Source organism: Pseudomonas sp. LBUM1659 (assembly GCF_059716045.1).
Map to the genome: position 1 here is coordinate 2,747,995 of NZ_CP166797.1, position 115,343 is coordinate 2,863,337.

Consider the following 115,343-nt stretch of genomic DNA (forward strand, 5'->3'; position numbering starts at 1 on the left):
GCGCTGGGTGGGGTGATTTATTACGGGTTGTGCTCGTTGCGGCCTAGCCCGTCTGTCGTGAAATCTGCGGTGTAGCAGATGGCCTCATCGTCGGAACGCCGCCCGGACCAAGCCCGGCTCCTACAGATTCACAAACCCCTGTAGGAGCCGGGCTTGCCCGCGATGGCGGCCCAAAGAACACCCAGGAAACACCTGACAAACCTATAACAACTGCCTGAGGAGATCACCATGAACGCTGCCGTAGACGTTCTGCAATCCACCCATCAGCACATCAATCGCGACCGCCTGTGGCAATCACTCATGGAGCTGGCCAAGCTCGGCGCCACGGTCAAGGGTGGCGTCTGTCGGCTTGCCCTGACTGACCTCGACCGCCAGGCCCGCGATATCTTCGTCAACTGGTGTGAAGAGGCCGGTTGCACCGTGAGCGTCGACGCCGTCGGCAACATCTTCGCCCGCCGTCCGGGCCGCAACCCGAGCCTGCCACCGGTCATGACCGGCAGCCACATCGACACCCAACCCACCGGCGGCAAGTTCGACGGCTGCTTCGGTGTACTGGCCGGCGTTGAAGTGCTGCGCACCCTCAACGATCTGAAAATTGAAACCGAGGCGCCACTCGAAGTAGTGGTCTGGACCAACGAAGAAGGCTCGCGCTTCGCCCCGTGCATGATGGGCTCCGGTGTCTTCGCCGAAAAATTCACCCTCGAAGAAACCCTCGCCAAAGTGGATGCCGAAGGCATCACCGTGGGCCAGGCGCTGAACGCCATCGGCTACGCCGGTCCGCGTCAGGTCAGTGGGCATGCGGTGGGCGCTTATTTTGAAGCACACATCGAGCAAGGTCCGATCCTTGAAGACGAACACAAAACCATCGGCGTGGTGATGGGCGCGCTCGGCCAGAAATGGTTCGACCTCAAACTGCGTGGCGTCGAAGCCCACGCCGGCCCGACCCCGATGCACTTGCGCAAGGACGCCCTGGTCGGTGCCGCCGTGATCGTCGGTGCGGTCAACCGCGCCGCGCTGGGCCATCAACCCCATGCCTGCGGCACCGTCGGCTGCCTGCAAGCCTATCCCGGCTCACGCAACGTCATCCCCGGCGAAGTGCGCATGACCCTCGACTTCCGGCATCTGGAGCCGGCACGCCTGGACTCGATGATCGCCGAAGTCCGCAATGTCATCGAAACCACCTGCTCAGAACACGGCCTGACCTTCGAACTTACCCCGACGGCAGACTTCCCGCCGCTGTACTTCGACCAAGGCTGTGTCGAAGCCGTGCGCAACGCGGCCCAAGGCCTGGGCTTGTCGCACATGGACATCGTCAGCGGAGCGGGGCACGACGCGATCTTCCTCGCCGAACTCGGCCCGGCCGGGATGATTTTCGTACCGTGTGAAGGCGGCATCAGCCACAACGAAATCGAAAACGCCGCGCCGGACGATCTGGCGGCCGGGTGCGCGGTGTTGTTGCGGGCGATGCTGGCAGCGTCGGCAGCGATTGCCAGCGGTCAGCCCGCGGTCTGAAGCAACTGACGTGCGCTTCGGCAGACACCGGTAAAACCTGTGGGAGCGAGCCGGCTCCGGGCGGCGTTCCGACGATAGCGGAGTGTCAGGCGACATCAATGCTGATTGACCCAGCGCTATCGCGAGCAGGCTCGCACAGGTTCTTCGCACGATCCAATCCCTGCGCGGTCGTACTCTTCACGGGGGGCTAAAAGCCCCGTTGTACTGATGGAGTACCTATGAGCCAGGACGTCCTGAGCACCGACACCAATCGTCGCCAGTTGCAGCAGATTATTGCGGGTTTGTCCGATGGCGTGATTCTTCTGGAGCTTGATCAGACGATTCTTTGGGCTAATGAAGCGGCACTGGCCATGCACGGTGTGGGGCAGGTCCGCGAACTGGGCGCCAATGCCAGGGAGTACACCAAACGCTTCGCCTTGCGCTATCGCAACCATCACCCGGTGCCTAAGGCCAATTACCCGATCAACCGCGTCGCCCGGGGCGAAACGTTCGGCGATATGCTGGTTGAAGTGACGCCTGCCGACGATGAAGAACGCACTTGGGTGCACAGGGTGCGCAGCATGGTGCTGGCGGACAGCGCCGGTGAGCCGGAGTCACTGGTGCTGATCATGGACGACGTCACCGAATGGGCCAGTGCCGAGCAGCGTTTCGAAAAGACGTTCAACGCCAACCCGGCCCCGGCGGTGATCTGTCGCCTCAGCGATTTGCGTTACATCAAGGTCAACAACGGTTTTCTGGAGATGACCGGTTATACCCGTGATCAGGTGATCGGCGTGTCGACGTATGAGCTGGATGTGCTGCATGGCGCGGAAAAAAAAGACCTGGCGATTGAGCGACTGCGTGACCACGCCACGATTCCGCAGATGCAGGCTGAGTTGCGATTGCCTGAAGGGGACAGCAAGCAGGTGATCGTCGCCGGGCAACCGCTTGAGTTAAACGAAGAAGACTGCATGCTGTTTTCGTTCGTCGACATGGAGCCTCGGCACAAAGCCGAAATCGCGCTGCGCCAGAGCGAGGAGCGTTTTGCCAAGACCTTTCGCCTGACACCGGTGCCGACGCTGGTGTGCAGTGCCGAGGATCAAAGGGTGCTCGATGCCAACGAAGCCTTTCTCGACACACTCGCGTATCCCAGCGAAGAAATGCTCGGCAAAACGGTGGCGCAGATCGATTTCTTCGACGATTCGGGCGCGCGTGCGCGCTTGTTTTCGGCACTGGAAAAGGCCGCAAGCCTGGACCGAGTCGATGTCAGGATCCGTAAAAAGAATGGTGAAGTGATCGATTGCACGGTCTCGGCCGACACCGTGAACATTCAGGAAAGTCCTTGCTACCTGCTGGTGTTGATGAACATCACCGAACGCAAACGCACCGAGCTTGAGCTGGTCGCGGCCATCGAAGAGGTGATGAAAGATGCCTCCTGGTTCAGCCGCACGCTGATCGAAAAACTGGCTAATGTGAAATGCGTTAACGCACCGACGTTGCCCAACGTGTCCTTCACCGACCTGACCGCTCGCGAGCGAGATGTGCTCGGCCTGATCTGCGAAGGGTTGGCCGACAAGGAAATCGCCGTGCGTCTGAAACTGGCGGCTAACACGGTACGCAATCACGTTTCGATGGTGTATTCCAAACTTGGCGTTCACAGCCGCAGCGAGGCGATTGTCTGGACGCGCGAGCGTGGATTGTTTGCCAGTGAATGGCGGTCGAAGGGTCAGCGTTAGGGTGCAAATGCACTAACTGAGGCAGTGCAAATGGATGTGTTGGTTCCAGTAGCCAGCGACTAGGCTGTCAGGGTGCGAAAAGAGTCTTTGACCGCTTCGCGTCCACGACGAAACAGCTCAAGGAACCGCCACATGTGTCGCCCACTCACCACCGTTTCAATCGACGAGGTTGCCCGTCAGCCGATGGGTGAATCGCGATGATTCACCTGGGGCAATTGCGTGCGTTGCTGGAGCAACACTTTTCTCCCCGCGCCTGTGAATGCAGTGTGTCGGGAGACAATTCGGTGACGGTGAAGCTGTATCACCCGGCGTCGGGTGAGGTCGACCTGGTGGTCAGTGGGTTGAAGGTGACGAGCCTGAATTCGCCGCAAGCGGTGGCGTCGTTGATTGAAGAGCTGCGTTACGAATTGCAGAGCAACAGGCTGCATCGCCAGGGCGGGGACGAGTAGGAGCTGTCGTTTTTCGGGGTAGGAATCGGCCTGAGTGCCTTAAATGCTGGCATTGACCGGTGACTGAGCTATAAGAAATGAGAAGGTAAAATTTTCTGTGACCGGTCCGCGGCTTCGCGGTGTTGTCGTCGTGTTGCGGAAAGCATCGATTACTTACCGCGGGTCAGACTATGAACAGTCCTGGAAAACGCGCTTTTTCGCCGCTGTCGCTCGCCTTCTGCGTTGCGATCCTCAGTGGTTGCTCCAGTCCACCGCCTCCGCCACCCCCTCTACCACCCGTAGAAAAAACGTGCGCAACCTCGGACAAGACCGATGTGATGGGTGAGGCGCGAGTGGAGGGAGAGGTGACTCGGGTCACCACGACCACTCACTGCGTGACCCAATAACCCTGGGCTCATGAAGCGTTTTGTCTGAAAAATCCCTTAAAAAGTCAGACAAGGGCCAATTGCCCGTCAGTTAGCTGTGACACTGAACCTGTGGCGAGGGAGCTTGTCGGAACGCCGCACCGTCCCGACAAGCTCCCTCGCCACAGTTGATCGGCATTAGCCAAATGGCTGCCTTTTGCTCATTTGACGCATCGAATCAGGACAAGAACCCGCCGTCCACATTCAACGAAACCCCAGTGGTGTAGCTCGAAGCATCACTCGCCAGATACAACACGGCACCGGCCATTTCACTCGGGTCGGCAACACGCTTGAGCGGAATCTGCTGCAACGCAGTCTTCAGGATCGCATCGTTCTTCACCAGTGCCGACGCAAATTTGGTGTCGGTCAGGCCCGGCAAAAGGGCATTGCAGCGGATGCCGAATTGCGCGCATTCCTTGGCGAACACTTTGGTCATGTTGATCACGGCGGCCTTGGTCACCGAGTAGATGCCCTGGAAAATGCCTGGCGAGACGCCGTTGATCGAGGCGACGTTGATGATGCTGCCACCACCGTTTTCGCGCATGATCTTGCCGGCTTCCACCGACATGAAGAAGTAGCCGCGGATATTGACGTCGACGGTTTTCTGGAAGGCGCTGAGGTCGGTGTCCAGTACGTTGCAGAACTGTGGGTTGGTCGCTGCGTTGTTGACCAGAATGTCGAGGCGGCCGAACTGTTCCTTGATGCCAGCGAAGACCTGGCTGATCTGTTCCATTTCACCGATGTGGCAAGCGACGGCAGTGGCTTTGCCGCCGGCGGCGATGATCGCGTCGGCCACATGCTGGCAACCGTCGAGCTTGCGGCTCGAGACGATGACGTGGGCGCCTTGCTGGGCCAGCAATTTGGCGATGGCTTCACCGATGCCGCGGCTGGCACCGGAGACGAAAGCGATTTTGCCGTCGAGGTCGAACAACTGAGTCTTGGACATGGGATTCTCTTATAAAAAGTCTTGTTATAGGGGGCCTGTTTTGCGAGAAGCGCGCCAGACGGATCAGAGGCTGGATTTCGAAATGACTTGCAGGCTCATTTGCTCCAGCAGTTTGTTCATGTGAATGAACTGCGCGAAGCGTTTGTCCTGGGTCTGACCATGGAAGAAGCGGTAGTAGATCTGCTGCACGATGCCGGCCAGTCGGAATAGGCCGTAGGTGTAGTAGAAGTCGAAGTTGTCGATCTGGATGCCTGCGCGCTCGGCGTAGTAATCGACGAATTCGCGGCGGGTCAGCATGCCTGGTGCGTGGCTGGGCTGGCGGCGCATCAGTTGCACCGGTGGCGGGTCACCGGCTTCGATCCAGTAAGCGAGGGTGTTGCCCAAATCCATCAGCGGGTCGCCGAGGGTGGTCAGTTCCCAGTCCAATACACCGATGATCTGCATCGGGTTTTGCGGGTCGAGGATCACGTTGTCGAAACGATAGTCGTTGTGGACGATGCTGGAAGTCGGGTGGTCGGCCGGCATTTTGTCGTTGAGCCAGGCTTTTACCGCTTGCCACTGCGGCGCATCCGGGGTCAGGGCTTTCTCATAGCGGTCGCTCCAGCCTTTGATTTGCCGCGCGACATAACCTTCGGGCTTTCCGAGGTCACCCAGGCCATAGGCGTTGTAGTCGACACGGTGCAGTTCAACGAACTTGTCGATGAAGCTTTTGCACAAGGCTTCGGTTTTCGCCGAATCCAGACCCAGTTCCGGCGGCAGTTCGGAACGCAAGATGATCCCGTTGACCCGCTCCATCACATAGAACTCGGCGCCGATCACCGATTCGTCAGTGCAGTGCACGTAGGCCTTGGGGCAGTACGGAAAACCGTCCTTGAGTTGATTGAGAATGCGGAATTCACGACCCATGTCATGGGCTGATTTGGCTTTGTGGCCAAATGGCGGTCGACGCAGGACGAATTCCTGTTCGGGGTATTCCAGCAGGTACGTCAGGTTCGACGCGCCGCCGGGAAACTGGCTGATCTGCGGCAAACCACTGAGGCCCGGAATGTGTGCCTTGAGGTACGGATCGATCAGGCTGGCATCAAGTTCTTCGCCAGAGCGGATACGGGTGGACTGGTCAGTAAGCGCCATGCTTATCCCTTCTGCTTATTTTGGAGGCCTGCGACTATTGGCTAATCTAATCCGCGCACCCGGCACCCACAACCATGAGCGGCCCTTATAGGTGAGCGTGTTGCCGGGCAATCATTGCTTTTGATACACCTGTTTGAATGAACTTCAAAGCGTGGCGGTGCTCAGCGATGACGGCAGGGCAATCGGTGTCAGCACCGGTTGATTGCTGAAAAATGCCACCAGGTTTTTCCCAACCAGTTCAACAGAGCCTTGAGTGGCCTCCGGTGAAAGCCCGGCCACATGAGGCGTCAGAATCACGTTGGTCAATGACTTGAGCGCGTCTGGCACATGCGGCTCTGCATCGAATACGTCCAGCGCGGCACCGGCAATGCGTCGTTGTTCAAGCGCACTGATCAGGTCGGTGGTGATGATCACGCTGGCGCGGGCGATGTTGACGAGGAACCCGTTGGGGCCCAAGGCGTCGAGGACAGGCTTGTTGATCAAGTGTTTGGTGCCAATGCCGCCAGGGGTCGCGATGATCAGGAAATCCGAGGTGCGCGCGAGTTCAGTGGGTGTTGAGCAGAAGGTGTACGGCACATCGCTGCGATGCTGGCGGTTGTGGTAACTCACCGTCAAATCAAAACCATTGGCCGCGCGTTTGGCGATGGCCATGCCGACGGCACCCAGGCCGAGAATGCCCAAGCGCTTGCCGGCCAGGGAAGGGCGCATGATCTTTGGCCATTCACCCCGCCGCACCGCCGCATCGCAGCGGGGAATGTCACGCACCAGCGCGAGCAGCATTGCCATGGCGTGGTCGGCGACCGATGACGCATTCACCCCGGCGCCGTTGGTGACCGTGATGCCACGGTCGGCGGCGGCTTGCAGGTCAACGTGTTCGTAACCGGCGCCGATGACGCAGATGATCTTGAGGTTGGGCAGGGCAGCGATTTCATCGGCGTACAGACCCAACGGGCCACGGGTCAGCACTGCATCGATCTGAATGCCATTACGGGCGATGGCCGCCGCGCGCTCGGCAGGGGTGGGGGCAAGAATCAGGTGAAAACCCTGATGTTCGAGAATCGGCAAATAATCATTGATGGTTTCAACCAGTACCAGCACGGTTGCAGGCATGTTGCGCTCCTGTGGGCGTCGGAATGTCGGGGCTCGAACGTCGCTTCAGATTGCTGATTCCCGATCAGTTTAGCAATGGCCAAAGGTCGTACACGCGGCTGTTCAGTTTGATGAGCCCTTTGAGGTCAGGAACGTGCGTGCCGCGTCGAGAATTTCATCCGACACCGCAACGCCACGGCTGGCGCGGGCGAGGGTCAGGGCGCCGACCATCAGCGAAAACTCCACCAGCGCCTGTTGCCGATCGGCTTGTGCATTGCCTGAATCCAACAGCGAACCGTAGGATTTCAGCAGCCTGTCGAGCCCTTCCATGAAGGTCTGGCGCAAACCACTGTCTGCCGCTTCGTGACACATGTCCCCGGCGAAGGCGGCTACCGGACAACTGTCCCCCGGAGTGTCGCGGCTGGCCTGGGACAGGTAAGGCTCGATCAGCGCACGGCGGGCGCCGTCATTGTCGTCGACATGGGCGGCGATCCATTTCTGCCAGCGTTCTGCCGATTGGTCGAACGCCCGGCCACTGGCCTCCTGCGCCAACGCTTCCTTGGACTCGAAATGCCCGTAGAAGCCGCCATGGGTGAGACCTGCCGCCGCCATGACGTCGACGACACTGATGCCGTGCAGGCCCCGCTCGCGAAACAGCCGCGTGGCAGCCTCGACGATGATTTCGCGGTTGAGGTCGGCTTGCTTGCGGGAAACTCGGGGCATCAGTGGCTCACAGGTATAAACGGTGGGGATCAAAGGGCGTACTGGGCAATCCCGTTGCCGAACGACCAGTTTTCTTTTTTCACTTCCATCAGATTAATGAAAACATCCTCCAGACGCACCGCCAGTTCGCGATTCAGGCTCTCGGCGATGGTTTTGTAGAGCAGTTTTTTCTTCTCGTTCGTACGGCCTTCGCTCAGCGTGATCTGGATGATCACCAGGTTGTCGGTACGTTTGATGCCCAGGTATTCGGGGTCGAAGATGAAATGGTGTTCATCGTGCTCCGTCAGAATCTGGAAATTATCGTTTTCCGGCACTGCGATGGCACTGTGCATGGCGGCGTAGATGAGCTGGCCGACGCGTTTGACGAAGGTGGGATCCTGATGCTTTTTGATGTCGACACGAACCAGTGGCATGGGATGTCTCCAGATAGAAGGCCGCTCAATTAAAAATACATGACAGAGGTCCTTTATCAAGCGAAAGCTCCTATTGGGCGATGAAACAACCTGTGGGAGCCTGCTCGCGATTGCGATACGAAACCGGGCTACCAAACCCGATCACTGATATTCAGCGACAGGGAAACGATATGGCCCGAGCCACAGGCGCACAAGCCGGCGGATTCTGTCTGAACCGTAGGCAACGGCGCAAGGTTTTGTAGCCTTCAGGAAGTAACACTGAGTGTCTTTAAACACGGTTGTTAAACAGGTGAGCGCTTTCAAATAATCGAGAAAGACTCCAACAGCTTTTTGGAGCGTGAGATGGCCTCGCACGTCCCCGGATCAGGATGCTTTCAGTTACCTATTGGTGTTTGCCCGCAGTACGCTGCCTCGCCCATAATCCACGGCATGTTTTTTCGTACGCAAGCACCCAGAGCGGCCCATCCAGGAGGAGGCGAACACATGTCAGCCAAGAAAACTGGTCGTAAGGAAACCCGGTTACCTGTCACCCGAGTCATGGACGTCACAATGATTTCGACAACAGTGGGCAGTGCCGCTTTCGCGAATATGATTTTCCCTGGCCTTGGAAGCACCATAGTGGGTGCTGTTCTTGGCGCAATTTTTGGTTTTCGAGCTACAAAATCGGCCTGATATCAAGGATAGGGCCCTATGGCACCGGACCAATTCAGCTGCTCGATTATCAGCAGCGTTTTTTGCATCGCTATCTATCTGGGGCTGTGCTGGTACTACAAACAAAAAGCAGACCTGACTCATGGGGTGATCATAGCGATGTCAATGACGGGCTTGGTCGCAGCCTGTGCCCTTGGATCGCTCACGATGTCCTCAAGTCTTGAGCAGATTGGTGTGTTTCGGGATCATAAGCCGAGTATTTTAATCGGCACTTTGGCGATGATCTGGGTTTCGGTGACAACGGCGCATCAGTCTGTGATGCATCCAGTTCGATCAGGCAAGCGTCAGTCTCCTGCGCAATCCGATGCACCCTGAAATGTCCATGTTTCGCTACGCGGTGCCAAATCCGGCTCACTCCCACACGGTTGGCGAATCTTCCTATAGCCACTGATCCGCACCACCATTCCTCAGCTAAGTATTTGCTTTTATTCATTAAACCCGGACAATCGCGCCCCTGTTTCGGCCAGGGCGCTGCCTGTCGGGTTTTTCCGACTCGTCCTGACCGGGTAGCAACTGACCGGAATGTGGAGATCCCACCGGATGAATGATCAGGCCAATAGCGTCGACAAACGCTATGTAGCGGCGGCACCAGCGACTCTTTCGAGCTGGAATCGTCATGACACCACCTGGATGCTGGGCCTGTTTGGCACGGCCATCGGGGCCGGCACACTGTTTTTGCCGATCAACGCAGGGCTGGGCGGTTTCTGGCCGTTGCTGGTCCTGGCGGTGCTGGCGTTCCCCATGACCTTCTACGCACACCGTGGCCTGACCCGTTTCGTGCTGTCTGGACGCGAAGGCGCTGACATCACTGAAGTGGTGGAAGAACACTTTGGCATCAAGGCCGGTGCGTTGATCACGTTGCTGTACTTCTTCGCGATTTTCCCGATCCTGCTGATTTACAGCGTCGCGCTGACCAACACCGTGGGCAGTTTCCTTGAGCATCAATTGCACATCACGCCGCCACCGCGCGCGGTGCTGTCGCTCGTGCTGATCCTCGGCCTGCTGGCGGTGGTGCGTTGCGGCGAGCAGGTGATCGTCAAGGCCATGAGTCTGATGGTGTATCCGTTCATCGTGGCGTTGCTGTTCTTGGCGGTGTTCCTGATTCCGCACTGGAACGGCGGTATTCTGACCACCGCCAGCACACTGCCTGAGCCGTCGGCGTTGCTGAACACCTTGTGGCTGGCGATTCCTGTGATGGTTTTTTCGTTCAACCACTCGCCGATCATCTCGGCGTTTGCGGTTGATCAGAAACGCCGTTACGGCGACCACGCCGAAGAGCGCAGCTCGCAGATCCTGTCCCGCGCTCACCTGTTGATGGTGGTGATGGTGCTGTTCTTCGTCTTCAGTTGCGTGCTGACCCTGTCGCCGGCACAACTGGCCGAAGCCAAGGCGCAGAACCTGTCGATTCTGTCGTACCTGGCCAACCATTTCAGCAACCCGACCATCGCCTTCGCGGCGCCGTTGATTGCGTTTGTGGCGATTTCCAAGTCGTTCCTGGGCCATTACATCGGTGCCAGCGAAGGCCTTAAAGGCCTGATCGTCAAAAGCGGCAAACGCCCGGCGCCGAAGACCCTGAACCGTATGACCGCTGCGTTCATGTTGGTGGTGTGCTGGATCGTTGCCACGCTGAACCCGAGCATTCTGGGGATGATCGAAACCCTCGGTGGCCCGATCATCGCGGCGATTCTGTTCCTGATGCCGATGTATGCAATCCGCAAGGTGCCGGCGATGGCGCGTTATCGCGGGCAGGCGTCCAATGTCTTCGTGACAGCGGTAGGCCTGGTGGCGATTACGGCGTTGGTTTACTCGCTGACCGCGTGATCGTTCGGCCTGCTCGCGCAGCGCCGAATTGACAGCTACAGTGGCCGCTGCACGTGATACGTGCAGCGGTTTTTTTTCGCCTGGAGTCACCGGATTGCCGAGCGCCTCACCCCCCAATCTCACCGAACAACCCAATCGCTGGCGGGACTTGCTGGCCGGGTTGTCGATTGCCGGGCTGTTGTTGCCCGAAGCAGTCGCCTATTCAAGCATTGCCGCCGTGGCGCCGCAGGCCGGGGTGATCGCCTTGTTTGCCGGTTTGCTGTGTTATGGGCTGTTCGGCACCAGTCGCTTTGCCATTGTGTCGGCTACCTCTTCGTCCGCAGCGGTGTTGGCCGCCGCCACCGCGACGCTGGCCAACGGCGACCCCCAGTTGCGTTCGACCCTGGCCATCGGCCTGGTGCTGGTGACCGGCGCGTTCTTTTTGTTGGCCGGGCTGTTCAAGTTGGGGAGCGTAACGTCATTCATTGCCAAACCCGTGCTGCGCGGCTTTGCCTTTGGCCTGGCACTGACCATCATCCTCAAGCAAGTCGCCAGTGTGGTCGGCGTGCATCTGAGCGACGGCAATCTGGTGCGGTTTCTGCCGCAACTGCTGGAACAACTGCCGCAATGGAATGGAGTGGCGGCGAGTGTCGCCGCCGTAGCGTTGGCCTTGTTAGTGCTCTTTGCAAGGTTCCGACGCTTGCCGGGCGGTTTGCTGGTGGTCGTGATCGGTATCGTTGCCAGTCAGTGGCTGAACCTGCCGGCGTATGGGGTGAAGTTGATCGGTGTGATCGATTTGAACCTGGAAGTGCCCCGGTTACCGATACTGCCCTTTACTGACTGGTTGCGCTTGGGCGAATTGGCCTTTGCCATGGTGATGATCCTGTACGCGGAGTCATACGGCTCGATCAGTTCGTACGCGCTCAAGCACGGCGACCGGATCTCGTCGAGCCGCGATCTGCTAGTGCTGGGTGCGTCTAATCTGTTGTCCGGATTGTTTCATGGCATGCCGGCAGGGGCAGGGTTCTCGGCAACGTCGGCCAATGAAGCGGCGGGGGCCACTTCACGACTGGCCGGTGGCGTGGCGGCGCTGGTGGTGTTGCTCATCGTTTTGACGGTATTGCCTTACATCGCCCTGACCCCCGAGCCGATTCTCGCCGCCATCGTCATCCATGCCCTGGCCCGAGGCTTGAGCCTGCAACCGCTGGGACGGTATTTCATCTGGAGACGCGACCGGTTGCTGGTGATCTGCGCGGTGGCAGCAGTGCTGGTGCTGGGGGTGCTGGACGGTCTGCTGCTGGCGGTGGCGATCAGTGTGGTGCTGATGCTCAAACAAATGTCAGCGGCGGATATTCAGATCCTCGGGCGCATTGATGGCGGCCATGACTTTGTCGACCTGCAACTCCATCCGACCGCGCAATCGGTGCCTGGGCTGTTGATCGTGCGGCCGGGGGAAGCGTTGTTCTTTGCCAACGTCGAGCGGATCCTGGGTAGCACGATGCGTTTGATCCGCCATTCGCCAACGCCGATTCACTCGGTGATTCTCAGCCTGGAGGAATCGCCCGATCTGGATGGCACCAGCATTGAGGCGTTGCAGGAATTTTTTGTGCGGGTGCGTGCGGAAGGGAAGCAGTTGGTTTTGGCGCGGCTTAAGGATTCGGCGCAAAGCGCGTTGGCGGTGTTGCCCGAGGTGGCGGGTACGCGGGTGATTCTCAGTGACCTGAGCGTGGATGGCGCGGTGCAGCAAGCCCTCAAGACCGCCGCATGACCCTGTGGGAGCCAGCTCGCTCCCACAGGGATTGTGTTGTGCATGCCCATGTCATAGGCATAAAAAAACGCCGCACATCTCACGATGGGCGGCGTTTTCTATTGCGTTATAGCGTCAGGCTTGAACGACCGGAATGTTGGCGTTCGCAGCAGCTTCACGGAACTCGGCGATCTGGTCGAAGGACAGGTAGCGGTAGACATCGGCCGCCATGCTGTCGATCTTGCCAGCGTATTCCATGTACTCCTCGACGGTCGGCAGGCGACCCAGGATGGAAGCAACAGACGCCAGCTCGGCCGAGGCCAGGTAAACGTTCGCGCCGTCACCCAGACGGTTCGGGAAGTTACGGGTCGAAGTCGACACCACAGTGGCGTTCGGCTCTACACGTGCCTGGTTACCCATGCACAGCGAGCAGCCCGGCATTTCCATGCGTGCGCCGGCCTTGCCGTAGATGCCGTAGTAGCCTTCCTCGGTCAGTTGGTGAGCGTCCATTTTGGTCGGCGGCGACAGCCACAGACGGGTTGGCAGCTGGCCTTTGACCTGATCCAGCAACTTGCCGGCCGCGCGGAAGTGACCGATGTTGGTCATGCACGAACCGATGAACACTTCGTCAATCTTCTCGCCAGCAACGCTGGACAGCAGACGGGCGTCGTCCGGATCGTTTGGCGCGCAGAGCACAGGCTCTTTGATGTCGGCCAGGTCGATTTCGATGATTTCAGCGTATTCGGCGTCAGCATCGGCAACCATCAACTCAGGGTTGGCGATCCAGGCTTCCATCGCTTGAGCACGACGTTCCAGGGTACGCGCATCGCCGTAGCCTTCGCCGATCATCCAGCGCAGCAGGGTGATGTTGGAGCTCAGGTACTCGGTGATCGACTCTTTCGACAGCTTGATGGTGCAACCGGCAGCCGAACGTTCGGCCGAGGCGTCGGACAGCTCGAAAGCCTGTTCGATGCTCAGGTTGTCCAGGCCCTCGATTTCCAGGATGCGGCCGGAGAAGGCGTTCTTCTTGCCTTTCTTCTCAACGGTCAACAGGCCAGCCTGAATCGCGAAGTAAGGAATGGCGTGAACCAGGTCACGCAGGGTGACGCCCGGTTGCATTTTGCCTTTGAAGCGCACCAGGATCGATTCCGGCATGTCCAGCGGCATAACGCCGGTGGCTGCAGCAAACGCAACCAGACCGGAACCGGCCGGGAACGAAATGCCCATCGGGAAACGGGTGTGCGAGTCACCACCGGTACCGACGGTGTCCGGCAGCAGCATGCGGTTCAGCCAGCTGTGGATGATGCCGTCGCCCGGACGCAGGGAAACGCCGCCGCGGGTCATGATGAAGTCTGGCAGGGTGTGGTGGGTGGTCACGTCGATCGGCTTAGGGTAAGCCGCGGTGTGGCAGAAGGACTGCATCACCAGATCCGCGGAGAAGCCCAGGCACGCCAGGTCTTTCAGTTCGTCACGGGTCATCGGACCGGTGGTGTCCTGAGAACCCACGGTGGTCATCTTCGGTTCGCAGTAGGTGCCTGGACGCACACCGGCTACGCCGCATGCCTTGCCGACCATTTTCTGCGCGAGGGTGAAACCCTTGGTGCTTTCGATCGGGGCATCCGGTTTCTTGAACAGGTCGAACGCTGGCAGACCCAGTTCGGCGCGAGCCTTGTCGGTCAGGCCACGGCCGATGATCAGCGGAATACGACCGCCGGCACGGACTTCGTCCAACAGCACAGGGGTCTTCATTTCGAAGGTGGTCAGGACTTCGTCGGTACCGTGCTTGCAGACTTTGCCAGCGTGCGGGTACAGGTCGATCACGTCGCCCATGTGCATGTTGGACACATCGAATTCGATTGGCAGGGCGCCGGCATCTTCCATGGTGTTGTAGAAGATCGGAGCGATCTTGCTGCCGAAGCAGAAGCCGCCAGCACGCTTGTTCGGCACGAAAGGCACGTCATCGCCGAAGAACCACAGCACCGAGTTGGTGGCCGATTTACGCGACGAACCGGTACCGACCACGTCACCGACGTAGGCGATCGGGAAGCCGCTGTTGCGCATTTCTTCGATCTGCTTCATCGGACCGATGGAGCCTTGCACGTCCGGCACGATGCCGTCGCGGGCCATTTTCAGCATGGCCAGGGCGTGCAGCGGGATGTCCGGGCGGGACCAGGCGTCCGGAGCAGGGGACAGGTCGTCGGTGTTGGTTTCGCCGGTGACCTTGAACACGCGCAGGCTGATCTTGTCGGCCAGTACAGGGCGATTTTTGAACCACTCGCCGTCAGCCCAGGATTGCAGCACGCCTTGAGCGTGAACGTTACCGTTCTTGGCGCGTTCAGCGACGTCGTGGAAGGCGTCGAACATCAGCAGGGTGTGCTTGAGTTCTTCGGCAGCGACTGGGGCCAGTTCGGCGTCGTCCAGCAGGTTGACCAACGTCACGATGTTGTAGCCGCCCTGCATGGTACCGAGCAGTTCAACCGCGCGCTTCTTGTCGATCAGAGGGGATTTGGCTTCGCCTTTGGCGAGGGCAGAGAGGAAACCGGCCTTTACATAGGCCGCTTCGTCCACTCCAGGTGGAACGCGATTGGTGATCAGGTCAACGAGGAAAGCTTCTTCGCCAGCCGGAGGATTCTTCAGCAGCTCGATCAGGCCTGCAGTTTGTTCGGCGTTAAGCGGCTGGGGAACGATACCCAGTGCTGCACGCTCTTCGATATGTTTGCGGTAGGCTTCAAGCACAGTTATTACCCTCATCAGTGGTCCCAAATGGGTGTCCGGGACGCTCATCCCGAAATTGCCGTACTCATGCGCTGCGTGGCGTTGTGAGCCACTTAGCCAGAATTACCGGCAATTCCTTACAGAAGCTGCTTTCAAAGTTTTACGCCTGCAGAACGGGAGCTGATGAGGGTTGGCGCTGAGCTTTTCCCCGCTGGAAAAACCCTTCGCCAACACCGCTCTGAAGGAACGACTGTGCTCGTGACGCTTTGAAAACAGCTTCTAACGGACATTGGCGCCTTAAAAGGCTGGCTGATTCTACGGCAAAAAAAAATTAAAGGTAAGTTAGACCCCGAATTTTGAGGGGTGATGAATGTTAGAGAAAGGGCTAACATGCCGACCTGTCAGTTTCCCCCGTGTTTTGCCTATCTATGCCCAATCAGACCATCAAGACCCCCTGCGTCGGCCTTTGCTCCACTGTTTACGGTGATTTGGTGTGCCGTGGCTGCAAGCGTTTCCACCATGAAGTGATCAACTGGAATGGTTACAACGAGGAGGAAAAGCGCGCGGTATGGCTGCGTCTTGAGCAATTGCTATCCCAGGTGATGGCCAGCAAGCTGGAGGTTTTCGACCCTCAGCGTCTACGTTTGCAACTGGAGCAACGCAAGATTCGTTTTGTGCCGCATCAGTCGGAGTATTGCTGGGCGTATCAGCTGATTGCCCGTGGGGCGCGGGTGATCAATAACCTGGAAGCCTACGGGATGGTGCTGATGCCGGAATTTCGTGACTGGAACCTGCCGGAATTGCGTGATGCCATTGATCGGGAATTTTTCTTGCTCTCCGAAGCGCATTACCAGCGGTACATTGCGCCGGGTTTCCTGAAAGACGCCTTCGGTGCCTAAAAGCATCGCGGGCAAGCCCGGCTCCCACAGTGGATCTCCAGTGCTCACAAAACCCTGTGGGAGCCGGGCTTGCCCGCGATGGCGTCCGACCAGACACCCAAGACTTCAATGCTGAGCCAATTCTTCAAGCTGATCCTCAATCTCCCGCGGCTTGAGCACCAGCACATCGCTCTCCACCTTATCCAGCACCACCTCCGCCGTATTGCCGATCAAAGCCCCCGACAACCCGGACCGCGCCACGGTGCCGATCACGGTCACTGCCGCCTGTAGCTTGTGCACCATGAACGGAATCAACACATCCGCCGGGCCTTCCTCAATATGCAAATGCGCATCGTCGATGTCGAATTCTGTCTGGAACGCCTTGCACTGCTCGCGATAGCGCGCTTCGATGGTTTCCTTGAGCTGGAAGGTCGGGTCGGCCGACGACAGCATCGGCGATGGATGCGCACTGATCACGTGCAAATGAGCCTTGGCCAGGCTGGCGATGTCATAACCGTAATCGATGATGGTGTTGTGCAGGTGACGGTGTTCGCCATCGCTATTGCCCACGTCAATGGCAGCCAGAATGACTTTGTCTTTCCAGGAACCGGCCGTTTTCACCAGCAGCACCGGCGTAGGGCATTCACGCAGCAGTTTCCAGTCGTCCGGAGTGAGCAGCGCCTTTTTCAGCGGGCTGTCGGGGTAATGCTGCTTGACCACCAGCCCACAGCCCTCGGCCTGCTGCACGTCGATGATGGTTTGGTGCAGGCTCTGATTCCAGGCCTGCTCGGTCGTGACGCTATAGCCGTCCTCCAGCAACGCGGCCTTGAGCACCCCCAACATGCCGCTGTGATCATGCTTGGGATCGCCGACCAACAGGTGCAGGTGCGCCTGGGTCACACCGGCAATCAATTTGGCCCGTTTGAGCGCCAGGCTCTCCGAATGTTCGGGTTCGATGACCACCAGAATGCTGCGAATGGCTTGCATGAGCGGGATCTCCATCAACGGGTAAAAAGCACGGCGTTGCACAACTATAGTTGCTGCTCGCCAACCAGGTACTTGATGCATATCAACGGTCGCGACTGGTGGTCTGGCGACAGGCCGGTATAATCGGCGCCCTTCGTTTTTGAACCCTTTATCCGTGAGCCCCATGATCCTTCCCGAAATTCACGAGTTCCTCGGCTGCCGTACCCCTGACGGCTGGGTGCAGGCCGCACTGGCCGATCAGGAAACATTGCTGATCGACCACAAGAACTGCGAATTCAAAGCGGCCAGCACGGCGCTGAGCCTGATTGCCAAGTACCACTCCCATGTCGACCTGATCAACCTGATGTCGCGCCTGGCCCGGGAAGAACTGGTGCACCACGAGCAAGTCATGCGCCTGATGAAAAAGCGCAAGATCGAGCTGCGCCAATTGTCCGCCGGTCGCTACGCCTCGGGCCTGCGCAAAGTGGTGCGCAGCCATGAACCGGTGAAACTGGTGGATACGCTGGTGGTGGGCGCTTTTATCGAGGCCCGCAGCTGCGAGCGTTTCGAGGCGCTGGTGCCGCATCTGGATGAAGAACTGGGCAAGTTCTATTTCGGGCTGCTGAAAAGCGAAGCGCGGCATTTCCAGGGTTACCTGAAACTGGCGTACCAGTACGGCGACGCCAAGGACATCGCCCAAGTGATCGATAAGGTCCGCGCGGCAGAGCAGGAGCTGATCGAGTCGCCGGACGTGGAGTTCCGCTTCCACAGTGGCGTGCCCGCTGCGGCCTGACACTTAAAACGCCTTAGCGGCTCAAGCCGAGGCGTGCGTGCCAGTCGGCGATGGACTCTTCGGGATAGACCTCGAACTTCTGATCGCCGGAATGCACCTCGACCTCCACCCACGGCGCTTTTGAACCGAGCATCAAGTGCGTGTGCTCTGGCGGCACCGGTAACGGGGTGTCTATGGCGGACGCAAACGGGTGGATCCGCTCTGGCCATTCAGGGCTGAACAGCCACAGTCCCGTACCACAAAGGGAGCAGAAATGCCGTTCGGCGCTGCTGCTGTGAGCACGTTTATCGCCTTCATCCTTGAGCCGTGCATGGTAAATCGCAATGTTCTTTCGGCCGCGTACCTTGAGGCTCTCGGCATCGCCACCGAGATTGATCGCATAACCGCCACCGCCCTGAGTCTTGCGACAGATCGAGCAGTAGCAACGCTGATAAGGGTAGGGGTGGGCGCTGTTCAGGCTGAATGACACGGCGCCGCAGTGGCAGGAACCTTCTAGTTGCATGGTCGCCTCTTGCGAGTATTGAGTTTTATCCGCCAAGAATAGACTTCCAGCGGCCGAACGGGCCCTTCGCGGGCAAGTCGAATCGTCGCACCGCCGCTCCTACAGTTGATCTTCAGTGTTCACAAAACCCCTGTGGAAGCCGAGCTTGCTCCGGGCGGCGTTCCGACCATGAACGATGACGCGGTCTTGCTGGACGCCCGCTAATGGCCAAGGCAGCATGAGCGCCTTCACCACCGGGGCTGACTCATGCGACGACTACCTTCACTGGCAGCACTGCGAACCTTCAAATGCGCCGCCCGCCACGCGCACTTCGGCCGGGCTGCCGCTGAGTTGTGTGTCACCGACAGCGCCGTCAGCCACCAAATCCGCCAACTCGAAGAACACTTGGGCGTTTCGCTGTTCATCCGCGAAGGCCGGCAGATTCGCCCGACCATGGCTGCCGGGCGGCTGATGCAAAGTTTGCAGCACAACCGCGAGTAGGTGGGTATTGACACATACACCACCAAATGCACGTGTGGACATAGGATGAACACCCAAGAGGCTGCTGCTTCAGCATGGAATAAGTCCAGATGTGCCATCAAGGCACGACCGGCTGTTGCCTCGTACCAGTTGCAGGCATCGAAGCCGATACTTGTAAGCCTCACCAGGTCCGAACCGAATTCGGCGGTGGGCCGCTGTTCAGTGGCGTCGCTATACGCGAACACTTTTACCGATTTGGACGCATCCGTTCGATGGCGCGGCCGAGCTGATCTGGCGGCCCTTTAGCTCAGGCTGCGTACGCCGACTATGCAACTTGTCGCATCGGACACCTGCCTATTGGCCACTTTTCAGGGGCGTGAAGGTCGACTGCAAAGTAGGACGTTTGGGACGTGTTGGGCCTGCAGTTGCCATCGGACGTTTCCTCCAAGACCGGTGTGTTCGGGCGAATTGTTGAATCAAACGGCGTTTCCGCTTTTGGCGATGCCACGTAGTCGCAAGCGATCCAGTTTCAGGATGCGCTTGAGGTGGGCAAACAACATTTCGACCTTCTTACGTTCGTGGCGAGAGCGCACGTACTCCGGCGTCGCCGCGATGCGACGAGCCACATCACGAGCGGCTTCATCGATGCTGCGGACAATCTTGCGAATCGAAGTGTTCGGGCAGCACTTGGCTTTCATCGGACATGTCGCGCAGTCGATCTGTCTGGATCGGAAGATGATGGTGTTGGCTTTTGTGACGTGCGAACGCTCGCCATTCGCTGCGCAATGGGTTGCCGGCTGGGCAGCGGTATTCCTCGGCCTCCTCATTCCAGTGGGAAAGCGGTGTCGCCAATGAGGCGTTCCGGCTTGATGTCGAACTGCGCTTCGACCCGATCGATCATCGTCTTGGTGCTCTCGACTTCTGCGGTTCGATGAGCCGGTGTGGGTTCCACATCCATGATCACGCCGTACTCGGTATCGATCAGATAATTCGTGGAGTAAGCGTAGAAAGTAGGGCCGCCTGGAGCAGCGGTCCAGCGGGCCTGAGGATCCGTCAGCGACAGGCGCTTCGGTAGCGTTTCGGCCAAAGCCTCTTCATCGAGGGCTTCAAGGTACTCACGCACGGCGCGGGTGCTCAGGGCCGGATCGCTCCAGTTGACCTGTTCATCACCTGGTACGCCGCGCTGCCGGCTGGCATCCGCTTTGATGATGCTGGCGTCCACGGCAAAGCCTTCACCTTTGACCAAGCCTGCGTCCATGCAACGGCGCAGCACTTCATTGAACAACCAGCGAAAGAGATCGCTGTCCCGAAAACGGCCGTGTCGATTTTTGGAAAAGGTCGAGTGGTAGGGGACTTCATCTTCAAGGCTCAATCGGCAGAACCAGCGATACGCCAGGTTCAAATGGGCCTCTTCGCACAGTCGCCGTTCGGAGCGGATGCCATAGCAATAGCCCACGATCAGCATGTGGATCATCAGCTCAGGATCAATTGAAGGGCGCCCAATCGGACTATAGAAATCGGCGAGGTAATGGCGCAGGTCGCTCAGATCGAGACATTGATCAATGCTGCGCAGAAGGTGATTGGCGGGGATGTGATCTTCAAGGTTGAACGAGTAAAACAGTCGATCCTGCCCACTCGATAACTGTCCCATCATGCAGCGTGCTTCCGTGCTTCCGTGCTTCCGTGCTTCCCTGCGGGCCGATGCGAAGATTTTTGCCGCAGGCCAGACAGGAGAGCTACTTTTTCAACAGAGTCGGCCGTTTTCTGCTCGTCGCCAGAGGCAGGAACGACCCATTGGCCGGGCACTTGACTTGCTGCGACATTGACCCGCTGGCGGAAGTCGCAGGGCGGAATCTGACCCAGGTAATCGTCCAATAGCTCCCATTAATCGGTCGTACCCATCTGCAGGAACCTGAAGCGACCGCCAACGAAGTTTTGCATTCGATGTTTTGACCGCACAGTTCCCCCTCTCCTGATTCAGGCTTTACTCCTCTGATAACCGGCTGGCGGCAGCACATGGTTCGATTGACTGGCAGGAGTGGCGGGCTGTGCTAGTTTCTTGGGGCATTTCACCTTTACGAGATGCTGCCATGGATTAGTCGACGCGTTCGGCCACCGGGTGATCTTATTACTCGGCGCGCTGATCCAGGGACAACGGCAATGGTTGATGGGGCATTTGTGGGGGGTCGCATCGACCTCATCCGGAGTACTTGAATAATGCAGAATGCTCGCCCAGATCCACAGCTTGCACTGGAATATTGTGTCGAACGTCCGATGTTCGCGGATTTCTTGCAGCACGCGAAACTCACCCCCGACGCCACCGCCGTTGTCTCTCACGACGCAACTTACAGTTATTGTCAACTGGAAGAGATAAGCCGGCGGATTGCTTCTTTCCTGATTTTGAAGGGTGCCACTGAATCAGACCGGGTGGTTATCGTGTCGAATCGCTGTGCAGGATTGGTCTCTGCAATGCTGGGGGCCGCGCGTGCCGGTTTGACATTCAGCGTTGCCGACATGGCCTATCCCGCTGCACGCATCGAGCAAATCCTTCGGGCGCTTCAGCCTTCCTTTGTTCTGTTATGCATTGAGGCTACATTCGATATCGATCTCGAAAACCTTGGGCAAGCGTCACAGAGTCCGTGCGTCGTTAGAATCCCGGAGACTTACCCCGATTCACTGGATGCGTTCACGGTTGATGTAGAGGTATTGCCAGAGGTCAACCCAAGTCACGCGGCCTATATTACATTTACGTCCGGCAGCACAGGCGAGCCAAAGGGAATTGTCACGAATCATGCGCCCCTGGTTCATTTTATTGAGTGGCACACCCGTCACCATTCTTTATCAAAAAAGGATTGTTTTTCCTTACTCTCCGGATTGGGCCATGACCCTGTTTACAGGGATGTGTTTACGCCGCTCTCCATCGGCGCAAAGGTCATCATTCCGGCGCAGTCCACCGTTATCAATCCTTCGACGTTGGCAGCGTGGATACGCGAGAAGGCAATATCCGTTATTCACCTGACACCTCCCTTGGGAAAACTTATTGAAACCGGGGCAAAACTTGAGGGCTCAAGATTCGACGATCTGCGCTATCTGTTTTGGGGGGGCGATACCTTAAGCGAAACGTTATACAAACAGATTTGTGTCATTGCACCCAACGCCAAGAGTGTGAATTTTTACGGCACCACGGAAACGCCACAGGCCATGGCGTTCCACCCGGTTGACCCGGAAGCCAATAATTCCCGGATACCGCTGGGTAAAGGCATTGAAGGTGCACAACTGCTGGTGGTTAACGACTCAGGTCAGTTAGCCGACGAAGGTGAGGTCGGCGAAATTTTGATTCGTAGTCCCTATTTGTCGTTGGGTTACTGGGTGGACACCGCACAGACCCGCGAAAAGTTTGTAGTCAATCCCTTCACGAATGTCGAAGGCGATATTTGCTATAAAACCGGTGACCTTGGCACTTATCTTTCAGATGGCAGCGTGACCTTTTTGGGGCGAGGCGACAGTCAGGTAAAGATTCGCGGCCATCGAATCGAACTCACTGAAATCGAAGGCACAGTAGCGCGTCATCCCCGAGTCAAGCAGTGCGTCGTTCTGGCAACTAATGAAAACGCTAACCTCAAGCTGGTTGCCTATTGCGTTTTAACCACGCCCGTTTCCTCTGTTGAATTGCGTGAGCACATCAGCGATCAACTTCCCGATTATATGGTGCCGGCATTATTCGTTTTTCTCGACGCTATCCCACTGACGCCGAACGGAAAAATCGATAAACGGGCGTTGTCTGTAATGGCTTGTAATCTGGATACAGCGTCCACGAACGAGGATCTTTCGCCGCTCGGGTTAAAGCTCGCGCAGGCCTGGTCTGAAATACTCGAAGTCCCACACATTGATACCCGTTTGTCGTTCGTGGAACTGGGTGGCGATTCGCTTTCGTTTGTTCAGGCTTCTATGGTCCTTGAACAACTGATTGGGCGACTTCCCGATCAATGGGAGATGATATCTGTACGTGAGCTCTCTGAACTGAGTGTATCCAAACAATCAAAACTATCCGTTCGGGAGATGGAAGTTCCAGTCCTGCTGCGGGTCATGTCTATTCTGCTTATTGTTGTTGGGCACTTTCATGTTTTTTCAAACTGGTTTGTTTCAGGTGAAACCTCGGTATTGTTTATAGTGTCCGGCATCAGCCTGGCAAGGTTTCAATTAAAGGCAATAAACGAGCGTGGCAATGCGCGTGCACTGGTAAAGTCTGTTGCCAGTATTGCAGTGCCCACCGTGCTGTATACGATTCTGACCCAGATACTGTTTGACAGGATTCATTGGCAATCAATATTTATGATTTCCAATTGGTTTGCGCGGAATGCTGTTGGTGACTTTTCGTATTGGTATATTGAAGTCCTGCTGCAGATGATATTAATCATTGGGTTTGCGTTGTCGTTTGAACGTGTCAGAAAAGCAGTAATGTCAAACCCGTTTCGTTATTTGGTTTTCGCGTCGTGCCTGTTGGCAATGGCCAACGTTCTGATTAGTGTGTATGTGTTTGACGCTACAGCCCTCTTTAACCGAGTACCACAACACTACCTTGCGATCATGGTGCTCGGGATGGCAATTCACTATGCCCATTCAAACGCCCAAAAGCTGGTTGTCAGTGCGGTCGCAATCCTTGTGATAGGGGGGCAGGATATTCTGACAATCTTCGGCCATGAGTCGGAGGTTAGTGGGTACGTCGATATAGCGATACCGGCCATTCTCGCCGTGATCTGGATCAGGTCTATTCCTGTGCCAGGTATCATTGCGCGGGGACTCGCATTAATAGCAGCTTCGACTCTGTTCATTTATTTGACGCACTTTCAGTTTCAGTCCATAGCCCGTCGAATTGATGGCGCGCCAGCATTGGCGGTCGTCATTGCGATTGTCGGTGGCATTGGGGTGGGCTATGCCTGGAACAAGCTGCTTCGAATCGTTTTGATGCACTGGAATGGTGGCATAGAGAAGGGCCGCGCAGAGAAGATTGAGCGAGTAGCATGATTGGGGTGTCTTGCCCATATTTTTCATAGAGTTACAGTTTTACAACGCATCTGAGATTCAAATAGGACAACTTCCTGAAGCTGTAGAGAGCGGGAAGCAGTGAACTATTCCCCTCAAGAAAACCCACCAATCCCATTGCTTCGACAAGGCCGATCCTGAGGCTCGCTCACAGGAAAGTGGTCCATTCAATTGATTGCGCAGGGGGTTTGTGGTGTCGATATTTTGACGTCGCTCTGCCAGGTTTTTATTTAAATTTATTATCGTGACGAGCTGTTGACGTACTGGCTATGTGCTTATACGCTCATTTCAAGGCCGATGAAGGACTCCCCATCCTACAAAGAAAAAACCTTTACTCAGGGAGCTGTTGTTATGCGTCCGACAGTTGTCATGAAAACCGTTTTCGCACTGGTGCTTCTCATTGGTGGAGCTGTTTCTAATTCGCAGGCGGCTAGTTTTATCAATGATTACAATCGCATGAGCAACTCTTGCGATGCTTTGGAAACTCAACTGGGAACAGTTCTTGAAGAGCCTTCCGGTAACGAGATACTTACTCTTGGTAATGGCCTTGGGGTGCCTGCATTGCTCACCGATATCTACTTCGACGGTGTTGAATCGGCTCAATTCAGTAGTGTCCCCCATCTCTCCGGTTCGACAGAAAGTGTCAAAGTTTCTTCCTCTGACGGTTTAATGGCGTCGGTTTCCAATGATCAAGCTATAGTTGAGTTGAGTGGTCAGGAGACGGGTGTGACCAGTATTTCCAATCAGCCGAAGGCCGTACCGTTTTCGGCGGTTGCATGGTTGTTTTCTTCTGCCTTGTTTGGTTTTGTTGTGATGGCCAACCGGCGAAAAATTTAGTTTGTCACTTTGGTTTTTTGGCCGCATGAATTCTTCAGGTGAAAAATTTGGCTTCAAAATCAACGGGGCTGAAGTCCGCCAGAGTTCATGGCAATTTCAGAGAGTCATTAGACGAGGGGATGCCGATGTTGCGTTTATTGTTACCCGTGCTCTGCGCACTGGCTGTTTGGCCCAGCATTACCAGTGCCAACGAAAAAGACGCGACTTACCTGCTGAATCCAGGGGACGTCATTTCTGTTTCCGTTTGGCGAGAGGATGATCTCAAGGCGGAAGTACACGTACTTCCCGATGGCAGTATCAACTTCCCATTGGTAGGTCGAGTCGCAGTTGCCGGGCTTGATACTACGGCTGTCGAGAAAGTCATCACGACCAAGCTGGAAGCGTTCATACCCGATCCGAATGTGAGCGTGGTCGTCAAGGATCCCAAAGGCAATCTCGTCTATGCCCAGGGCAAAGTGCTGAAACCCGGCTCAGTGCAGTTGGCAGGCCCGACGGCCGTTCTGCAGGTATTGAGCATGGCGGGCGGGCTCGACAAATTCGCCGACAAAGACGCCATCAAAATCGTGCGGAACAATGAGGTGCTCCCCGTCAATTACGGCGATTTGATTTCCGGGCGGGACATGTCCACCAACTATGAACTCCAGGCCGGCGATACGCTGGTCGTGCCTTAACCTTGCGTGACGTATTGGGGGCTGCCTTGCTTGCATTAAGATCGACCGGGGCTGTGACGGCAATCTTGATCCTGCCGTATTCAGGGGCGGCTGGTGCCGCCACCTGGCAATCAAACATCGTAGTGCCAACGACGGTTGAACATGACAGCAATCCGGTGCTTGTCGGCGACAATGAAAAGGCGGTAACTCGAACGATCATTGCCCCGGATTTAAATCTGGTGGGAACTTCCGATCGAGATCAGTTGCAGGTCGGTCTCGGGGTGAACGTGGTGCGTTCGTCCGATACCGCCGTCGTTCGGGATCGTGAAGACCCAAAGCTGCTGTTGGGGTGGCAACGGGAGACCGAGAGGGGGGGCTATGGACTTTCAGTGCAGTATGTCGAGAGCTCGACACTCTCCAGCGCGGTCCAGGAAACTGGCGTGATCGCCCCCGATGGCACGCAAAAGGAATATACGTTGGGCGGCAACTGGCGCACGGCCCTGAGTGAGCGAAGTACCTTGCTCAACGAGACCGAATACTCCGACGTCAAATACGATATTGATTCACTGACGGATTATGACGAGCTTTCGAACCGGTTGAGCCTGAATTATGCCTGGAGCGAACGCCTCGAACTCTTCACACGCTTTACAGTGAAACGCTATGAGCCTGAATCTGGCTCGGGGATTTCCTCCTCCAACAGCTACACGCCCACTGCCGGTTTTAATTTCAAGATATCCGAGCAGCTTGAGGGGGCACTGTACGCGGGGCTCAATCAAGTCTCGGGTTCCAACAGCAATCCCACGGGGCAAGGCGGAATGAATTTGCACTATGCAGGTGAGCGTTACGACGCATCGCTTGATGCCAGTCGCAGCACCATCGCCAACGGCGATGGTGGTTTCGTTGAGACCGATAATCTGCGGGGTACGTGGAGTTATTCCATCGACGAACTCAGCCGTACCGGTCTGGATGCCTCATGGCAAAAAACCAAAGGCCCAACACCCAATACTTTGCGCAATTTTAATGTCTGGGCCAGTCGCGAGCTCTCGCCTTTTTGGGTTGTCCGCCTATCCTGCACGTACAAACAACGCCAACAGGATAACTCGCCCGATGCCAGCGCTAACGTTGTCGGGCTATCGCTGACCTATAGTTTTCCTGAACTTTGACATTCAGCTGTGTGAGTATTTATGACCTCTGAATACGAAATGTCGATCGCCGACTACATTGCAATCCTCAAGCACCGTGCCGTCCTGGTCATCATCAGTGTCGCGGTCATTTTCGGCGTGGGCGTGCTGGTCGCGATGTCGATGCCCCCCGTCTACGAGTCCTCCGGCACGATCCTGGTCGAGTCTCAGCAGATTTCGCCGGACCTGGTTGCCGCGAACAACAACACCTTTGCCGATGAGCGCATCGAAGTCATTCGCCAGCGCGTAATGACCCGCGAGCATCTGGAAGAAATCATCAGCAAATACAATCTTTTTTCTTCGCAAAGCCGCCAGTTGAGCCTTACCGAGAAAATCGATGAAATGCGCAATGCGATTACCGTTTCCCTGGTCAGTGCGGCCGTTAAAGGGCGTGGAGAAGTGACCATTGCCTTTCGCGTTGGTTTTGAACACAAGCAGCCTGAGATCGCGACCGAGGTTGCCAACGAACTGGTAACGCTGTTTCTGAATGAAAACATCAAGCAGCGCACCGAGCGAGCCAGTGAAACGACAGAATTTCTGACGCAGGAAGCGGACAAGCTGCGGGTTGAACTGGAAACCCTGGAGAACCGCTTGGCGGACTTCAAGCAGGCGCACAGCAACGCACTACCTGAGCATCAGGAATTGCGCATGAATATGTTGTCGCGCGCCGAGACCGAGCTTAAAGAGGTCGACCGAGACTACAAGGCGGCGCGTGAGGAATTGCGCTTTAACGAATTGGAGGTTTCCGCAGCCAGTGCCGGTGTGGCGACCAAGCCCGGGGCGCCAGGCGCGGCAGCCGATAAGCCCCAGGACCTGCCTGGTCTGAAGGCGGAGTACACTCGGTTGCTGGCGCTGTATACGCCAGCCCACCCTGATGTGCGCGCCGTCAAACGCAAAATTGATGCGCTTGAGGCGGACAAAAGAGCAGGTAAAGGTGCAGCCACCGCGGTCAGTCTGGATGTTGCCAAGGCTCAGGCTCGGGTCGCCGCCTCAGAGGCTCGTATCAAGTCGCTGGGCGATCAAAAGAACGAAATTCTACGCAAGATAGAGGTCTACGAAGCGCAAATCCTTGAGACGCCGCAAGTCGAGCGCGGCTTGGTCACATTGATGCGTGACCATGATAACGCTCGTAAAAAATATGAGGAGATTCGCACCAAGGAAATGGGGGCAAAGATTTCCGAAAGCCTGGAACAGGAAAACAAGGCCGAACGTTTTGTTCTTCTTGAAGCGCCGCTGGTGCCTGAGAAACCGATAAAGCCCAACCGTAAAAAAGTCGTTGCCATGGGCTTTGTTCTTGCCCCTGTGGGCACCGGCGCTTTGGTAATGCTCCTGGAGATGATGAATCAGCGCGTGCGCGGTTCAAGAGCCCTGGCAAGTGTATTGGGCCGGCGCGTATTGGGTACCATTCCCTACATTCATACCAGGGCGGAAATTGCACGTCGCAAGCGGTTGTGGAAACTGTTGATCCTGTCAGGCCTCGTGTTGATCGCGAGTCTTCTGGTGCTTGTGCACTACTTTTATATGCCTCTGGATCTTCTGCTGTTCAAGGCTCTGGCCCGGTTTGGATAAGGAATACAGTTATGGAAATAATCAAGCCAGCGAATGAAAAAGGCGAGCATCAGGTTTCGTCAAGTCTCGTAATCTCTTCGTCCGGGCAGCCTGCAACGCTCAATGCCCTCAGTTATGTACAAACCAAGGTTGTACCTTTGCAGGCAGAGCACCTTGAGCGCAACCGCATCGTGGCTTACAACAAGAATTCGAATATGGGTGGGGCCTTCGATTTACTGCGCACGCAAGTTCTCAGAACCATGGAGGAAAATGGCTGGCGCACGCTCGCTATCACTTCGCCGACGCCGGAAGCAGGCAAAACAGTGATGGCGATCAACCTGGCGATGAGCATCGCGCATCACACCACCAAGACGGCATTATTGGTGGACTTCGACTTGCGGCGACCGAAGGTGGGCTCATGCCTGGGGCTTGCGATGGAAACGTCGTTCAACGAATTTCTCTCTGGTAAAGCTGAGCTACAGGATGTGCTGGTCAATCCGACCTTGCCACGGTTTGTGGTCCTGCCAACACGAGAGCCGATTCCTCTTTCCACTGAGGTGCTGTCGTCGCCCGTCGTGAGCGATTTGATCAGCGACCTTCGCGAGCGCTACGCCTCACGCATAGTGATTTTCGACTTGCCACCGCTGTTAAGCTCGGATGATGTGATCACCGTCCTGCCCAAATTCGATTGTGTGCTGCTGGTGGTCGCTAACGGTGCGAACAGCACGAAAGAAATCGAGGAATGCCTGCATCATCTGGCAACAGCCAATCTGATTGGAACGGTGCTGAACAAAGGCGAGCACCAGAACCGCTCTTATTACTAGTAGTAGTGCGTCACCCCGCGGCGCCTGGCGTTATTCGTCAGCGCCGACCTTCATTGCCAGGGATACTTCTGCTCCCAATGCCAGGCGTGCGTCACTATCTGTTCAAGCGAGGCAAATTGCGGTTGCCAGCCCAGTAGTGCATTGGCCCTTCGAGGGTCTGCGACAAGACGGGGTGGATCGCCGGCGCGGCGTGGGGCGTCGCTCACGGAAATAGCCTGGCCGGTGACGTTGCGTGCGGTGTTTATCACTTGTTGCACCGAGAACCCTTGACCGTTGCCAAGATTGAATGCGGTGCTTGTGCCACCTTCCAGCAGATAATCCAGCGCAAGTGCGTGAGCGGCGATGAGGTCGGCAACGTGGACATAATCGCGAATGCAGGTGCCGTCCGGTGTGTCGTAGTCGCGACCATAGACAGTGATGGATTTACGCCGGCCGGAAGCCGCTTGCAGGATCAGTGGCAGCAGGTGCGTTTCCGGTTCGTGGCGTTCACCCAACTGGCCCTCCGGGTCTGCTCCAGCGGCGTTAAAGTAGCGCAGGCAGACTGACTTGAGTCCGTACGCGCGATCGAAATCTTCCAGCAACTGCTCCACCATCCACTTGCTGCGACCATAAGGGTTGATCGGTGCCTTGGGGTGTTCCTCATCGATGGGGACATAAATCGGGTCGCCATAGACGGCGGCGGTCGAAGAAAAAATGAAGCTTTTAACGCCTGCACGCACCATGGCTTGCAGCAGCGTCAGGGTTGCGCAGAAGTTGTTTTGATAGTACTTGGCAGGTTCGGAGACGGACTCGCCTACCTGTATGAATGAGGCAAAGTGGAACACCGCATCAAAGTGATGTTCCGCAAACAGGGCGTCCAGCGCCTGTGTGTTGGCGATGTCCAGTTCGACCACAGTCCCATCCATCAACGCGCGGCGATGGCCTGTTGAAAAGTTATCGGCCACTACCCATTGGTGGCCCGCACGCAGCAGATGTTTAACCATGTGTGAACCGATGTAGCCCGCGCCACCCACCACCAAAAATTTCATCCTGATCTCCGTCTCCTGGAAGCGATTGCTGAGCAAGTGCGATCCGGCTAAACGTCACGTTCGCTATTGAGTCGCCGATGCGCTGGATGATGCTTTTTTTGCAGGGCTTGGCGGTATGCTGCCAGAGGTTATAGCTGGCGTGTCGGCTTTTTTCAAAAACAACCAGTTCGACGCCTGAAGGCCGTCAAGCTGGAGGGTATAGCGGCCATCAACGTAGGTGGCGGGCAGCTTGCTCATTGACCCGGTGATCTGGGTGAACAGCGACAAACCTTGCGGCGCCTGGATGGTAAGCATGCCCGTGAGGGGCTCGACATAGAAAGGTGTTTTGCCGTCGTCCTGAGGCAGGGCGCGGGTGCCCAGCGAAATCAGCAGATTCTGTGATCGATTTATGGGTGCCTCGTCCAGACTTTGCACCACCACACTGGCATTGGCGGTCTTCACTTGGACCCGGATGTTACCCAGGCTGATCGACTCACCGCCGATCCAGCCGGTAACGGCTTGGGTGCGCGGCGTGTTGATGGTGTAGATGCCTTGTTTCCAGTTGCGCTTGAGCTCACCGGTATCTGTAGTGGACTCGTTGGCATTGGCATCCAGCAACGACTGGTCAGGATTCTGAAATACCAGTGCATTGGCTGGAATAACGCTCGGTTGCAACCAGGGCAATTCCGGCGTCTGTGGCATCGCGATTTCCAACTTGCCTTTCTCCATGGCTGTGCGCAGCAGAACAGCGTTGGCCGGGGTAATTTTCTGGTTGAACAGAGTGCTCGTTGTCGGCGCAAAAACATAAGTCGTCTTTGCTTCTTCAACGTCTGCGCGACGATATAGCAACGCGGCGGCGGGCAGGGTGGCCAACATCGCCGGGTCGTTATAGGCGTGCCAATTGTCGGCGGTCATCCATTCGCCCGTTAGCGGTTCCTGGCTATAGGCATATTGCATCAGCGCATCCCAACCCTGGTGGCTGGCCGTGCCGGCCATATACAGTGGCAGTGAATGGCGGTCGGGTGTCGGGAAGGGCTCATTGTTCCACTCGGTGACAGTCACGGGTTTGCCGACGACGTGGCCTGCCGCGATCCAATTGACGATGCCTTCGCTGATCAGCGGGTTTTTCTCCAGCTGCCCAGAACCTCCATAGCTATGGACGTCGATCAAGTCGCCAGCGGTCAGGGCCGGCAACGAGCTCAGGCCATTACCGCCCCAGCTGCTGGTCGTGGCGATGGGGACCTTCACGCCCAATTCCCGCAGGTGCTTGATCATGTCGACGTTGAAGCGTTGCTCCAAATCGTTCAGGAATAATTTTGCGGGGCCAGGCTCCCAGGAACGCCAGGTCTGATTGACCGGCAGATTGTTCTTTGTTGCGAACGCCTCGGCTTCGGCCATGTAAATCTTGCTGTGTTTTGCGACTTTCTTGTCTGGCAGCAGGGCGTTGCCATAGTGATTTGTGACGTCATCTTCGTTGGTCAGCAGGATGGCAGCGATCGCCGGGTCGTCTTTGTAAGCGAGGCCGGTAAAGGCGTTTACATGCGTCAGGTAGGCTTCGGCAAAGCGTTTCATCGCGTTCTGAATAGTGACGTTCACATAGGCATAGCCCTTGAGGTCGGCGCCGTCTTTACTGTTTTTTGGCAGCTCCTCGAAGCCAAGAATATTGTCATTCGCGGTAAAGGCGCGCTCGACGTGCATATCGAGCCATACATAAATGCCTTCGTCTTTCAGGCACTTGATCCACCAGTCGAGCTTTTTCAGCGAATCCGCACTGAGCTGCTGGGTGTCCCGTATGACGTTGCCGTCGCCAAAGATGTTTGGAAAGACCCACGGAGAGTCATGGTGATGCAGTCGTACGAGGTTGAAGCCCAATGCCGACAGGCGTTTGGCTTGCAGTTTTATGGCATCGTCTGGCGTGCGAAACAGCGTATAGGCCGACAGGTTGGTACCCCAGAAGCGCGCCGGCGTGTTGTCCGCGAACAGCAGTTGCTCGCCAGACGCTTTGACGAAACCGCGCTTGCCCGCCGGTTTTTCCTGAGCATTGAGAAAGGACAGATCGACCGGCGAGGATTTCCAGCCGAGCGTGTCGGTCGGCCAGCTTTTTGGGTCCGCCAGACCGAAACGTTCGTTAGTGGTGGGGCCGAGAACCACATCGCCGGAAACACTCAAGGTGGCGGTGACATTTTGGCGGCCGGGTTTGATCGTGTTCTTGTAGAAAAAAGCACGCACCTCGGATTTATCGCCTGGCTCGAAATACACCGTTTCCAGAGCCGGCTCGAAGCGCATTTCAATGTGTCGTCCTTGTGCCGTTCCCCAAGACCAGCCGCGGTTGGCGGGTAGCAAAGTGGGCTGGCCCATTTCTGCGAAAAGGGCAGGGTCGAATCTGAATACGATGCCACCTCCTATCACGCCCGACTTCACGCTGTGTGCATTCAGGGCGACGTTCCAGGTCAGCGTCTGCTCGCCTTCTTTCTGGATCTGCGCATTCAAGTCGAAATCGAGGGTTTTGTTCTGGCCCACCAGAGAGTAGCGATAGGGCGCATTGACCTTGAACTGGCCGGCCATTGAGGTCCAGGCCCAACCCTTGTCCCAGAAGGTCAATGCACTGGCAAGGGCGGGACTGCCTCCGCGTACGAGCATGGGCAGGCCACTACGCTCATCCACACTGGCGACCCAATCCGAAGCCCAACTGCGAAACGGCAAAAAAGCAAACGACAGGAGCAACAGGAGCAGGGGGGGGCGGAGCAAAGGGGCCATGGGTTTTACCGGAGTTGAAGTTGGGCGCTGACGGCGGTCGAGGTGTGCTTGCGCACGCGCGCCATCTGAGCATAGGCGACGCCCACTCCGGCTACCGACCAATACACCACGGGAATTACAGTGATACTGCTGACCGTCACGATGGTGATCAGGATGCCGGCCAATGTCGCCAGGAGTGCACGGCCGAGTCGGCGTCTCTCATTGTCCTTGTCGGGGAACGAACGCATTCCCTTGCGGATGCCCTGCAAGACACTGGCGAAAAAAGCTACGAAAAGCGTCAATCCAATCAAGCCGGTCGAAAGTGCTATGCCGATGTAGGTGTTCACGATATCGATAATTCCCTGGCCCTGAGTCATGGACTGCATTTCCGGAGAGCTGCGGTAATCGAAAGAACCTAGCCAAGGGTTGCGCTGAATGACGATGACCGCGTTATCGATCAAGCGCTGCCGGTACGTGATGTTCTCGACTTCCACCGTTCCGATGAACGGTAGCAGATCAAGCACTTTTTGCCCGCCCGGCACGATGGCCAGAAAGGGTAGGGCAAGGACGCCGGCCACCCCCAGCAGCATCAGGCGTTTGAGCGCTTTTCGTCCGGTACCAATGAACACAACGATCATCGCGGCAGCCCCGATCCAGGGACCGCGCGACAGTGGCGCAAGCAGACCGCCGAGGAGCAAGAGTGAACCCAGGCTGCGCTGCAATCGGCTACGAATCTCCTCCTGCAAGTACAGGTAAAAACCGATGCCCACACTGATGACGAACCCCAGCGCGATGGCCTGGCCGGTGGTGACACTGGCGCGCAAGGAGCCACCACGGGTCAGGTAGCTGGACTCCCATGGCATGCCCATGACGTTGGTGAGGGCGCTGTAAAGCAGCCAGCTGCGAGCAAACTCAAAGAGGCCAATGAGCGACAGCAACATGGCGGCGAGGACAAAACCGAAGAGCGCATCCTTGAAGTCGTTGATGTTCTTCAGCGCCCGGCTGGCAACGTAGTAGGGCAAAAATACTTCGATGAACAGATACAGCGTTTGGCGCAACGTATCGGTAATCGTGGTTTCACGCAGGTAAAGCATGCTCATCAACAGGATGTAGGCGGTTAACAGCTTGTCAGGCCAGGTGCGCCCGAAAGTGACCGTGTCGGCGCGCTTGCGCAGAGCGAAAAATGCCGGAAGCAACACACACAGCGCCAGCAGGCGCACTTGGTTCAGGGCAAAAAAATAGTTGATCAGGCCGAAGCCGGGAATCTCCACCGGGGCCGGCGGAATGAGAAACAGCAAAAAGAAAAATAGCGCCACGGGATTGCGTTCGCTTTTGCGGGCGACGGTCAAAATGACCGCGGTGATGCCCGCGTACACCCAGAAACTGTGTGAAACAAAGGCCAATAGCGTCAACACAAACCATAAATTACGCCGTCGCGTGAAATTACGATCAGAAATCACATCTGCTGCCGGTCGGCGTGCGATGACAAAAACGATGCCAGCAAGGACCAGGATTACGATTAGCGCGCGGAAATGCTCAGGCATGGGTATTTGGACTTATTGATTGTTGAGCGACGGCAATGGGGTGGCAAATTGCGACTATAGTATGTTTCATGCCAGTGAGTTCGAGGTTGATGTTATGTCGTTAGTCGATTTATCGCCAACGCTGAGCCTTCGCAAGCGAGCGATATCCGCGGGTGCCTGGAATCTGGGGGCGCTTGTCACCTCTCAAGCCATTCGTTTGGGTGGCAACCTCATCATGGCCCGCCTGCTGATGCCCGAAATGTTCGGCCTCATGATGATCGCCACCACCGTTTCGGTGGTCTTGCACTTGCTTTCCGATGTGGGCTTGCGCCAGAACATCATCCAGAGCCCGCGTGGCGACGATCCGGCTTTTCTCAATACTGTGTGGACGGTGCAGATCGTACGCGGTTTCATTCTTTTTGCTTTTACGCTGCTGATCGCGGGCATCGCCTGGCTTACGCAGACGTTCAATCTTTGGCCGGCCGATTCCACCTATGCCGCACCCGAACTGCCGCTGGTGTTGGCCTTGACCGGCATCTCTGCCATTTTCTACGGTTTGCAGTCGACGAAAATCGATTTGGCAGTGCGCGCTTTCCAACAAAAGAAAGTGGTCTTAACCGATTTTTTATCTCAGATCGTCGGGTTGTTGGTCATGCTCGTCGTCGGTTACTTCACCCGGTCTGTCTGGTCATTGGTGGCAGCGGGTCTGGTGGCAGCGATGGTCAGCACGCTGCTGGGCCACTTCTGGTTCGAGGGCCCGTCCAACCGTCTCCAGTGGGAACGGGATGCGCTGAAGGAGTTGGTCGTCTTCGGTCGCTGGATACTGTTGTCGTCGGCCGTGGGTGTATTGTCCATGTACGGCGACCGCATCTGGTTTGGTGGCAGCATGTCGGCCGCCGAATTGGGTGCCTACTCCATTGCGGTGCTGATTCTGGGCGCTCTCCAACTGGGGATGCAAAAGGTGATTGGCGCCGTAGCCTTGCCGACGTTCAGCGAGGCCTCAAGGGTCAATGACACCGTTCGGCTGCATTCGTTGTATTACCGCTTCAAAATGATGTTCGACCTTGCTTGCCTGTTCGTCTGTGGACTGTTTTTAACCGGCAGTCCGCTGCTCATCAGCATTTTGTACGATGAGCGTTATGCGCAAGCTGGCGACATGATGGCTATTCTTTCACTGTCTTTTTTCACCATGCGTTATATGTTGGCGCATCAGGTCTGGATCGCCTTGGGACACACCAAGTACCAAGCCATGGACAATATCATTCGCGTGGTTTCGTTATGGGTGCTGCTGCCTCTGCTGCTAGCGATTGGCGGAGTCAAATATGCGATTTGGGGCGCTGCCCTGTATACGTTTCCTACGCTCGTCCTGGTTTTTTATGTCAATTGTCGTCTGGGGATGTTCAGTCTCAAGCGTGAACTGGTAGTGCTGCCAATGCTGGCGGTGGGGGCTTTGAGTGGGGAGTTGATGACCGGTCTTGCTAAATGGCTTTGATTCGATCGCTTTCTCTGGCTGTTTTCAAAGCTGCAGTAACGGCGTCGCCATTGAGCGGTTGAAGGTGATGCCGAAAAATTGTGTCCTCGATGGCCAGGTGAATTTTTAGCGCAATCTTGATGTGGGGGAGCTTTGAGTCATGAGAGAAACGGATTTGAAAACCTCTGCGATGGGACGCAGAGGCTTCCTTCAGGCGTTCACGCTATTGAGCCTTGGGTGGGGCATATTCGGATTTTCCGAAGCCGTGCCTCGGCCTTCTGCTGTTAAGTCCGAGTTTGTCGTGATCAACGGATGGGTACTGCCTGCCCACCATTTTCGGCAGGCACAAGCATGATCAAAGACTACCAATCGCAGAAAGAACTCCGCGACTTCTATGACGTCTGCATCATAGGCGGCGGACCGGCCGGCATAACGCTGGCATTGCGCTTGGCCGGTAATGGTCGCCATGTTGTGCTTATCGAGGGCGGTGGGCACGAATACTCGCAGAATTCGCAGGATCTCTATAAATGCACATCGTCAGGCCTTGAAGTCTACGCAGGGGAAACACGCCTGCGCTTTCTGGGTGGGACCTCCAATCACTGGGCCGGGCGATGCCGTCCCTTCGAGCGGTCCGACTTTGCCGCAGGCCCTCCGGTGAACATTCCCGGTTGGCCCATCGCGTTTAACGAGATGGATCGCAATCTGCTCGCGGCCATGGATATTGTTGACCTTCCTCCGCAGTCTGGATTCAAGACGATCAATGTCGCTCTGGACGATGACGAATTTGAAGCCGATCGTTTCTTGCTCAGCCCGCCGACGCGATTTGCACAAAAATATGCCAAGGAGCTCAATGAGACCGACGGGCTTGATGTCTTCATCAATTGCAACTGCGTTGATCTTGAATTCGACAGCGCAACCGGCCGCATAGCGACGATCGTCGTCTCGGACTATGAGCCGCGTCGCGAACGTATCAAGGCAGCACAATTCATACTGGCGACCGGCGCGATCGAAAACGCCCGGCAATTGCTCAACAGTGAGTCTCTTGCCGCGGGCGGTATAGTCAGTAAGGATGGTTTTGTCGGTCGATGCTTCATGGAACACCTGAACGTCGAAATGGGCACGTTCATCCTGAGAGACGGGCAGAGTACGGATGTGCGGCAGTACTTCACCACCGATGCATTCGTCAGGGAGCACCGTTCAGGTAAAGGCAACGTGACGGCTTCCCTGGTATCGGAAGTGAAAGCCTATGGGCGTATGGCCGCAGTGAAGGACTTTTTCGAGAACCTCGTCTGCGATATCGGTGTGGGGCACAAGATTGAGTTCATCACCAAGTTCGAGTGCCCAGGCGATGGGGTGCTCGGCACGCTGATTGAACAGTTTCCCAACCCTGACAGTCGTATCTCGGTGCTTGAAGAGCGAGATATGTTAGGGGTGAAAAAGGTCAACGTTCACTGGGAGCTGAGACCGGAGGACAGGAACACCATCAAGTCCATCGGGCTTGAAATGGCCAAGTGTTTTGCTGAGACCGGTCTGGGCTACGTCAAGTTGGAGGAGTGCGTTTACGACGACTCCCTGCCCCTGAAGGTCAATCCCCATGCCCATCACATGGGCACCACGCGAATGGCGTCTTCGCCTGAGTTCGGCGTGGTCGACGAAAACTGCAAAGTGTTTGGTGTAGAGAACCTTTACGTCGCCGGTAGCAGTGTTTTCGCAACAGGTGGTGCGTCTAACCCTACGATGCCTCTCCTGCAGCTTGCGCTGAGGCTGGCGGATTACCTTAACCACCAACTGGGACCTGCGGTGGGCAGGTACTCCGGAGCAGGCGTTTTTTTGGATTTTCCGAGTTGAATTTAAAGGAGGGGTCTATTCTTAGGGTGCGGATAAAACAAGAATCAGGGTGTCTCTAACCTTGGCCCGGATGTATATCGCTGGTTTTTTGAGGCTGACAGGATGATTGGTCTACTAAAGCGTGCAATTGCTCATTATGCCAAAACTACAGGACGCGGAACCGCACTCTATAAAAAGTTATGTAAACCGGACGGATATGAATGGGCTGAGCATATGGCGCGCTGGGGAGGATTACACTCCATCGGTAAAGGCGTATGGATTAATCTCGGATGTAATATCACCGACCCGGCGATGCTTCGACTCGGCGACAATGTAGGTTTATCGGATTGCACAATATTCGGCCACGATGGCATTGTCCATGTAATTAACGCGCGTGACGGAACAAAGTTCGACTCTGTTGGCGGCGTCGATATTCGCGCTAACTCCTTTGTTGGTCATGGCGCTATCGTCATGCCGCGCGTAACTATTGGTCCGGATTCGGTTGTGGCTGCTGGCGCTGTTGTATTAAGGGATGTTCCGCCTGGAGTAGTGGTTGGAGGTAATCCAGCCAGGGTTATCTGTACGATGGAGACGTTGGTGAAGAATATTGGGGAGCGTTGCGCCGCCTATCCTTGGATTGACCTTATCCAGCAGCGCGAGGGTGTATATGACCATGAACTAGAGTCCAAGCTTCGCGCAATGCGCGCCGAGTATTTTTTTGGTGAGCAATCCAATGGTTAGTGCAGACCTTGATGTATTGGTCGTTAGTTACAATACAGCGACTTTGTTGCGGCCGATGTTTAATGCGCTGCGTCAGTCAGATCATGCCGAGCGTATGCGTTATTTAATCGTGGACAACGCCTCTGCGGATAATTCACTGGACTGTCTGGCAAGTATTTGTCCAGAGGCATTGCAACTGGTCAATGACAATAATGTTGGTTTTGGTCGCGCCAATAATCAATTGATTGAGCACCTGCAAGGCAATTACGCGCTACTTCTCAATACCGACGCCTTCGTGGCGGCGGATACCCTGAATAAGACGCTCGAATATATGGAGGCCCATCCTGATTGCGGTGTCCTTGGCGTTCGATTAGTCGGACGAGAGGGGGATCTGCAGCCCTCCTGTCGCTATTTTCCGACACCGTTGAACGTCTTCCTTGCACACGCAGGGCTCACACGCTTTTTCCCTTGGGTGAAAAAGGTCGACGACATGACCTGGGATCATAATTCAGTGCGCGAGTGCGACTGGGTGCCAGGATGTTATTACCTGATCCGCCGTGAAGTCATCGATAAAGTTGGCTTGTTCGATCCGCGCTATTTCCTTTACTACGAAGAGGTTGATCACTGCAAACGAGTCAAACAGGCAGGTTGGAAGGTGGTGTACTACCCGCATACCACAGTGGTGCATATCGGCGGCGAAAGTGCCAAATCAGTAAACACGCTCAATGCGGCCAGTCGCCAGCTATCCACATTACAGATTGAAAGCGAGCTGTTGTATTTCCGTAAGCACCACGGCCTGGCAGGGCTGGCCTTGCATATGGGGCTGGTGAGCCTGGGTGATTTGATTCTGGCGCTCAAGGCATTATTGAAAGGCCGAGGTCGGGCTGCCATAGGCGCGTGTTGGCAGCATGCTCGTGCTACCTGGGCACTGCTACGTGAAACCAGACTCGCTAGCCAACCTACACGGTAGATCAGTCCATGTTCGAAAACATACGTGCGGACTTGCGCGCATACGCCGGTGATTGGGCCGCTCAGGGTTTCTGGGTGATGTTGGTTTATCGCTTCGGACGCTGGCGCTACGGTGTGCGACCAGCGCCGTTACGCAAAATTTTCTCCTTTTTATACAAAGTGCTCTTCAAGTGCGTCCAGATCGTCACCGGTATCGAGTTGCCGTGTGAGGTTGCGGTTGGACGCAACTTCGTCATCGATCATTTTGGCGGGATCGTGATCAGTGGTTATGCGCAGTTTGGCGATGACTGTCGCATTCGCAATGGCGTGGTCGTGGGGCTGAAGAATGTGAATGAACCGATTGCCCCGGTGATCGGCAACAACGTTGACATCGGTGCGGGGGCCAAGGTCCTGGGCAATATTCGCATTGGTAATAACGTGGTGATTGGTGCCAATGCCGTGGTATTGACGGATGTGCCGGATAATTCGGTCGCAGTGGGCGTGCCTGCGACCATCAAGACAAGGCATGGCGCAGAAGTGAGGGAATGCTCTTGAACGTCATGGCGACCGGCATGGGTGTCGTTATCATTGGTCGCAATGAAGGCCTGCGGCTTGAGCGCTGCCTGGCCTCACTGATCGGTGTGGCGCAGAAGGTTGTTTATGTCGACTCCGGGTCAACCGACGGCTCCGTGCAGATGGCACTGAAGCTTGGCGTCGGAGTGGTCGAGCTGGATATGACGACTCCCTTTACGGCTGCGCGCGCGCGCAATGAAGGTTTCGCCTGCATGCAACGGGAATTGCCGCAGGTGCGATATATCCAGTTCGTCGATGGTGACTGCGAGGTTGTCGCTGGCTGGTTGCCCCAGGCCCAGGCCTTTCTTGATGCGCGGCCTGAGGTGGCGGTGGTCTGTGGACGGCGCCGAGAACGTTTTCCCCACCATTCGATTTACAACTATATGTGTGATCTCGAATGGGACACACCTATAGGTGAGGCCAAGGCTTGTGGTGGCGATGCGCTGATGCGGGCCGACGCCTTTGCTGCCGTATCTGGTTTCCGAGCGGATCTTATTGCCGGGGAAGAGCCTGAGTTGTGTTTGCGTCTGCGCGCCAAAGGATGGAAGGTCTGGCGTTTGGCCGAGGAAATGACCTTGCACGATGCAGGCATGACCCGTTTCGGCCAATGGTGGCGACGCACCCTGCGGGGTGGCTATGCCTTTGCCGAGGGCACATTTTTGCATGGGGCCGCACCGGAGCAGCATTGGCAGCGCGAGTCGCGCCGTGCCTGGTTCTGGGGGTTGGGCATCCCCTTGGCCACGATGATCGCGAGCCTGATGCTGGGATGGTGTGGACTGCTTCTGCTGTCGATCTATCCGCTGCAAATGGCGCGCTTGGCTCGTCGGGGTGATGGATCGTTACGCAAAAACTGGCTGCTGGCTTTCTTTCTGGTGCTCGGGAAATTTCCCGAGATGCTAGGGCAAACCAAGTTTCTACTGAACAGATTCGGCGCCGGCAAGACGGCGTTGATCGAATACAAGTGAGACTTCCATGAATAATTGGCAGCTATTGAAAAGCATGTCTTCGATACATGCCGGGTATTCCGTCAGGGCACTGAAAAACAAGATCAAGTTACTGTATCTGGTCGGGCAGAACTGGTCGCAACTGAAGTTGTTTTTGTCGCGGATGTCGATGGCCCTTGGCAAGACTGGTGTTGAGCGGTTGGGCGGAGATTGCCTGGGGGTTGTTCATTGGCCCTACATCAGTAGAACCTGGAATTCTCAGGATAAACTGGGTGTATTGGCCTCGCACTACGAAGTGGTGATCAAGAACTGTCCGCAATTACTGCTTTATGGGCGTAATGACAGTTTGGTATTAAGCGATCTGTCGGAGTTTTCGGCGGACTGCTCGTTGGTGTTGGATCGTCCTGTATGGTTTATGCGTGAAGGGGAGTTGGTGCTGAACTTGTTTCAGGGAGATCTGCGTGTTGCATCCATAGCCTTCACGTTATGTTGCGTAGAGGGTGAGCTTTGTATTTTTATTGGAGCAGTCCAAGGGATACACAAAGGCATAGAAAGTGACAAGTCCTTGAACATTTATCGGGACCTGACCAAGGACTTTGAGGGTCTGCGGCCAAGAAGTTTTTTGATTGAAGCAATCAAGTATCTGGCAATAAACATTGGTGTCGAAAAAATCTATGCAGTAGGCGATGGTTATCGTCATCATCGGCATCCCTATTTTGGCGCTGAAAAAGCTCAAGAACTGGCGGCGGATTATGATGTGATCTGGTTGGAACATGGCGCGACGCCTTCAGAGCGGGAGGATTTTTTTGAAATCCCCATGACCCCATCTAAAAAATTGCTTGATACGATTCCTTCAAAAAAACGCGCCATGTATCGCAGGCGTTATGAACTCTTGGATAGCACGTTTACAAACATGGATAAAGTATTAAAAGGCTGCTATGCGGCGAATTGACGTTGTACGTTACTGTGACGCTGTGGGATTACCCGCAGTAATAAATCACCGCTATAGCCTATAAGCTGGTTACTATGCGTATCGCTTATTTCATTAATCAATACCCGAAGGTCAGTCATAGCTTCATTCGCCGCGAGATTTTGGCATTGGAGCGCCAGGGTTTTGCGGTGCAGCGTGTGGCGCTGCGTGGCTGGGATGCCGAGTTGGTGGACGCCGAGGATGTGTCCGAACGCAATAAAACATTGTATGTGCTGCGCGACGGAATCAAGGGCCTGTTAGTACCCGTGCTGCAGGTGTTACGTGCTCAGCCGCGACGTTTTTTTTCAGCGCTATGGCTGGCGTTGCGCATGGGCTGGCGTGCCGATCGCTCTTGGCCATACCATTTTGTTTATCTGTTCGAGGCATGCCGCCTGCTGTCCTGGTTGCAGGCGTTCGACGCCAGGCATGTGCATGCGCATTTCGGTACTAACTCTACCGAGGTAGTAATGCTGGCGAATGCGCTCGGTGGGCCTGCCTACAGTTTTACCGTGCACGGCCCGGAAGAGTTCGACAAACCACAGTTTATTCATTTGGGCGAAAAAGTCCGGCGCGCTGCTTTTGTTGCTGCCATCAGCGCCTATGGCCGTAGCCAGTTGTTTCGCTGGGTGGATCATGCGCATTGGCCGAGGGTAAAGGTGGTGCATTGTGGTCTGGAGCAGGCGTTTCACAATGTACCGGCAGTCGCTATTCCGTCGGCGCCGCGATTGGTTTGCGTGGGGCGCTTGTGTGAGCAGAAAGGCCAACTACTGTTACTTGAAGCGGCCCGCATTCTGACCGCACAAGGCGTGACATTCGAAATAGTTCTGGCCGGTGATGGGGAAATGCGTGGGCAAATCGAAGCGCTGATTGCACTGCACGGTTTGCAGGCACAGGTGCGAATTACCGGTTGGATCAGCAGCGAGCAGGTTCGAGAGGAAATTCTTGCGGCGCGGGCCTTGGTGTTGCCGAGCTTCGCCGAAGGTTTGCCAGTGGTCATCATGGAAGCCATGGCCTTGCGCCGGCCAGTTCTGACGACCTATGTCGCGGGGATTCCCGAGTTGGTGCGTCAGGGGGAGAACGGTTGGTTGTTTCCCGCTGGCGACGTGGATGAATTGGCGGCAACGCTGGCAGAGTGCCTTGGGGCACCCGTCGAGGTGCTGCAGCGCATGGGAGAGGCGGCTTATCAGAGAGTGCTGGAGCGACACGATATCGATACGGAAGCGACGAAGTTGGCTCACTTGTTCAGGGCGCAAGCATGATGACTTTATTTTATTGGCTGTTCTGCGGGCTGTTGGCAGTCATTGTCCTGCCGGTGCTGATCCTGTTTATCCAGATACTGCTGGCTTGCCTGCCTGTGCGGTCACTGCCTTTGGCGCAAGGTGCGCGACCACGGGTGGCGGTGTTGGTCCCGGCACACAATGAATCTTCAGTCATCGTAGCGACGCTGCGTACCGTTCGACCACAATTGCTGGAAGGCGACCGGTTACTGGTGGTGGCAGACAATTGTTCTGACAATACGGCGGCGCTGGCACGCAGCGCGGGTGCCGAAGTGGTGGAACGCAGCGACGTTGATCAACGTGGCAAGGGGTATGCGTTGGACTTTGGGGTGCGTCATTTGGCGAGTGCTGCGCCGGACGTCCTCATCATTGTCGATGCCGATTGTCAGGTGAGCGAAGGTTTTGTTGAGCGTTTGGCAATCTGTTGCATCGACTCGGGGCGGCCGGTCCAGTCCCTTAATTTAATGCGTGCCCCAGCAGGTTCAGGCTTACAAGTGCAGCTTGCCGAGTTTGCCTGGTGCGTGAAGAATCGGGCGCGGCCGCAAGGTTGGGCTCGCCTGGGTTTGCCCTGCCAGTTAATGGGCACCGGAATGGCGTTCGCCTGGCGGGATCTTCCGTTAATCGAATTGGCCAGTGGCCATATCGTCGAAGATTTGAAGATGGGCCTGGATTTCTGCCGAAGCGGCAAGCCGCCGTTGTTTTGCCCTGACGCTCTGGTGACCAGTTATTTTCCGCGCAGTGAAGAGGGTTTAACAACCCAGCGTACGCGTTGGGAACATGGCCACTTGGGCGTGATCCTTGGTGATACGCCAAAGTTGTTTGTAGAGTCAATTGGCAAGGGCAATGGGAGCCTGTTGGCTATGACGCTGGATTTGCTGGTCCCTCCGTTGGCGTTGTTGACTTTGGCCCTGGCGGCGGCATTTGGTCTGTCATGGTTGGTACTTGTACTGACTGGAGTGTTGGCGCCAGCATTGATAGCGTCAGCCGGAGTGACGATATTGGGTATGACTGTTTTTCTGGCATGGAGCCAATTTGGTCGCGAGATTATTTCCTTTTCAGCCTTGATGTATGCGCCGTTCTACGCCATAAAAAAAATCCCCCTGTACGTGGGCTTTTTATTTAAGCGTCAGGTCGAATGGGTGCGATCCAAGCGAGATGAAAGCTGATGCGCGCTCTGGATTGGCTGCACAACTGGCAAACGATTTTCCAGAAGCTCAGGGTCGTCAATGATTTTGATGATGAACAAGGGCTGATTGATGCCTTGTGCTGTGCGGAGGAGGCGACAGTGCTGGGATTCGTCAATGCTCATGCCATGAACCTGGTGGCGGGCAACGCCGATTACTATCATTCGCTGTCATCTGCTGATGTGTTATTACGGGATGGCTCCGGCATGGCGCTTCTATTACGCAAACTCGGCTTGACGCCGGGACTAAATATGAACGGTACGGATTTCATCCCCAAATTACTGGCTGCCTTCAAAGGCCGGCGCGTGGCTTTCTGGGGCACTGAAGATACCTTTCTCATCAATGCGGTACAGCATTGCGAAGCGATACATGCGGTGAATATTGTTTCTGCTCACCATGGTTTTGCTGAGGTGGAAGTCTATATAAAGCTGGTCCAGGAGTTGCAACCTGAGTTGGTTGTATTGGGGATGGGCATGCCCAAACAGGAAGCGGTCGCTGCCAGACTAGCGGTCAGCGGTGTGCCTTGCCTGATCGTGTGCGGAGGGGCGATTCTGGATTTTCTCGGCGGTAAGGTTGATCGGGCTCCGCAATGGATGCGTCGCCTCGGGTGTGAGTGGCTGTTCAGATTAATGAATGAACCGAAGCGATTATTCACTCGCTATGTGCTGGGGAACCCGATGTTTCTGTTCCGCACGTTGATTTTCAAAGATCGAGGTGCAACGAGTTTATAGGTTGCTTTTCAAAGGTATTTCGAGCCTTTAGCAAGATTTTTCGTGGCGTTCTCTTGGCTGAAAAATGTGGAGCGTCTATTGTTGCTTGCAAACAAAACTACTTTTCCTCGACCTGTGCTAGTGAGCAAATGAAAGAATATATAGCGGCATTGATGCGTAAGCTAATATCTCCTTCTTTACGTTTTGAGCTAAGAAAAGCTATTTCCTGGCTGCGAGACATAGCGAGTAGGGCTTGTTTTTGGCGCTGGGAAATTGTCAGATTCAAACTTCGGGAAAATAGCCACTTCAGCGTCCTCTATGTTGGCAGGAAAGCCCAGCGAGAATTTGTGAAGGTACTCTTGGGGGGGGAGTCTCCACGGGGTGATAGTCAATTAAAATCGGACTCATCAAGCCAGACTGTAGTTGTCAGTGAAATGCCGATCCCGGGCGCATTGTGTGTACCTCAGTATTTGAGCGCAGTTGTGCCGCTGAGTAGATCCATCGACGATATCACCGCGAGATATAATACCGAACTTCGTCGCAGTCTACGCAAGAACCGCTCGCGTTATCGTATGAAGCAAGCATTGAACGATGACGAAATTGAAAGTGCGGATATGCAGATGCTCAAACCCTATGCCAAAGCGAGGCATGGCATGGCTGCCTCGCAAATCGAAACGCATGAAGTACAAAGGGTGGCAAAAAATGCCGGGCGACTCGATCTGGTGCTGCTGGAGGACGAGGTTGTTGCTTGCCATCTTGGGTGCGTAATCACTCGCGTAGGAAAGCGTTACTGGAGCACGATCCGTTTTGGCTATCCTGAAACGGTGTATTCAGATGCTAAAAAACTACGTGAAATCAACTCGATCACTACCTTCATGGCGCTTGAATGGGCGATCGAAAATGGTTTTGACTATTATGATATCGGGACTTGCCTGGCGCGACCGGACGATGGACTTCTTGAGTGGAAAAGAAGACGTGGGGGCGATGTGGACACATTGGGTAACTACGGTTATGTGTTTATTCGACTGCCCAGGAAAGACGCTGCGCAATTTCTTTGGGAAACCCCTCTGTTTGCTGTTGAAGGCAAAAAACTAACGCTTCATCTAGGGTTGCCCGAAGGGCCGAGTGATGAGGACGTTGCGAGCCGATACCGTGAAATGGGTTTTGGTGGATTATCCAAAATATATGTCCATTGTGCCAGGCAGCCGCAAGAGTTGCTCCTGGATACCTTGCGCAGTCGTTATAACCATCTGAAGTCACCACCCGTCATGGAAGCTGTTATATCCACCTGAATGGATTTCTGATGTTAAGTTGGTGCAGTCGTATGTGTTTGGATAAGAGCGCTATTTCCGTATAAGCACACTAGAGTGGTAGTTATATGTCGGATACTTATACATTGGTGAATAGCGGTGCGTCGAAGTGGAGTCTTGCTGCGTATCATCACATGTTGAAGGCGCGACTGACGGGAAAGCCACCGTTAACACTGCAAAGTGTTGCCGTGAAGAGCTGGGAGATCGCACCGGGTGAGGTGTCAAACGCTCCGCCGGCGTTTTTCCTTCCCAATCAACTCGAACGTGTGACGGGGTGGGCCGGGGATCTGTTTTATCCATTCGAGCATCCACGCCGTACCATGGAAGGCATCGGTCGTGTTGAACATGGTCCTACCCGTGGCTATCTGCTAAAGGATGTCTGGCTAATTGATGGCACACTGTTTAACGGTAATGCCAAGTCATGGTTATCGCCTCGAACCAGCTGGTTACCAAGGATTCGAGTAGAAAATGAGATCGAGCGTGGAGCCCTGTATTGTACGGCGGGCGGGAATAAGTGGTTTGGTTCATGGTTGATGGATGATTGTATTACCTATCCACTGGCGTGCAACGAAGGTGTGCCGGTGACCACGGCCGTCTCCGACAAACTCGTTTCTGCATCCAAGCACGGCATACTTCACGCTCCCGGCTATGAAAACTGGCTTGGGATGAAGCCGGTTCGTTTACGTAATGCCTTTTTTCATGAGCTCGTGATATTTGATGATCTAAGCCAAAATCGACACAAGCACTTGCGTTTTCGTGCGATGGGAGAAAAGTTGCTGTCTCACGTCAATGCAAGCTCTCATCCAGGTGTGTTCATTCTGCGAGGCAATAAGGGTGAGTTGCGCTTGTTGCGCAATGAAATGCAGCTTGCTGAACGACTGCGGGACCGTAGAGGGTTTCGCATTATCGATCCCGCAAAATCGGATGTAGCAACTATTGTCGCGGCCTGTGCCGGGGCCAGGACCGTAGTAGGGATCGAGGGTAGTCATCTGATACACGGGGTCAATGTACTCCATCCGGGTGGTTCACTGCTGGTACTGCAGCCCCCTAATCGTTTTCTCTGTTTTTTCAAGTATCTAACAGATCGTGATCACCAAAACTTTGGTTTTGTGGTGGGTACGCAAGAGGGCGATGGCTTTAGTGTTGACGCGGATGAGGTTGAGCGAACTCTGGATCTATTTCCTGTGAGCATACCTTAGGCTTACATATCGGAAAGCGGGCAGCGCCAATCGCTAGCGCTACCCGGACGCCTTGCTCCTTTCTTTAATCATCCATGTGAAATGCTACTAGACCCTAATAGGCATGTTTGCCCGAGAAGGCAAGGAGCGTTCGTGCAAGAATGACGAAGTCGAGCCAGAGCGACCAGTTGTTGATGTACTCAATGTCCGAGTCAACCCGCCGAATCATCTGTCCAATATCTCTGGTTTCACCGCGGAAACCGCGCACCTGAGCCAAACCTGTGATACCGGGTTTGATATTGTGACGCGCAAAGTAGTCAGAAATATCCGGTGAATATTGAGCATCGTGCGCAATGGCGTGCGGACGCGGTCCCACCAAAGACATTTCCCCCGTCAAAACATTGAATAGTTGTGGAAGCTCATCCAGGCTTGTCCGTCGAATAAAAGCGCCAACCCGGGTCTTGCGTGGATCATTTTTTTCGGCCTGCTTGACGATGTCTTCTTCCGGTTGATGGACGACCATGCTTCTAAATTTCCAGATACGAAATGAATCACCACTCCATCCCATACGTTCCTGTCGAAAGAACACCGGTCCCGGGCTATCGAGCTTGATTGCAATGGCGACGACCGCCAGCAATGGAGCTGCTAATAGCAATATAAGGAAAGCCAGGACTTTGTCTTCAAGGTTTTTCAGAAAAAGCCGCATCCCCATAAGCGGAGTTTCAGACAGGGTCAGCACCGGAATCCCGGCAATTTCACGCACGCTGTGATTGATCAGGCGCAGCGAAAAAATATCTGGCACCCAATTAACGGCGGTGTGCTTGTCAAACAGCCTTAAGTAAACGTCCTTGATAATCTGTGAACTATCCAGCGGCGTAACGAAATAGACGCTTCGGATGGAGTACTGCACGACCAGGTCATCCAGGTCAGAGATATCTCCCAGTATGGGTAAGTGGTTTGCGCTCGCCGAGCCATCCTTCCCTTGATCTTCACTTGCTCCGATCAATACGGATCCGACCACGCGCTCACCCAACCATGGGTTGTTACTGATTTTCTGATGAAGGTAGTTGGCTAATTCCCCTGAGCCAATAATAAGAACGTTGTCCCTTTGAGTCGGATGGGCCAGGAATTTCTTCTGCATCTCGCGTGTGCCAAGGTGCAAAAGTAGCTGAGCGAAGTAGCCAATAACAAACAACTCGCCAACCAATAAACGGGAGTATTGTTCGCTTTGTTTGGTAAGAAAGGCCATGGCAACAAGAAAACAAAAAACGGCGGTCCATGCCTTGAGAAGCTTAAAGGATTTAACGGCGAACCCGACATTGCTTCGGTAAATAGCATAGTGGTCGTATACGACGGCCAATGCCCCAAGCAGCAACAAGACCAGGATGACATAGGCTTGGGATACATAGCCGATATGATAATTGATCAAATACCACGCGACACTGGTCACCGCGAGGCCATCGAGACCGGCCTGAATCACAATGCTGGTACTGCTTCTACGCTGTAGTACGGAACGGCTAGCGTTAGGCGCAAATATCATATTTAGACCTCATTTACTGCCCCCTCGCGCTCGATGATGGCGCGATTCAGTTCAAGACAGCCCTCGCTCTAGAGAGTTAGCGTACGCGACACCAGCAAGCTGCCTCTGCTTGTTGTGCGCCACCCACCACCAAATTTGTTGCTCCGGGGCAGAATGTGGCTGCGCGTGCTCTCACTTTAGCAGCGCATTGAAATCCTTCACGGATTCGTCGAGGTTTTCTCGCGGATTTTTATGAGGTGCCCGATAGGCAAGAGATACCGGAGGGAAGGCCGAAATGGTGTGGGGACTTTTTCGGAGGATTCGCTTTTTTCGGTTGAACTCTGTAAGGCATCGTTTGCAACGAGCGCCAGTTGCAGACCCAGGAAACTGTCGTAGAAACCGGAATGGTTCAACGATCAACTGATCGATTGATGAGTTGAATTCAGCTGTTCCGAAATAATCATCGTTGGCGAGCAACGCGCCAGCGACCTTACCTGTGGTCATTCCAATCCCCGTTGATGAGGTTTGACCATGGCACGTGTGCTCGATTCCACCCCTAAACAAGACGGTTTCCGTTTTGCCCGGCGAATTTGAAACCAAGTCCGGTTGCTGGCTCGGCTGGCCGGAGCGCACCGACGTCTGGCGCAATGGCGCCAAGCCGGCGCAGAAAGGCTGGGTGCAAATTGTCACCGCGATCTCGCACAGCGAACCGGTCACTGTTTGCGCCTCGGCCGCGCAGTTTGCCACGGCCCGCCGCCAGTTGCCGCCGCAAGTGCGGGTGGTGGAAATGACCTGCAACAACACCTGGTTCCACGACAGCGGCCCGTGCTTCGTGGTGAATGACAACAGCGGCGAAGTGCGCGGTGTCGACTTCGAATTCAACGCTTACGGCGGTCTTGACGGCGGTTTGTACTACCCGTGGGACAAGGACGATCAGATCGCCGGCAAGGTCCTCGAAATCGAACGTTTCGACCGTTACCGTGCGCCGCTGATCGCCGAACTGGGTGGCATCCAGAGTGACGGTGAAGGCAGCATCCTCACCACCGAGCAATGCTTGCTCAATCGCAATCGAAACCAGCATTTGGGCAAGGATGAAGTCACGCGACGCCTGACCGATTACCTCGGCGCCGAACAAGTCATCTGGCTACCTCGGGGCTGCAAATTCGACGAAACCGACGGTCACGTCGATGACCTCGCATGTTTCGTGCGTCCCGGCGAAGTGGTGCTGCAATGGACCGACAACCGCGATGACCCGCAGTGGGAAATCTATCAGGAGGCCTACGACATCCTGCGCAGCACCCGCGACAGCCGTGGCCGCGAGCTGATCGTGCACAAACTGCCACAACCAGACGTGCTGGAGTGGACCGCCGAAGAAGCCGAAGGTCTGGATCAGCAAGACAGCACCCTCACGCGTCAGGCCGGGACGCAAATCTGTGCGTCGTATATCAATTACTACGCTGGCAACACCTCGATCGTGGTGCCGCTGTTGGGCGATCGCAACGATCAGGCCGCGATGGCGACCCTCGCCGAACTGTTCCCGCAGCACAAAATCGTCGGCATTGAAAACTCCCGGGAGATCCTCCTGGGTGGCGGTAACGTTGCTTGCATCACCATGCCGCAATACGCGGCGCCTGCCGGCAACAAAAAGGGAGTTTGAATATGGGCCTGCACAAACTGACTCAAGCGTTATTGCTGGTGCTTGCACCCCTGTGTGTGCAGGCCGCCGACACCGCCAAGCCGGTGGTCAACCTGTACATCTGGGGCGAGTACCTGGCACCGGACACACTGACTGATTTCGAGAAGAAAGCCGGCATCCATGTGGTCGCCGATCACTTTGACTCACTGGAAACCGTCGAGACCAAATAGCTGACGGGTCGCAGCGGCTATGACCTGGTACTGACGGCGGGGCAGCATTTGTCTCGAGCGATCCAGAGTGGCGCGATCCAGGCGCTGGACCGCAAGCAAATGCCGCATTTTCAAGGCGTCGGCGAGGAGTTCCGCCAGCACATGGCGGTGTTCGATCCGGGCAATCGTTACGCCGGCATCTATGCCTGGGGCACCACCGGTGTTGGCTATCAGGAAGAGGCGGTACAACAGCGACTGCCCGACGCGCCCCGGGACAGTTGGGCGATGCTGTTCGACCCCGCCGTGGTGTCGAAATTTGCCGGTTGCGGGGTCAGCCTGCTCAACGATCCCAACGAGGTGTTTGCGGCGGTCATGAAGTACATGGGCCTGGACATCAACCGCCAGAACCTCGATGACCTGAAGCTGGCCGAGCAGCAATTGGCGAAGATCCGCCCGTATATCCGCTACTTCGACAATGACTTGAACATAAGCGACCTGGCCAACGGCAACACCTGCGTGGCGATGTCGTGGAACGGCAACGTGGCGATTGCCGCGGGGCAGGCCGAGGCGGCGAAAAAACCGTTTACGTTGAACTACCGGATACCCAAGGAAGGCACCTTGATCTGGTTTGACGCCATGGTCATTCCCAAGGATGCGCCGCACCCCGAGGCGGGGCTGGCGTTGATGGATTATCTGATGACGCCTGAAGTGATCGCGCCGATCACTGACACCATTCACTACGCCAACGCCATTACAGCGGCGGATGGCTTGATTGATCCGGCGATTCGCAATGACCCGGGGACGTATCCGTCGGAGCAGGTTAGGGCATCGCTGTATAGCAAGAATGACAATGGGAAGGTGTTTAACCGGGCGTTGGTTCGGGCATTTAGCCGGTTGAAATCGGGGTTGTGATTGGCTTGAGGGATACGGTGAATTTGCCGGCCCCGTCGCGAGCAAGCCCGCTCCCACATTTAACCGAGTTCTCCCAGAAGAATGCGGTCGAATGTGGGAGCGGGCTTGCTCGCGAAGAACGATGACTCGGTCTACCGGGTGGGCACCCGCCACAAATACCACGCCGCCACCGTCCTATACGGGCTCCACGCCAACCCGATCTCAACCATCTGCTTACGCGTCGGCTGGACCTCCAGCCCCTTCAGCCGGCGATAGCCTTCACGCACGCCAAAGTCATCGGCCGGCAAGATGTCCGGCCGTTCGAGGCTGTAAATCAGCAACATCTCAACCGTCCAGCGGCCGACTCCGCGCAAGGTGATCAAGCGCTCGATCAACGCCTCATTCTCCATCCCCAACGCCGTCGCATATTTCGGCACCACGCCCTCCAGCGTTGCTTGGGCAATTCCCTGAATGGTCGCGATCTTGCCCGCCGAAAACCCGCAACTGCGCATCTGATCAAACTCAGTCGCCAGTATCTGTTCTGGCCGTGGGAATGCCACCGACGGAAACAACGCCAGCAACCGCCCAACAATCGCATCTCCGGCTTTGGCGTGCAGTTGCTGATAGGCAATCGCCCGCACCAGCGACTCATACGGATCGCGAGCCGCATGGGGCTGGTGCAGGCACGGACCTATAGCCGCGATGTGGCGCGCCCAGTCTGCGTCGAGGGACGCTAAAAACCGGGTCGCCGGCAGATAGGGATCGGGCATGGCGATCAAGCGTTTCCGCTCGGTTTCAGCAGGGCATTCACTTCACCGTAGGTAAAAGCCTTGAGGTGACTGCTATCGAGTTTTCCGGTCTCCAGAAAGCTCTTGGCCAGCCCGGCCATGGCGCCATACAAAAACTCGGCGATGCCCGATCCGGCACTCAAACGCCGCACGCCCAGTGCTTTCAATGCTTCAAGCGAGGGCAACCCCGGTAGCCCCAGCACATTCACCGGCAACGTGGTGCCGTGGCACAGCGCGGCGATTTCATACTCTGCCGAGACACCCGCCGCAAACAGCCCGTCGGCACCCGCCGCTTGATACAGAGCGGCGCGCTTGAGTGTTTCGGCCACGCGGTCTTCGGCCGGCACCAATCCCTTGAGGTAAACATCGGTGCGCGCATTGATGAACAGCTTCACATTGCGCTGTTCAGCAACCTTGCGCGCCACCTCGATCTTGCGCACCAGCAACTCAGGCGCAGACGCGCCGTCTTCGATATTGATCCCGACCGCGCCGGCGGCAATCACGGCCTCAATCACTTGGGCAACTCGGGTCAGGTCATCGGAATAGCCAGCCTCGATGTCCACGGTCAACGGCAGCGAAATCACGCGTGCGATGGACTCGACGGTGGATACCAGACGTTCGAGGGGCAGGGCATTGCCGTCCGCATAACCATGAGCCCAGGCCACCGCCGCGCTGCTGGTGGCGACGGCCTTGCAGCCCAGTTGTTCGACGATGCGTGCCCCGGTGGCATCCGCGACGTTGGTGAGGATCAACAAGCCTTCTTGGTGCAGTTGGTGGAATTGTGTGTCCATCGAATGTCCTTCCTGATGACAGTTGAGGAAATCAGAACGCGAGTGGTGGGTTGACCTGCATCGCCGCGTTTTCCAGCCGGAGCAGATACGCCTTGCGCGGTTGTCCTCCACCATAGCCGGTCAGCGTGCCATCCGCACCGATGACCCGGTGGCAGGGCACCACGATGGCAAGCCGATTTTGCCCGTTGGCCAGGCCCACCGCGCGACTGGCACCGGGCTTGCCCAATAGCCTGGCGATGCTGCCGTAAGTGCTGGTCTTACCGTACGGGATCTTCGCCAATTCACCCCAGACCTGCCGGGCGAATTCACTGCCAGGCAGGTGCAGCGCGACGGTGAAAACGGTGAGTTTGCCGGCGAAATACTGCGCCAGTTCCACCTCGATCTGCTGTAGATGCGCGTTGTGTCCCGGCGCGACCGCATAGCCATAACGGTTCTGCAGCGTTTCGACTTCGCGGGTCAATGCCGGACGGTCGAGGAATTCCAGCAGCACCAGGCCACGGCGTTCGGCCATGGCGATCATCGGCCCCAGTGGCGTGGTCAACCGAGTGAAGAGCAACGGCTCACTCTGCGCGGCTCGGCCCGGGGTGATGTGGAACGACTTTAAAAAGGCGTCACGAAAACCGCTAAGCGATTCATAACCCGAGTCGAATGCCGCGTTGTCGATGGAATCGCCCTGTTTGATCCCGCCCAACGCTATGCCAAGGCGGCGGGTGCGTAGCCAGGCGTGAAAGGTCATGCCCAAATGCTGCTTGAACCAGCGCCGCAGTTTCAACGGCTCGATGCCCTCGGCCAGCAACCGGGCGTCGGTCCAGCGCTGCTCAGGATCAGCGTTCACCGACTTCAGCAGCGTCTGTACCCAGTCGGGCGCGATGGCCGCAGCGTCCAGCGGCTTGCAGCGCAGACACGCGCGATAACCCGCCGCGAGGCATTCATCGGCGTGCGCAAAGAACTCGACGTTCTGCGGTTTCGGTTTGCGCGCCGTACAGCCGGGGCGGCAAAAAATCCCGGTGGTTTTCACGGCCGTGAAGAACACCCCCTCGTAGGCAGTGTCGCGTTCGAGCATGGCGCGAACCATTTCGGCGTGGGGCGGCAGTAAAGTGGTCTGTATGTTCATGGGCTGAGCATAAAACCCTGCGGGCGGTGTCTCCACCGGAAAATCGACAATGAATTTTTGTGGCCCTGGACTACAGTGATCGGGTTACTGATCAGGCAGCCAAACAGGAAGTGATTTCATGCAGCCGTTTACGATTCAACACATCGATCACATTGTGCTGCGCGTCCAGGACCTGGGGCGAAGCATCACGTTCTACGCGCAGGTGTTCGGCGCTGAACTGGTCAAGCGCCAAGACAATCTGGGGCTGGTGCATCTGCGCGCCGGGACTTCCATGATTGACCTGGTCAGCCTGGACGGTGAGCTCGGGCGCAAGGGTGGTGTCGCGGCCGGCCACGAGGGGCGTAACCTCGACCATGTCTGCCTGCGAATCGAACCTTTCGACGAAGCGGCACTTGTCAGTCACTTGCAGTCCTTTGGTCTGGCGCCCGAGAAAGCTGCCACGCGCTTTGGCGCCGAAGGTTATGGCTTGTCGCTTTATTGCTTTGACCCGGATGGCAATCAGGTCGAACTCAAAGGGCCGTCCGCTTGACCTGACTCAGTCAGCGACCTTCCTTGTGGACTGAAGGCCGATCGCTGCCGGTGCAAAGAGGTGCCTGCCGTCATTATTGGCTGGAGCGAATGGCCCCTCCATCAATCAACAAGTTCTGCCCCGTCAGGTAGCCCGCATAGCTGCTGCAAACGAAGGCACACAGCGCACCGAACTCCTCGGGTGAGCCGAAGCGTTTGGCAGGAATTTCATGACGGCATTCGTCAAGGAATACCTCACTGTCTTGCCCCGACTCTTGGGCGGCCGCGACCAGGTTGTCACGCAGTCGATCGGTATCGAAGGAGCCCGGTTGCAGGTTGTTGATTGTCACATTACGACTGGCAATGTTTTCTTGCCGGGCAAGCCCTGCGATAAACCCCGTCAGACCACTGCGCGCGCCATTGGACAGACCCAGGCTTTCGATTGGGGACTTCACGGCACTCGACGTGATGTTAATGATTCGGCCAAATCCACGTGTTGCCATGCCGTCTACGGTTGCCTTGATCAGCTCGATAGGGGTAAGCATGTTGGTATCCAGCGCCTTGAGCCAGGCGTCGCGATTCCATTCGCGGAAATCCCCGGGGGGCGGGCCTCCAGCGTTGTTGATCAAAATATCGAAATGCTCATGGGCCGTGAGCGCTGCCGCCCGGCCCTCAGGCGTCGAAATGTCTCCAGCTACGGCGATGACAGTTACTTCAGGATTGATCGCTCTGAGTTGACGGGCTGTTTCATTCAGGGTCTGTTCGCCCCGTGCAGTGATCACCACGTTCACGCCTTCGTGGACGAGTGCCTGTGCGCAGGCTTTACCCAGACCTTTGCTGGCGGCGCATACCAGCGCCCAGCGTCCTGCGATTCCAAGATTCATGCGTGTTTCCCTGAAAGAAGGAAGCTCAAAGAAAGTGGTTGCCTATTCATGCAAGATCCACCGTTGTAGACCGGTTTGGCGATGGAGCATCGATTCCCATAAAGCGCCGCACTCTCTCTCCTTCGGCATCGCATCGTATGGTTTCAGGTGCGGCATCGAGTTGAATATTGCCGTCCTCCATGAAAATCACGCGGTCGGAGATCGACATGGCGAAGTCCATTTCGTGGGTCACGATTAACATGGTCATGCCTTCCTTGGCCAGGTCGCGGATCACATTCAGCACGTCGTTGACCAGTTCCGGGTCGAGGGCTGAGGTCGGCTCGTCGAACAGCATGATCTGCGGCTCCATCGCCAGGGCCCGCGCGATCGCCACGCGCTGTTGCTGCCCGCCGGAGAGTTGATGTGGGTACTTGTGGGCATGGGCCAGCAGTCCGACCTTGTCCAGCAGCGCATAAGCACGATGTTCACTCAGCTCGCCCGGCTGGCCGTGGTAACGCGGCGCCAGAGTGACGTTGTCGAGAATGGTGCGGTGCGGGAACAGGTTGAAGTTCTGGAACACCATGCCAATGTGCCGCACGCCTTTGCGCAGACGAGAGCTATCGGGTTTGTCCGATGCTTCGATGAATTTTTCGCCGAACAACAGAATGTCGCCCGTATCGATGCTTTCCAGGCCGTTGACCGTGCGAATCAGCGAAGTCTTGCCGGAACCGGATGGGCCAATGATCGAGACCACCTGGCCGTATTCGACATTCAGGTCGATACCCAGCAGCACTTTGTGCGTGCCATAGCTCTTCTGGATGTTCTTCAGTTGCAGGATGGGCGTCGCGTTGTTGCCCGCTGCTTTACGCGCACTGTCTGGCAAGGCTTCGGCGCAGGCCTTGAACTTGGCCACGGCGGCGTCATCGAGTGTGTGCGGCTTGCGGAAGTTCAGGTCCAGGTAGCGCTCCAGACGCTGCAGGAAGTAGCCAAACACGGTGACGATCAACACGTAGTAGACGCCTACCGCCGCCAAGGTTTCCATGACCAGGAAGTTGGTGGCATAGAGGCGTTGACCGACGGTGAGAATTTCCGTCAGGGAGATCACCGAGACCAGCGAGGTCAGTTTGACGACGGTGATGTATTCATTGATCAACGTGGGCAGCGAGATACGGAAAGCCTGGGGAATCACGATCAAGCGTTGCATGCCGAACAGGCCGACACCCAGCGCGCGCCCGGCTTCTTTCTGGCCCTTGGCCACGGAGATCAGGCCACCACGGTGGATTTCCGCCATGTACGCCGCTTCGGTGACCACCAGGGCCAGCAAGCCGGAGTAGAAGGGGTTGGACAGTATCGGTCCGCTGCCGGGAAACAATTGCGGCAAGTTGTAGACGAAGACCACCAGCACCAGCAACGGGATGCTGCGGAAGAACCAAATGTAGACCGCTGCGGGAATGCGCAGCAAAGGCGACTGGGACAGCTTGGCCGTGGCCAGGACAAAACCCAGCAGCATGCCGATGAACCAGGCCAGGGCACTGAGCTGGACCACCGTGACGCAGGCATTCCAGAAGTCTGGCAGGGAGAAGAGGGAGAAAAAATACGACCAATCGAATTGCATAGGGCACCTCAATCTGCCGCCCCGATGCAGGGGAGGCAGATGACCAAACTACAAGGACACGTTCTTAGTTAGCAGTCGGTTCTTCCAAGGCGTATTTTTTAAGAATAGCGGCATACTCACCACTCTTCTTGGTCTCCTCGAAGGCCTTTTGCACCGCCTGGAAGGTTTCTTCGTTACCTTTCTTGACGAAGATGCCCAAGGTTTGCTGATAGATCGGGTGATCGGTGGTGATTACGACTCGGCCGTTGGTCTTTTCCGCGATCAATTTTGCGGCGCCAGCGATTTCAACCTGGGCCTGAATGTTCTTGGACAGCAGAGCCTGGGTTACTTCAGGCGCCGAGGGGTACTCGCTGACGGTGATGGCGCCTTTGTTGTTCGGCACGCAATATTCATCGGACAATTTCCTGAATTCCTTGACCCAGGTAGTGCCTTGCTCCAGACCCAGTTTCAAGCCACACAGGTCTTCAGGTTTTTTCGCATTGATCTCGCTGCCCTTGGGCACCATGACCGCGGCACCCGTGTTGGCATAGGCGATAGTCTGGGCTTGAGTCTGGCGCTCCGGCGTGATGTACATGCCGGAAATGACCGCGTCGTACTTGCCGGAGTTAAGGCCCAGGATCAGGCTCGGAAACTTGGTGTCAACGAACTCCACCTTGGCGTTCATGTGCTTGGCCAGTGCTGCGGCCAGCTCGGGGTCGGAACCCACCACGTTTTTGTCCTTGTCATATGACTCGAAGGGTGGATAGGTGATTTCCATGCCGACCTTGAGCGTGTCTGTCGCGGCCATGCTCACCGAGGCACCAAGCATACCGGCTGCCAATATAGCCAAGCTCAACAGGTTCTTATTGTTTTTCATTTTTTACTGACTCCGGCGTAGGTAAGGATGTAGCTGAAAACTTCAATCAGGACGGTTCAGCCTGATTTTTCAAATGTCCGAAACTGGCGGGCTTGCGTGCCTTGCCTGGCAGTTGAACTTCCCCATTGGCTACCCTCTGGCGCAGATACTGATAGGTCTGCAGCGCTTGGCCATACATGTGTTCGCCGATCGTGATTTCTTCGTAGTCCTTACTTGCCTGGGCGAACCCGGGCAGTGGTTTGATCTGGGTGTGGTAGTCGCACGCATAAAACAGGGGAAAGGAATAACGCTCCTCGCGCACGCTGCGAACCCGGTGTGCAGTGGCAACGAATGCGCCTGCTGTCATCACTTCCAGCATGTCACCGATGTTCACCACAAAGGCATCGGCAATCGGTGGGGCATCGATCCATTGGCCAAGATTGTTCATCACCTCAAGGCCTGGTTTGTCGGCCAAGAGGATGGTGAAGCACTCGTAATCAGTATGGGCGCCAAGACCCGGTGCGTCATGGGCGGCACCGTCGAAGGGGTAGTGGATCAGGCGCAGCTTGGACGGCGGACGGGTGACCAGGCTGTCGAAATAGTTTTCTTCCAGGCCCAGGGTCAGGGCAAAGCCACCGAACAGGCGCCGACCCAAGTCGAAAATCGCTTCATAGTAGGCCTGAACCGACGCCTTGAAACCTGGCAACTGCGGCCAGTCGTTGGGTCCCAGCAACGGGGTGTTGGCCAGCACCAGCGGGTCATCGGCCGGCACTTCGAAGCCCACGTCGAAGGCCTCCTTGTGGTCCGGCTTGCCTTTGGAATAGACCTCTTCGCCTTCGGGTACAAAGCCCTTGTGGGTTTGCGAAGTGCCGATGTAGTGCCGCATCTTGGTGTCGAGGGGTTGGTCGAAATAGTCCTTGGCAGCCTTGCGCAGGTTGGCGATCAGCTGCGGGTCGATACCGTGATCGGTGATATAGAGGAACCCGACCTCGCTGGCAGCGCGCCCCAACTGTTCGGCCACGGCCAGGCGGTGTTCCAGTTCAAAGCTGAACAGACCGGCGATGTTGACCACCGGAATGCTGTTGAAGTTGGCTTTTTGTGTGTCAGTGCTGGCGCTGTTGTTTTTATTGTCAGGCATGACGCATCGGCTCCCTAAGCATTGCTTGAGTGGTGGAAACGGTTGAAGTGTTCACGCTCGGTCTGGCCCATCCACACGTTCAATGACCACAGGTCGGCAACGGGTACATTGGTGAAGGGCAAATGATGCAGGTAGCCGTCGGCGCCGAATTCCGGGGTCAGGGTGCTGACCTGGTAACCCCGGGCTTGCTGCGAGCGCCAAATGCTTTCCCAGTGCTGCTGATGGAAGGCCAGTTCTTTTGCATATTCGGGAGCGGCCGGGTGCGGAACCTGCGGGCCTTGGTCGTAACCGACCCGGGCCTGGATATGGTGAACTCGCTCGATGAAGGCGCTCAGGTCATCGGCCGGGTCGTTCAATAGACGCTCGCAGGTGACTATCCAATGGCTGATGTCACTGGTGAACAACAGATCGGGCAGCTGCCGGATCAACTCCAGCGTCACCCAAGGGTTGAACAGCGACCGCGAGCGGTGGGTTTCGAAACTGCAGACCTGGCCATGTTTGCGCGCCAGTTCCAGCGCTTGGCCAAAGAACTCCACTTGTTGTGGCAAGGACCAGCGATCATTGCCCGCCAGCACGTTGACGAAGCGTGGGCCGAGTTCGGCGGCCCAGGCGAGTTTCTGTTCCAGGTCATTGAGGTGAACGGCAGGTGTTGCCGACTGGTCCGGCAGCACGTCGTATGCGGTGAAGACCGTGCTGATATAGCCCAGGCGATTGGCCTGGAGGAAGGCACCGAACTCAGCCCGTTCACGGGCGTCCAGAGGCAGGCGTGCTTCCATGCCATCAAAGCCCGCCTGCAGCAGCTCCTCGAGCGCTTGGGCCTTGCTGGCGGTGTAACCCCACAGCGTGCGGAATATTTCCAGTTTCATCGGTGATCCTCAAAAAACTCTGGGCGCAACCTGGTCCCACCCAGCGATGCCGTGGCGGGTTCGCTGTGGTGCCGATGTTAGGCATAGGCTGCGGCGTGAAAGAATCTGAAAGTTCAAATGAATACTTCAGACTTTCGTAAACAAATAGCTACCTACTTATCCCGTGGTAGAGGTGGAGTTTTTGCGGCGGACAGGCGTCTACGCTGAGTGTTAAAGAGAGGTGCCAGTATTACGGAATCATTTGGATAGATCCAAACAACACCGGCGCAGTGACGTGGATTGTCCACCCAGCGCGAGCTGATGGTCAGCTTTTGGCTGTGGACTCAACCGATTGATGCAACACACTGGATTCTGAGTAGGCGCAACGTAAGTCAGAAAAGAAACAGCGAAAGAAAAGGGAGAAAGAAAAGAGAAAGAAAAGGGACGGATCTATTTTTTCCTAGTGCGCAAACGAAACCGAAGACATGGTCTTTCTCCTGGTGGATAGCGGTGATGTGGGCGATCAGCCGCAACACATGGGCCACAGGCAGAATTTCGGGGAGTTGCCTCCGATCAAAGAGGCGTATTCGCAATGGCCCGCGGCAGGGCCCTCAAACGCTGTCCTTGCCGAACTGCTCAGTTGTGTAATTGGGCTTGGTAAGCAAGCAAGTTCGTATAAACCAAGGCCAATAGGGGCGCTTCGACGCCTTTCGCAGTCGCCCTCTCCAGAAGGTCTCCAATGATCTGATCGGCTTCGATTGCGCGGCCTGCCATCAGATCTCTATACATCGACGACGTTTGTGGGGAGCCTTGCAGTGTGAGAAGACGATAGGCTTGCGTCAGGAACGCTTCACTCAGTTTTTGACCAGTGGCACAGACAATGGACACCACCTCGTCGATCGCACGCGTCGCAAATTCGTATCCTCCCTTTACCGATGCGACATCCCCGATACTGCCTCTCATCAGGCAATTAATGCTCCCCATCGCCGCGAGCAACGTCCATTTCTCCCACATGTCGCTCAAGATCGTATTCGACGTTTTTGCATCAAATCCGGCATCGCGCATGAACTCGTGCAAGAGCGCGATTCGATCTGAATCACTGCCGTCAAACTCGCCATAGGCGATGTCGTTGAACGTGCCCTGTTGGATGATGCGGCCACTCTCATCAAGACTTGTTGCCACTTTGCATACGCATCCCAACAAGCGGTCTGCACCGAATTTTTCCGCGATCACGTCCATGTGTCGCATCCCATTGAGCAACGGCAGGATGACGGTGTTTGGGCCCACAGCTGCGTCCATGTCTTGTAGGGCTGAGTCAAGCGTGTAGGCTTTGACCGCAAGCAGAACGATGTCGAAGGCGCCATTGATTTGCGACGACGTAATGAGCTGCGGCTTTATGTCGATGTCACCGGCGGGGCTTCTGACGCATAGGCCATGCTGCTCGAGCAGGCTAAGTCGTTGCGGTCGCACAAGGAAGGTGACATCACGACCTGCCTTGGCCAGCTTTGCACCGAAAAATCCACCGGTTGATCCGGCTCCTACGATCAAAATTCTCATGGGTTGAATCCTCGGTACGGCAGGGGGGTAACGTGTGAATCAGCATGGCTTCAGTTCCGCGCCTGTATGCGCAACGCCGCTAGGGCTTGAGCGCCATGGGTCCGGCCTAGTCCAGGAAAGCATTCGCTTGCATCACAAAATCGTCGGCATATTGGAACAATGCGCCATGCCCCGAGTTTGGATAAATAAGTAACTTGGCGTTCGGAATATGCTGTTGCAGCGTGTAGGAGTTTTGGGTCGGCACCATCACATCCTTGCTACCGTTGACCACCAGGGTGGGCTGGGTAATTTTACTCAGTTGCGAAAAAGTGCCGTCACCGGGCACGTTCCACTTGCCAAGCGCTGCGCCTTGGGCCGCGATGACTTTCATTGAGTTGAGTTTATCGAGGCCCTCATTGCGCTGGTGGCGCCTCTCCCAGAAATCCCGAGCCGCCTGCTGGCTGGACGGTGCTGGATCGAAGAACAGGTACGCCGTCTCTTCCTGCGTGGCAATTGTTTCGCGCAGAGCAATCGTCGGAACCCTTGGGTCATTCCCCGCAACTCCGCCGCGCGGCGACGTTCCCGCCAGGATTAGCCGACGCACCAGTTGCGGATGGCGCAATGCAACTTCCTGAGCCACCATGCCGCCGATTGAAAAGCCCAGCACGTCTACCTGCGTCAACCCACGGGCGCGGGCAAATTCGGCGACGTTATCGGCCATGGCTTCAAACGAATCGGGTGTTTCGCCACCGCTAAGGCCTACGCCGGCATTGTCGAACAAATAGACCGGTCGTTGTTTTGCCAGACCATCGGTGAGCGCCGGATCCCAGTAATCCATGTTGCCGCGAAAGTGCTGGAGCAAGATGACCGGAACGCCAGTCTGCGCCCCGAACTGGCGATAGGCAAAACGCACTCCGTCAGCTTCGACAAATTGATTGGGTGCGCTGTTATGCGTGGCAGCCGGCGCCGCGATGGCGCCGCTGACTGATATTGCAAAGAATGTAGCCCCGAGGGCCAGCCGCTGGAAAAGGTGCATGTTTTGCCCCTTATGCGACTGTTTCGGGTTTCAAGTAGGCCGCTTGTTCAGTAGACAAACTGGCTTTTATGGCGCGGGTACCTTTGTCTGCGAGCACTTCTTCCAGGCCTGCTTCCACCCCGTCCAGTGACTGGATCACGACTTCGGATGGCTGGACTTTCGGCACGTCAAAACCATGGGTCAGGTCGGTGTCGATGAAGCCTACATGCAGGCCTTGCACGCTGGTGCCCTGGCCATGGAGTTCGATGCGCAGCGAGTTGGTGAAGCTCCACGCTGCCGCTTTCGATGCCGCGTAGGCGGACAAGAAAGGCACGGCAACCCAAGTCGCATCCGACAGTACGTTGATGATCGCTCCACCGCCGTTGGCTTTAAGTACAGGTGCGAAAGCCAGGCTGACGTGCATGACACCGTAGTAATTGGTTTCGAAGATTTCGCGGGCAGCTTCCACCAGGCCAGGGTCAAGCATGGAGGGCAGCAAGCGCGCGATGCCCGCATTGTTGACCAGCAGCGTCACGTCGCCAGCCTGCGCCACTGCGGCGGCAACCGATACCGGGTCGCTGACGTCCAGGCGAATGGCGATCACGCCTGGAATGTTGACGCCCTCGGGATTGCGCACTCCGGCGTAGACCTTTCGCGCGCCGCGTGCCACGAGTTCTTTGGCGAAGGAAAGACCGAGACCACGGTTGGCGCCGGTAACAAATGCAACGGAATTCTCGATTTTCATTGTTATGTGCTCTGAGGGGATGAGTGACTCGTGCCGCTTTAAGATTGCGCTCGCAATCATTGAATCAATAGTGGTGTTCACAATTATTAAAGTCAATGCTCAATTAGAAATAATGAAAATGCTTTTGGGTATAGGCTTTTGAATGATTGTGAGTGCAACTATAATGTGCAAAAATTCACGCAAAGGAGCCTTATCATGAAAATCTCGAAAGAAAAGGCAGAGGCCAATCGCGCCGCATTGGTTGAGACGGCGAGCCGCCTGTTTCGGCAGAAAGGGATCGATGGCGTGGGCGTTGCCGAAATCAGCAAGTCGGCTGGCTTGACGCATGGCGCGCTGTACGCACACTTCCCATCCAAGGAAGCGCTGGCGGCCGAGGCGCTGGCGTGGAGCCTGGAGCAGAGCAATGCCAAGCTCTATTCGGGTACGGTGGATGGCGAACCGGACCTGGAACGCTTTCTCTCCGAATATTTGTCTGTCGACAAGCGTGACGATTACGCCGACCACTGTGCAATGGCTGCGTCAGCCAGTGAAATTGGCCGTCAGGATGTGGCGATCAGCTCAACGTTTACCGAGGGCTACCTGGTGCTGGTGCGGGCGTTCGAGCGCAGGGTTGCGGCCAACAACCCAGGTGTCGACGCGCTTGCGACCGCCATGGGCATCGTTGCAGCAATGGTTGGCGGCCTCTCGGTTGCGCGTGCCACGGCGAAGGCCAGACCGGAGGTGTCGGCCCAGGCACTGCGGGGCGTGCGTCACATGATCGACGCCGCGCTCGGCAAACCGGTCTGATTGGAAAGACATGCGATAAAAACGCGCCGGACTGCATTATTCGGCTCACCCTATCGATGAAGGGGCTTAGGGGCTTTATGCTCATGCTCATTGGGCGCGTACAGTTCGCAAGAAAAGGGCGTTGGCGAGCCGGATGCTGCGGCACTGCACGGGAGAGCTAGCCTTTCATTGTCGGGGCGCTAAAGCCACGTATTCACCACCCGCCGATCCAGTTCTTCCCAATCCGCCATGCCCAGCACTCGCGTGGTATTCAACCCGCGCAAATAGCCGCGCAACTGATTGGCGGTGGCCCGCGCAAGCTCCGAGTCGGGCGTGTTTTCGCATAACAGTACGGTTTCGTACTCGACCAGGTACTCGGCCACCCGGTCACGGAAATCGGGCAAAACGGCGTCGCGGATCAAGTCAAAAGTTCTCAAGGAGAGATCCTCATCAATCTATTCTGGTTGTGATTGAGTGTGTATCTGTCTGCACGGGGCGCAACTATTGCTAGACGTAATAGTGACCATTACGAAACGCAGTTTCTGCTTTATCGACAATAGTCGGAAAATCGCCTCCATTGATGAATCGAACCTTTTATTTTCAGGATGACACTGATGCGCCACTTATTTGTGCCTTCCATGGCGTTTGCCTCTTTGTTGCTCGCCGGATGTGCCTCCGCGCCGAATGCGCCGACCCTGACCTTGCATACCAGCAAGACCCCTGCTCAATACGCCGACTGCGTCGTGCCGAAATTGCAGGGCAGTGCGTTAAACCCGACTGTCTCGCAAACCTCGCGCAGCTACCGAATCGTGGTGCCTAGTAAGGTATCGACGGACAACGTGCTGGAAGCCTACAAGGCCGGGAAGGGTGGCAAGGTGTTCATCTACGAGCGCCATTTGCTGGCCTCGAACTTCTTGCCTTCGGCTTTTGAACGCGCCGCACAGGATTGCATCTGAAAGGACCGTCGCACCCGCTTGATCGCGGTAGTCATTTCACACTCTCGTAGATGACATCGCCGATGATTTCTCCTCCCATTCCGCCAAGTGAACCTCCGGCAAACGATCCAATTCCAACGGCCACAACACCGCAAGTCAAAGTAGCTAAACCACCAGTTGGCACCCCCAATTCAATACATAACCCGGCGACCGTAGAACCTGTCAAAAATGCACCTGCCGTGGCTCCACCCGCGACACCACCGGCGAAGCTTCCCGTCTCGGTAAATTTGATTTTTTTGCAAGCCTCGGTACTACCCGCTGCGCAAACGTCTTGAATTTTAGAATACGAACTACCACCGCCGATTGCCGTACCAATCCAATCGCCATATTTAACGGTTTTTGCGGCCTTGGACACACCCTCGATGTGCGTGGCGTATCCGGGAATTTGCTCGACGGCACCGGCCTTGGTCCAGCGGTGAACAAGGCTTCGGCTGGAGATCCCCAACGCGTTTTTCAAATTCGGATGATCAGGGAAGCCAATTCCTTTGCGAGTCAACGCGGTCAGGTTGGTGTTGAGTTGTGCGAGCAGGCGTTTACGTTTAGCAAAAAACTCTGGCGAGCGTAGATGTCCATCGGCTAGAAAAGTGCGTTTGTGCAGTGCTTCGAGGTCATTCAAAACGGTCTTTACGTTATCCAGATTCTTCGAAAACATCGCCTCACCAATGCCGATACCCCCCCCGTTGAACCCGCAGACAAAAAAGTTTCGATTTCGTCATGGTGGCGAACCATGAAATCGGCCTCGTCCGGGCTAAGCGGTTTGAGCGCGTTATGTGTCTTGGCCGCTGCTTCCATCAACAGCGCTTCTTCGCGGGTGCATTGCAGGTTATTGGGCTCGCTGAGCACGATCATCGTGCCCGCTTTAACGTCATTCAAGTTGGGATTAAAAGACAGAAACTTGCTCATCACTGCAGGGTTTTGCGAGGTAAACAGCGAGGTTTTCAACTGATCGCCTGTCGTGCTTTTGGCCACGATATAGAAGCCAGGCTCTTGCGGTTGCGGCCTAACTATCGGCTCAGCAGCGGGCAGAGGTGGCTTCTCTTGCGCAACGGGACTATGAAAACCACTGGCTGTCCAGCCCTTGCCAGTGATGTGCAAATACTTTCCGAAAGTGTCACTGCTTAACGGGCTGAAGGGAGCGTTCGAAACCAACGGACTTGGTATCTCTACAGGTGCATCTCGTTTGGACTTCGAAACGCGGAGAAAAATAAAAAAGATCCTGCAGTGATCGCGGTCAGCACCTGGATCAATGCCATTACGCTCAAGAAATCGACGTCGAAATACCCTAATCCCCATCCGATAGGGCTGCGCAAGCCGGTCATGATCCAAAGAACCATGAAAATTAAAAATAGAACGCCACCAGCGGTTTTTTTGGCACGCGGCGCCAAAAAACGGTGCATGCGTTTTCACACAGCCTGGGCCCACAGAGGCCAGTCAGCCAGGTTATCGTCGGCTTGTAGTGGAGGGGCGATGGGGCTGAGTGAGGGGCAATCCAACCTAATTTAAGGTGCGAGGAAAGGTTGCAGTAAATTTCGTTCCGCTCGTTAGAGTAGACGTTACAGCCACTTCGCCGTAGTGCGCCCTTGCGATTTCACGAACAATGAACAGGCCCAGCCCGACACTTCTAAGTTCAGCATTATCATGACTGCCACGGATCATCGGTTCGAACAGGTCCTTGAGCAACTCCAGTGGTATGGGTGTGCCAAGGTTGTGCACTGTAATAATGACAGCTTGATCTTCGAAGCTCGAAGAAACGGTGACTTCGCTATCGGCAGCACCGTAGGCTACTGCATTGGCAACCAAGTTGCCGATGAGCTGATACAACCGGTCATTGTCGGCAGTAAAGTCACCTTGCCCATAACGCAGGTGGATCAACTCATGCCCGGGGAAAGCCAGACCCAACTCGTCTAGGCAGTCGGCGACCAGTTCGTGTAGATCGATTGGTTTGGGCAGGACTGCGATACCTCGGCCGACTTGCGTCAAGGTGAAATCCAATAGATCGGCCACCAGACGTTGTGCGCGCTCTGCCGAGTGGGTGATGTGGCCAAGTACTTGTGCTTGTTTAGCATCCATCTCCCTGCGGCCCAGCAGTTCGGCCGCCATTTTTATCGCCGACAATGGGTTGCGCAGGTCGTGACTGACAATCCCGATAAGCTGCTCGGCGAACAGGGCTCTGTCTTCAGCCGCGGCGTAAGTGATTCGCAGCTTGTCTTGGGTAATATCCATTACCCGTTGATCTTTAAGGTGTTTTGCCAAATGTCTTTCGGCGAGCATTCGGGCATTGAGCAGCTCGCGCTCGTACCGTTGCCGATCTTCGGCCTTGAACAGCGTCATTTCATGAAATATGCCAGCAGAACTCTCACAACGGATCGCGCTGAGCATCATCGGAATTGAATGTCCGTTGTAGTGAACGAGATCGAACTTAACATCAGCGATCACGCCCTGGATTTGCATAAGGGGTGTCCAGTACGTCCTGTGAAACGTCCTCCCTTCAAGACTCATCAGGTCTTGGATGTTACGACCGAGCAGTTCCGTTCTGCGGTAGCCAATCCAGCGGCAGAAGGTGAGGTTGACCTGTGCGATCTGGCCATTTTCTGCGGTAAGCAGTAAGCCACAATCAGCTTCGTCGAAGAGAATTTCAGAATCGGGTAGCGAGTCGTCATCAGTGGGCATTTGTATTCACTGACCAATGGGGTCGATATCTAAAAAATTATAGACAGCACTCGCGCAACGACCCAGAAATTTACCCCTTTCGCAGAGATTAGCCTCGACATTCGGGGGTTTCACCAGCTGTGAATGACCGTTTATGGCCGATTCTGTTGAAAAAGTCGGTTCTTCCAGACTGCCCGCATACTGCCCGCTGAAAACGCCTTTTCTGCGCGCCGCTACGCGAAATCCGAACCCGGAATCCTCTGCTCAAAGTAAAGATTTCAATCTCAAGCGCGTACTTTTCTGTCGTGGAAACATTGGCCGACTTTTTCAACAGAATCGGCCGATTGCTGAGTCTGGCAAGTGGCAGCAACCCAAAGCTGCCGTTCGCCAGCACAGTAAAACCGACGCATCCTGCACTCTCAACAAAACGACATTATTTCATCGCCGATTGGATTCGTCGTGCTTCGAAAATACACTCAGGCTTTTCACGTTCGTGACGGCTGCTGCGCACCTGCTCACCCGCGCTGCACTCCATTACAAATTTCGTGCCCTTCCCTTTGCCTTCAAAAACAGCACGGCATTGACTCAAACACAGGGGGCATTTTATCGATTTATCAGCTACAGCGCGCAAGCCATGTTGGGGGTCATCATTTACGATACCGCGTTCAATAAAATGGATGCGCTAACATTGATAGAGCAGTTTCAAATACTGGATGCACTGAAGCTGTTCTTGCTTGTGGGTACCTTCATCGCGGTCGTCAAAACAAGGAAAATCCTGCCTTCTTTTTTTGCAAGCCTTTGCATTTATGTTGCGGCGTTCCTCTACCTGGGCGGCTGAAAACGGCTCTTTGGCTCCTCAGGCAGCGAGGGCATCAAAAATCGGTGGGTACTTCAGACCTTCCCTAGTGTCCAGCTTGATTCTCGGCCGCAGAATGGGCACTTTCGACCCTAAGCTGTCATCCGTAGAGGATGATCTGGCGTGTGATCCGTTGTCCACATAACGATCGCTGAATCACAAGATCCAGCACCCACCGGGTTATTGTAATTGGCCGTAGACGATTGCCAGCTGTTGTTGCGGCTGGATTACGCTATCTAGGAGGTTTAGAACTGAACAACCATTCGATTCAGTAAAGAGGAAGGACCCTATGTCTTTTAGTGACTATTGGAACGGCCCAGCGCACCGGCAACGCGCTGATGACCTGAACACCCAGCTTACGGACCTTCAGGCGCGCTATGCAGAGCTGCAAGTGCTCACTGAGAAGATCGGCGCCATGGACGTTTTGGAAGTCCAGAGGCTGATCGAGCAAGAAAAAGGGAAGCTTGATGCTGTCCGCCAGGAAACGCAATGCGCTCAGCGAGAGGTGGCAGCACTCGCTCAACGCTCCTCTGATTTACAAGGACAGATACTGGTTTGGGAGGAAACGTTACTTCTGGAAAGCTTTGCGCTCTACGAGCCCAAGTTCAAGTTGATCAGCAGTCATGAATACAAGTCCCAGCTGGACAGTGTCCGCGACCGCCAAAAAGCGATGATCAAGAACGGGGAGGCCGCGACCGGGAACATGGACTGGACTGTCAACGATAGTAAGGCGCAAGGGCGCAAGCTCGTAAACGACATGATCAAACTGGTGATTCGATCGTTTAATAATGAAGCCGATTACTGTGTCGATAACGTGAAGTTCAGCAACGTCGAGCTGGGTGAGAAACGAATTCTCAAATCATTCGAAGCCTGCAACCGCCTTGGCAAAATTATGAACGTGGAGATATCGCGCAGGTTCCTGAGCCTGAAGCTCGATGAGTTGCACCTTGCCCACGAGTTTCAGATCAAGAAGCAAGAGGAAAAGGACGAAGCCAAGCGTGCTAGAGAAGAGTTGCGGGAACAACAGAAGCTTGAGCAGGAGATCCGCGCAGCCCGGGAGAAGATCGCCAAGGAGCGCAAACACTTCACGACCGCGTTGCGTGACATCCAGGCTCGCCTGGAAAAAGCAGAATCTGAAGACGAGCGGGCTGCCCTTTTAACGAAGCTGGCTGAAGTTGAAGCGGGCCGAGCCGAGCTGGAGAGCGAAGAGAAGCTCATTGACTATCGCGAACAGAACGCCAAAGCCGGCTATGTATATGTGATCTCCAACGTTGGGGCGTTCGGGGAGGGTATTTACAAGATCGGTATGACCCGCCGCTTGGAGCCCATGGATCGTGTCGATGAGCTGGGTGATGCATCGGTGCCGTTTTGGTTTGACGTGCATGCGATGGTTTGCTCGAATAACGCCCCCGCATTGGAAGCGAAGCTGCACGAACGCTTCGCCGTAGGTCGCCTAAACAAGGTCAACGGACGCAAGGAGTTCTTCCGTGCGGACATTGCTGAGATCGAGTCGGTCATTCGAGAAAACTACGATGCTGTTGTCGAGGTTACTTACGAAGCACCGGCCGAACAGTATCGCGAAAGCCTGCGAATGGCCTTGCCTAAGGCCGCAATTCAGTATTCAGAACGTGTTGTGGCACAAAGCTAATATTACCGAATGGATGCCTGTTAATTGGCCTCGGTTTGCTAGAGGCTTGTCTAACTCAAGACATATAGGCAGGAACGTCTGCTATTGGCCCAGCTTTGAGAAAATTCCGAAGCCAATACGAAGAGCGCTGCTACGTACATTTTGAAAAGGCTTGGCTACCCAAAACCAACCCGGCTACACCTAGAAGCGTAATTTTTAGGTTGTTTTTTAACCGGACGGAGTGCTGCACACGTTTTCACACAGCCTGGGCCGATTTCGGACTGTCAGCGGAATTTAGATTGCCCGTCGTCAGGGTTGCCGGCTGCCACCAGAAACTCCTGCCGCGCCAATGCCAGCACACCGATTGGTGCACGGGTGTCAACGCGTTCGGCGCCAGGATCAGCGCGCCACAATTGCCAGGCGAGGTAAAACAGATAGGCCGCGCCGAGAATCTTGATCCCGTAGAACAGCATTTCGGAGGTGTGCAGCACCACCGCCAATCCGGCGGAGGCGAGGGCGATCATGCCGGCAAACGCCAGCAACCGACCGATCGACCGATCCCGGCCACGCAGGAGGTGCGATAGGCGTAACGCGTCGAGTTGCTGACCGACAGCAGATTATTCGGGCCAGGCGCCATGTTCAGGGCAAAGCAGGCCGGCAGGAAAAGGGTGAGGGTGGCGGGGTCCATGGCGAGTCTGCGCAAACGAGAGCGCTATTTTTATCATGGGCAGCGTGTGGCTTGCCCGGTATAGCCATGAACGCAAGCCGCAGCACACTTTCATTTGGCGAATTTTCTCGCGCCCGCGACGCAGAAAATCACGGCGACAGTGACCCCGAGCATGCCAATGCTGACCTGTTCGTGCAGCAGCGTCGCCGCCAGTGCCAACCCAAAAAACGGCTGTAACAACTGAAGCTGTCCCACCGCCGCAATCCCGCCCTGCGCCAACCCGCGATACCAGAACACAAAACCGATCAGCATGCTGAACAGCGACACGTACGCGAGGCTTAGCCAAGCCGGCATGCTGATACCGGAAAGCGAAACGGGCATCCGCCACAACGTCAGCGCTGCCATCAGCGGTAGCGACAACACCAACGCCCAGCAAATCACCTGCCAGCCGCCCAGTGTTCTGGAGAGTTTTGCGCCTTCGGCATACCCCAGGCCACACGCCAGAATCGCCAATAGCATCAGGACGTCACCGACGGGAGAAGCGCTCAGCCCCTGAGAGACGGCGAAGCCAATCACCAGCAAACTCCCCAGCACCGAAAAAAACCAGAACGCCGGCTGTGGGCGCTCTCCACCACGCAACACGCCGAAGGCGGCGGTGGCGAGCGGCAGCAGGCCGACGAAGACGATGGAATGCGCCGACGTCACGTATTGCAACGCCAGCGCCGTCAGCAGCGGAAAGCCGATCACCACGCCCATTGCCACGATAACCAAAGGCAACAACTGACTGCGCGACGGGCGCTGTTGCTTGAACAGCCACAGCATGCACAGCGCCAGCACGCCGGCGATAGTGGCGCGGGCGACAGTCAAAAACACAGGGTCGAGTTCGAGCACGGCCACGCGGGTGGCGGGCAGCGAGCCGCTGAAGATCAGCACGCCGATGAAGCCGTTGATCAGCCCGCTTGCGTGCTTGTCCAGCGTCGGGCTTTTCAGCGTTGAGGTCCTTTCCATCGAGCGTCTCCGTGTCGGGTTGTGTGAATCGCATCCTATGAGCCAAGATTGAGAACAATCAAAAAATTGTCATGGATACATCCCACGATGCCACGCTCTCGCTACAAGTCGCTGGTGGACACTTTTGCTGCTGATATTCACTCGGGGCGATTGCTGCCCGGCACACGCTTGCCGACGCACCGCCAGTTGGCCGTCAGCGAGGGCCTGGCGCTGGTCACGGCCAGCCGGGTCTATGCCGAGCTGGAAGCCATGGGCCTGGTCAGTGGTGAAACCGGGCGCGGGACGTTTGTCCGCGAGACCTCGTTACCGCCCAGTCATGGCATTGATCAGCCAGACGTCGCGGCAGGGGTTATCGACCTCAACTTCAACTATCCCTCGCTGCCGGGGCAAGGTGATCTGTTGCGCAATGCCTTGCGCCAACTCGCGTTGTCCGGCGACCTGGAATCACACTTGCGCTATCAGCCCCATGCCGGGCGTGCGCATGAGCGCGCCTCCATCGCCCGACATTTGAGTAGCCGTGGTCTGACGGTTCAGGCTGAGCAGGTATTGATTGTCAGTGGCGCCCAGCATGGTCTGGCAGTGACGCTGATGGCGCTGCTGCGACCCGGTGACGTGATCGCGGCCGACGCACTCACCTATTCGGGTTTCAAGGTATTGGCGGAATCACTGCACCTTGAAATCGTGCCCATCCCCGTCACAGCGCAGGGGCCGGATCTGGAGGCGCTGGAAAAACTGTGCCGCAGCCGAACAGTGCGTGCCGTCTACACCATGCCGACCCTGCATAACCCGATGGGCTGGGTGATGGCCGCCGATCAACGCGAACACCTGGTGGCGATTGCGCGCAAGCATGACCTGCACATCATTGAGGACGGGGCCTATGCGTTTCTCGCCGAAGAAGCGCCGCCGCCCATTGCTGAGCTGGCCCCGGAACGGACCGTCTACGTGTCCGGCTTTTCCAAGAACGTCGCCACCGGTCTGCGCGTGGGTTTCATCGCGGCACCGGCGCAAAGGGTGGCTGCACTGGAGCGCACGATCAGGGCGACCACCTGGAACACACCGGGCGTCATGACGGCCATCGCCTGCGCCTGGCTCGATGACGGCACTGTCACCCGCCTCGAAGCGCAAAAGCGCGAAGACGCACAAGCCCGACAGAAACTGGCCGATGAGGTGCTGGGCGGCCTTCACGTTATCCGCCACCCGTCGTCGTACTTTCTGTGGTTGCCCCTGTCGGAGGACGCACGGGCAGACCAGATCGCCGTGGCCTTGATGCGTGAACAGGTCTCGGTATCCACCGCCGAGCCTTTTGCGGTTTCAGTTCATGTTCCGCACGCCCTGCGGTTGGCGCTGGGTTCGGTGGACCTGGACGCGCTTCGACAAGCGCTGGTGAAAGTGAGGTGGGTAGTGGAGGCACATAGGTAAAAAAATTAGCGCCTTTGGCCGACTGAACTACAATTCCCTCACTTTTTTGGAGGCCAGCCGGTCGTGGATGTATTTTCGTTTGTCTATGACTGCCTGTCCCGATGGGTGATAACACCAGTTACCCATCAGCTTCTTGGCATTTTTGATTTGAATGGGCGCTTCGGCCTTTTGTTTCTGGCGTCCTCCTACAGCGTTGCCTATGGGCTGTTTCGATTCAGGAAATCTCGCGGGCTGACGAACGCACAGACCTTCTGGCAGTTCATCGGCGGCAAGCAGGTTTACCTGCATCAGTCGGCATTACTGGATTACCGCTACTACTTCGTCCGCGCCATTCTGAAAGTCATGCTGGTACTGCCCATCGTCGCTCTGGTGGACCCGCACATCCTGCGCTCCGCCGACTACGTGGGCTTTTTCACCAACCTGTGGGGCGCGCGCATTCAAGTCGAGGAACACCTCGCGTTGTCGCTGCTGTATGGGTTCGGCGTGTTTCTGGTCAAGGATTTCGCCAACTATTGGGGCCACCGCGCCTTCCATACCCGCTGGCTTTGGGATTTTCACAAGGTCCACCATTCGGCACCGGTGCTGGTCCCGGCGACCGCAAGCCGGCTGCACTTTGTGGAGAAAATTGTCGAAAAACTCACGAATACGCTGTGCATCGGTGTCTACGCCGGTGTCTTCTGGTACGCCTGTGGCGGCGAAATCAGCCGTTACACCCTGTTTGGCGTGACCTGGATGGTGTTGATCCTCAACGGTTTTGCCGCCAACCTGCGCCATACCCATGTCTGGCTGTCGTTTGGACCCGTGGTCGAACATGTGCTGAACAGCCCGGCCCAGCACCAGATTCATCACAGCGACGCGCCGAAACACATCAACAAGAACTTCGGTATCAATCTGTCGCTCTGGGACTGGATGTTCGGCACGCTCTACGTCACCACTTCCAAACCCGAGGCGATCCGCTTTGGCACCGGCGACGCGGATCATCAGCGTTACCTGACGGTGTACAGCCTGATCGTGACGCCTTTTGTGGACATCGCCCGCAAAATCCGCCTGACGAAACCCGCGCAGACCCTTGCCCCCGAGGTGGTTGACGGGTCGAAGGACGTGCCTCTTCGGTAACAGGACACCCCCCAAACGAATCCATGACCTACGCTTGTTCACAGAAGCATGTTCAGTGAGCAGGGATTGCTCCTGAGCGAGATTCAACCGGCACCTACAAAAACAAGATCAGGAGACCACTCATGTTCGCTTTGTTCCGTCGTTTCAATTTCGCCGCGGCCGTGGCTATCACCGCTGCCGCACTCGCAACACCCGCCCTGGCGCTGGATACCGTCAAGTTCATGGCCCCTGGTTCTGTCGGTGGCGGATATGACCAGACCGCACGGGATCTGGGCAAAGCCATGATCGAGGCCAAAGTTGCCAAGGCCGTCACCTTCGAAAACAAGGGTGGCGCAGGCGGTACGCTGGGCCTGGCACAGTTTGCCAACAGCACCAAAGGGGATGGGGGTGCGTTGCTGGTGGTGGGCGCGATCATGGTCTCGGGCATCGAACAGAACAAACCGCAAATCACCTTGAAGGACGTGACACCGATTGCCCGGCTGTTTACCGAATACAACGTGATTGCCGTGCGCAAGGAGTCCGAGTTCAAAACCCTGGAAGACTTGTTGGCAGCCTTCAAAGCCAAGCCGACCAGCATCACATGGGGCGGCGGCTCCAAGGGCTCGGTCGATCACATCGGTATCGCCGAACTGGCCGGAAAGATGGATATCCCGGTCAATAAGGTGAATTACGTTGCCTTCGGCGGTGGCGGCGAAGTGGTTGCTCAGGCACTCGGCGGCCAACTCAAAGTGATCACTGGCGGTTATGCCGAATTGGGTCAATACATCAAGAACGGTCAGTTCCGCGTTCTCGCCATCGGCGCGCCGGAGCGTGTTGCCGGTATCGATGCTCCGACCCTAAAAGAAAAAGGGTACGACGTGATCATTGGCAATTGGCGCGGTGTGTACGGTGCCGCGGGTCTGAGCCCTGAGCAGCGCAAAGAGCTGACCGACGCCGTCGTCGCTGCCACCAACAGCCAATCCTGGCAAGACAACATTAAAACCAACGCGTGGTCGCCGAGCGTGTTGACCGGCGACGCATTCGGCAAGTTTGTCGACGAAGAACACGTGCGGTTGCGAGCGATGCTTGTCAACGTCGGGCTGCTGTGACATGGCCGGGATGCGCAAGCTTGTGCCGCCACAGTTGGCCATTGGCCTTGGCCTGATCGCCATCAGTGCCGTACTGGCGGTCGGTGCCTGGCGGTTTCCGCCCGAAATGGGCTTCGTCATTTTGCCCGCGTATGTCTATCCCTCTGGGCTGGCGGTGTTCCTGGGTGTCGTTGGGTTGCTGCTCAGTTATCAAGCCTGCACCGGTGGCTTTCGCGAATTGGCGGACCACGATGACGAGTCTGCCAAAGCATTGCCCGGTGGCAAACCCGGTGCGGCGTGGGTCACTGCGGGGCTGGTAGGGGTGGCTGTGCTGATCAACCTCATCGGCTTCGTCCTCGCTGCCGGGCTGCTGTTTGCCTGTTCGGCACGCGGGTTTGGCAGTCGCCATCCGCTTCGGGACCTGGCCATCGGCATTGCCTTGACGCTGCCGATTTACTGGCTGTTCAACGCCGGGCTCGGGGTTTCCCTGCCGCCCCTTGTCAACGCCTGGATCTGAGCCGGGCTGAAGGAGATCAACCCGGTGGATATTCTCGCAAGCCTGGCGATGGGGTTTTCCGCCGCGCTGTCACCAATCAACTTGATGTGGGGTTTTATCGGCTGTTTGCTCGGCACGGCGATTGGCGTGTTGCCCGGTATAGGACCGGCGCTGACCGTCGCGCTGTTGTTGCCAATCACCGCCAAGGTCGATCCCACTGGCGCGCTGATCATGTTCGCCGGCATCTACTACGGCGCGCAGTTTGGCGGCTCGACCACCTCCATTTTGCTCAACACGCCGGGGGAGTCATCCTCCATGGTCACGGCCCTGGAAGGTAACTTGATGGCCCGCAACGGCCGGGCCGGGCCGGCACTTGCCACGGCGGCGATCGGTTCATTCGTGGCCGGGACCATCGCCACGATTCTGCTGACCCTGTTTGCCCCCGTCGTCGCCACGCTGGCGCTGAAATTTGGCCCGGCGGAATATTTCGCGATTCTGGTGCTGTCGTTCACCACCGTGTCGGCAGTACTTGGCGCGTCGATGCTGCGCGGTTTCGCCTCGCTTGGGGTTGGCCTGGCCATCGGCTTGATCGGGCTGGACTCGACCTCGGGAATCGCCCGTTACACGCTGGGAGTGCCAGAGTTGGTGGATGGCATCGAAGTGGTGCTGGTGGCGGTCGGTTTGTTTGCCGTGGGAGAGGCGTTATACAGCCTTCTGTACCAAAAAGAAGAACCCGTAAGCCGGCACCGCTTGACCTCGTTGTGGATGACCCGCGCCGACTGGAAACGCTCGGTTCCGGCCTGGCTGCGTGGCACGCTGATCGGTTTCCCGTTCGGCTCGATTCCGGCCGGTGGTGCCGAGATTCCGACGTTTCTGTCCTATTCGGCCGAGCGCAAGCTGAGCAAGTACCCGAAAGAGTTTGCGGGCAGCAAGGGCGAAGGCGCGATTGAAGGGGTTGCTGGCCCCGAGGCGGCCAACAACGCCAGCGCGACCGGTTCGTTGGTGCCGCTGCTGACGCTGGGCATTCCAACCTCCGCCACGGCGGCCATCCTGTTGGCCGCGTTCCAGAATTACAACCTGCAACCGGGCCCGATGTTGTTCCAGACCTCGGGTGACCTGGTCTGGACCCTCGTCGCCTCGCTGTACATCGGCAACGTCATTCTGTTGGTGCTGAACCTGCCGCTGGTGGGGCTGTGGGTCAAGCTGCTGCAAATTCCCCGGCCTTACTTGAATGCCGGCATTCTGGTGTTTGCCACCATCGGCGTGTATGGCATGCGTCATTCATCATTCGATCTGCTGCTGATGCTCGGCATTGGCTGGGGCGGGGTGTTGATGCGGCGTTTCGATTTCCCCGTGGCGCCGGTGATCGTCGGTATGTTGCTGGGGCCTATGGCTGAAAAACAACTGCGCAACGCCTTGTCCATCAGCGAGGGCGACTGGCTGATCTTTGTCACGCAACCCATCGCGGCGTCGTTCCTCGCGCTGACGCTTTTGGTGTTGATCGTTCCGCATTTGCTCCACGCTCGGGGCATCAAATTGCATGAGGATGATTAGGCAGTTTTCTTCAATACGCGGGGCAGCGCGCTCAGTAACTTGAGCGCTGATTTCCCTGAATTGAAGAAGGTGTGCGATGAGTCTGATTATCTCCATGGCGACGTTTGCGCTGGTGGCGTCTATAACGCCGGGGCCGGTGAATATTGTGGCGTTGAGTTCGGGCGCGCAGTTTGGCTTTCGCGCCAGTCAACGGCACGTTGCCGGGGCAACCCTGGGGTTTGTTGTGTTGCTGGTGTTGTTGGGGCTGGGATTGCATGAGGTCTTGCAGCTGTGGCCAGCGCTGACGCGGGTGGTGCAATTGGCGGGCGTGGCGTTTTTGTTGTTCATGGCCTGGAAACTGGCGGCGGACGATGGTCGTCTCGATGCCAAGGCGTCGGGAAAGGCGCCATCGATGGTGTATGGCGCGGTCATGCAATGGCTCAACCCGAAAGCCTGGCTGGCCTGCGTGGCGGGGATGGGCGCCTTCGTCGCGGACGGCGAGGCGCGGTTGGTTTGGCAGTTTGCAACGGTGTATCTGGTGATCTGTTATCTGTCGGTGGCTTGCTGGGCGTACGCAGGCACATTTTTACAGGGCTATTTGCACAACCCCGTCGGTATGCGTTTGTTCAATCGGGTCATGGCGTCGTTGCTGGGGGGCAGTGCGGTTTATCTGCTTTTGTCCTGAACGCACCGCAGCCCCAGGCATTCGTCTTAATCCAGTCCGTGCAGCAAACTGAACTCGTGTTTGGTCAGCGGCGAGAATCGATTGGCTCGTAGTTGGCTGATGGCATACAGCGCACGACCCGTACGCCCGTTGCCGTCGCCCAAACCGTGGAAACCGACAACGGATGCCAGCAAATGTTTGTCAAAGTGCTCATGTCCGGTATCCAGGGTTTTGAGATGCTGTTCCATCGCGGCGAACCCACTGATATGGGTTCCGTATTTTTTGTCGCTGACTCCGACCCGCACGACCTCGGCGGAAGCAGGTGCAATGCGGGCGTGCACCTCTTTGATGAGTGCCGGATCTGTCAGGGCTTTGTTGTTACCCGCAAACTCGCGCAGTACGGCAACCATGCTATCGAGGTCGTTGCCTCGGGAAGTCGAGCCGTTCACGATCCAGGCCCCAGCTCTTTGGGCGTTATCGGTAAAGCCTTGAGGGTTGAAGGTCGCCTCCGGCATGACGTCGTTATAGGGCGCCTTGCCCAGATCCTGTTTCAGCACATTTTGCTGATAGCTATTCATGTATTTGACTTTCTTCGTTTCCAACTCGGCAAAGGTGCCCAGAAAGTCGGCGTAGTCTTGTGCGCCGTATCCGGAGCGTGCCGTGGAGTAGCCAAGTTTTGATCTTTCCAAAACGGCTGTGAACAGATCGTCCAGTGCGGTTCGGCCGATCAACGACTCCAGATTTTGCGCTTGTTTGAGCTTGGCCGTAGATTCGATGAGCGCATTATTAAACAGATGTTCCAGTTCGATTTGGCTGGCGTCACTCGGCAGGCGAGTGTTCTTGTTACCCAAAGTCGTCACAACCTGTTCGACTGTTTCAATGCTGTCGTCCTTCAATAACGCACGGCCGTGGGCCACTGTGTCCAGAGACATACGGATCCGTGGAGCGGATCCGGTATGGTCGATCGCCTTGATCAGGTCATAACTGTTCACGGCTGTCAGATGACTCAATTGCTTCCTGGCCAAATGGGATACGGCGTGAGAATGAGTGCTCAGCTTCGTCAGACTTCGCCCCAACAGCTTTCCGCCCCCCTGGAGCAATGGCGGGAGGCCGTCCAGTGGATTGAACAGGCTGAGGATTGTCCGGCTGAGCACTTTGGAAGCAGACAATAGCCGGGTTGCCACGGTGGCAATTTTGGTGGTGGTGGCGGCAATTTTCCCCGGCACGGCTGCAAACGACATAGCGACCAGGGCCGCGTCCATGACGCACCCAGCGATTGCGCTCTTCTGCCTGGACGCAACCCCAGAGGACAGTTCCTCGATGCACTCCTTGAAGGGAATGATCAGGTTGAGAATGCTGTTGAAGATCGAATCGGTCTTTTCTATGGCCCGTTCCCGTACGGTCTGATCGAAACCCAATTGCTTCAGCTCATCTTCGGTGAAATATGGGTTTTCCTCAGCAATTAGGTGGCCGATAGCCTTTTGTCGCGGCGACCGCAAATAAGGGGGTGGAGATGCCGGCGCTGTGTCATCCAGCGGTGCCTTGAGCTCGCCGATTTTTCGGATAAATACTTTGGAATGAACATTGACCCTTTGCTCAAGGTTCTGAAGATAGGCGTCTACATCGACCGGTATGTTCTCGATAACTTTGTGGTCAGCAACGTCTGGCTCAAAGTCATTCAGATTCCGACCCGACAGCGGACGAAACAGAGCTTCAAGTTGTTGATTGGGATTGCATTCCAGTCTTAATGGAAAAATTTCATAACACCGAACGTTATCTCGCCATTTGGCACACAGGATGACACCAAAACGCCCCGTTGTTCCCGGGGCAGCAATAGGATCAGTCACAATGCCTGGTCGTACAGCTGAAAAGGTGAGTTTTGTAAATTGTCGAATGCAATAAATATCAAGAGCGCCGTACTCTAGGTAGTCGGCGTCTTCGGGTTTTAATTGCGACAGTGCAATGACTATGTTGCTGGTCAGTGCCTCGGTTATTTCTCTGTAATATTTGTCTATAGCCTCTTCGTATATATCGGCAATCGGAAACAGGCTGGTCAGTTGAGGGAATGAGTGGTAAATGCTGGGCGGTTGCAGGAGCTGAGTGCAACACGGTTATTGATTTGAAGTCGGGCCATCATGCCGCATAGCGATGGCCTTTTGCATTACTTGACCCATCACTTCGATTGGACATTTAAAATCGAAGCGTTTGCGTGGGCGCATGTTCAATTGCAGCGCTATGGCATCAAGCTCTTCCTGGCTGTGGACTGACAAGTCAGTCCCCTTGGGCAAGTATTGGCGGATTAGTCCGTTAATATTTTCGTTACTCCCGCGCTGCCAAGGGCTGTGCGGATCACAGAAATAGATCGCCACACCGGTCCTCTGCGTGATTTCGATATGTCTCGCCATCTCCCGGCCCTGGTCGTAGGTCATGCTTTTACGCATCGCCAGCGGCATGCGATTGAGCGCAGCACAAAAGCCTTCCATCGCAGAGGTCGCTGTCGCATCGTTCATTTTCACCAACATCAAGTAGCCGCTGGTACGTTCCACCAAGGTGCCTACAGACGAGGCGTTGGCTTTGCCCTTGATCAGATCGCCTTCCCAATGCCCCGGGGTTAACCGGTCTTCAATCTCCGGTGGTCGCACATGAATGCTGACCATCTCGGGGATCTGGCCGCGCCGATCCACTCCACCAGAGCGCGGCCTACGGGAGGTCTTACCTTGGCGCAAGCAGATGATCAGCTCCTTGCGCAGCTCACCGACCGGCAAGGCGTAGATCGCGGTATAGATCGTCTCGCGGCAGACGTAGGCGTCTTTGAGGCTGGGTATGTTCATGCTGCGCAGCTTGCCGCTAATCTGCTCAGGAGACAAACGCTCACGCAGCATATGGGCCACTAACTCCAGCCGCTCACTGCCCGGCAGTAGCTTACGTTTGGGCCGACAGAGACGACGGCGAACCTGCATCCGTTGCTGAGCAGTTCGCACCAAATAGCGGCTACCTCCCTCCCGGTTACGACGTAGCTCTCGGCTTATGGTCGAGGGCGCTCGGTTGATCAAGCGGGCGATCCTTCGCTGACTAAAGCCTTGGGCCAAACCGAGTTGGATAGTGACGCGTTCTTCGATACTGAGTTCGTGATAGGACATAAGGGCAACACCGTACCGAAATGGTCAGGTGTTGCACTCAGTTTTTGCGGCCGCCCTGTTTCCCTTGGGGCGGTCCCAATTCTCGGTGTGAAGTTCATCCCCCAAGTACAGATCGATAACCGATACCTTCCTGCCTGCGCCACCCCCCGTGCCGCGATGTTTAACCAGGAGCTCCTCAGGGTCACAGTCAGGTATCTCGGCTTTCAGTGCTTTTAGAGCCAGCGGCTTGCGATGGGGTATTGGTTTGCCAAGTTTGCTCGCGGCATTCGTTATCAGATCGACGTACTGGTTGTATTTACTCAACGCGAGGGTAACGGCTTCCTGGCTCAGTTTGCCCCCGGCGTCACGAGTAATCAGGTTGTTCATGACTGCCCAGGTCATCACCGGGTCAGCCGAGGTCGCAGCAAACATTGTCTCCAGTTGAGGGGATAGCTCCGACAGCCGACTGAAACCGAGCAAGTGCTGGTAGCTCATGCTTCGAGAAATACCCGGGGCGACAGCTTCTGCAAAGTTCACGGATTGGGTGAAGACAACCCAGCCAGGGGTGCCGATCCGCAATTTCTCCGGCAGATCCAGGGCCAGATACTCCGGGGCCATCCCCCCCAGAATCAACTCGGCCACCAGCGGCGCGATCAGGGTGTCGAGCCCGAGTGTATCGACCAGATGCAGTTCCAGTTGCCGGCGCACCTCCATTGGCCGGTTCAACAAGTAACGCTTGGAGTACAAGTCAAAGCCTGCAAACGCGGTGTTGGCGATGTCGGCGTCAAGGTCAAGATCGAGCAACATCACAGCAACCATTAGTTGCTCTATGAACTGCTCTGACGGCTTGGGATCTTTGTCTTCGGCGAACCAGCCGAGTGCGTCGATATACGCTTGCCCATTGACCGAGGCTCCTACCGCGCTGTCGATCAGACGGGGCAGTCGGGCAGGTACCCGGTCTGGAGAACCGCTTTCGAGTACCACCGATCGACCGTACAGCGCAGCCAACGAAATCAAGCCTTCTGTTTCTTCTTCAGTGACCCGACGAATGATTGCGCGGTTTTCTGCCGTCAGCTTGAACGGTGAGTCTTCGGGGCAATCCAGCAACTGCCAGTAGTTCTCATACGGTGAGTTTTCGGGAAGGGTGGCGAAATTGAGTAAAACAATGAGTTCGGCTGCGCCTTCTTCAGTGGTGGGAAGTGGCAATCCGTGGAAGCGTAACCACTGACCGACTGTAATGTGTTTGCTTGACGTAACCATCCCGCCGGTCATCTTTGCGATGCTGGCCAAGAGGCTGAGGCTTTCATCGAAATCCGCGACACCGGAGAAATGCTGGGTGATGTCTACACCAGCAGAAAAGTAAGGGACGTTGACGTGAGTGTCCTCACTTTGGTGGCTGCTGAGATTTTCGTAGACGTAATAAATACGCGCATTTTCATCGACGTGAAAGGCCACTGGTTGTGGGAGGGATTCTTCGGAGCGGATCCTGACAAAGTCAGGGTGCCGGATAAGCCTCGTCAAACTAAAAGCCCCCGGACAATGAAGGTCATTCAGATCGGCGCCTGTTACGCGGGTGGCCGCCAAACGGCCCCAATCCCATCCTATTGCTTCTTTTACGTATTGATCACCACTAAAGTTGGAAATGGCTTCGATGATCAATTGTTTTTGATGTTGGTTATTGGATTGAAAGAGAGGGTTGTTTAAATCGCTCAAGTTGGAAGCTCCGTCTTCTGGTTGTGGTGTGGGGCGGGAGCCTAATTGAGTGTGCGGGGAATTGTTATCGCGCGTATATGTCTGTGTGTTTCATTCTATGGAAAGAGTTGGGGCGGTTAGTTGGTAAAAACCTAACTAACGTATTTTGAATTATGTAAGATCGAACGTCACTTAAAGCGTTAACCGCGATACTGCCCCGGTGTCGCCGCCAGGTGCTGTTTAAACGCCCGTTGAAAATGCGCCTGATCAGCAAACCCCGCTTCCAGCGCTACATCGGCAATCAACTTGCCACTGCGCAATTGGTCGCGGGCGAACTGGATACGCCGGTTGACCAGAAACGCATGGGGCGTCATGCAGTAATGCTGTTTGAAGGCGCGAATCAGGTACGACGGCGACAGTTGAGCCGCCTCACAAATGTCCTCAAGCTTGAGCAGCTGCGTGCAGTTGTCGCGGATGTAGTCAGCAGCGCGTTCCAGCTTGAAATTGGGTTCGCGCAGCGGTTGGTCAGCGGGGTTGAGCCGCTGTTCTACGTCAGTGAAAAACTCCACCGCCGCGCTGTGTTTGCACAGTACGTCCTGCAGGGGATCGACCAGTATTTCGTACAGACCTTTGAGGCCGGCAAACAAGTGGATATCGCGGGTATGGGTGGTGGAAAACCGCCGAAACGCCGAGCCCTGGCTGAATCCAAGCTGATGCTGCAAGTCGGTCAGCCAAGGGGTTTCGACGTACAGCATCAGGTACGACCATGGCTGGTCGTCGATCGGATTGCAGGCGTGAACGTCGTCGGGATTCATCAGCACCACGGTGCCGGTACTGACCTCAAACGCCGCTTGCTCATGCAAGTAGGTGCTGCACCCGGCAGTGATCGCACCGATGGAAAAGTGCTCGTGGGCATGCCGGGTGTAGCAGACGTCGCGACCGTCGGCGATGGAACGGGCCTCGATGAAGGGCAGGGCGTCATCACGCCAGAAGCGCGGGGCCTTGTCATCGTTTTTTGCGGCGGCGTGCTTCATCGTCAGCGTCCTCGGCAGGTCAGCCCTGGAGTGTATTAGCTCTCGCCGTCAAAGGCTCGTTGCAAGGCTGCGATGTCGAGTTTTTTCATCTGCATCATGGCTTGCATAGCGCGCTGGGACTTGGTCGTGTCCGGGTCTTTCAACATCTCCATGAACGGGATCGGGACGATTTGCCATGACAGCCCGTATTTGTCCTTGAGCCAGCCACACTGCTGAGCCTGCGGCACGCCACCGGCGGAAAGCGTGCCCCAGTAATGGTCGATTTCTTCCTGTGTCTGGCAGTTGACCTGAAAGGAAACCGCTTCATTGAACTTGAAATGGGGGCCGCCATTGAGGCCGGTAAAAGGTTGCCCGTCCAGCTCAAAGCTGACCGTCAGCACCAGGCCTTCAGGCATGCCGTGAACCTCTTGGCCAGCCTTGCCGTAATGAGTGGTGCCGGTGATTTTTGAATGATCGAAGATTGAACAGTAATACTTCGCCGCATCTTCGGCCTGAGTGTCGAACCAGAGACAGGGCGTGAGTTTTTGCACGCGTTGCATGGTGGTGCTCCTCTTCGGGTTACTCATGCTGGACTATCAGCGTAGTCAGCTTGTCGAAGATCAGTTGGACCGTAGATCGTTAACCTGATGAAAATAGAAGTCAAAATGACTAGATGCAAGGTCATATAGACTATTTTTCGGTGGGGTCGATATGACTTCATGTTTCTCAAGGTATTGATTTAAAAGGTTTAAATAGCTGGCACGAGACTTGATAATCCGAACGTACAACTGGCCCGATTCAGGAGTACGACAAAATGTTCGATTTTTTCGATAACCCTCTGACCGTTTTGAACCTGTCGAGCAAAGTGCTTGGCGCTGGCCTGGCCATGCTGTTTGCCGGTATCTATGGCGCCTACCTGTACGGCGGTCATTTGCCGATCGTGGTGTTGGTGTCGATGCATGCCATGACCATCATCGGGCCGACCTTACTCAAGATTGGCTACGTCATGCGCCTGTTGGCTCAGTATCGGTTGGGTAAAGGCCTGACCTATGCGGTGGCTTGAGATGAGAAAACTCGCCGCTGCACCGGTATTCAGCCTCGGATTTCGACCGTTCTTTTTCGCCGGCGCCGTGTTTGCGGCAGTCACGGTGGCGATCTGGGCGCTGTGGCTGTATGGCCGCTTGCCCGGTGCGCAACCGATGGGCGGCATGTTGAGCTGGCATCGGCACGAGATGCCGTTCGGGTTTGCCACGGCCATCATCGCCGGGTTTCTGTTGACGGCGGTGCCGAACTGGACCGGGCGTCCCGGCTTGAGCGGCTGGCCTTTGATCGGTCTGGTGCTGGTGTGGTTGCTGGCGCGATTGGCGTGGTTGCTGCCGATCCCTGCGCCCCTGTTGATTGCTCTGCAGGCACCTTTTCTGCCGTTGCTGGCGTGGATGTTGGGGCGAGATTTGGTGGCGGCCGGCAAGCGTGAGAACTATCCGATTTTGTTGGTGGTAGCCTTGATAGCCGGCTGCCAGGCGCTGACGCTATGGGGGATCGCCACTGATGACGTCGGGCTGCAGCGCCGCGGTGTGCTGGCGGCCCTGTGGCTGGTGGCAGCGCTGATGACGGTGATTGGCGGGCGGGTCATCCCGTTTTTCATTCAACGCGGCTTGAACCGTCCCGCCACGCCTGCGGCGCATTCGTTACCCACTAAAATCCTGCTGGTGAGTTCGTTGTTGGCGGCGCTGTCCTTCGCCAGTGGTTTCAACGATATCCCGAGGGTGTGGTTGGCAGCGTTGTTTTTGCTGATGGGCACTTTGCATTTGCTGCGTTTGTGGCGCTGGCATGATCGAGGCATTTGGCGGGTGCCGCTGCTGTGGTCGCTGTACCTGGCGTACGCCTGGCTGCTCATGGCCGCGCTGACGATGGCGCTGTGGCATGCGGGGTTGATGCCACAACAAAGTCTGGCCACCCATGCGCTGGCCGTGGGCGGCATCGGCGGGTTGATCCTGGCGATGATTGCCCGCGTCAGCCTTGGCCACACCGGGCGCCTGTTACAGCCGTCGAAAACCGTGGTGCTGGGCTTTGCCTTGCTGATCGTCGCTGGCGTCTGCCGGGTGTTGCTGGTTCCGTTTTCCGGGGTAGGGCTGGGACTTTCGGCGCTGCTGTGGTGCGCGGCGTTCGGCCTGTTCCTGACGCGCTACACGACGATCCTGTTCACGCCAAGGGTCTAGTGCCCCCAGGCCACCCTACGAAGCCATCACGTTGGTCTTCAAGGGGTGACCGGTGGTCGATGAACCGATCTCGCCCGGCATTTTGCGCTTAGCTGAAGGGATAACCCCAAGGCACGCGTAGGCAGTTGATTGTCACAGCGACGCCCTTCAGAACACCATGAGTCTGAGGTCAATCACAATGCTGACCCTCAACATCAATGGCAAGGATCAGGAGCTCGATGTCCCGGCGGACATGCCGCTGCTCTGGGTGCTACGCGATGTTGTGCACCTCACCGGCACCAAATTCGGCTGCGGCATGGCCCAGTGCGGCGCCTGCACCGTGCACGTCGACGGCGCGCCGTTGCGTTCCTGCATCACACCCGCTACAGCCGTGTCCCACGGACAGAAAATCCTCACCATCGAAGGCCTGTCCACCAACGGTTCGCACCCGGTGCAACAAGCCTGGGTCGAACTCGATGTGGTGCAGTGCGGTTACTGCCAGTCCGGGCAAATCATGTCCGCCGCCGCGTTGCTGGCGAAGATTCCCCAACCCACCGACAGCGACATCGATCAGGCGCTCTCCGGCAACATCTGCCGCTGCGGCACCTACCCAAGGATTCGCGCGGCGGTCAAACGTGCCGCCGAGATGGGTTGACGTTCAGGGAGTCTGAAACCATGAACAGCATCAACCCGTTGTCGCGCCGTGGTTTTCTCAAGGGCAGCGCCCTGTTGGGCAGTGGTCTGGTGGTGGCGTTTGTCATCCCCGGTGCCCATCGCTTTGCCTTGGGCGCGGAGAATCAAGGCAACATTTTTGCGCCCAATGCCTTCCTGCGGATCGGCAACGACAACAGCGTCACCGTGCTGCTCGGCCATTCGGAAATGGGCCAGGGCATCTGGACCGGCCTGACCATGTTGATCGCCGAAGAACTGGACGCTGACTGGTCGAAAATCCGCGTCGAACACTCACCGGCCTCGGCCGCTGAGTACGGGATGGCCGGTTTTGGCGGCATGCAGATCACCGGGGGCTCGACCTCGACCTGGATGGAGTTCGACCGCTACCGCCAGGCGGGTGCGGCAGCACGCCTGATGTTGGTCGAAGCGGCAGCCAAGCGGTTTGATGTTGCGCCTTCGCAGATTCGCACCGAATCAGGCGTGGTCATCGCGGGCGACCAGCGCGCCACCTATGGCGAGCTGGCTGATGACGCCGGCCAGCTGCCGGTGCCGGATCCGGCCTCGATCAAGTTCAAGGAGGCCAAGGACTGGAAGATCATCGGTAAACCCACCAAACGCCTGGACACGCCGGAGAAAATTACGGGCCAGGCCAAGTTCGGTATGGACGTGCAGTTCAACGGTTTGATGACCGCTATGGTTGCCCGGCCGCCCGTTTTCGGTGGTAGCGTCAAATCGTTCGAAGGCGCCGAAGCGCTGGCGGTGCCGGGCGTGCATAAAGTGGTGCAAGTGCCCACGGGCGTTGCGGTGATTGCCGATCATTTCTGGGCGGCAAAGCTGGGGCGCGATGCGCTGAAAGTCGATTGGGACTTGGGGCCGAACACCAGCCTGGACAGCCAGAAACTGCTGGAGAGTTTCCGCAAATTCGCCGCCACGCCAGGTATTTCGGCCAGTAAGGCGGGCGATGCAACTGCCGCACTGGGCAAAGCAACGAAGAAGATCAACGTCGAATACAGCGTGCCGTACCTGGCCCATGCGCCCATGGAACCGCTCAATTGCACGGTGAAAATCAGTAAGGACAAATGCGAGATCTGGACCGGCACCCAGTTTCAGACGCTGGATCAAATGATCGCCGGAAAAATTACCGGGCTAAAACCCGAACAGGTGGAGATTCATACTGAGTTTCTCGGCGGTGGTTTTGGTCGCCGGGCCAATCCGACTTCCGATTTTGTCGCTGAAGCGGTGCAGGTCGCCAAGGCAGCGGGTGCGCCGGTGAAAACCGTGTGGTCCCGTGAGGACGACATCCGCGGCGGTTACTACCGTTCGATGTTCCTGCATCAGGCCAATATCGGGCTGGATGCCGATGGTTTGCCGGTGGCCTGGAAGCATGTGCTGGTCGGGCAGTCGATTATGGCCGACACGATGCTGGAGGCGAGCATGGTCAAGGGTGGTGTCGACAAGACCTCGGTCGAAGGCGTCGCCGATAGCCCATACATCGAAGACCTGGCCAATCACCAGGTGGAACTGCACTCACCGAAAACCGGCATCGCCGTGTTGTGGTTTCGCTCGGACGGGCACACTCACACGGCATTCGTCATGGAGTCATTGATCGATGAAATGGCCGAGGCGGCCGGCAAGGATCCGGTGGAATACCGACGAATCTTGCTCAAGAACCACCCGCGCCACTTGGGCGTGCTCAATCTGGCGGTCGAGAAAGCCAACTGGGGCGCACCATTGCCCGACGGTCACGCGTTGGGCGTGGCGGTACACGAGTCGTTCGGCAGCTATGTGGCGCAGGTCGCTGAAGTGTCCCAGGACAATCTGAAAATCCGCGTGCACCGGGTGGTGTGCGCCGTGGATTGCGGAATTGCGGTCAACCCGCAGAGCATCGTCGCGCAGATGGAATCGTGCATCACCTTCGGCCTCAGCTTCGCTTTGCACAGCAAACTGACCATAAGGGGCGGGCAGGTGGTGCAGTCCAATTTCCACGATTATCAGGTGCTGCGGTTGAACGAAATGCCGGTGGTCGAAGTGCATATCCTGCCGAGCAGCGACAAGCCCGGCGGCATTGGCGAGACCGGTGTTCCGCCTACTGCGCCGGCGGTCGCCAACGCCGTGTTCGCCCTGACCGGGCAGCGCTTGCGTGAGCTACCGCTGCAACTGTCGGGGGTGTGACATGAAACGACATCTGATGCTGGGCGCGGTGCTGTTGATCGGCCTGGCAGGCTACGCCGAGGACCTGTTTGCTGACGACAAGGAAGCGATAAAAGCCTTCGAAACGGTGCAGAAGGTGTTTCAAAGCCCGCGTTGCCAGAACTGCCATATTCCGGGCGATTCGCCGCTGCAATTCGACGCCGGAATTCCTCATGCCATGAACGTGGTGCGCGGGATGGATGGCAAGGGCGCGGCCGGGTCGCCGTGCGTGACGTGTCACGCCGAGTCCAATCCGCCGGCCAGTTACGGGCCACATACGCCACCGGGAGCGCCGCACTGGAGCTTGCCACCCGCGGCGCACAAAATGGCCTGGATCGGTCTGCCAGCCGACCAGTTATGCACGATGATCAAGGACCGCTCCAGCAATGGCGACCGTGATTTCGCCGCCCTGATCAAGCATGTCAGCGACGACAAGTTGGTGCTGTGGGGCTGGAATCCCGGAGAGGGCAGGGCGCCGGTGCCGGTGCCTCACGACGTCTTCGTCACGCAATTCAAGCTGTGGGCGGAGGCGGGAGGGCCCTGTCCGCTGGTGGGCAGTTGACCGGCGGTCCGTTAACGCGGAGTCAATGCGGGTATGACCGACTCTAAAGATCATGTCCGTTGAGGGAGTGAGTCATGCTAATCCCAGGCAAGCCGGTCAAACCAGGTGCTGGGGCCGTTCCTTTACGATCCCCGCAGGAAGAGCGCGAATGGCTGCGTGACCTGGCGCGCAAGGCCGAGCACGAACTGTTGGGCGTGCAGATGGCGAGCATGGACGAGTTGACCCTGCTTCCCAACCGTCACGGGTTCGCCACGCTGGCCGAACAAGGCCTGGACGCCTGTCAGCGGCTGGAGATACCGGCCACGTTATTGTTGTTCAATCTCGATGATTTCAAACGCACGCACTACCTGTATGGCCGGGCAGCGAGCGACAAAGCGCTGAAAGTCTTCGCTGACGTGCTGCGCATCGCCTTTCGCGAAAACGATGTCATTGGCCGACTGGGCAGCGATAAATTTGTCGCGCTGTTTACAGGTTCAGGTCCGGTCGAACTCGCCGCGATCAAGGCCCGGCTCGAAGAAATACTTGCCGAGCGCAATACCGCGGCCCATCGCGCGAACGACCTGCGTTTCAGTCTCGGCCAGATCGAATATGACCCCCTGAGTCACGGCTCGATCGAAGGGCTGCTGGCCGAGGCGGACGCGTTCACTTGGCAAACAACTGACTGATGTCTTTAAAGGCTTTGAATTCCAGTGCATTGCCGCACGGATCGAACAGGAACATCGTCGCTTGCTCGCCCACCAGCCCCTGAAAGCGTATGCCCGGTTCGATCACGAACGACGTGCCGAGGGCGGTCAGGCGCTGCGCCAGGGCCTCCCACTCACTCATGCTCAAGACCACGCCGAAATGCGGAACAGGCACGTTATGGCCGTCTACGGCATTGGTGTGCGCTGCTTCTTGGGAGGCATTTTTCGGCGCCAGGTGAATCACCAGCTGATGGCCGAAAAAATTGAAATCGACCCAGTGGTCGCTGGAGCGACCTTCTTCCAGACCGAACACTTCACGGTAAAAATACCGGGCGGCGGGCAGGTCGTACACTGGAATGGCCAGATGGAAAGGGCTGAGTGGCATGAGCAGGAACCTATCGGAAAAGAAAGTCAGAGCTTAGTCAAGTAGCAGAGTTTTGTTCGCAAGAGGTGACTTTTCCAAGCGGGAATTTGGCATTAATAAGGTTGCGCGATTAGAAATAGTTTTTTATAGCCATTCAATGATGTTTGCTGTCAGAAGTGACAGTTGTGAACTTGATGTTCATTCTGGAGAATTGTCTAAGGCAGACAAGTCAATAGCTGCGACTTGAAAACTGCCTAATAAGTTAAGGCGCGATGAGGTCATCGTGGTGTTCTGATCATATGGTCGGAGTCTGTCGTATATGGTTTGCACATTGTTCTGCTTCTTGACTATCAATCGTTTGGTACTTAGATGTGCAGAGGAGAAGATTATGCAAGCCATAAAAAAATCCGCATTGATCATCATTGGTTTTGGTTTTTTGCATCTGTCAGGTCAAGCTCAGGCGGATATTTGTGATGATGCATGGGCAAAAAATCCTAATTTGAGTAAATGCACGCTTAATGTAACGCCAATCACGCATATACCCCCTACGGATGGAATGCGCCCATTTCCAACCTGTGAGCTAAATGTAACGTGCCTGTCAGGCGGTACACATCCAGAAGATCCCAATAGCTTTCATACGAGGGAGATCAATAATACTAAGTCTGGGGTGTTTCGAATTTATCAGCCGGACGTGAAAAACCTTGCAAACTGCAGTGGTAAGTTAACTTATCCTCCATGTTAGAAGTGCTATAAATACTCCATTAAGCAGTGGGGGGCAGGCACAAAAAAACCGCCTGAACAGGCGGTTTTTTTCGGGTCAGCGCAAGATTACTCTTCCAGACTACCCATCGCAGTGGTGTTGAAACCACCGTCTACGTACATGATTTCGCCGCTGATGCCGGACGCCAGGTCCGAGCACAGGAAGGCGCCGGCGTTGCCGACTTCGTCGATGGTGACGTTGCGACGCAGCGGGGTTTGCGCTTCGTTGGCGGCCAGCATCTTGCGGAAGTTCTTGATGCCGGAAGCGGCGAGGGTGCGAATCGGGCCAGCCGATACGCAGTTGACGCGGGTGCCGTCCGGGCCCAGGGAGCCGGCCAGGTAACGCACGCCAGCTTCCAGCGAAGCCTTGGCCATGCCCATCACGTTGTAGTTTGGCATGGTGCGCTCGGCGCCCAGGTACGACAGGGTCAGCAGGCTGCCGTTGCGGCCTTTCATCATTTCGCGACCGGCTTTGGCCAGGGCCACGAAGCTGTAGGCGCTGATGTCATGAGCGATGCGGAAACCTTCACGGGTGGTGGCTTCGGTGAAGTCGCCGTCCAGTTGGTCGCCCGGGGCGAAGCCGACGGAGTGCACGATGCAATCCAGGCCATCCCACTTCTTGCCCAGCTCAACGAAGACCTTGGCGATTTCTTCATCGCTGGCCACGTCGCACGGGAAGCACAGGTCAGGGTTGGAACCCCAGCTCTGGGCGAACTCTTCGACACGACCCTTGAGTTTGTCGTTCTGATAAGTGAAGGCAAGCTCAGCGCCCTCGCGATGCATGGCGGCAGCGATGCCGGATGCGATGGACAGCTTGCTGGCGACACCGACGATCAGTACGCGCTTACCGGCGAGAAAACCCATGTGTTGCTCCTCTCTTTCAGGTTATTACGCAGTGGCTGGTGCCAGGAAAGCGGCTTCCAGCAACTGCTGTGTATACGGATGTTTGGGGGCGGCAAAGATACTTTGCGCGTCTCCCTGTTCGACCACTTGGCCCTGCTTGACCACCATCAGCTGGTGGCTCAACGCTTTGACGACAGCCAGGTCATGGCTGATAAACAAATACGTCAGGTTGTACTTGGTTTGCAGTGACCGCAGCAGCTCCACCACTTGGCGTTGTACGGTGCGGTCGAGGGCCGACGTCGGCTCGTCCAGCAAAATCAACGCCGGTTTTAACACTAATGCCCGGGCAATGGCGATTCTCTGCCGTTGCCCGCCGGAAAATTCGTGGGGGTAGCGGTGCCGGGTTTCCGGGTCCAGACCTACCTCCTTGAGTGCCGCAATAATCGCTTGTTCCTGTTCCGCTTCGGTGCCCATTTTGTGGATCCGCAGGCCTTCGCCAACGATCTGGCTCACGCACATCCGTGGGCTCAGGCTGCCAAACGGGTCCTGAAACACCACCTGCATCTCCCGCCGCAATGGCCGAACCTCGTTCTGCGTCAGGCAGTCTAGCTGCTTGCCTTCAAAACGGATTGCGCCCTTGCTGCCGATCAGCCGCAAAATCGCCAGGCCGAGCGTCGATTTGCCGGAGCCGCTTTCACCCACAATCCCCAGGGTCTGCCCCTGCGGCAGGCTGAAATTGATCCCGTCCACTGCTTTGATGTGGTCAACGGTCTTTTTCAGCAGGCCTTTCTTGATCGGGAACCAGACTTTCAGGTCTTCGACTTGCAGCAATGGCGGTCCGATAACATTGGTCGCCGGCTTGCCGCTGGGCTCCGCTGCCAGCAATTCCCGAGTGTACGGATGCTGCGGCGCGCGGAACAACTCTTCGCACGATGCCTGTTCGACGATGCAACCACGCTGCATGACACATACGCGATGCGCAATTCTTCGCACTAGGTTCAAATCGTGGCTGATCAGCAGCAGCGCCATGCCCAACCGGGCCTGTAATTCCTTGAGCAATTCGAGGATTTTCAGCTGAACGGTCACGTCCAGCGCCGTGGTCGGTTCGTCGGCGATCAGCAATTCCGGCTCATTGGCCAGGGCCATGGCGATCATTACCCGCTGACGCTGGCCGCCAGACAATTCGTGGGGCAGGGCTTTCAGGCGTTTTTCCGGCTCGGGAATGCCGACCATTTCCAGCAGTTCCAACGTGCGTTTGGTCGCCACTTTGCCGATAAGGCCTTTGTGAATGCCCAGCACTTCGTTGATCTGCTTTTCGATGGAGTGCAGCGGGTTGAGCGAGGTCATCGGCTCCTGGAAGATCATCGCGATCCGGTTACCGCGGATGTGGCGGATGGACCTCTCTCCCATGTCCAGCAGGTTTTTCCCCGCGTACTCAATGGTGCCGGACGGATGCCGTGCGATCGGGTAGGGCAGCAGGCGCAGGATCGAGTGGGCTGTAACCGACTTGCCCGAGCCGCTTTCACCGACCAACGCCAGGGTTTCGCCACGGCGGATATCAAAGCTCACGCCCTCGACCACCCGTTGCACGCGCTCGCCAACGCCAAACTCGACGGACAGGTCGCGCACTTCGATCAGATTGTCCTGATTCATTTCACTTCCTCGGGTCGAAGGCATCGCGAGCGGACTCGCCGATAAACACCAGCAAACTCAACATGATCGCCAGCACCGCAAACGCGCTGATGCCGAGCCATGGGGCTTGCAGGTTGGATTTACCCTGGGCCACCAATTCACCCAGCGACGGCGCGCCGGGTGGCAAGCCGAAACCGAGGAAATCCAGTGCGGTCAGGGTGCCGATGGCGCCGGTCAGGATGAACGGCATGAACGTCATGGTCGAGACCATGGCGTTGGGCAGGATGTGGCGGAACATGATCGCACCGTTCTGCATCCCAAGCGCCCGCGCCGCACGCACATACTCAAGGTTGCGGCCACGCAGGAACTCGGCGCGCACCACGTCCACCAGGCTCATCCACGAAAACAGCAGCATGATCCCCAGCAACCACCAGAAGTTTGGTTGCACGAAGCTGGCCAGGATGATCAGCAGGTACAGCACCGGCAAGCCGGACCAGATTTCCAGGAAACGCTGCCCGGCCAGGTCCACCCAGCCGCCATAAAAACCCTGCAAGGCCCCGGCAATCACGCCGATGATCGAGCTGAGAATGGTCAGGGTCAGGGCAAACAGCACCGAGATCCGGAAGCCGTAAATCACCCGCGCCAGCACGTCGCGCCCCTGATCGTCAGTGCCGAGCAGGTTTTCCGTCGACGGTGGCGCCGGGGCCGGGACTTTCAGGTCGTAGTTGATGCTCTGATAGCTGTAGGGAATCGGCGCCCACAGCACCCAGGCGTCTTTGGCCTTGAGCAGTTCGCGGATGTACGGGCTCTTGTAATTGGCTTCCAGCGGGAATTCGCCGCCGAAAGTGGTTTCCGGGTAGCGCTTGAGAGCAGGGAAGTACCAGCTGTTGTCGTAATGCACCACCAGCGGTTTGTCGTTGGCGATCAGTTCGGCGCCAAGGCTCAGGCCGAACAACAGCAGAAACAGCCACAGCGACCACCAGCCACGTTTGTTGGCCTTGAACAGTTCAAATCGGCGTCGATTGAGCGGGGACAGGTTCATCTCAATGCTCCCGGCTTTCGAAGTCGATGCGCGGATCGACAAAGGTGTAGGTGAGGTCGCCGATCAGTTTCACCACCAGGCCCAGCAAGGTGAAGATAAACAGCGTGCCAAACACCACCGGGTAATCGCGGTTGATCGCGGATTCAAAGCTCATCAAGCCGAGGCCGTCGAGGGAGAAAATTACTTCCACCAGCAACGATCCGGTAAAGAAGATCCCGATGAACGCTGACGGAAACCCGGCGATCACCAGCAACATGGCGTTGCGGAACACGTGGCCGTAAAGCACACGATGACGGGTCAGGCCCTTGGCCTTGGCGGTGACCACGTACTGTTTGTTGATTTCATCGAGGAAGCTGTTTTTGGTCAGCAGGGTCATGGTCGCGAAGTTGCCGATCACCAGCGCCGTCACCGGCAAGGCCAGGTGCCAGAAGTAATCGAGGATTTTGCCGCCCATGCTCAACTCATCGAAATTATTCGACGTCAGCCCGCGCAACGGGAACCAGTCAAAATAGCTGCCGCCGGCGAACACCACGATCAGCAGGATCGCAAACAGGAACGCCGGGATCGCGTAGCCGACGATGATCGCCGAACTGGTCCAGACATCGAAGTGGCTGCCGTGTCGCGTGGCCTTGGCGATCCCCAGCGGGATCGACACCAGGTACATGATCAGCGTGCTCCACAACCCGAGGGAGATCGACACCGGCATCTTTTCCTTGATCAGGTCGATGACCTTGGCATCGCGAAAGAAGCTGTCGCCGAAATCCAGAGACGCATAGTTCTTCACCATGATCCACAAGCGTTCCGGTGCCGACTTGTCGAAGCCGTACATGTGCTCGATTTCCTTGACCAGCGCCGGGTCCAGGCCTTGGGCGCCGCGATAGGCGGAGCCGGCCACCGACACTTCGGCACCACCACCGGCGATGCGGCTGGTGGCGCCTTCGAAGCCTTCGAGCTTGGCGATCATTTGCTCTACCGGGCCGCCGGGAGCGGCCTGGATGATCACGAAGTTGATCAGCAAAATGCCGAACAAGGTCGGAATGATCAGTAGCAGTCGCCGAAAAATATACGCCAGCATCTGATTACTCCGTGGCCGCAGGGGAGGCTTGCAGTATGGTTTCGACTTCTATCGCAGGTTTCGCGTCTGGCTTGATCCACCACGTGTTTGTGCCGATGTCGTACAGGGGTGAGATTTTCGGATGGCCGATGTGGTTCCAGTACGCCACGCGCCAGGTCTTGATGTGCCAGTTGGGGATCACGTAATAACCCCATTGCAGCACGCGGTCCAGTGCACGGGCATGCGCCACCAGGCTTTTGCGCGAATCGGCGTTGATCAGTTGCTCGACCAGTTGGTCTACTACCGGGTCTTTCAGGCCCATGGAATTGCGGCTGCCGGGTTTGTCGGCGGCGGCCGACATCCAGAATTCGCGCTGTTCGTTGCCAGGGGAACTGGACTGCGGGAAGCTGCCGACGATCATGTCGAAATCCCGTGAGCGCACGCGGTTGATGTACTGCGAGACGTCGACCCGGCGGATCACCAGGTCGATCCCCAAGTCGCTGAGGTTGCGCTTGAACGGCAGGAGTACCCGCTCGAATTCGGTCTGGGCCAACAGAAACTCGATGGTCACCGGTTTGCCGGTGGCATCGACCATTTTGTCATCGACGATCCGCCAGCCGGCCTCTTGCAGCAGTTGATAGGCTTTACGCTGGTGGTCGCGAATCATGCCGCTGGCGTCGGTCACCGGGTTCTGGAACGCCTCGCTGAACACCTGCTCAGGGATCTTGCCGCGGAACGGATCGAGGATCGCCAGTTGATCGGCATCCGGCAGGCCGGTAGCGGCCATTTCCGAGTTCTCGAAATAGCTGCGGGTGCGCGCGTAGGCGCTGTTGAACAGTTGCTTGTTGGTCCATTCAAAGTCCAGCAGCAACGTCAGGGCCTCACGCACCCGCACGTCCTGGAACAACGGGCGACGCAGGTTGAACACAAAACCCTGCATGCCGGTGGTGTTGCCGTTGGGGATCTGTTCCTTGATCAAGCGGCCTTCGGTGACGGCTGGGACGTTGTAAGCGTTTGCCCAGTTCTTCGCGGTCATCTCCAGCCAGTAATCGAACTGCCCGGCCTTGAACGCTTCGAGCGCCACGGTGTTGTCGCGGTAGTAATCGGTGGTCATCACGTCGAAGTTGTAGAACCCGCGATTGACCGGCAAGTCCTTGCCCCAGTAATCCTTGACCCGCTCATAGCGAATCGAACGCCCGGCCTTCACTTGACTGACTTTGTATGGGCCACTGCCCAGCGGCATCTCCAGGTTGCCTTTGTTGAAATCGCGGTTGGCCCACCAATGCTTGGGCAACACCGGCAACTGGCCGAGGATCAGCGGCAACTCACGGTTGTTGGAGTGCTTGAACTTGAACAGCACGGTCAGCGGGTCCTCGGCGACCGCTTCCTCGACGTCGTTGTAGTAACCGCGATAGAGCGGCGCGCCGTCCTTGGTCAGCATCTGGAAGCTGAACACCACGTCTTCAGCGCGGATCGGATGGCCATCATGGAAACGCGCTTCAGGGCGCAAGTAGAAACGCACCCAGCTGTTGTCCGGGGCTTTCTCGATCTGGCCGGCCACCAGGCCATATTCGGTGAACGGCTCGTCCAGTCCTTGTCTGGCGAGAGTGTCGTAAATTATGCCTATGTCGTCGGCCGGAACGCCCTTGCTGATAAACGGATTGAGGCTGTCGAAGCCACCGAAACCGGCCTGACGAAAGATCCCGCCCTTGGGCGAATCCGGGTTCACATAGTCGAAATGTTTAAAGTCCGCCGGGTACTTTGGCGGTTCGTTGTAGAGGGTCAGAGCGTGTTGCGGGGCGGCACAGGCCAGCCCGGCGAACAGCAGACCGCTGGCCTGCAACAGCAGGACGCGTACGGGTTTCATCGATCTTTCTCCGAAGACTTCAGCCACCACGCGCTCAGGCCCAGGGTGTAGGGCGGCGTGGTGACAAAGGCGAACCGGTTGCGGTAGGCCAGGCGGTGATAATTGAGGTACCAGTTCGGAATGCTGTAGTGCTGCCACAGCAACACGCGGTCGAGGGCTTTGCCGGCGGCGACTTGTTCGTCGCGGCTCTGGGCGGATAGCAGTTGTTCTAGTAAATGATCGACCACCGGGTTGGCGATACCGGCGTAGTTTTTACTGCCCTTGATCCCGACCTGGCTGGAATGGAAATACTGCCACTGCTCCAGTCCCGGGCTGAGGGTCTGGTTGAGGGTCATCAAAATCATGTCGAAGTCGAACTGATCGAGGCGCTGTTTGTACTGGGCGCGGTCGACGGTGCGCAGCCGCGCGTCGATACCAATGCTGGCGAGGTTCTCGACGTAGGGTTGGAGGATGCGTTCCAGGTTCGGGTTGACCAGCAGGATCTCGAATCGCAGCGGTTGGCCGACAGCGTTCTGTACGCGTTGGCCATTGAGCTTCCAGCCGGCCTCGGCAAGCAGTCCAAGGGCCTTTCGCAGGGTTTCCCTTGGAATGCCGCGGCCGTCGGTTTGCGGCAGGCTGAACGGCTCGGTGAAGAGTTTGGCGGGCAACTGTTCGCGATACGGCTTGAGCATCAGCCATTCATGACCGACCGGCAGGCTGGTGGCCGAGAATTCGCTGTTGGGGTAGTAACTCAGGGTGCGCTTGTAGGCGCCGCTGAACAGCGTGCGGTTGGTCCACTCGAAGTCGAACATCAGCCCCAGGGCTTCGCGGACTTTGGTCTCGGCGAAGGTCGGGCGCCGGGTGTTCATGAACAGGCCCTGGCTTTGGGTCGGGATTTGATGCGGGATCTGCGCTTTGATCACGTCGCCGCGACGGGCCGCCGGGAAGTTGTAGCCGTTGTCCCAGTTCTTGGCTTGATGCTCGATGTAAACGTCGAACTCGCCGGCCTTGAACGCCTCGAAGGCGACATCGCTGTCACGGTAAAACTCGACCTCCATGCGATCAACGTTGTACTTGCCGCGATTGACCGGCAGATCCTTGCCCCAGTAGTCCTTGACCCGCTCAAAAACAACCTGCCGCCCGGGCGTCACTGAGGTGATGCGATACGGCCCGCTGCCCAAGGGTGGCTCGAAGGTGGTTGCCTTGAAATCGCGACCTTTCCAGTACCGCGCAGACATGACCGGCAATTCGCCCAGGCGCAGGATCAATAACGGGTTGCCGGTGCGCTTGAAGATGAAACGAACTCGGTGCGGGTTGAGAATATCGACCCGCGCTACTTCCTGAAGATTGGTCCGGTACTGCGGATGACCTACCTTGAGCAACAGGCGGTAGGAGAACGCGACGTCCTTCGCAGTAATCGGCGAACCATCGTGGAACCGCGCTTCGGGGCGCAGGTTGAACACCACCCAACTGCGGTCCTCACTGTATTCCACCGACTGGGCGATCAGACCATAACTGGAGGTCGGCTCGTCGCCGGACGGCGCGTACAGGCCGGTGCCGACCATCAGCGGCTCGTTCAGCTCATTGATCCCGTATTGCAGGAAATTCGGCGTCGAGACCGGGCTTGAGCCCTTGAAGGTATAAGGATTGAGCGTATCGAAGGTGCCAAACGCCATCACCCGCAAGGTACCGCCCTTGGGCGCTTGCGGGTTGACCCAGTCGAAGTGGGTAAATCGGGCCGGGTACTTGAGCGTGCCGAACTGCGCATAACCGTGGCTTTCGCTGATCGTCGCGCTTGCGGGAGAGCTCAAGGCCAGGCTGATCAGGAGCAGAAGGAGGGGACGCTTCAAGTCAGAGATCCGATCCAGGCGGCTTGGGCTTTGTGGTCCGTACAGTAACAGCTTGTATCGACAGGAAAAAGACAGGCGGGTAATGCGCTGTTAATTGAACTTGTGCGGCCCTCGTAGCAGCAGGCTTCGCCAGCTGCCACAAGGGTTTTGGGTAAGCTCCAAGCGAAAAAAATCCCTGAAATCAGGGGCTCCTTTTAATGTGGCGAAGATACCGTCAGCACCTGCCCAGGCTTCAGCGCCTTGCCGACACGCGGGTTCCAGCGCTTGAGATGCTGCATCTCGACATTGAAACGCTTGGCGACCATGTACAACGAGTCGCCTTGCTGAACCTTGTATTGGGTCTGTGGCTTCTTTTTGTCGGCTTTACTGTTGGCGGCCACGACCGTGTTGACACGACCACTACCGCGCTTGGTGGTGTCGTGGATCACCAGCTTCTGACCCGACTTGAGGTTCTTGCCGGTCAGCTTGTTCCAGCGTTGCAGGTCTTTGACGTCGACGTCATTGGCCTTGGCGATGGTGCCGAGGCTGTCGCCGCGTTTGACCCGGTAAGTGCGCTTGACGCTGGCGATTTGAGAGTCGTCTGCGCCTTCGAAGACTGGTCTGAGTGGCTTCTTGCTGATCAACTCTTCCGGACGCATGGTCGACAGGCTGGTGGTCAACAACTGTGCTTTGGACGTTGGCACCAGCAGATGCTGGGGGCCGTCGAGGGTAGTGCGCTGTTTGAACGCCGGGTTGAGCTGGAACAGTTCGTCTTCGTCGATGTTGGCCACCGCGGCAACCGTGGACAGGTCCATGCGCTGGTTGATTTCGACGACCTTGAAGTACGGCTCGTTGGCGATCGGGCTGAGGTTCACGCCGTAGGCTTCGGGTGCCATTACCACTTGCGACAAGGCCAGCAGCTTGGGCACGTAGGCCTGTGTTTCCGACGGCAGTGGCAGGTTCCAGTAATCGGTAGGCAGGCCGAGCCTTTCGTTGCGCTCGATAGCGCGGCTGACTGTGCCTTCGCCGGCGTTGTAGGCGGCGAGGGCGAGCATCCAGTCACCGTTGAACATGTCGTGCAGGCGGGTCAGGTAATCCAGGGCCGCGGTGGTCGATGCAGTAATGTCGCGTCGGCCATCATAGGCACGGGTCTGGCGCAGGTTGTAGTACCGGCCCGTGGAAGGGATGAATTGCCAAAGACCCACCGCGTTGGCCCGGGAATAGGCCATCGGGTTGTAGGAGCTTTCAATCACCGGCAGCAACGCCAGTTCCAGCGGCATGTTGCGTTCTTCAAGGCGTTCGATGATGTAGTGAATGTACAGGCTGCCGCGCTCGCCGGCGTTTTCGAGGAAGGACGGGTTACTGGCGAACCACAGTCGCTGTTGCTCGATGCGCGGGTTGACGCCCAGGCCGTCCTGCAACTGGAAGCCCAGGCGCATGCGCTCCCAGACGTCCTGTGCAGCAAGCGGGCTTGGTTTTTCACTGAGCCAAATGGGTTTCTGTTTGGCGCGGGCGGCGATATTCGGGGTATGTGTCGCGTCGGTCTGCGGCACATGGCTGGAACAACCCGCCAGAGTGGCGGACACAGCCACCGCTATGGCTTGAGCCAAGCGGGTCAATGCGTCTGTATTGATGACTTTACTAATAGATGACGACATTGGCTGGAAGTAAGTTCCGGGCAAAAATGTCGGTCGATTCTAGAAAGCGCACCCCCTGCGGTCAACCATTCAGTATTTTCATTACAAAAGGAAGACGGCTTAGAACGTATCTTTCCAAGCCCGTAAAGCAGAAAAAACCTTACTCGGTGCCCGGTTATCGGGGCCGTTCCGTTCGTCCACTTTTTCTTTAACAGATGTTTCAGAAACACGTAAAAACGGGTTGGTGAGCTTTTCCAGGGCGAGCGTCGACGGCAAGGTCATGATCCCGGCTTCACGTTGCTGGGTTACTTTGGCCAGGCGAGCGGCGATGTCCGGATTTTCAGGCTCCACTGCGGCAGCAAATTTCAGGTTGCTCAGGGTGTATTCGTGGGTGCAATACACCAGCGTGTCTTCCGGTAATGTGGCCAGGCGTGTCAGCGAGGTGTGCATTTGTTCAGGCGTGCCTTCGAACAACCGTCCGCAACCGGCGGCAAACAGGGTGTCACCGCAGAACAACAGGCCATGATGGTAATAGGCAATGTGCCCCAGGGTATGACCAGGGACGGCGAAAACATCGAAGTCCCAGCCCAGCACGCTGATACGGTCGTTGTCCTTGAGCGCCACGTCCCGGCCCGGGATGGTTTCGCTGGCGGGGCCATAGACCTTCGCGTCGGTCGCTTTTTTCAGCCGCTCGACGCCACCGACGTGGTCATGGTGGTGATGAGTGATCAGAATATCGCTCAATACCCAACCCGGATGCGCCGCAAGCCAGGCTTGCACGGGGGCGGCATCACCCGGATCGACCACGGCGCAGCGCTGGGTGCGGTGGTCTTGTAACAACCAGATGTAGTTGTCGGTGAAGGCGGGCAGGGCACTGATCTGTATCATCGTCGAATTCGCCAAGCGGAAAACAATGGCGCATCTTAGAACTTCCTGGCGCGTTGGAGAATGCAATGACCGAAAAAGCGTTCGCTCAGGCTGATCCCGAGTGGCTGGCATTGATCAGCGCGGCCCGTGAATGGCTGTCCGGCCCAATCGGGCAATTTTTGCTGGATGAAGAAAGACGCATGCTCGAAGACGAGTTGGGGCGCTTCTTCGGTGGTTATCTGGTGCATTACGGTCCGTCGGCCCAGACGCCGCCGTCGGCGCCCCAAGTGCAGCGCAATGTGCGGCTCGGGGCGCCGTTGCCCGGTGTCGAAATCGTTTGTGAAGAACAGGCCTGGCCATTGAGCGAGCACGCCGCTGACGTAGTGGTGTTGCAGCATGGGCTGGATTTTTGCCTGTCGCCCCATGGATTGCTGCGTGAAGCGGCGAGCAGCGTGCGGCCCGGCGGGCATTTGTTGATCATCGGCATCAATCCGTGGAGCACTTGGGGCTTGCGCCATGTGTTCGCCCATGACGCCATGCGCAAGGCGCGTTGCATCTCCCCGTCGCGCGTCGCCGACTGGCTGAACCTGCTGGGTTTCGCGCTGGAGAAACGCCGCTTCGGGTGCTATCGTCCGCCGCTTGCTTCACCCGCCTGGCAGGCCCGTCTGGCCGGTTGGGAGCGCAAGGCCGGTGACTGGCAACTGTCGGGCGGCGGTTTCTATTTGTTGGTGGCACGCAAGATCGTGGTGGGCCTGCGTCCACTTCGTCAGGAACGGCGCGAACCGATGGGCAAGCTGATTCCCTTGCCGATGGCCAAGGTCAATCGTCGCCGCATCGACCCGTAATACCTTTTTAATATTCCCGGTCGGGTCAGTCCTGGCCTCGGGCATCGTCGATCTCTGATCGTCGAGCCACCGCATTTTCTGGATAGATTGGCATGAGCGATAGCGTAGAACTCTTTACCGACGGCGCCTGCAAAGGCAACCCTGGCCCTGGCGGCTGGGGCGCACTACTGGTGTGCAAAGGCGTTGAAAAGGAACTGTGGGGCGGCGAAGCCAACACCACCAACAACCGCATGGAGCTGATGGGCGCGATTCGTGGCCTCGAAGAGCTCAAGCGCTCGTGCGACGTGCTGCTGGTGACCGACTCTCAGTATGTGATGAAAGGCATCAACGAATGGATGGACAACTGGAAGAAGCGCGGCTGGAAAACGGTGGCGAAAGAGCCGGTTAAAAATGCTGACCTGTGGAAGTTGCTGGATGAGCAGGTCAATCGCCACAACGTCACGTGGAAATGGGTGCGGGGGCACATCGGTCACCACGGTAACGAACGGGCGGACCAGTTGGCCAACCGGGGTGTGGATGAAGTGCGCGGTTACAAGCAGGCTTGATTCTGTTTCTGCCGATGCATCGAGTCGCGGCATTCGCGGGCAAGTCGAATCGTCGCACCGCCGCTCCCACATTGGAACTTGGTTAAGTGTAGGAGCGGGCTTGCCCGCGGATGCCGCGACACGGTCTACCTGAAACACCCCCGGCGAGCGTGTTAACATCGCCGTTTTTACACGAATGACCCGTTGAGAGCTGAGCACTGATGGCCACCAGATCCGTAGTACTCGATACCGAAACCACCGGCATGCCGGTGACCGACGGCCACCGGATTATCGAAATCGGTTGTGTCGAGTTGATCGGTCGGCGCCTGACCGGCCGGCATTTTCACGTTTACCTGCAACCGGATCGCGAGAGTGACGAAGGCGCCATCGGCGTCCACGGCATCACCAACGAATTTCTGGTGGGTAAACCGCGTTTCACTGAAGTGGCCGATGAGTTCTTCGAGTTCATCAAAGGCGCGCAACTGATCATCCATAACGCGGCGTTCGACGTTGGTTTCATCAACAACGAATTCGCCCTGATGGGCCAGCACGATCGTGCGGACATCACGCAACACTGCTCGATTCTCGACACCTTGATGATGGCCCGGGAACGTCACCCGGGGCAGCGCAACAGCCTCGACGCCTTGTGCAAACGGTATGGCGTCGACAACTCGGGTCGAGAGCTGCACGGCGCTTTGCTCGACTCCGAAATTCTGGCTGACGTTTACCTGACCATGACCGGCGGCCAGACCAGCCTGTCGCTGGCCGGTAATGCGTCCGACGGTAATGGCTCCGGCGAAGGTGCGGATAACTCGGCCACCGAAATCCGCCGCTTGCCGACCGACCGCACACGCGCCCGCATCATCCGCGCCAGCGAAGATGACCTGGCCCAGCATGTGGCACGTCTTGAAGCCATCGCGAAAGCCGCCGGCGCCCCGTCGCTGTGGCAGCAACTCGCGGATGCCAAGGCGCAGGCCTGAAGCAGAGCGCTCATGTGTAAGGGAGCCGGCCTGTATGAGGGGCTTCCTGTTGCGAGGGAGTCGCCGCCCCGCTGGGGTGCGAAGCAGCCCTCGCTGTTTTTTCAGATAAGCAGAATTACGACTGCTGCGCAGCCGAGCGGGAGCAAGCTCCCTCGCCACAGGTAAGTCTCCTGATTATTGAAACTGATGGCCACATGATGGTGCGTCAATTGACCCACTTCAGGGCATCGGCACTCGCCACATCCGCATCAACCCTCTACCCTGAGGGTATTGGCAGGCCACGGTCTGCCGCCTCAGGACACTGAGCCCCATGTATAAAGATTTGAAGTTCCCGGTCCTGATTGTCCACCGTGACATCAAGGCCGACACCGTCGCCGGCGATCGCGTGCGGGGCATCGCCCGGGAGCTGGAGCAGGAAGGCTTCAGCATTGTTTCGGCGGTGGATTACACCGAAGGGCGGCTGGTCGCATCGACCCATCACGGCCTCTCTTGCATGTTGATTGCCGCCGAAGACGCCAGCACTGATTCGCATTTATTGCAAAACATGGCCGAGTTGATCGGTCTGGCGCGAGTGCGTGCGCCGGACCTGCCGATCTTCGCCCTCGGCGAACAAGTGACGCTGGAAAACGCGCCGGCCGATGCGATGGCCGAACTCAATCAGTTGCGCGGCATTCTTTATCTGTTCGAAGACACGGTGCCGTTCCTGGCCCGGCAAGTGGCCCGGGCGGCGCGCAAGTACCTGGACGGTCTGTTGCCGCCGTTTTTCAAGGCGCTGGTGCAACACACCGCCGATTCCAACTATTCCTGGCACACGCCGGGCCACGGCGGTGGCGTGGCATATCACAAGAGCCCGGTCGGGCAAGCGTTTCACCAGTTTTTTGGGGAAAACACCCTGCGTTCGGATTTATCCGTGTCGGTGCCCGAATTGGGCTCCTTGCTCGATCACACCGGTCCGCTGGCGGAAGCGGAAGCGCGAGCCGCACGCAATTTCGGCGCCGATCACACCTTTTTCGTGATTAATGGCACCTCGACCGCCAACAAAATCGTATGGCATTCGATGGTCGCCCGCGATGATCTGGTGCTGGTGGACCGCAACTGTCACAAGTCGGTGTTGCATTCGATCATCATGACCGGCGCGATCCCCTTGTACTTGTGCCCGGAGCGCAACGAGCTGGGGATTATCGGCCCGATTCCGTTGAGCGAATTCAGCCGCGAGTCGATTCAGGCGAAGATCGACGCCAGCCCGCTGACCAAAGGTCTCGCGCCCAAGGTCAAATTAGCGGTCATCACCAACTCGACCTATGACGGCCTTTGCTACAACGCGGAGTTGATCAAGCAGAGCCTGGGCAACAGCGTCGAGGTGCTGCATTTCGACGAGGCCTGGTACGCCTACGCGGCGTTCCATGAGTTTTTCGCCGGGCGTTACGGCATGGGCACCTCCCGCAGCGAAGACAGTCCGCTGGTGTTCACCACGCATTCCACGCACAAGTTGCTGGCAGCGTTCAGTCAGGCCTCGATGATTCATGTTCAGGATGGCGGCGCACGTCAATTGGACCGCGACCGCTTCAACGAAGCGTTCATGATGCACATCTCCACGTCGCCGCAGTACAGCATCATTGCGTCGCTGGACGTGGCTTCGGCGATGATGGAAGGTCCGGCCGGGCGTTCCCTGTTACAGGAGATGTTCGACGAGGCCCTGAGTTTTCGTCGCGCCCTGGCCAATTTGCGACAGCACATTGCGGCGGATGACTGGTGGTTTTCCATCTGGCAGCCGCCGTCGGTGGAAGGCATCGATCGTGTGGTCACCGAAGACTGGCTGCTGCAACCCGATGCCGACTGGCATGGCTTTGGCGGCGTGACCGACGATTACGTGTTGCTCGATCCGATCAAAGTCACCTTGGTGATGCCCGGCCTGACCGCCGGCGGCGCGCTGAGCGAACGCGGGATTCCGGCGGCCGTGGTCAGTAAATTCCTCTGGGAGCGCGGGTTGGTGGTCGAAAAGACCGGGCTGTATTCGTTCCTGGTGCTGTTCTCGATGGGCATCACCAAAGGCAAATGGAGCACGCTGTTGACCGAGTTGCTGGAGTTCAAGCGCAGCTACGATGCCAACGTCAGCCTGGCAACTTGCCTGCCCTGTGTGGCGCAACAGAGCGTCGGGCGTTATCAAGGCATGGGCTTGCGCGATTTGTGCGATCAATTGCACGCCTGCTATCGCAGCAATGCCACGGCCAAACACCTCAAGCGCATGTACACCGTGCTGCCGGAAATCGTCATGAAGCCGGCCGACGCCTATGATCATTTGGTGCGGGGCGAGGTAGAGGCGGTGTCGATCGATGCGCTGGACGGGCGGATCGCTGCGGTGATGCTGGTTCCGTATCCGCCGGGCATTCCGTTGATCATGCCGGGCGAGCGGTTCACCGAGGCGACCCGGTCAATCATCGACTACCTTTCATTTGCACGCACGTTTGATAGCAGTTTCCCCGGATTCGTCGTCGATGTGCATGGCTTGCAACACGAAGACGAGGGCAATGGACGGCACTACACCGTCGATTGCATCAAGGAATGAGGACCTTTCCCAGTATGCAACCTGTCATTAATCCCAAATACCCCGGCCTTTCGGTGCGTGTTGCCGATGACGGCTTCGCGGCCTATATCTGGGGCAGTGATTTCAGCTTTGAAGTCGCCGCCTACGGCACCGCCGAAATGGGCAAACCGGTCGAGCAATGGCCGATTACGCCGATAACCCCTTATCGAAAGTGTTACGGCATCGACCCTGAAGAGTTCAGCAGTTTTCGCGACGCCGCCGACAGTGCGATTTTCATGGCCTATCTCGATGATGAGCCCGTCGGCCATCTGGTGGTCAGCACCAACTGGAACGGCTTTGCCCATATCGACGAACTGGCGGTGCATGCTCCGGCGCGGCACCATGGCGTGGCCAGAGCGTTGCTGGAGGTGGCTCAGTTCTGGAGTCGCAAGAAAAAACTGCCGGGCATCATGCTTGAAACCCAGAACAACAACCTGGGCGCCTGCCGGCTTTATGAGCGGTGTGGTTATGTGATTGGCGGGATCGATCATCTGCGCTATCGCGGGATCGATCCGAACACCGCCGAAGTGGCGCTGTTTTGGTATCGCTTGTTCGATAATTCGCTGGAAGACCCGCTCAATTCGCCAGCATCGCCGCGGCTTGTTCCGTAATGATGTCCAGCAATGCGTGAACGGCGGCGGATGGTTCGCCGTTTTTCAGGGTCAGGGCGTAGAGGCTGACTGGCACTGCCGGCGCCAGCGGGCAAACATCCAGTCCGCTGGATTTGGCGCCAAGGGCGGTAAACGGGTCGACAATCGCCAGGCCTTCACCGGCCTCGACCATGCTGCGCATCATCTGATGCGTCTGCACCCTGATATGCACGAGCGGGGCCGGGCGCAAGGCCTGTAATTTGTTCTCGAGTGCCGGGCTCAGCGGGTCGTGGCCTTCCAGGCCGACCATCGACTGGCCCGCCAGATCCTGCAACGAAATGTATTTCTGCTTGGGCTGCAGCCAGCCATGGGGCGCCAGGAGCTGGAGCTTGCCCTGGGCAATCACCTGGCAATGGATGTCGGCGTGGTCGGGATCCTGCAGGCTCAACCCCAGATCGCTTTCGCGCAACAACAGGGTTTTGATGATCTCGCGGGTTGGGTGGCTCAGCAGGCTGCAGGGTGCATCGGGCAGGCGTCGGCGCAGAGCGGCGATGCTCTGAGGCAACAATCGTTGGGCCAGTGGCGGGGTGCAGGTGATGCGCAGGGGCGGTGCCTGGTATTGCTTGAGGCTGGCGGCCAGGCGCTGAACGGGTTCAAGCGCTTCGTAGACGTGGGCGATTTCGACTTGTAGCTCCCGCGCTTCGCGGGTCGCCTGCAAGCGTCCGCGCACGCTGGAAAACAGCATGAAACCCAACTGACCCTCGGCCTCGCGCAAAATGCCTTCAACCTCGGCCACCGGCAACTGCAGCCATTCGGCGGCGGTGCCCAGGTGACCGGTCTGCACAAGCGCGTGGATCACTTCGATGTGGCGTAAACGCATGCGTGAAGTCCATGTTCGGCAGGTGAGGGAATCAGTGACTGAATCCTAACTCAAGTGCGTCCATATGACTTCTGCTCATAACGCGGGGTTATGACGCGACGTTGGCTACTGGCACGCTGCCGACAAAGGTGTCGGGTTCGCGCACTATCGTCACGTCCGATTGAACCAGCAGAAACTGGTTGTCATCAAGCTTCTTGACGCGGTCGCCTATGGCCAGTTTGTAGGTGGTGACGGGCTCCGTGCTGCCGAAACCGTCTGCCGACGGGGTGGATTCCTGGAATTCATGCACGGAATAAACGCGGCCTTCCGCATCTCTTGCGTGGAACTGACCGACAAGTACTGCTGCCATCTGTTTAGAACCTCTGGAGATAAATCACTCAAATTTCGGTTCTGTAGACCGTGCTTGGGCGAAGTAAGTTTTCCTGCAAGAAAAAAATAGTCAGGGGCAGTGAAATTCAACAGCCCGCTGGGTGATTCGTCATCTATAACTACAAGCTCTTTCCATCGGACAGTCGAGACATCCTCCATGAGCAACGTCTATACGATCGCCGTAATAGTCGGCAGCTTGAGAAAGGCATCGATCAATCGCAAGGTGGCACTGGCGCTGGCCGACCTTGCTCCCGCCAATCTCAAACTTCAAATCGTCGAAATTGGTGACTTGCCACTCTACAACGAAGACATCGATGGTGCTTCACCGCCGGCAGCCTACAGCACTTTCCGACAACAAGTACGTTCATCCGACGCAGTGCTGTTCGTCACCCCGGAATACAACCGTTCGGTGCCGGCGCCTTTGAAGAATGCCATCGACGTGGGATCGCGGCCGTATGGCCAGAGTGCATGGAGTGGCAAGCCGGGCGCAATCATCAGTGTTTCGCCGGGTGCTGTTGGCGGGTTTGGCGCCAACCATCACTTGCGTCAGTCCATGGTATTTCTGGATGTGCCGTGCATGCAGCAGCCGGAAGCCTACCTCAGTGGTGCCGGTTCAGCGTTCGACGAGGCAGGAAAACTCTCCGAGTCGGTCAAACCGTTTTTGCTGAAATTCATCAACGCCTACGGCCAATGGGTCGAACAACACAAAAAGGCGTAACAAACACTACCCCTCCCTGTAGGAGCAGGCCCGCTCCTACATTTGATCTCCTTATGGCGCATATCCAGTGTAGGAGCGGGCTTGCCCGCGAAGGGGTCATATCTGCCACCACACCTCTCAACCACTACCCGGCACATTCGGCCAAAGATCCGCCACCAGAAACAACCGTTCCGCTTCCTCCCATTCCCCCTCGGCATTCTCGACCAGGCGCACCATCAATTGCGCGGGCGCCAAGGGCTCCAGTCCATTGAGCCACGCACTCAATTGCTCGCCATTCCAGGTCTGCTCCACGGGATAATGCGCCGGCGCCAGCCAGGCATGGCGGGGCAGGGGTTGCCAGCGACCGAAGGGGCGCTGCACGACAAAGTCTGCCCAGTCTTTCTGATGCAGCCAGCTACCGCGCAAATGCTGCGGATGCGCACCGCCGGGTGGCGCGGCGCGTCCCGGCCACGGATACAGCAGGTAACCGCCGAGCCACAAATGTGCACTGAACTGCTGGATATCCAGGGCCGCCAGCACTTCGCGACTTTCGCTGCGGGCAGAAATGGGCAATTGATGTTGAGCCAGGTGTGCCAGTTTGCGGTCCAGCCGATCATGACAACCGGGGCCGAGCCACTGCGCAGTGTCATGCCCGTCGCCGTTTTGCGGCCCGAGATAGAGCTTGATCGCCAGTTCCAGGTGGTGCACGCCGTCGCGGTCGCGCAGCAGCATGTCCAATTCGCCCAGCGTGTGGCCTTCACGGCGGATCGGCAGGTTGGCGGCAATCAGCTCGATCCCCGGCGCGTGACGCACCGCGTACTGCCACAGGCGCTCGTAATACAGACCCAGACGCCGGGTGCGGGCCTGGGACAGCCAGTGCAGCAAGTCATAGCTGTCACGGTCCAGTTGCCGCAGCCAGCGCTCCAGGCGCTCCGGCTCTTGCACCCATTCGCTGCCGGCCAACGGATGGCGTTGCGGCCACGGCGTATCGACGAGCATCGGCGGCGCGAGGATGACCCAAGCCAGGTCGCGCACTTCGGGGTGGCGCAACTGATGGGGCAACGAAAGCAAATCGGGAAATAGGATCATCTTGCGAGCATAGCCCTAAACCTGAGTACACCCTTGTGGCTGAAAGGATTTTGTCTATCCCGCGCTTTCGCCCATAATCGTCTTTTTCGCCGTCCTCGCAGGAACCCCATGGAGCAATTTCGTAATATCGGCATCATCGGTCGCCTGGGCAGTTCTCAGGTGCTGGATACCGTCCGCCGACTGAAACGGTTTCTGCTCGATCGTCACTTGCACGTGATCCTCGAAGACACCATCGCCGAAGTCCTTCCCGGTCATGGCCTGCAAACCTCGTCACGCAAGATGCTCGGCGAAGTGTGTGACATGGTGATTGTGGTCGGCGGTGACGGCAGCCTCCTGGGCGCCGCCAGGGCGCTGGCCAAGCACAATATTCCGGTGCTCGGCATCAACCGTGGCAGCCTCGGTTTCCTGACCGATATTCGCCCCGACGAGCTGGAAGTCAAAGTCGCCGAAGTGCTCGACGGCCACTACCTGGTGGAAAACCGCTTTCTGCTGCAAGCCGAAGTCCGCCGTCACGCCGAGGCCATCGGTCAGGGCGATGCCCTCAATGACGTGGTGCTGCATCCCGGCAAATCGACGCGAATGATCGAGTTCGAACTGTACATCGACGGCCAGTTCGTGTGCAGCCAGAAGGCCGACGGCCTGATCGTCGCGACGCCCACCGGTTCGACCGCCTACGCGCTGTCGGCGGGCGGACCGATCATGCATCCCAAGCTCGACGCTATTGTGATTGTGCCGATGTACCCCCATACCTTGTCGGGCAGGCCGATTGTGGTCGATGGCAACAGTGAGCTGAAAATCGTCGTGTCCAAAGATATGCAGATTTACCCGCAAGTCTCCTGTGACGGGCAGAACCACTTCACCTGCGCCCCCGGCGACACCATCACCATCAGCAAGAAAGCGCAGAAGCTGCGGCTGATTCATCCGCTTGACCACAACTACTATGAAGTCTGCCGGACCAAACTCGGTTGGGGCAGTCGATTGGGTGGTGGAGGCGACTGATGCTCGATCCCGCGCGTAGCTACGACCTGATCGGTGACGTGCACGGTTGCGCTCTGACCCTTGAGCACTTGCTCGACCGGCTCGGTTACCAGAAACAACGCGGCGTCTGGCGACATCCATCACGGATGGCCGTGTTTGTGGGCGACATCATTGATCGCGGCCCGCGAATTCGCGAGGCGCTGCACATCGTCCATGACATGGTCGAGGCCGGCCAGGCGCTGTGCATCATGGGCAATCATGAATTCAACGCGCTGGGTTGGAGCACGCCAGCGCCACCGGGCAGCGGCAAGCAGTTCGTCCGTGAACACACGCCGCGCCATGCCCGGTTGCTGGGCGAAACCCTGACCCAGTTCGAAGACCATCCTGGGGACTGGCATGACTTCCTGCAATGGTTCTACGAGTTGCCACTGTTCGTCGACGCCGGCCGCTTCCGGGTGGTGCATGCATGCTGGGATTCGGGCCTGATCGAGCCGTTGCGCTCGCTGTTCTCCAATGGCTGCGTCGATGAGCATTTCCTCCAGGCGTCGGCCGTGCCGGGCAGTTTCGCCTGCACCGTCTTTGACCGGCTGCTGCGCGGCACCGACATGCGCTTGCCCCATGGCCTGACCATGACCAGCGGCGACGGCCTGGTGCGCTCGTTCTTCCGCACCAAATTCTGGGAAGACGACCCGCAAACCTACGGAGACATTGTGTTTCAACCTGACGCATTGCCCGAGCCAGTGGCGCAGACGCCCCTGACGTCCACGGAAAAAAACACCTTGCTGCGTTACGGCGTCGATGAGCCACTGTTGTTCGTCGGCCACTACTGGCGCAGCGGCAAACCGGTGCCGATTCGCCCGAATCTGGCCTGCCTGGATTACAGCGCCGTGCTCTACGGCAAACTGGTCGCCTATCGGCTGGATCAGGAAACCCGACTCGATCCGAATAAATTTGTCTGGGTCGATGTCGAACGGCCGGAGGTGCTGCAATGAGTGCTGTTGCCGTATTGCGTCTGCCGCTGGCGGTGGACTTGAGCGGGTTCGTCAAACTGCTGCAACGCATGCAGGTGCCGCATCGCGTCAGCGAAGAGTCGGGCGAACAGGTGCTCTGGGTGCCGGCCAACATCAGCGAGGACGTGCTTTCGCTGTACGAACGCTTTCCCGCCGGTGACCCCGATCAGCAGCTGGACATTCCGGCGGTGCAAACCATCCAGCGCCCCGGTTTCGTCGAGCAGCTGCGCTACGCCAAGGCGACAGCGCTGGTTTTGCTGCTGAGCATCCTCGTCGGCGCGGTGACGCTGCTGGGCGAAAACCTTGACACGATGCGCTGGCTGACCTTCCTCGATTTTCGCGTGGTCGGCGAGTACATCCATTTCGTGCCAGTGGCTGACAGCCTGGCGGCGGGGCAGTGGTGGCGACTGATGACGCCGATGCTGATCCACTTCGGCATCCTGCACCTGGGCATGAACGGCATGTGGTATTGGGAGCTGGGCCGGCGCATCGAGTCGCGCCAGGGCAGCATCAACCTGATCGGCCTGACGTTGCTCTTCAGCCTCGTTTCCAACTGCGCCCAGTATTATTTCAGCGGCCCTACCTTGTTCGGTGGGTTGTCCGGCGTGCTGTACGGCCTGCTCGGACATTGCTGGATCTTCCAGCTGTTGGCGCCGAACCCGGCTTATCGCCTGCCGCGCGGCGTGTTGGTGATGATGCTGGTGTGGCTGGTGCTGTGTCTGTCCGGGCTGGTCTCGATGATCGGCTTCGGTGAAATTGCCAACGCAGCCCATGTCAGCGGGTTACTCATCGGATGCTTCACCGGTTTGTTGGGTGGTTTGTACAACCGCCGTAAACTGGCCGCCTAAAACAGTTTATGTATTAAAGAGCGCGGAGACCTTGATGTCCTCTTTTAACGAAATGATCCAAAACATCACCCCCGATATCTACCAGAGCCTGAAACTGGCGGTGGAAATCGGCAAATGGTCCGACGGTGGCAAACTCACCGCCGAACAACGCGAGCTGTCGCTGCAAGCGATGATCGCCTGGGAAATCCAGAACCTGCCCGAAGAAGAGCGTACCGGTTACATGGGCCCGCAGGAGTGCAGTTCGAAGTCGATCAGCGTGCCGAACATCCTGTTCAAGTCGGAAGCCATCCATTGATCGAGATTGGCCGCGGTGCAATCAGCAAAATGTCGGCCCGCCTTGACGGGTCCGACGTGCAGTACGCGTTTCGTCTGGGCGACCTCGAGGTGCCAGTCAATCCAATGATCGGGACCACCGTGCGCCTGGATTACCTGGGGGCGATTCATTGCACCCATTGCGGACGCAAGACAAAAACCAGTTTCAGCCAGGGCTACTGCTACCCCTGCATGACCAAACTGGCGCAGTGCGACATCTGCATCATGAGCCCGGAGCGTTGCCACTTCGACGCCGGCACTTGCCGTGAGCCGGAGTGGGGCCAGACGTTTTGCATGACCGATCACATCGTCTATCTGTCCAACTCGTCGGGGGTGAAAGTCGGGATTACCCGCGCCACCCAGCTACCGACCCGCTGGATCGATCAAGGCGCTCGTCAGGCGTTGCCGATCGTGCGGGTGTCGACCCGTCAGCAGTCGGGTTTCGTCGAAGACCTGTTTCGCAGTCAGGTGGCGGACAAGACCAACTGGCGTGCCTTGCTCAAGGGCGAAGCGGTGTCGGTGAACCTGGCCGAGGTCCGCGATCAGTTGTTCGACCGCTGCGCCGAGGGCCTGCAAACCTTGCAGGAACGATTTGGACTACAAGCCATTCAGACGATTGCCAACGTAGAAACCCTTGAGATCCGCTATCCGGTCGAGCAATACCCGGCCAAAATCGTCAGCTTCAACCTGGACAAGAATCCGATTGCCGAAGGCACGCTGCTGGGGGTCAAGGGTCAATACCTGATCTTCGACACCGGCGTGATCAATATTCGTAAATACACGGCTTATCAGCTCGCCGTGCATCAGTAAGGACTCCAGCATGCGCACCGAACAACCGAAGATGATTTACCTGAAAGACTATCAGGCGCCTGAGTACCTGATCGACGAGACGCACCTGACCTTCGAGTTGTTCGAGGACCACAGCCTGGTCCATGCGCAACTGGTGATGCGCCGCAATCCCGAGCGCGGCCCCGGCCTGCCGCCGCTGGTGCTGGACGGTCAGCAACTGGAGCTGCTGTCGGTGACCCTGGCCGACCGCGAGCTGAGCGAAAGCGACGATCAGCTGACGGGCTATCAGTTAACAGAGCAGCACCTGACCCTGCACCCGACCAGCACCACGTTCACGGTCGATACCAGCGTCAAGATCCACCCGGAAACCAACACCGCGCTGGAAGGCCTGTACAAATCCAGCGGCATGTTCTGCACCCAGTGCGAGGCCGAAGGCTTCCGCAAGATCACCTATTACCTCGACCGCCCGGACGTGATGAGCAAGTTCACCACGACGGTCGTCGCCGAGCAGCACAGCTATCCG

The 115,343-nt window shown here is 57.0% G+C and carries 104 protein-coding genes and 5 pseudogenes (2 of these 109 only partly in view); 61 read left to right on the plus strand and 48 right to left on the minus strand.

The features are described from left to right. From ACA048_RS12500 to ACA048_RS12515, 4 genes are all read left to right on the plus strand, one after another. Positions 1-75: the 3' end of an NCS1 family nucleobase:cation symporter-1 gene (locus ACA048_RS12500; protein ID WP_497629388.1), read on the plus strand. Its footprint begins 1,410 nt before the window's first position; only the last 75 of its 1,485 coding nucleotides appear in the window; its start codon lies off the left edge, out of view; its stop codon occupies positions 73-75. Positions 76-228: 153 nt separating this feature from the next. After that, positions 229-1,512, plus strand: a complete 1,284-nt coding sequence (locus ACA048_RS12505) for a Zn-dependent hydrolase (RefSeq protein WP_497629389.1) — start codon at positions 229-231, stop codon at positions 1,510-1,512. 218 nt (positions 1,513-1,730) lie between these two features. Continuing rightward, positions 1,731-3,227 carry a PAS domain S-box protein gene (locus tag ACA048_RS12510; RefSeq protein WP_497629390.1) on the plus strand — a complete coding sequence of 499 codons (1,497 nt, stop codon included), beginning with the start codon at positions 1,731-1,733 and terminating at the stop codon, positions 3,225-3,227. A gap of 197 nt (positions 3,228-3,424) precedes the next feature. Then, positions 3,425-3,676, plus strand: a complete 252-nt coding sequence (locus ACA048_RS12515; protein ID WP_497629391.1) for a DUF1652 domain-containing protein — start codon at positions 3,425-3,427, stop codon at positions 3,674-3,676. A 582-nt stretch (positions 3,677-4,258) separates the two neighbouring features. Here the strand turns inward: ACA048_RS12515 and ACA048_RS12520 are convergent. The 5 genes from ACA048_RS12520 to ACA048_RS12540 all read right to left on the minus strand — a co-directional run bounded on the left by ACA048_RS12520 (position 4,259) and on the right by ACA048_RS12540 (position 8,382). Next, positions 4,259-5,026: an SDR family oxidoreductase gene (locus ACA048_RS12520; RefSeq protein WP_007948679.1), complete on the minus strand. Its 768-nt coding sequence runs from the start codon at positions 5,024-5,026 to the stop codon at positions 4,259-4,261. Positions 5,027-5,089: 63 nt separating this feature from the next. Then, entirely contained in the window at positions 5,090-6,157 is a 1,068-nt protein-coding gene (locus ACA048_RS12525) for a phosphotransferase family protein (RefSeq protein ID WP_497629392.1), read from the minus strand. 144 nt (positions 6,158-6,301) lie between these two features. Continuing rightward, positions 6,302-7,267 carry a 2-hydroxyacid dehydrogenase gene (locus tag ACA048_RS12530; protein WP_497629393.1) on the minus strand — a complete coding sequence of 322 codons (966 nt, stop codon included), beginning with the start codon at positions 7,265-7,267 and terminating at the stop codon, positions 6,302-6,304. Between the two features lie 102 nt (positions 7,268-7,369). Beyond that, positions 7,370-7,969 carry a TetR/AcrR family transcriptional regulator gene (locus ACA048_RS12535; protein WP_497629394.1) on the minus strand — a complete coding sequence of 200 codons (600 nt, stop codon included), beginning with the start codon at positions 7,967-7,969 and terminating at the stop codon, positions 7,370-7,372. A 29-nt stretch (positions 7,970-7,998) separates the two neighbouring features. Next, a complete protein-coding gene (locus tag ACA048_RS12540) occupies positions 7,999-8,382 on the minus strand; it encodes a tautomerase family protein (RefSeq protein ID WP_497629395.1) in 384 nt (127 codons plus the stop codon). Positions 8,383-8,865: 483 nt separating this feature from the next. Between ACA048_RS12540 and ACA048_RS12545 the strand changes: the two genes are divergently transcribed. The 4 genes from ACA048_RS12545 (at position 8,866) to ACA048_RS12560 (ending at position 12,661) form a co-directional block, all read left to right on the plus strand. Beyond that, positions 8,866-9,054, plus strand: a complete 189-nt coding sequence (locus ACA048_RS12545) for a hypothetical protein (protein ID WP_497629396.1) — start codon at positions 8,866-8,868, stop codon at positions 9,052-9,054. Between the two features lie 18 nt (positions 9,055-9,072). Continuing rightward, positions 9,073-9,408 (plus strand): hypothetical protein, encoded by a 336-nt coding sequence (locus tag ACA048_RS12550; RefSeq protein ID WP_497629397.1) that lies wholly within the window; start codon positions 9,073-9,075, stop codon positions 9,406-9,408. Between the two features lie 225 nt (positions 9,409-9,633). Next, positions 9,634-10,914 (plus strand): serine/threonine transporter, encoded by a 1,281-nt coding sequence (locus ACA048_RS12555; RefSeq protein WP_497629398.1) that lies wholly within the window; start codon positions 9,634-9,636, stop codon positions 10,912-10,914. A gap of 94 nt (positions 10,915-11,008) precedes the next feature. After that, positions 11,009-12,661 (plus strand): SulP family inorganic anion transporter, encoded by a 1,653-nt coding sequence (locus ACA048_RS12560; RefSeq protein ID WP_497629399.1) that lies wholly within the window; start codon positions 11,009-11,011, stop codon positions 12,659-12,661. A gap of 114 nt (positions 12,662-12,775) precedes the next feature. Here the strand turns inward: ACA048_RS12560 and acnB are convergent, their stop codons facing one another. Then, positions 12,776-15,376, minus strand: coding sequence for a bifunctional aconitate hydratase 2/2-methylisocitrate dehydratase (gene acnB / locus ACA048_RS12565; protein ID WP_497629852.1), 2,601 nt, complete (start codon positions 15,374-15,376; stop codon positions 12,776-12,778). 407 nt (positions 15,377-15,783) lie between these two features. On the opposite strand from acnB, the gene ACA048_RS12570 reads away from it, so the two are divergent. Beyond that, positions 15,784-16,254 carry a DUF1289 domain-containing protein gene (locus tag ACA048_RS12570; protein WP_027923350.1) on the plus strand — a complete coding sequence of 157 codons (471 nt, stop codon included), beginning with the start codon at positions 15,784-15,786 and terminating at the stop codon, positions 16,252-16,254. 105 nt (positions 16,255-16,359) lie between these two features. Here ACA048_RS12570 and uspL read toward each other — a convergent pair whose 3' ends face one another. Then, positions 16,360-17,220, minus strand: a complete 861-nt coding sequence (uspL, locus tag ACA048_RS12575) for a universal stress protein UspL (RefSeq protein WP_497629400.1) — start codon at positions 17,218-17,220, stop codon at positions 16,360-16,362. A gap of 163 nt (positions 17,221-17,383) precedes the next feature. Here uspL and ACA048_RS12580 point away from each other — a divergent pair, with 163 nt between their 5' ends. Further along, positions 17,384-17,992, plus strand: coding sequence for a MiaE family protein (locus tag ACA048_RS12580; RefSeq protein ID WP_046032069.1), 609 nt, complete (start codon positions 17,384-17,386; stop codon positions 17,990-17,992). 13 nt (positions 17,993-18,005) lie between these two features. Here the strand turns inward: ACA048_RS12580 and ACA048_RS12585 are convergent, their stop codons facing one another. Further along, complete coding sequence (locus ACA048_RS12585; protein WP_497629401.1) at positions 18,006-18,494, minus strand: GFA family protein; 489 nt, start codon at positions 18,492-18,494, stop codon at positions 18,006-18,008. Positions 18,495-18,740: 246 nt separating this feature from the next. On the opposite strand from ACA048_RS12585, the pseudogene ACA048_RS12590 reads away from it, so the two are divergent. Then, positions 18,741-18,959: pseudogene (locus tag ACA048_RS12590) on the plus strand (LysR family transcriptional regulator); the annotation flags it as partial. A 494-nt stretch (positions 18,960-19,453) separates the two neighbouring features. Here ACA048_RS12590 and ACA048_RS12595 read toward each other — a convergent pair. Next, positions 19,454-20,607: pseudogene (locus ACA048_RS12595) on the minus strand (transposase); the annotation flags it as partial. Between the two features lie 563 nt (positions 20,608-21,170). Between ACA048_RS12595 and ACA048_RS12600 the strand changes: the two are divergent. The 6 genes from ACA048_RS12600 to ACA048_RS12625 all read left to right on the plus strand — a co-directional run bounded on the left by ACA048_RS12600 (position 21,171) and on the right by ACA048_RS12625 (position 29,036). After that, positions 21,171-23,978 (plus strand): amino acid adenylation domain-containing protein, encoded by a 2,808-nt coding sequence (locus ACA048_RS12600; RefSeq protein ID WP_497629402.1) that lies wholly within the window; start codon positions 21,171-21,173, stop codon positions 23,976-23,978. Between the two features lie 369 nt (positions 23,979-24,347). Next, complete coding sequence (locus tag ACA048_RS12605; protein ID WP_497629403.1) at positions 24,348-24,833, plus strand: hypothetical protein; 486 nt, start codon at positions 24,348-24,350, stop codon at positions 24,831-24,833. Between the two features lie 125 nt (positions 24,834-24,958). Continuing rightward, positions 24,959-25,504, plus strand: a complete 546-nt coding sequence (locus tag ACA048_RS12610; protein WP_497629404.1) for a polysaccharide biosynthesis/export family protein — start codon at positions 24,959-24,961, stop codon at positions 25,502-25,504. Positions 25,505-25,530: 26 nt separating this feature from the next. Next, entirely contained in the window at positions 25,531-26,646 is a 1,116-nt protein-coding gene (locus tag ACA048_RS12615; protein WP_497629853.1) for a hypothetical protein, read from the plus strand. A 21-nt stretch (positions 26,647-26,667) separates the two neighbouring features. Next, complete coding sequence (locus ACA048_RS12620; RefSeq protein ID WP_497629405.1) at positions 26,668-28,233, plus strand: GumC family protein; 1,566 nt, start codon at positions 26,668-26,670, stop codon at positions 28,231-28,233. Between the two features lie 11 nt (positions 28,234-28,244). Continuing rightward, positions 28,245-29,036, plus strand: a complete 792-nt coding sequence (locus ACA048_RS12625) for a CpsD/CapB family tyrosine-protein kinase (RefSeq protein WP_497629406.1) — start codon at positions 28,245-28,247, stop codon at positions 29,034-29,036. Positions 29,037-29,086: 50 nt separating this feature from the next. Here ACA048_RS12625 and galE read toward each other — a convergent pair whose 3' ends face one another. From galE to ACA048_RS12640, 3 genes are all read right to left on the minus strand, one after another. Continuing rightward, positions 29,087-30,064 carry a UDP-glucose 4-epimerase GalE gene (gene galE, locus ACA048_RS12630; protein ID WP_497629854.1) on the minus strand — a complete coding sequence of 326 codons (978 nt, stop codon included), beginning with the start codon at positions 30,062-30,064 and terminating at the stop codon, positions 29,087-29,089. Positions 30,065-30,127: 63 nt separating this feature from the next. Further along, complete coding sequence (locus ACA048_RS12635; protein ID WP_497629407.1) at positions 30,128-32,800, minus strand: glycoside hydrolase 5 family protein; 2,673 nt, start codon at positions 32,798-32,800, stop codon at positions 30,128-30,130. Between the two features lie 5 nt (positions 32,801-32,805). Next, positions 32,806-34,323, minus strand: coding sequence for an O-antigen ligase family protein (locus tag ACA048_RS12640; RefSeq protein WP_497629408.1), 1,518 nt, complete (start codon positions 34,321-34,323; stop codon positions 32,806-32,808). A gap of 94 nt (positions 34,324-34,417) precedes the next feature. On the opposite strand from ACA048_RS12640, the gene ACA048_RS12645 reads away from it, so the two are divergent. From ACA048_RS12645 to ACA048_RS12700, 12 genes are all read left to right on the plus strand, one after another. Further along, positions 34,418-35,794 (plus strand): oligosaccharide flippase family protein, encoded by a 1,377-nt coding sequence (locus tag ACA048_RS12645; RefSeq protein WP_497629855.1) that lies wholly within the window; start codon positions 34,418-34,420, stop codon positions 35,792-35,794. Between the two features lie 330 nt (positions 35,795-36,124). Beyond that, positions 36,125-37,621, plus strand: a complete 1,497-nt coding sequence (locus tag ACA048_RS12650; protein ID WP_497629409.1) for a GMC oxidoreductase — start codon at positions 36,125-36,127, stop codon at positions 37,619-37,621. Between the two features lie 102 nt (positions 37,622-37,723). Further along, entirely contained in the window at positions 37,724-38,341 is a 618-nt protein-coding gene (locus ACA048_RS12655) for an acyltransferase (protein WP_497629410.1), read from the plus strand. After that, positions 38,334-39,290, plus strand: a complete 957-nt coding sequence (locus tag ACA048_RS12660) for a glycosyltransferase family 2 protein (RefSeq protein ID WP_497629411.1) — start codon at positions 38,334-38,336, stop codon at positions 39,288-39,290. Before ACA048_RS12655 ends, ACA048_RS12660 begins: the two co-directional genes overlap by 8 nt. Before the next feature lie 8 nt (positions 39,291-39,298). After that, positions 39,299-39,823, plus strand: coding sequence for a serine O-acetyltransferase (locus tag ACA048_RS12665; protein ID WP_497629412.1), 525 nt, complete (start codon positions 39,299-39,301; stop codon positions 39,821-39,823). A 5-nt stretch (positions 39,824-39,828) separates the two neighbouring features. Continuing rightward, positions 39,829-40,806, plus strand: coding sequence for a glycosyltransferase family 2 protein (locus ACA048_RS12670; protein ID WP_497629856.1), 978 nt, complete (start codon positions 39,829-39,831; stop codon positions 40,804-40,806). 7 nt (positions 40,807-40,813) lie between these two features. Further along, on the plus strand, positions 40,814-41,737 hold the full coding sequence (locus ACA048_RS12675; RefSeq protein ID WP_497629413.1) for a DUF535 family protein: 924 nt from the start codon (positions 40,814-40,816) through the stop codon (positions 41,735-41,737). A 74-nt stretch (positions 41,738-41,811) separates the two neighbouring features. Further along, on the plus strand, positions 41,812-43,014 hold the full coding sequence (locus tag ACA048_RS12680; protein ID WP_497629414.1) for a glycosyltransferase: 1,203 nt from the start codon (positions 41,812-41,814) through the stop codon (positions 43,012-43,014). Next, on the plus strand, positions 43,011-44,198 hold the full coding sequence (locus ACA048_RS12685; protein WP_497629415.1) for a glycosyltransferase family 2 protein: 1,188 nt from the start codon (positions 43,011-43,013) through the stop codon (positions 44,196-44,198). The genes ACA048_RS12680 and ACA048_RS12685 overlap by 4 nt, the downstream gene beginning before the upstream one ends. Then, positions 44,198-44,947, plus strand: coding sequence for a WecB/TagA/CpsF family glycosyltransferase (locus ACA048_RS12690; protein WP_497629416.1), 750 nt, complete (start codon positions 44,198-44,200; stop codon positions 44,945-44,947). Before ACA048_RS12685 ends, ACA048_RS12690 begins: the two co-directional genes overlap by 1 nt. Before the next feature lie 128 nt (positions 44,948-45,075). Continuing rightward, the gene (locus ACA048_RS12695) at positions 45,076-46,218 is read left to right on the plus strand and encodes a GNAT family N-acetyltransferase (RefSeq protein ID WP_497629857.1); all 1,143 of its coding nucleotides are present in this window, start codon (positions 45,076-45,078) and stop codon (positions 46,216-46,218) included. An 86-nt stretch (positions 46,219-46,304) separates the two neighbouring features. Next, positions 46,305-47,435, plus strand: a complete 1,131-nt coding sequence (locus tag ACA048_RS12700; RefSeq protein ID WP_497629417.1) for a glycosyltransferase 61 family protein — start codon at positions 46,305-46,307, stop codon at positions 47,433-47,435. A gap of 94 nt (positions 47,436-47,529) precedes the next feature. On the opposite strand, the gene ACA048_RS12705 is transcribed toward ACA048_RS12700, so the two are convergent. Continuing rightward, complete coding sequence (locus tag ACA048_RS12705) at positions 47,530-48,954, minus strand: undecaprenyl-phosphate glucose phosphotransferase (protein WP_497629418.1); 1,425 nt, start codon at positions 48,952-48,954, stop codon at positions 47,530-47,532. A 171-nt stretch (positions 48,955-49,125) separates the two neighbouring features. Then, the gene (locus ACA048_RS12710) at positions 49,126-49,437 is read right to left on the minus strand and encodes a hypothetical protein (protein ID WP_497629419.1); all 312 of its coding nucleotides are present in this window, start codon (positions 49,435-49,437) and stop codon (positions 49,126-49,128) included. Positions 49,438-49,464: 27 nt separating this feature from the next. Here ACA048_RS12710 and aguA point away from each other — a divergent pair. Both aguA and ACA048_RS12720 read left to right on the plus strand, forming a co-directional pair. Further along, positions 49,465-50,590: pseudogene (gene aguA / locus ACA048_RS12715) on the plus strand (agmatine deiminase). Positions 50,591-50,592: 2 nt separating this feature from the next. Then, positions 50,593-51,690: pseudogene (locus ACA048_RS12720) on the plus strand (extracellular solute-binding protein). 131 nt (positions 51,691-51,821) lie between these two features. Here the strand turns inward: ACA048_RS12720 and ACA048_RS12725 are convergent. From ACA048_RS12725 to ACA048_RS12735, 3 genes are read right to left on the minus strand one after another with little or no spacing between them, the layout of a single operon-like run. After that, positions 51,822-52,439 (minus strand): DNA-3-methyladenine glycosylase family protein, encoded by a 618-nt coding sequence (locus tag ACA048_RS12725; RefSeq protein WP_497629420.1) that lies wholly within the window; start codon positions 52,437-52,439, stop codon positions 51,822-51,824. A gap of 5 nt (positions 52,440-52,444) precedes the next feature. Next, positions 52,445-53,248 carry an isocitrate lyase/PEP mutase family protein gene (locus tag ACA048_RS12730; protein ID WP_497629421.1) on the minus strand — a complete coding sequence of 268 codons (804 nt, stop codon included), beginning with the start codon at positions 53,246-53,248 and terminating at the stop codon, positions 52,445-52,447. Between the two features lie 31 nt (positions 53,249-53,279). Further along, positions 53,280-54,362 carry a bifunctional transcriptional activator/DNA repair enzyme AdaA gene (locus ACA048_RS12735; RefSeq protein ID WP_497629422.1) on the minus strand — a complete coding sequence of 361 codons (1,083 nt, stop codon included), beginning with the start codon at positions 54,360-54,362 and terminating at the stop codon, positions 53,280-53,282. 118 nt (positions 54,363-54,480) lie between these two features. On the opposite strand from ACA048_RS12735, the gene ACA048_RS12740 reads away from it, so the two are divergent. After that, positions 54,481-54,891 (plus strand): VOC family protein, encoded by a 411-nt coding sequence (locus ACA048_RS12740; RefSeq protein ID WP_497629423.1) that lies wholly within the window; start codon positions 54,481-54,483, stop codon positions 54,889-54,891. A gap of 73 nt (positions 54,892-54,964) precedes the next feature. Here the strand turns inward: ACA048_RS12740 and ACA048_RS12745 are convergent, their stop codons facing one another. The 8 genes from ACA048_RS12745 to ACA048_RS12780 all read right to left on the minus strand — a co-directional run bounded on the left by ACA048_RS12745 (position 54,965) and on the right by ACA048_RS12780 (position 63,461). Further along, positions 54,965-55,753, minus strand: a complete 789-nt coding sequence (locus tag ACA048_RS12745) for an SDR family oxidoreductase (protein ID WP_497629424.1) — start codon at positions 55,751-55,753, stop codon at positions 54,965-54,967. A gap of 46 nt (positions 55,754-55,799) precedes the next feature. Beyond that, positions 55,800-57,347 carry an amino acid ABC transporter permease/ATP-binding protein gene (locus ACA048_RS12750; RefSeq protein WP_497629425.1) on the minus strand — a complete coding sequence of 516 codons (1,548 nt, stop codon included), beginning with the start codon at positions 57,345-57,347 and terminating at the stop codon, positions 55,800-55,802. A gap of 64 nt (positions 57,348-57,411) precedes the next feature. Next, positions 57,412-58,203, minus strand: coding sequence for an ABC transporter substrate-binding protein (locus ACA048_RS12755; RefSeq protein WP_497629426.1), 792 nt, complete (start codon positions 58,201-58,203; stop codon positions 57,412-57,414). A 46-nt stretch (positions 58,204-58,249) separates the two neighbouring features. Then, complete coding sequence (locus tag ACA048_RS12760; protein WP_497629427.1) at positions 58,250-59,320, minus strand: isopenicillin N synthase family dioxygenase; 1,071 nt, start codon at positions 59,318-59,320, stop codon at positions 58,250-58,252. Between the two features lie 14 nt (positions 59,321-59,334). Beyond that, positions 59,335-60,186, minus strand: coding sequence for a sugar phosphate isomerase/epimerase family protein (locus ACA048_RS12765; RefSeq protein WP_497629428.1), 852 nt, complete (start codon positions 60,184-60,186; stop codon positions 59,335-59,337). 615 nt (positions 60,187-60,801) lie between these two features. After that, positions 60,802-61,722 (minus strand): ketopantoate reductase family protein, encoded by a 921-nt coding sequence (locus ACA048_RS12770; protein WP_497629429.1) that lies wholly within the window; start codon positions 61,720-61,722, stop codon positions 60,802-60,804. Between the two features lie 106 nt (positions 61,723-61,828). Beyond that, positions 61,829-62,737 carry an alpha/beta fold hydrolase gene (locus ACA048_RS12775; protein ID WP_497629430.1) on the minus strand — a complete coding sequence of 303 codons (909 nt, stop codon included), beginning with the start codon at positions 62,735-62,737 and terminating at the stop codon, positions 61,829-61,831. Positions 62,738-62,747: 10 nt separating this feature from the next. Beyond that, positions 62,748-63,461, minus strand: a complete 714-nt coding sequence (locus ACA048_RS12780; RefSeq protein WP_497629431.1) for an SDR family oxidoreductase — start codon at positions 63,459-63,461, stop codon at positions 62,748-62,750. A 195-nt stretch (positions 63,462-63,656) separates the two neighbouring features. Here ACA048_RS12780 and ACA048_RS12785 point away from each other — a divergent pair, with 195 nt between their 5' ends. Then, complete coding sequence (locus ACA048_RS12785) at positions 63,657-64,247, plus strand: TetR/AcrR family transcriptional regulator (RefSeq protein WP_497629432.1); 591 nt, start codon at positions 63,657-63,659, stop codon at positions 64,245-64,247. A gap of 179 nt (positions 64,248-64,426) precedes the next feature. On the opposite strand, the gene ACA048_RS12790 is transcribed toward ACA048_RS12785, so the two are convergent. Then, complete coding sequence (locus tag ACA048_RS12790) at positions 64,427-64,663, minus strand: hypothetical protein (RefSeq protein ID WP_497629433.1); 237 nt, start codon at positions 64,661-64,663, stop codon at positions 64,427-64,429. A 177-nt stretch (positions 64,664-64,840) separates the two neighbouring features. On the opposite strand from ACA048_RS12790, the gene ACA048_RS12795 reads away from it, so the two are divergent. Continuing rightward, positions 64,841-65,182 (plus strand): hypothetical protein, encoded by a 342-nt coding sequence (locus tag ACA048_RS12795; protein ID WP_497629434.1) that lies wholly within the window; start codon positions 64,841-64,843, stop codon positions 65,180-65,182. A gap of 31 nt (positions 65,183-65,213) precedes the next feature. Here the strand turns inward: ACA048_RS12795 and ACA048_RS12800 are convergent, their stop codons facing one another. From ACA048_RS12800 to ACA048_RS12810, 3 genes are all read right to left on the minus strand, one after another. Then, the gene (locus tag ACA048_RS12800; RefSeq protein WP_497629435.1) at positions 65,214-65,873 is read right to left on the minus strand and encodes a hypothetical protein; all 660 of its coding nucleotides are present in this window, start codon (positions 65,871-65,873) and stop codon (positions 65,214-65,216) included. After that, positions 65,846-66,628 (minus strand): hypothetical protein, encoded by a 783-nt coding sequence (locus ACA048_RS12805; protein ID WP_497629436.1) that lies wholly within the window; start codon positions 66,626-66,628, stop codon positions 65,846-65,848. The genes ACA048_RS12800 and ACA048_RS12805 overlap by 28 nt, the downstream gene beginning before the upstream one ends. 87 nt (positions 66,629-66,715) lie before the next feature. Beyond that, positions 66,716-67,891, minus strand: a complete 1,176-nt coding sequence (locus ACA048_RS12810) for a PAS domain-containing sensor histidine kinase (protein ID WP_497629437.1) — start codon at positions 67,889-67,891, stop codon at positions 66,716-66,718. A 133-nt stretch (positions 67,892-68,024) separates the two neighbouring features. Here ACA048_RS12810 and ACA048_RS12815 point away from each other — a divergent pair, with 133 nt between their 5' ends. Beyond that, positions 68,025-68,708, plus strand: coding sequence for a hypothetical protein (locus ACA048_RS12815; RefSeq protein ID WP_497629438.1), 684 nt, complete (start codon positions 68,025-68,027; stop codon positions 68,706-68,708). 307 nt (positions 68,709-69,015) lie between these two features. After that, complete coding sequence (locus ACA048_RS12820; protein ID WP_497629439.1) at positions 69,016-70,374, plus strand: SNIPE associated domain-containing protein; 1,359 nt, start codon at positions 69,016-69,018, stop codon at positions 70,372-70,374. A gap of 290 nt (positions 70,375-70,664) precedes the next feature. Here the strand turns inward: ACA048_RS12820 and ACA048_RS12825 are convergent. After that, positions 70,665-71,041 (minus strand): annotated as a pseudogene (locus tag ACA048_RS12825) (LysE family translocator); the annotation flags it as partial. Between the two features lie 90 nt (positions 71,042-71,131). Further along, a complete protein-coding gene (locus tag ACA048_RS12830; RefSeq protein WP_497629440.1) occupies positions 71,132-72,028 on the minus strand; it encodes a DMT family transporter in 897 nt (298 codons plus the stop codon). Between the two features lie 87 nt (positions 72,029-72,115). Between ACA048_RS12830 and ACA048_RS12835 the strand changes: the two genes are divergently transcribed. The 6 genes from ACA048_RS12835 to ACA048_RS12860 all read left to right on the plus strand — a co-directional run bounded on the left by ACA048_RS12835 (position 72,116) and on the right by ACA048_RS12860 (position 78,344). After that, positions 72,116-73,447, plus strand: a complete 1,332-nt coding sequence (locus ACA048_RS12835) for an aminotransferase-like domain-containing protein (protein WP_497629441.1) — start codon at positions 72,116-72,118, stop codon at positions 73,445-73,447. Positions 73,448-73,510: 63 nt separating this feature from the next. Next, positions 73,511-74,563 (plus strand): sterol desaturase family protein, encoded by a 1,053-nt coding sequence (locus ACA048_RS12840; protein WP_497629442.1) that lies wholly within the window; start codon positions 73,511-73,513, stop codon positions 74,561-74,563. A 122-nt stretch (positions 74,564-74,685) separates the two neighbouring features. Further along, positions 74,686-75,651: a tripartite tricarboxylate transporter substrate binding protein gene (locus tag ACA048_RS12845; RefSeq protein ID WP_497629443.1), complete on the plus strand. Its 966-nt coding sequence runs from the start codon at positions 74,686-74,688 to the stop codon at positions 75,649-75,651. A gap of 1 nt (position 75,652) precedes the next feature. Continuing rightward, positions 75,653-76,147, plus strand: a complete 495-nt coding sequence (locus ACA048_RS12850) for a tripartite tricarboxylate transporter TctB family protein (RefSeq protein WP_497629444.1) — start codon at positions 75,653-75,655, stop codon at positions 76,145-76,147. 24 nt (positions 76,148-76,171) lie between these two features. Further along, entirely contained in the window at positions 76,172-77,680 is a 1,509-nt protein-coding gene (locus ACA048_RS12855) for a tripartite tricarboxylate transporter permease (RefSeq protein WP_497629445.1), read from the plus strand. Positions 77,681-77,756: 76 nt separating this feature from the next. Continuing rightward, the gene (locus tag ACA048_RS12860) at positions 77,757-78,344 is read left to right on the plus strand and encodes a LysE family translocator (RefSeq protein WP_497629446.1); all 588 of its coding nucleotides are present in this window, start codon (positions 77,757-77,759) and stop codon (positions 78,342-78,344) included. Positions 78,345-78,370: 26 nt separating this feature from the next. On the opposite strand, the gene ACA048_RS12865 is transcribed toward ACA048_RS12860, so the two are convergent. The 5 genes from ACA048_RS12865 to ACA048_RS12885 all read right to left on the minus strand — a co-directional run bounded on the left by ACA048_RS12865 (position 78,371) and on the right by ACA048_RS12885 (position 84,707). Beyond that, the gene (locus ACA048_RS12865) at positions 78,371-80,170 is read right to left on the minus strand and encodes a hypothetical protein (protein WP_497629447.1); all 1,800 of its coding nucleotides are present in this window, start codon (positions 80,168-80,170) and stop codon (positions 78,371-78,373) included. 264 nt (positions 80,171-80,434) lie between these two features. Next, positions 80,435-81,463, minus strand: a complete 1,029-nt coding sequence (locus ACA048_RS12870) for an IS30 family transposase (RefSeq protein ID WP_497625381.1) — start codon at positions 81,461-81,463, stop codon at positions 80,435-80,437. 24 nt (positions 81,464-81,487) lie between these two features. Then, a complete protein-coding gene (locus ACA048_RS12875) occupies positions 81,488-83,155 on the minus strand; it encodes a hypothetical protein (RefSeq protein WP_497629448.1) in 1,668 nt (555 codons plus the stop codon). Positions 83,156-83,334: 179 nt separating this feature from the next. Beyond that, positions 83,335-84,168 (minus strand): AraC family ligand binding domain-containing protein, encoded by an 834-nt coding sequence (locus ACA048_RS12880; protein WP_497629449.1) that lies wholly within the window; start codon positions 84,166-84,168, stop codon positions 83,335-83,337. 35 nt (positions 84,169-84,203) lie between these two features. Then, positions 84,204-84,707 (minus strand): VOC family protein, encoded by a 504-nt coding sequence (locus ACA048_RS12885; RefSeq protein ID WP_497629450.1) that lies wholly within the window; start codon positions 84,705-84,707, stop codon positions 84,204-84,206. A 254-nt stretch (positions 84,708-84,961) separates the two neighbouring features. On the opposite strand from ACA048_RS12885, the gene ACA048_RS12890 reads away from it, so the two are divergent. The 6 genes from ACA048_RS12890 (at position 84,962) to ACA048_RS12915 (ending at position 90,434) form a co-directional block, all read left to right on the plus strand. Further along, positions 84,962-85,210 (plus strand): transmembrane sensor/regulator PpyR, encoded by a 249-nt coding sequence (locus ACA048_RS12890; protein ID WP_497629451.1) that lies wholly within the window; start codon positions 84,962-84,964, stop codon positions 85,208-85,210. Position 85,211: 1 nt separating this feature from the next. Next, complete coding sequence (locus ACA048_RS12895) at positions 85,212-86,366, plus strand: NnrS family protein (protein ID WP_497629452.1); 1,155 nt, start codon at positions 85,212-85,214, stop codon at positions 86,364-86,366. 178 nt (positions 86,367-86,544) lie between these two features. Continuing rightward, positions 86,545-87,000, plus strand: a complete 456-nt coding sequence (locus ACA048_RS12900) for a (2Fe-2S)-binding protein (protein WP_497629453.1) — start codon at positions 86,545-86,547, stop codon at positions 86,998-87,000. 20 nt (positions 87,001-87,020) lie between these two features. Further along, a complete protein-coding gene (locus ACA048_RS12905; RefSeq protein ID WP_497629454.1) occupies positions 87,021-89,189 on the plus strand; it encodes a xanthine dehydrogenase family protein molybdopterin-binding subunit in 2,169 nt (722 codons plus the stop codon). 1 nt (position 89,190) lies between these two features. After that, a complete protein-coding gene (locus ACA048_RS12910) occupies positions 89,191-89,769 on the plus strand; it encodes a hypothetical protein (RefSeq protein ID WP_497629455.1) in 579 nt (192 codons plus the stop codon). Between the two features lie 74 nt (positions 89,770-89,843). Next, entirely contained in the window at positions 89,844-90,434 is a 591-nt protein-coding gene (locus ACA048_RS12915) for a GGDEF domain-containing protein (protein ID WP_497629456.1), read from the plus strand. Here the strand turns inward: ACA048_RS12915 and ACA048_RS12920 are convergent. Continuing rightward, entirely contained in the window at positions 90,412-90,837 is a 426-nt protein-coding gene (locus ACA048_RS12920) for a VOC family protein (RefSeq protein ID WP_497629457.1), read from the minus strand. The genes ACA048_RS12915 and ACA048_RS12920 overlap by 23 nt on opposite strands. A 367-nt stretch (positions 90,838-91,204) precedes the next feature. On the opposite strand from ACA048_RS12920, the gene ACA048_RS12925 reads away from it, so the two are divergent. Beyond that, a complete protein-coding gene (locus ACA048_RS12925; RefSeq protein WP_497629458.1) occupies positions 91,205-91,558 on the plus strand; it encodes a hypothetical protein in 354 nt (117 codons plus the stop codon). 86 nt (positions 91,559-91,644) lie between these two features. On the opposite strand, the gene fabI is transcribed toward ACA048_RS12925, so the two are convergent. From fabI to gloB, 8 genes are all read right to left on the minus strand, one after another. Beyond that, the gene (gene fabI, locus ACA048_RS12930) at positions 91,645-92,439 is read right to left on the minus strand and encodes an enoyl-ACP reductase FabI (RefSeq protein ID WP_008152082.1); all 795 of its coding nucleotides are present in this window, start codon (positions 92,437-92,439) and stop codon (positions 91,645-91,647) included. Between the two features lie 24 nt (positions 92,440-92,463). After that, positions 92,464-94,071: an ABC transporter ATP-binding protein gene (locus ACA048_RS12935; protein ID WP_497629459.1), complete on the minus strand. Its 1,608-nt coding sequence runs from the start codon at positions 94,069-94,071 to the stop codon at positions 92,464-92,466. A 1-nt stretch (position 94,072) separates the two neighbouring features. Continuing rightward, entirely contained in the window at positions 94,073-95,092 is a 1,020-nt protein-coding gene (locus tag ACA048_RS12940) for an ABC transporter permease (RefSeq protein WP_497629460.1), read from the minus strand. A 1-nt stretch (position 95,093) separates the two neighbouring features. Further along, positions 95,094-96,167: a microcin C ABC transporter permease YejB gene (locus tag ACA048_RS12945; RefSeq protein WP_497629461.1), complete on the minus strand. Its 1,074-nt coding sequence runs from the start codon at positions 96,165-96,167 to the stop codon at positions 95,094-95,096. A gap of 4 nt (positions 96,168-96,171) precedes the next feature. Next, complete coding sequence (locus tag ACA048_RS12950) at positions 96,172-98,013, minus strand: extracellular solute-binding protein (RefSeq protein ID WP_497629462.1); 1,842 nt, start codon at positions 98,011-98,013, stop codon at positions 96,172-96,174. Then, positions 98,010-99,842 carry an extracellular solute-binding protein gene (locus ACA048_RS12955; RefSeq protein ID WP_497629463.1) on the minus strand — a complete coding sequence of 611 codons (1,833 nt, stop codon included), beginning with the start codon at positions 99,840-99,842 and terminating at the stop codon, positions 98,010-98,012. Before ACA048_RS12955 ends, ACA048_RS12950 begins: the two co-directional genes overlap by 4 nt. 194 nt (positions 99,843-100,036) lie before the next feature. Beyond that, the gene (locus tag ACA048_RS12960) at positions 100,037-101,479 is read right to left on the minus strand and encodes a transglycosylase SLT domain-containing protein (RefSeq protein WP_497629464.1); all 1,443 of its coding nucleotides are present in this window, start codon (positions 101,477-101,479) and stop codon (positions 100,037-100,039) included. 99 nt (positions 101,480-101,578) lie between these two features. Further along, complete coding sequence (gloB, locus tag ACA048_RS12965; RefSeq protein WP_497629465.1) at positions 101,579-102,346, minus strand: hydroxyacylglutathione hydrolase; 768 nt, start codon at positions 102,344-102,346, stop codon at positions 101,579-101,581. 65 nt (positions 102,347-102,411) lie between these two features. Here gloB and ACA048_RS12970 point away from each other — a divergent pair, with 65 nt between their 5' ends. The 5 genes from ACA048_RS12970 (at position 102,412) to ACA048_RS12990 (ending at position 107,869) form a co-directional block, all read left to right on the plus strand. After that, positions 102,412-103,170, plus strand: a complete 759-nt coding sequence (locus tag ACA048_RS12970; protein ID WP_497629466.1) for a methyltransferase domain-containing protein — start codon at positions 102,412-102,414, stop codon at positions 103,168-103,170. Positions 103,171-103,262: 92 nt separating this feature from the next. After that, on the plus strand, positions 103,263-103,715 hold the full coding sequence (gene rnhA / locus ACA048_RS12975) for a ribonuclease HI (protein ID WP_497629467.1): 453 nt from the start codon (positions 103,263-103,265) through the stop codon (positions 103,713-103,715). Positions 103,716-103,915: 200 nt separating this feature from the next. Continuing rightward, positions 103,916-104,674 carry a DNA polymerase III subunit epsilon gene (gene dnaQ / locus ACA048_RS12980; protein WP_497629468.1) on the plus strand — a complete coding sequence of 253 codons (759 nt, stop codon included), beginning with the start codon at positions 103,916-103,918 and terminating at the stop codon, positions 104,672-104,674. A 310-nt stretch (positions 104,675-104,984) separates the two neighbouring features. Beyond that, complete coding sequence (locus tag ACA048_RS12985; protein WP_497629469.1) at positions 104,985-107,240, plus strand: Orn/Lys/Arg family decarboxylase; 2,256 nt, start codon at positions 104,985-104,987, stop codon at positions 107,238-107,240. A 14-nt stretch (positions 107,241-107,254) separates the two neighbouring features. Next, complete coding sequence (locus ACA048_RS12990) at positions 107,255-107,869, plus strand: GNAT family N-acetyltransferase (protein WP_497629470.1); 615 nt, start codon at positions 107,255-107,257, stop codon at positions 107,867-107,869. Here the strand turns inward: ACA048_RS12990 and ACA048_RS12995 are convergent. Further along, positions 107,835-108,728: a LysR family transcriptional regulator gene (locus ACA048_RS12995; protein WP_497629471.1), complete on the minus strand. Its 894-nt coding sequence runs from the start codon at positions 108,726-108,728 to the stop codon at positions 107,835-107,837. The two genes, ACA048_RS12990 and ACA048_RS12995, sit on opposite strands and share 35 nt — an antisense overlap. An 88-nt stretch (positions 108,729-108,816) precedes the next feature. Further along, positions 108,817-109,077 (minus strand): hypothetical protein, encoded by a 261-nt coding sequence (locus ACA048_RS13000; protein WP_489337201.1) that lies wholly within the window; start codon positions 109,075-109,077, stop codon positions 108,817-108,819. Positions 109,078-109,254: 177 nt separating this feature from the next. Between ACA048_RS13000 and ACA048_RS13005 the strand changes: the two genes are divergently transcribed. Next, positions 109,255-109,815: an NADPH-dependent FMN reductase gene (locus ACA048_RS13005; protein WP_497629472.1), complete on the plus strand. Its 561-nt coding sequence runs from the start codon at positions 109,255-109,257 to the stop codon at positions 109,813-109,815. A 117-nt stretch (positions 109,816-109,932) separates the two neighbouring features. Here ACA048_RS13005 and ACA048_RS13010 read toward each other — a convergent pair whose 3' ends face one another. Next, the gene (locus ACA048_RS13010; RefSeq protein ID WP_497629473.1) at positions 109,933-110,883 is read right to left on the minus strand and encodes a DUF1853 family protein; all 951 of its coding nucleotides are present in this window, start codon (positions 110,881-110,883) and stop codon (positions 109,933-109,935) included. 108 nt (positions 110,884-110,991) lie between these two features. Between ACA048_RS13010 and ACA048_RS13015 the strand changes: the two genes are divergently transcribed. The 6 genes in view from ACA048_RS13015 to pepN are tightly spaced (at most 34 nt apart) and all read left to right on the plus strand, a layout consistent with a single transcriptional unit that may run on beyond the window. Continuing rightward, positions 110,992-111,882 carry an NAD(+) kinase gene (locus ACA048_RS13015; RefSeq protein ID WP_027923400.1) on the plus strand — a complete coding sequence of 297 codons (891 nt, stop codon included), beginning with the start codon at positions 110,992-110,994 and terminating at the stop codon, positions 111,880-111,882. Beyond that, complete coding sequence (locus ACA048_RS13020; protein ID WP_497629474.1) at positions 111,882-112,853, plus strand: metallophosphoesterase; 972 nt, start codon at positions 111,882-111,884, stop codon at positions 112,851-112,853. The genes ACA048_RS13015 and ACA048_RS13020 overlap by 1 nt, the downstream gene beginning before the upstream one ends. Further along, positions 112,850-113,719 (plus strand): rhomboid family intramembrane serine protease, encoded by an 870-nt coding sequence (locus tag ACA048_RS13025; protein WP_497629475.1) that lies wholly within the window; start codon positions 112,850-112,852, stop codon positions 113,717-113,719. The genes ACA048_RS13020 and ACA048_RS13025 overlap by 4 nt, the downstream gene beginning before the upstream one ends. A 34-nt stretch (positions 113,720-113,753) precedes the next feature. After that, complete coding sequence (locus tag ACA048_RS13030) at positions 113,754-114,014, plus strand: YeaC family protein (protein WP_497629476.1); 261 nt, start codon at positions 113,754-113,756, stop codon at positions 114,012-114,014. Further along, positions 114,011-114,841 (plus strand): DUF2797 domain-containing protein, encoded by an 831-nt coding sequence (locus tag ACA048_RS13035; RefSeq protein ID WP_497629477.1) that lies wholly within the window; start codon positions 114,011-114,013, stop codon positions 114,839-114,841. Before ACA048_RS13030 ends, ACA048_RS13035 begins: the two co-directional genes overlap by 4 nt. A gap of 10 nt (positions 114,842-114,851) precedes the next feature. Then, positions 114,852-115,343, plus strand: partial view of an aminopeptidase N gene (gene pepN, locus ACA048_RS13040; RefSeq protein ID WP_497629478.1) — the 5' end (the start) only. The gene runs 2,181 nt beyond the window's last position; 492 of the gene's 2,673 nt are visible here — the first part of the coding sequence; the start codon lies at positions 114,852-114,854; its stop codon lies off the right edge, out of view.

Excerpts from the sequence above, each read along its gene's own strand:
- ACA048_RS12890 (WP_497629451.1), top strand. The coding sequence starts at position 84,962 with ATGTTCGATTTTTTCGATAACCCTCTGACCGTTTTGAACCTGTCGAGC.
- ACA048_RS12920 (WP_497629457.1), bottom strand. The coding sequence starts at position 90,837 with ATGCCACTCAGCCCTTTCCATCTGGCCATTCCAGTGTACGACCTGCCC.
- ACA048_RS12520 (WP_007948679.1), bottom strand. The coding sequence starts at position 5,026 with ATGTCCAAGACTCAGTTGTTCGACCTCGACGGCAAAATCGCTTTCGTC.
- ACA048_RS12990 (WP_497629470.1), top strand. The coding sequence starts at position 107,255 with ATGCAACCTGTCATTAATCCCAAATACCCCGGCCTTTCGGTGCGTGTT.
- ACA048_RS12650 (WP_497629409.1), top strand. The coding sequence starts at position 36,125 with ATGATCAAAGACTACCAATCGCAGAAAGAACTCCGCGACTTCTATGAC.
- ACA048_RS12940 (WP_497629460.1), bottom strand. The coding sequence starts at position 95,092 with ATGAACCTGTCCCCGCTCAATCGACGCCGATTTGAACTGTTCAAGGCC.
- ACA048_RS12850 (WP_497629444.1), top strand. The coding sequence starts at position 75,653 with ATGGCCGGGATGCGCAAGCTTGTGCCGCCACAGTTGGCCATTGGCCTT.
- ACA048_RS12680 (WP_497629414.1), top strand. The coding sequence starts at position 41,812 with ATGCGTATCGCTTATTTCATTAATCAATACCCGAAGGTCAGTCATAGC.
- ACA048_RS12835 (WP_497629441.1), top strand. The coding sequence starts at position 72,116 with ATGCCACGCTCTCGCTACAAGTCGCTGGTGGACACTTTTGCTGCTGAT.
- dnaQ (WP_497629468.1), top strand. The coding sequence starts at position 103,916 with ATGGCCACCAGATCCGTAGTACTCGATACCGAAACCACCGGCATGCCG.
- rnhA (WP_497629467.1), top strand. The coding sequence starts at position 103,263 with ATGAGCGATAGCGTAGAACTCTTTACCGACGGCGCCTGCAAAGGCAAC.
- ACA048_RS12555 (WP_497629398.1), top strand. The coding sequence starts at position 9,634 with ATGAATGATCAGGCCAATAGCGTCGACAAACGCTATGTAGCGGCGGCA.
- ACA048_RS12675 (WP_497629413.1), top strand. The coding sequence starts at position 40,814 with ATGAATAATTGGCAGCTATTGAAAAGCATGTCTTCGATACATGCCGGG.
- ACA048_RS12750 (WP_497629425.1), bottom strand. The coding sequence starts at position 57,347 with ATGCAATTCGATTGGTCGTATTTTTTCTCCCTCTTCTCCCTGCCAGAC.
- ACA048_RS12705 (WP_497629418.1), bottom strand. The coding sequence starts at position 48,954 with ATGATATTTGCGCCTAACGCTAGCCGTTCCGTACTACAGCGTAGAAGC.
- ACA048_RS12845 (WP_497629443.1), top strand. The coding sequence starts at position 74,686 with ATGTTCGCTTTGTTCCGTCGTTTCAATTTCGCCGCGGCCGTGGCTATC.
- ACA048_RS12515 (WP_497629391.1), top strand. The coding sequence starts at position 3,425 with ATGATTCACCTGGGGCAATTGCGTGCGTTGCTGGAGCAACACTTTTCT.
- ACA048_RS12505 (WP_497629389.1), top strand. The coding sequence starts at position 229 with ATGAACGCTGCCGTAGACGTTCTGCAATCCACCCATCAGCACATCAAT.
- ACA048_RS12685 (WP_497629415.1), top strand. The coding sequence starts at position 43,011 with ATGATGACTTTATTTTATTGGCTGTTCTGCGGGCTGTTGGCAGTCATT.
- ACA048_RS12755 (WP_497629426.1), bottom strand. The coding sequence starts at position 58,203 with ATGAAAAACAATAAGAACCTGTTGAGCTTGGCTATATTGGCAGCCGGT.
- ACA048_RS12540 (WP_497629395.1), bottom strand. The coding sequence starts at position 8,382 with ATGCCACTGGTTCGTGTCGACATCAAAAAGCATCAGGATCCCACCTTC.
- ACA048_RS12600 (WP_497629402.1), top strand. The coding sequence starts at position 21,171 with ATGCAGAATGCTCGCCCAGATCCACAGCTTGCACTGGAATATTGTGTC.
- ACA048_RS12700 (WP_497629417.1), top strand. The coding sequence starts at position 46,305 with ATGTCGGATACTTATACATTGGTGAATAGCGGTGCGTCGAAGTGGAGT.
- ACA048_RS12915 (WP_497629456.1), top strand. The coding sequence starts at position 89,844 with ATGCTAATCCCAGGCAAGCCGGTCAAACCAGGTGCTGGGGCCGTTCCT.
- ACA048_RS12815 (WP_497629438.1), top strand. The coding sequence starts at position 68,025 with ATGGCCGATTCTGTTGAAAAAGTCGGTTCTTCCAGACTGCCCGCATAC.
- ACA048_RS12535 (WP_497629394.1), bottom strand. The coding sequence starts at position 7,969 with ATGCCCCGAGTTTCCCGCAAGCAAGCCGACCTCAACCGCGAAATCATC.
- ACA048_RS13015 (WP_027923400.1), top strand. The coding sequence starts at position 110,992 with ATGGAGCAATTTCGTAATATCGGCATCATCGGTCGCCTGGGCAGTTCT.
- ACA048_RS12925 (WP_497629458.1), top strand. The coding sequence starts at position 91,205 with ATGCAAGCCATAAAAAAATCCGCATTGATCATCATTGGTTTTGGTTTT.
- ACA048_RS12775 (WP_497629430.1), bottom strand. The coding sequence starts at position 62,737 with ATGCACCTTTTCCAGCGGCTGGCCCTCGGGGCTACATTCTTTGCAATA.
- ACA048_RS12725 (WP_497629420.1), bottom strand. The coding sequence starts at position 52,439 with ATGCCCGATCCCTATCTGCCGGCGACCCGGTTTTTAGCGTCCCTCGAC.
- ACA048_RS12870 (WP_497625381.1), bottom strand. The coding sequence starts at position 81,463 with ATGTCCTATCACGAACTCAGTATCGAAGAACGCGTCACTATCCAACTC.
- ACA048_RS12695 (WP_497629857.1), top strand. The coding sequence starts at position 45,076 with ATGAAAGAATATATAGCGGCATTGATGCGTAAGCTAATATCTCCTTCT.
- ACA048_RS12765 (WP_497629428.1), bottom strand. The coding sequence starts at position 60,186 with ATGAAACTGGAAATATTCCGCACGCTGTGGGGTTACACCGCCAGCAAG.
- ACA048_RS12910 (WP_497629455.1), top strand. The coding sequence starts at position 89,191 with ATGAAACGACATCTGATGCTGGGCGCGGTGCTGTTGATCGGCCTGGCA.
- ACA048_RS12960 (WP_497629464.1), bottom strand. The coding sequence starts at position 101,479 with ATGTCGTCATCTATTAGTAAAGTCATCAATACAGACGCATTGACCCGC.
- ACA048_RS12635 (WP_497629407.1), bottom strand. The coding sequence starts at position 32,800 with ATGGCCCCTTTGCTCCGCCCCCCCCTGCTCCTGTTGCTCCTGTCGTTT.
- ACA048_RS12640 (WP_497629408.1), bottom strand. The coding sequence starts at position 34,323 with ATGCCTGAGCATTTCCGCGCGCTAATCGTAATCCTGGTCCTTGCTGGC.
- ACA048_RS12760 (WP_497629427.1), bottom strand. The coding sequence starts at position 59,320 with ATGCCTGACAATAAAAACAACAGCGCCAGCACTGACACACAAAAAGCC.
- fabI (WP_008152082.1), bottom strand. The coding sequence starts at position 92,439 with ATGGGTTTTCTCGCCGGTAAGCGCGTACTGATCGTCGGTGTCGCCAGC.
- ACA048_RS12935 (WP_497629459.1), bottom strand. The coding sequence starts at position 94,071 with ATGAATCAGGACAATCTGATCGAAGTGCGCGACCTGTCCGTCGAGTTT.
- ACA048_RS13025 (WP_497629475.1), top strand. The coding sequence starts at position 112,850 with ATGAGTGCTGTTGCCGTATTGCGTCTGCCGCTGGCGGTGGACTTGAGC.
- ACA048_RS12690 (WP_497629416.1), top strand. The coding sequence starts at position 44,198 with ATGCGCGCTCTGGATTGGCTGCACAACTGGCAAACGATTTTCCAGAAG.
- ACA048_RS12710 (WP_497629419.1), bottom strand. The coding sequence starts at position 49,437 with ATGACCACAGGTAAGGTCGCTGGCGCGTTGCTCGCCAACGATGATTAT.
- ACA048_RS12810 (WP_497629437.1), bottom strand. The coding sequence starts at position 67,891 with ATGCCCACTGATGACGACTCGCTACCCGATTCTGAAATTCTCTTCGAC.
- ACA048_RS12800 (WP_497629435.1), bottom strand. The coding sequence starts at position 65,873 with ATGTTTTCGAAGAATCTGGATAACGTAAAGACCGTTTTGAATGACCTC.
- ACA048_RS12895 (WP_497629452.1), top strand. The coding sequence starts at position 85,212 with ATGAGAAAACTCGCCGCTGCACCGGTATTCAGCCTCGGATTTCGACCG.
- ACA048_RS12830 (WP_497629440.1), bottom strand. The coding sequence starts at position 72,028 with ATGGAAAGGACCTCAACGCTGAAAAGCCCGACGCTGGACAAGCACGCA.
- ACA048_RS13030 (WP_497629476.1), top strand. The coding sequence starts at position 113,754 with ATGTCCTCTTTTAACGAAATGATCCAAAACATCACCCCCGATATCTAC.
- ACA048_RS12795 (WP_497629434.1), top strand. The coding sequence starts at position 64,841 with ATGCGCCACTTATTTGTGCCTTCCATGGCGTTTGCCTCTTTGTTGCTC.
- ACA048_RS12985 (WP_497629469.1), top strand. The coding sequence starts at position 104,985 with ATGTATAAAGATTTGAAGTTCCCGGTCCTGATTGTCCACCGTGACATC.
- ACA048_RS12605 (WP_497629403.1), top strand. The coding sequence starts at position 24,348 with ATGCGTCCGACAGTTGTCATGAAAACCGTTTTCGCACTGGTGCTTCTC.
- galE (WP_497629854.1), bottom strand. The coding sequence starts at position 30,064 with ATGAAATTTTTGGTGGTGGGTGGCGCGGGCTACATCGGTTCACACATG.
- ACA048_RS12645 (WP_497629855.1), top strand. The coding sequence starts at position 34,418 with ATGTCGTTAGTCGATTTATCGCCAACGCTGAGCCTTCGCAAGCGAGCG.
- ACA048_RS12860 (WP_497629446.1), top strand. The coding sequence starts at position 77,757 with ATGAGTCTGATTATCTCCATGGCGACGTTTGCGCTGGTGGCGTCTATA.
- ACA048_RS13020 (WP_497629474.1), top strand. The coding sequence starts at position 111,882 with ATGCTCGATCCCGCGCGTAGCTACGACCTGATCGGTGACGTGCACGGT.
- ACA048_RS12995 (WP_497629471.1), bottom strand. The coding sequence starts at position 108,728 with ATGCGTTTACGCCACATCGAAGTGATCCACGCGCTTGTGCAGACCGGT.
- uspL (WP_497629400.1), bottom strand. The coding sequence starts at position 17,220 with ATGCAAGCCATTCGCAGCATTCTGGTGGTCATCGAACCCGAACATTCG.
- ACA048_RS12510 (WP_497629390.1), top strand. The coding sequence starts at position 1,731 with ATGAGCCAGGACGTCCTGAGCACCGACACCAATCGTCGCCAGTTGCAG.
- ACA048_RS12905 (WP_497629454.1), top strand. The coding sequence starts at position 87,021 with ATGAACAGCATCAACCCGTTGTCGCGCCGTGGTTTTCTCAAGGGCAGC.
- ACA048_RS12770 (WP_497629429.1), bottom strand. The coding sequence starts at position 61,722 with ATGAGAATTTTGATCGTAGGAGCCGGATCAACCGGTGGATTTTTCGGT.
- ACA048_RS12745 (WP_497629424.1), bottom strand. The coding sequence starts at position 55,753 with ATGAATCTTGGAATCGCAGGACGCTGGGCGCTGGTATGCGCCGCCAGC.
- ACA048_RS12785 (WP_497629432.1), top strand. The coding sequence starts at position 63,657 with ATGAAAATCTCGAAAGAAAAGGCAGAGGCCAATCGCGCCGCATTGGTT.
- ACA048_RS12625 (WP_497629406.1), top strand. The coding sequence starts at position 28,245 with ATGGAAATAATCAAGCCAGCGAATGAAAAAGGCGAGCATCAGGTTTCG.
- ACA048_RS12570 (WP_027923350.1), top strand. The coding sequence starts at position 15,784 with ATGCCCAATCAGACCATCAAGACCCCCTGCGTCGGCCTTTGCTCCACT.
- ACA048_RS12945 (WP_497629461.1), bottom strand. The coding sequence starts at position 96,167 with ATGCTGGCGTATATTTTTCGGCGACTGCTACTGATCATTCCGACCTTG.
- ACA048_RS12580 (WP_046032069.1), top strand. The coding sequence starts at position 17,384 with ATGATCCTTCCCGAAATTCACGAGTTCCTCGGCTGCCGTACCCCTGAC.
- ACA048_RS13010 (WP_497629473.1), bottom strand. The coding sequence starts at position 110,883 with ATGATCCTATTTCCCGATTTGCTTTCGTTGCCCCATCAGTTGCGCCAC.
- ACA048_RS12665 (WP_497629412.1), top strand. The coding sequence starts at position 39,299 with ATGTTCGAAAACATACGTGCGGACTTGCGCGCATACGCCGGTGATTGG.
- ACA048_RS12900 (WP_497629453.1), top strand. The coding sequence starts at position 86,545 with ATGCTGACCCTCAACATCAATGGCAAGGATCAGGAGCTCGATGTCCCG.
- ACA048_RS12880 (WP_497629449.1), bottom strand. The coding sequence starts at position 84,168 with ATGAAGCACGCCGCCGCAAAAAACGATGACAAGGCCCCGCGCTTCTGG.
- ACA048_RS13005 (WP_497629472.1), top strand. The coding sequence starts at position 109,255 with ATGAGCAACGTCTATACGATCGCCGTAATAGTCGGCAGCTTGAGAAAG.
- ACA048_RS12660 (WP_497629411.1), top strand. The coding sequence starts at position 38,334 with ATGGTTAGTGCAGACCTTGATGTATTGGTCGTTAGTTACAATACAGCG.
- ACA048_RS12530 (WP_497629393.1), bottom strand. The coding sequence starts at position 7,267 with ATGCCTGCAACCGTGCTGGTACTGGTTGAAACCATCAATGATTATTTG.
- ACA048_RS12620 (WP_497629405.1), top strand. The coding sequence starts at position 26,668 with ATGACCTCTGAATACGAAATGTCGATCGCCGACTACATTGCAATCCTC.
- ACA048_RS12585 (WP_497629401.1), bottom strand. The coding sequence starts at position 18,494 with ATGCAACTAGAAGGTTCCTGCCACTGCGGCGCCGTGTCATTCAGCCTG.
- ACA048_RS12550 (WP_497629397.1), top strand. The coding sequence starts at position 9,073 with ATGGCACCGGACCAATTCAGCTGCTCGATTATCAGCAGCGTTTTTTGC.
- ACA048_RS12950 (WP_497629462.1), bottom strand. The coding sequence starts at position 98,013 with ATGAAACCCGTACGCGTCCTGCTGTTGCAGGCCAGCGGTCTGCTGTTC.
- ACA048_RS12780 (WP_497629431.1), bottom strand. The coding sequence starts at position 63,461 with ATGAAAATCGAGAATTCCGTTGCATTTGTTACCGGCGCCAACCGTGGT.
- ACA048_RS12820 (WP_497629439.1), top strand. The coding sequence starts at position 69,016 with ATGTCTTTTAGTGACTATTGGAACGGCCCAGCGCACCGGCAACGCGCT.
- ACA048_RS13000 (WP_489337201.1), bottom strand. The coding sequence starts at position 109,077 with ATGGCAGCAGTACTTGTCGGTCAGTTCCACGCAAGAGATGCGGAAGGC.
- ACA048_RS12610 (WP_497629404.1), top strand. The coding sequence starts at position 24,959 with ATGTTGCGTTTATTGTTACCCGTGCTCTGCGCACTGGCTGTTTGGCCC.
- ACA048_RS12670 (WP_497629856.1), top strand. The coding sequence starts at position 39,829 with ATGGCGACCGGCATGGGTGTCGTTATCATTGGTCGCAATGAAGGCCTG.
- ACA048_RS12655 (WP_497629410.1), top strand. The coding sequence starts at position 37,724 with ATGATTGGTCTACTAAAGCGTGCAATTGCTCATTATGCCAAAACTACA.
- ACA048_RS12885 (WP_497629450.1), bottom strand. The coding sequence starts at position 84,707 with ATGCAACGCGTGCAAAAACTCACGCCCTGTCTCTGGTTCGACACTCAG.
- ACA048_RS12730 (WP_497629421.1), bottom strand. The coding sequence starts at position 53,248 with ATGGACACACAATTCCACCAACTGCACCAAGAAGGCTTGTTGATCCTC.
- ACA048_RS12740 (WP_497629423.1), top strand. The coding sequence starts at position 54,481 with ATGCAGCCGTTTACGATTCAACACATCGATCACATTGTGCTGCGCGTC.
- ACA048_RS12545 (WP_497629396.1), top strand. The coding sequence starts at position 8,866 with ATGTCAGCCAAGAAAACTGGTCGTAAGGAAACCCGGTTACCTGTCACC.
- ACA048_RS12525 (WP_497629392.1), bottom strand. The coding sequence starts at position 6,157 with ATGGCGCTTACTGACCAGTCCACCCGTATCCGCTCTGGCGAAGAACTT.
- ACA048_RS12970 (WP_497629466.1), top strand. The coding sequence starts at position 102,412 with ATGACCGAAAAAGCGTTCGCTCAGGCTGATCCCGAGTGGCTGGCATTG.
- ACA048_RS12735 (WP_497629422.1), bottom strand. The coding sequence starts at position 54,362 with ATGAACATACAGACCACTTTACTGCCGCCCCACGCCGAAATGGTTCGC.
- gloB (WP_497629465.1), bottom strand. The coding sequence starts at position 102,346 with ATGATACAGATCAGTGCCCTGCCCGCCTTCACCGACAACTACATCTGG.